Genomic DNA, 115343 nt, shown 5'->3' on the forward strand with positions numbered 1-115343 from the left:
CGCGACCGCAGGGAGCGCCCTTGACGCGGCGTCACGGCCCACCGACACTCGAGCGCTCAGGGACGGCCCGAAACCCCCAGAAGCAAGCCTTGGTTACCGACCGCCCGACCCCGGCCGGCACCCCTACGCGTGCCTCAGGTGTTCTACGTACTCCCGGCCTGCCGCCAGCATGCCCGGCAGCTCCGCTGCCTCCGGGTACCAGCGCTTCTCGTACTCCCAGCAGACCCACCCGCCGCCCCCACCGCCCTCTTCCTCGTCGAGCAGCGCGACGCACTCGCCCAGCGGCAGCACGCCCGCGCCCAGCGCCAGCGGGGTCGTGTCGTCGGCCGAGGCGATGTCCTTGAGCTGGGTGTAGCCGAGGTGAGGGGCCAGTACCGCGTGTGCTGCCGCCGGGGTTTCGCCCCCCAGCCAGGTATGCATCACGTCCCACAGCGCGCCCACGTTCTTGTGGCCGACCGGGCCGAGGATGCGGGAGGCCGCCGCTCCCGTCCTGTGCGAGTCATGCGTCTCCAGCAGAATGCGTACGCCCATGTCCGCCGCCGTCTCCGCCGCCAGCCCCAAGCGGCGGGCCGCCGTCGCGTCAGCCTCCTCCTGGCTCTGCCCGTCGCCACCACCGGGGAAGACGCGGACGTACGGCGCGCGCAGGTCGCGGGCCAGCGCCAGCAGGCCGCGAAGCTCCTCCTGCACGGGCTCGTCCTCGCCGGGTGCCGCCACCCGGGCGTACCCCGCCACTGCCAGGATCCGGATGCCCGCGCTGTCGAACCGCTCCACCACGTCCGCCCGTTCCTCCACTCCGATGCCCGGATGGACCGGTTCCTCGGGGTGCGCACGCAGTTCCACGCCGTCGTAGCCGGTCTCGGCCGCCAGCCGTACGACATCGCTCATCGGCATGCCCGGCACCCCGAGGGTGGAGAAGGCGTACTTCATGTTGATGGTCCTTCCTGAAGGGGCCGAAGGGGCCGAAGGGGGAGTCGCCAGTCCTGGCCCACCAAGTCCGCTCCGTACGAGCGGTGTGGCTTCTCGGCGACGAGCCTGAACCCCGCACGCTGATAGATCTTCCGTGCCGCTGTCAGCACATCATTCGTCCACAGCACGACTTCCCGATAGCCCGCCTCGTAAGCGAAATCGATCACCGTACGGACCAAGACCTCACCCAGCCCATGGCCGCGCGCCTGCGGATCGACCAGCAGCAGGCGCAGTCTGGCCGTGCCGGGAGCCCCATGCCGTCGGTCGTCCCGTACGCACATCACCGAGCCGACCGGGCGGCCGTCGAGCTCGGCGATCCATACGCGTTCGAGGTGCGGGTCGTGGTCCTGGGCGAAGTCGGCGACGATACGGGCGACCAGCCCCTCGAACTCGCTGTTCCAGCCGAACTCGGCCGCGTACAGCGCGCCGTGCCGCTGCACGATCCAGCCGAGGTCGCCGGGCACCGGTTCCCGAAGCACCGGGCGGGAAGGGGCAGTAACGGCGGTGGTGGTGGTGCTCGTGCCCAGGACTTCTTGGATCGTGCGCATCGCGCCCGTCAGGCGCGGCCGCTCCTCCGGCGGTACGCCCGACAGCAGCGTTCCCACCGCCGCGCGCGACCGCTCGTCCAGCAGGGCCGCCGCCTCCCGCCCCCGCGCCGTGAGGGTGACCCGCTGGCGGCGGGCATCGTCCTTGGACGGCCCGCGCTCGATCAGCCCGTCCCGCTCGAACTTGGCCAGCAGGCGGCTCAGGTAACCGGCGTCCAACGACAGCTGCGCGCGCAGGTCGGCCGCGTCCGTGCGTGCGGAGTGTGCGAGCTCGTAGAGGACACGCGATTCGGTCAGCGTGTACGGGGTGTGCAGGTGGCGGCTGTAGTCCAGGGCGCCGATCAGATTCGTATAGAAGCGGTTGAACGCGCGGACTTCCTGAATGGCCATGATCCACCTCGTCCTTTGACTGAGTCAACGGTAGCCGCCTGGACGGCCCGGCCGCGTACGGACGCTCCGGACGGGGCAGGACTCGCCCATGACAGCAGCAGCAGGGATATGGCAGTTCAGTGACGACCGCGGGCAGTTGTCGTCGGCCGCCCGGTGGCCCACCAGGATCGTCGCCTACATCCAGGCCGGGGCGACCCTCTGGGACCACGGCCTACTTCCGCTGGGGATCTTCGGCTCGTACCACGACGGCGCCGCCCTCGACCGCGCCAAGTCCGGCCGACTGCCCCTCGGCGAACTCACCTACTTCGGCGCGGGCGCCTCACTCGATCCCGACCGTCTCCTCTCCTCCGGAGCCGACCTCGTCGTAGCCGTCAGCTATGGAGGCGGGCAGGTGTACGGAATCGACCCGGACGCGGCCAAACACCTGGAAGAGCGGGTTCCGGTCGTCGTACTGGAGGTGGGGCAGGGGCGTTCACTCGACGCGATCCGCGGACGCTTCGCCGCGCTGGCGGCCTCACTCGGCGGCGCTGAGCCCCCGGTCGCGCTGGACGCCGCGCGCGAGCGGCTGCGTACGGTCGCCACGGACGACGCACCGCGTGTCCTGGCCCTCTCCCCGGCGGGCGACGAGCAGGTCCACCTCGCCCGGCCGCACTCCTGGCCCGACCTGCGCGCCCTGGCCGACCTGGGCGTACGCCTGGTGGAACCGCCCGCCGATGGTGGCGCGAACTGGTCCACCGTGTCCTGGCCCGAAGCGGCATCGCTCGCCCCGCCGGTCATCCTCGCCGACACCCGCGCCAACGCGTCGCCCCTCGACGCGGCTCGCCTGGGCAACGCCCGTGACGCCCGCGTGATCCCCTGGAACCCGGAGCTCCCGGCCAGCAGCGCGGCACACGCACGCTTCTTCACCCGGGTGTGCGAGGCGCTGGCCGGCCGCTGAACCGCGAACCGCGAACCGGCGTGAGGGGGCGGGGCGCGCAGGGGGTGGTGTTCGGGACGTAAAGCGTGATTTGTGGGCAGGGCGCGGGCTTCGCGATTCAGCGCCGTATCGCGCCTAAATCATGCAGTCCCGAACGCCGCCCCCGGAGCGGCCCGCCCCCGCCCGTGCGCCACCCACCTCACCCCCGCGGCGCAGCCTCAGGCGGCGCAGCCGTAGACCCCCGAACCATCAGCTCCGCCGGTACGGTCGCGATACCCCCCGGCGGCGCCGCCTCCCGCCCCATCGCGAGCCGGCCCGCCCGCGCCCCCGCCTCGTACAGCGGCAGCCGTACGGTCGTCAGTGCCGGCATCGTGTCCGCCGAGAACGGCAGGTCGTCGAAGCCCGCCACCGACACGTCGTCCGGGATGCTCCGCCCCCGCTCCCGCAGCGCCGCGCACGCGCCCAGCGCCACCGTGTCGTTCGCGGCGACCACCGCCGTCAACTCCGGCTCCCGCCGCAGCAGCTCCAGCGTCGCGTCGTACCCCGACCGCCGGTCGTACGGACCATGCACCGTCAGCTGCTCCACGACGTCACCCAGCCCGGCCGCCGCCATCGCCTCCTGGTGACCCTCCAGCCGGTGCCGGGTAGTCGTACGCTCCACCGGCCCGGCGACGTACCCGATCCTCCGGTGCCCCAGCGCCAGCAGATGCTCGGTGAGCCGCCGCGCCCCGCCCCGGTTGTCGAAGGCCAGCGCGGCCACCACCACGTCCGCGCCCCCCGGCAAGGCCAGCGGCGGCCGCCCGCACAGCACCACCCGCGCGCCCCCGTCCGCCAGTTTCGCGAGCTTCGCCGCGACGGCCGCCGAGTGCTCGGGGTCCTCGATCGCGCCCCCGGTCAGAATCACAGCCGCTGCCCGCTGCCGTTGAAGCAGCGTCAAATAAGTCAGCTCCCGCTCAGGCGATCCCCCCGTATTGCAGACGATCGCGAGCTTCTCGCCGCCCGCCCGCCCCGCGCCCGCTCCCTCGGTGCCGCCTATCTGCGACTGGGCCGCCCCGGCCATGATCCCGAAGAAGGGGTCGGCGATGTCGTTCACCAGGATGCCGACCAGATCGGACGTCGCCGCGGCGAGTGAACTCGCCGGTCCGTTCAGCACGTAGTCGAGCTCGTCGACCGCGCGCAGCACCCGCTCCCTGGTGGCAGCGGCGACCGGGTAGTTGCCGTTGAGCACGCGGGAGACGGTGGCCGGCGACACCTGGGCGCGTGCCGCCACGTCCGCCAAGGTCACTGTCATTGTCGTCCTCCGGGTCTTGTACGAGCAGCTGCCCGCAGGCTAGCTTCATAGCCGATAGAAAGCGCTTGCTATTGCCATACGGAGGAACTTTCGTGACACGCAAGACAGTGCGCATCGCCATGAACGGCGTCACGGGCCGGATGGGGTACCGGCAGCACCTCGTCCGCTCGATCCTCGCCATCCGCGAACAGGGCGGCCTGGACCTCGGCCACGGCGACGGCACGGTCCTGTGGCCGGAGCCCGTCCTGGTGGGCCGCCGCGAGCACGCGCTCAGGGAGATCGCCGAACACCACGGCCTCACCGAGTGGTCCACGGACCTGGATGCCGTCCTCGCCGACGAGACGATCGACATCTACTTCGACGCGCAGGTCACCTCCGCCCGCGAGGAGGCCATCAGAAAGGCCGTCACCGCCGGCAAGCACATCTATACGGAGAAGCCCTCGGCCACCGGCCTCGACGCCGCGCTCGGCCTGGCGCGCCTCGCCCGGGACGCCGGCATCAAGCACGGCGTGGTACAGGACAAGATCTTCCTCCCGGGCCTGCTCAAGCTGAAGCGCCTGATCGACGGCGGCTTCTTCGGCGAGATCCTCTCCATCCGCGGCGAGTTCGGCTACTGGGTCTTCGAGGGCGACTGGCAGGACGCCCAGCGCCCTTCGTGGAACTACCGCGCGGAGGACGGCGGCGGAATCGTCGTCGACATGTTCCCGCACTGGGAGTACGTGCTGCACGAGCTGTTCGGCCGCGTCACGACCGTCCAGTCGCACGTCACGACGCACATCCCGCAGCGCTGGGACGAGCAGGGCAAGCCGTACGCCGCCACCGCCGACGACGCGGCGTACGGCATCTTCCAGCTGGAGGGCGGCGCGGTGGCGCAGATCAACTCCTCGTGGGCGGTCCGTGTCAACCGCGACGAACTCGTCGAGTTCCAGGTGGACGGAACGCACGGTTCCGCGGTCGCCGGACTGCGAAACTGCCGCATGCAGCACCGCAGCGCGACCCCCAAACCCGTCTGGAACCCGGACCTTCCGGTCACGCACTCCTTCCGCGACCAGTGGCAGGAAGTCCCCGACAACGCCGACTTCGACAACGGCTTCAAGACGCAGTGGGAGCTGTTCCTGCGCCATGTCGCGCTCGACGAGCCGTACGCGTGGGACCTGCTGGCCGGCGCACGCGGCGTACAGCTCGCGGAGCTCGGGCTGAAGTCCTCGGCAGAGGGCCGCCGTTACGACGTACCGGAGCTGTCGCTGTGACGATCCGACTGCCGCACGGCCGCGCGTACGAACCCCGCACCGAACCCCTCGCGCTCGCGCCGCACGGTGCCCCGCTCACCTCCCGCACGGTCTACTCGGCGGCGCATGTGGTGGCCGACCCCTTCGCCGACGTATCACCGGCCTCACCCGCCGCCGTCGACTGGGACGCCACGCTCGCCTTCCGCCGGCACTTGTGGTCGCACGGCCTCGGCGTGGCCGAGGCGATGGACACGGCGCAGCGCGGCATGGGCCTCGACTGGGCCGGGGCCCGCGAACTCATCCTCCGATCGGCCACCGAAGCGAAGGCCGTCGGCGGCGCGATCGCCTGCGGCGTAGGCACCGACCAACTGCCTCCCGGCGATGAGAGCACCCTCCCCGAAGTCACCGCCGCGTACGAGGAACAGCTCGCCCTGGTGGAGTCGACCGGCGCCCGCGCCATCCTCATGGCGTCACGGGCGCTGGCGGCGGCCGCCCGGGGCCCCGAGGACTACCTGGCGACGTACGGGCACCTCCTGCGCCAGGCGAGCGAGCCGGTGATCCTGCACTGGCTGGGACCGATGTTCGACCCGGCGCTCGACGGCTACTGGGGGAGCCCGGACCTGGACGCCGCGACGGAGACGTTCCTCGAAGTCATCGCCGCGCATCCCGACAAGGTCGACGGCGTCAAGGTCTCGCTCCTGGACGCCCAGCGCGAGATCGACCTGCGCCGCCGTCTGCCGAAGGGGGTGCGCTGCTACACGGGCGACGACTACAACTACCCCGAGCTCATCGCCGGCGACGACCACGGCTTCAGCCACGCACTGCTCGGCATCTTCGACCCGCTGGGCCCGCTGGCGGCCGAAGCGGTTCGTACGCTCGACACGGGCGACGCGAAGGCCTTCCGCGCACTGCTCGACCCCACGGTGGAGCTGTCCCGCCACCTCTTCGAACCGCCCACCCGCTTCTACAAGACGGGCGTCGTCTTCCTCGCCTGGCTCGCGGGCCACCAGTCGCACTTCACCATGGTCGGAGGCCTCCACTCCGCCCGCTCGCTGCCGCATCTGTGCCGGGCGTACGAACTGGCCGACGGCCTGGGCCTCTTCCCGGACCCCCTCCTTGCCGAGACCCGTATGAAGACCTTCCTCGCCCTGCACGGAGTGGACCAGTGAGCGCCGTAACACCGAACGACCTGTCCCGCCTCAGCCTCAACCAGGAGACCATCAAGCAGTGGTCGCTGCCCGAGCTGGCCGAGGGCTGCGTGAAGGCGGGCGTCCCGGGTGTGGGGCTGTGGCGCGCACCGGTCCAGGAGTACGGCGTCGAGCGTGCCGCGCGTCTGATGCGGGACGCGGGACTGGCCGTCACCAGCCTGTGCCGGGGCGGCTTCCTCACGGGCGTCGGCGACGCGGACCGCGCCGCCGCGCTGGCCGACAACCGCCGGGCGATCGACGAGGCCGCGACCCTCGGCACCGCCACCCTGGTGCTGGTCTCGGGCGGACTCCCGCCCGGCAGCCGCGATCTGCACGCGGCGCGCGAGCGCATCGCGGACGCGCTGGCCGAACTGGCGCCGTACGCCGGCGAACGGGGCGTACGCCTGGCCATCGAACCGCTCCACCCGATGTTCGCCTCGGACCGCTGCGTGGTGTCGACCCTGAGCCAGGCGCTCGACCTGGCGGAACGCTTCCCTGCCGACCAGCTGGGCGTGGTCGTCGACACGTACCACCTGTGGTGGGACGACCGGGTCGCGGACGGCATCGCGCGCGCGGGCGACCGCATCGCCGCCTTCCAGTTGGCGGACTGGATCACTCCGCTGCCGGCCGGCGTGCTGCTGGGGCGGGGGCAGCTGGGGGACGGCGTCGTCGACTTCCGCCGTTTCCGCGAACTGGTCGACGCGACCGGCTACTCGGGCCCGATCGAGGTGGAGATCTTCAACGAGGGTCTCTGGTCGCGGGACGGCGCGGAAGTCCTGGCAGAGGTGGCGGACCGCTTCATGACGGAAACGCTGCCGTTGTGATCAAGTGGATCAAGTTTTGATCGTCCGCGGGCAACTTGTGTCCTCCTCAAATAAATCCAATTCTCTGTGCAACCGTTCCGCCACCCCGCGGGTCCTACTTGGCATCAGGGCTTCTGGGTGGGGATCCGGGGGGATCAGGGAGGCCTGTATGGGGGGGGGATCTGAGGGGCCCGGTCGACGGACCGGGCCTCCTTGGCTTTGTCCGCGGGGACCGGCAGCCGGTTTGTCCACAGGAGTCCCGCGCTGTCGGACCCCGGCTGTAGCGTCGGATCATGTCCAGTCCAGCAGCGTTCACCCCAGCCGTCCTCGAAGGGGTACTTGAGCGGATCACCTACGCCAACGAAGAGAACGGCTACACGGTCGCCCGCGTCGACACCGGGCGCGGAGCCGGAGATCTCCTCACGGTCGTCGGTTCGCTGCTCGGCGCGCAGCCGGGGGAGTCGCTGCGCATGGAGGGCCGCTGGGGCTCGCACCCCCAGTTCGGCAAGCAGTTCACCGTGGAGAACTACACCACCGTGCTGCCCGCCACGATCCAGGGCATCCGCCGCTACCTCGGCTCCGGGCTGATCAAGGGCATCGGTCCGGTCATGGCGGACCGGATCACCACGCACTTCGGCGTCGACACCCTGGACGTGATCGAGACCGAGCCGAAGCGGCTCATCGAGGTGCCGGGGCTCGGCCCGAAGCGGACGAAGATGATCGCGGCGGCCTGGGAGGAACAGAAGGCCATCAAGGAGGTCATGATCTTCCTCCAGGGTGTGGGGGTCTCTACCTCCATCGCGGTGCGCATCTACAAGAAGTACGGCGACGCCTCCATCTCGGTCGTCAAGAACGAGCCCTACCGGCTGGCCGCCGACGTGTGGGGCATCGGCTTCCTCACCGCCGACAAGATCGCCCAGTCCGTCGGCATCCCGCACGACAGCCCGGAGCGCGTGAAGGCCGGCCTCCAGTACGCGCTGTCGCAGTCCACGGACCAGGGCCACTGCTACCTCCCGGAGGAGCAGCTGATCAGCGACGCCGTGAAGCTGCTCCAGGTGGACACTGGCCTGGTCATCGACTGCCTGGCCGAACTGGCGGCGGACGAGGGCGTCGTACGGGAAAAGGTGCCGCCTCAGGAGGGTGGCGAAGGCGATCCCGTCACGGCCGTCTATCTCGTCCCCTTCCACCGGGCCGAGGTGTCCCTCGCCGCGCAGACCCAGCGGCTCCTGCGCGCCCCGGAGGACCGGATGCCCGCGTTCCGGGACGTGGCGTGGGACAAGGCGCTGGCGTGGCTGGCGGAGCGTACCGGCGCCGAGCTGGCGCCCGAACAGCAGGCGGCGGTCAAGCTGGCGCTGACCGAGAAGGTCGCCGTGCTGACGGGCGGGCCCGGCTGCGGCAAGTCGTTCACGGTCCGCTCCATCGTGGAGCTGGCCCGCGCCAAGAAGGCCAAGGTGGTCCTGGCGGCGCCCACCGGGCGGGCGGCCAAGCGCCTGGCCGAGCTCACCGGGGCCGAGGCGTCCACCGTGCACCGGCTCCTGGAACTCAAGCCCGGCGGCGACGCGGCGTACGACAAGGACCGCCCGCTGGACGCCGACCTGGTCGTCGTCGACGAGGCGTCCATGCTCGACCTGCTGCTCGCCAACAAGCTGGTGAAGGCCGTGGCGCCGGGCGCGCACCTGCTGCTCGTGGGCGATGTGGACCAGCTGCCGTCGGTGGGCGCGGGGGAGGTGCTGCGCGACCTGCTGGCCGACGGCGGGCCGGTCCCGTCCGTCCGCCTGACGCGGATCTTCCGGCAGGCCCAGCAGTCGGGTGTGGTGACGAACGCCCACCGCATCAACTCCGGCGTCCCGCCCATCACGCAGGGACTGCCGGACTTCTTCCTCTTCGTCGAGGACGAGACCGAGGACGCCGGGCGGGTCACGGTCGATGTGGCCGCCCGCCGCATCCCCGCCAAGTTCGGCCTCAACCCGCGGCGTGACATCCAGGTGCTGGCCCCCATGCATCGCGGCCCGGCCGGCGCGGGCGCGCTCAACGGCCTGCTCCAGCAGGCGATTACGCCGGCCAGGCCCGATCTGCCGGAGAAGAGATTCGGCGGCAGGGTCTTCCGCGTCGGAGACAAGGTGACCCAGATTCGCAACAATTATGAGAAGGGGCAGAACGGGGTCTTCAACGGCACCGTGGGTGTGGTCACCTCGCTCAGCCTGGACGACCAGCGCCTGACGGTGCTGACCGACGAGGACGAGGAGGTTCCGTACGACTTCGACGAGCTGGACGAGCTGGCGCACGCGTACGCCGTGACGATTCACCGCTCGCAGGGCAGCGAATATCCGGCGGTGGTGATTCCGGTCACCACCGGCGCCTGGATGATGCTGCAGCGGAATCTGCTCTACACGGCGGTCACCCGGGCCAAGAAGCTGGTCGTGCTCGTGGGGTCGCGCAAGGCGATCGGCCAGGCCGTTCGTACGGTTTCCGCAGGCCGGCGGTGTACGGCGCTCGATCACCGGCTCGCCGGACGGATGGAGAGGAGCCGCACCGGGGAGCAAACCGCCCCATAGGGGGACTGTTCATGGCAAACGTCTCCGTCGACTTCCCGAACCGGGGGTAAGGGGGCAGGATGAGCAGGTTGGCGGCACTGAGTGCCGCGAATGGGCCTAATGGCCGACCCCGAGTGCACTCTGCTGAGCCAAATGGGGGATGGTAGAGACAGTCAGGGCACCTCGAAGAAGAGGCACTACGTCGGTGAGGGATGACGTGAGCGACAACTCTGTAGTACTGCGGTACGGCGATGACGAGTACACCTACCCGGTGATCGACAGCACCGTCGGCGACAAGGGCTTCGACATCGGGAAGCTCCGGGCCCAGACCGGGCTGGTGACTCTCGACAGCGGATACGGCAACACTGCCGCCTATAAATCCGCGATCACCTACCTCGACGGTGAGCAGGGCATTCTGCGCTACCGCGGATATCCCATTGAGCAGCTGGCTGAGCGCTCCACCTTCGTGGAGGTGGCGTACCTGCTGATCAACGGCGAGCTTCCCAAGGTCGACGAGCTTGCCGCGTTCCGGAACGAGATCACGCAGCACACGCTGCTGCACGAGGACGTGAAGCGGTTCTTCGACGGCTTCCCGCGTGACGCGCACCCGATGGCCATGCTGTCGTCGGTGGTCAGCGCGCTGTCGACGTTCTACCAGGACAGCCACAACCCGTTCGACGAGAAGCAGCGTCACCTTTCGACGATCCGCCTCCTCGCCAAGCTTCCGACCATCGCGGCGTACGCGTACAAGAAGTCGATCGGCCACCCCTTCGTCTACCCGAGCAATGACCTCGGGTACGTCGAGAACTTCCTGCGCATGACCTTCTCGGTCCCGGCGCAGGAGTACGTGCCGGACCCGGTCGTGGTCGCGGCGCTCGAAAAGCTCCTGATCCTGCACGCGGACCACGAGCAGAACTGTTCGACCTCCACCGTGCGTCTGGTCGGCTCCTCGCAGGCGAACATGTTCGCCTCGATCTCCGCCGGCATCAGCGCCCTGTGGGGGCCGCTGCACGGCGGCGCCAACCAGTCGGTGCTCGAGATGCTCGAGGGCATCCAGGCCGACGGCGGCGACGTCGACAACTTCATCCGCAAGGTGAAGAACAAGGAAGACGGCGTGAAGCTCATGGGCTTCGGGCACCGCGTCTACAAGAACTTCGACCCCCGGGCGAAGATCATCAAGGCTGCGGCGCACGACGTTCTCTCCGCCCTGGGCAAGGACGACGAGCTGCTGGACATCGCGCTCAAGCTCGAAGAGCACGCGCTGGCCGACGAATACTTCGTTTCGCGCAAGCTCTACCCGAACGTCGACTTCTACACCGGCCTGATCTACCGGGCCATGGGCTTCCCGACCGAGATGTTCACGGTGCTCTTCGCGCTGGGCCGTCTGCCGGGCTGGATCGCCCAGTGGCACGAGATGATCAAGGAGCCGGGCTCGCGCATCGGCCGCCCGCGCCAGATCTACACGGGCGAGGTCCTGCGCGACTTCGTCCCGGTCGAGGGCCGCTGACTCCTTCCCGCCCTCGCACTGGATGCCCCGGCCCGCTCTTCCGGCCGGGGGGTCTGGGTGTTGTCCGGGGTGTCCCCCGGGCTGGCACAGTGCGGAAAGCGCCCCGCCGCCGATCCCCCCACGGGTCGACGATGCGGGGCGCTTCCCTTTTCCCGGATCGGATTCCCCCCACGGGATCCGGCCGGGCGTCTGTTGGGCACAGAAGCTCCACACGCGGTCTGCCGGGACGCGTACGTACGGGAGGGCCGCTCAAAGCTCCCCGGTGCACGTGTCCCGGCCAACGCTTGCCCGGAACGTCCCCCAAGACCTTCCGCGAACGTCCCCCAAGACGTTCTTGGCATCGCCCACTTAGACTCGCGAGCCGGCCGAATGGTTACCCTCAAATCTCAGTGACGTCCGTCACTTTGTGTGCGTCCTGTGAAGGTACGCAGCCGGAGGCTGTTTGTCACTACGAACACCGAGGAAAACGCCATCGCGAATCCGGCGATCATGGGGTTGAGCAGCCCGGCGGCCGCCAACGGCAAGGCAGCGACGTTGTAGCCGAAGGCCCAGAAAAGATTGCCCTTGATGGTGGCCAGCGTCCTCCGGGACAGCCGGATCGCATCCGCCGCCACCCTGAGATCTCCCCGTACGAGCGTCAGATCGCCCGCCTCGATCGCGGCGTCCGTACCCGTACCCATCGCGATCCCCAGATCGGCGGTGGCCAGCGCGGCCGCGTCGTTCACGCCGTCGCCGACCATCGCCACGCTGCGCCCCTCGGCCTGCAGCCGCTTCACCACGTCCACCTTGTCCTGCGGCAGGACCTCGGCGTACACATCACCGGAGTCGATCCCGACCGCACGGGCCACCGACTCCGCGACCGCCCGGTTGTCGCCGGTCAGCAGGACGGGAGTCAGCCCGAGCTCACGCAGCCGCGCCACCGCCTCCGCGCTGGTCTCCTTCACCGCGTCCGCGACGGCCAGGACGCCGCGCGCCGACCCGTCCCAGGCCACGGCCATCGCCGTACGCCCCCGGGCCTCCGCCGCCGCCTTGGCGTCGGCCAGCTCGCGCGGCAGCTTCACACCCGCCTCGGCGAGCAGCGCCTCGCGCCCGACGAGGACCTCGTGCCCGTCGACCAGGCCGCGCACCCCGAGCCCCGCCACATTCTCGAACTTCTCCACCTCGCCGGTCAGCGGCCCGGTCCGCTCGGCGGCGCCTGCCGCCACGGCCCGCGCGACCGGGTGCTCGGAGGCGTGCTCCAGCGCGCCGGCCAGGCGCAGCAGCAGGGCCTCGTCGGTGCCGGGCGCCGCGAAGACGTCGTGGAGCTCCATCCGGCCCGTCGTGACCGTCCCCGTCTTGTCGAGTACGACGGTGTCCACGCGCCGGGTCGACTCCAGTACCTCCGGGCCCTTGATCAGGATGCCGAGCTGGGCGCCGCGTCCCGTGCCGACCATGAGCGCGGTCGGCGTGGCCAGTCCCAGTGCGCACGGGCACGCGATGATCAGCACCGCCACGGCCGCGGTGAAGGAGGCGGTCGCGTCGTCCGTGACCAGGAGCCACGTGACGAGCGTGGCGAGGGCGATGAGCACGACCACCGGCACGAAGACGGCGGAGACGCGGTCGGCCAGGCGCTGCACGTCCGCCTTGCCGTTCTGGGCGTCCTCGACGAGCCGGGCCATGCGGGCGAGCTGGGTGTCGGCGCCGATCCTGGTCGCCTCGACGACGATCCGGCCCGAGGTGTTCACGGTGGCGCCGGTGACGGTGTCCCCGGCGGTCACGTCCACCGGTACGGATTCGCCGGTCAGCATGGAGGCGTCGACGGCGCCGGCGCCCTCGGTGACCGTGCCGTCGGTGGCGATCTTCTCTCCGGGGCGTACGACGAAGCGGTCCCCGACGGCGAGGCCGTCGACCGGGATGCGCACCTCCGTACCGCCCCGGAGCACCGTCACGTCCTTCGACCCGAGCTCCATCAGCGCGCGCAGCGCCGCTCCCGCCTTCCGCTTGGCCCTCGCCTCCAGGTAGCGGCCGAGGAGGATGAACGTGACGACCCCGGCGGCGACTTCGAGGTAGATCGTCGAAGCGCCGTCGGTGCGCTGCGACGCCGTCAGTTCGAAGCTGTGGCGCATGCCGGGCATGCCCGCGTGTCCGAAGAACAGGGCCCACAGCGACCAGCCGAACGCGGCGAGCGTGCCGACGGAGACGAGGGTGTCCATGGTGGCGGCGCCGTGCCGGACGTTGGTCCAGGTGGCCCGGTGGAACGGCAGCCCGCCCCAGACGACGACGGGAGCGGCGAGCGTCAGTGACAACCACTGCCAGTTGTCGAACTGGAGCGAGGGGATCATCGCGAGCGCGACGACGGGGACGGAGAGGGCGAGCGAGACCAGGAAGCGCTGCCGCAGTGCGTGGACGGCCGGGTCGTCACCGCGCCCGGCCGTCGGCTCTTGAGCCGGGGCGGCGGCGGTAGGGGGCGGTGCGGGCTCTTCGGCGGTGTAGCCGGTCTTCTCGACGGTGGCGATGAGGTCCCCGACGCCCACCCCGTCGACGTAACTGACCTTCGCCTTCGCGGTCGCGTAGTTGACGGTGGCGTAGACGCCGTCCATCCGGTTGAGCTTCTTCTCGACGCGGGCGGCGCAGGAGGCGCAGGTCATCCCGCCGATGGAGAGCTCCACCTGGGATGTGGCCGATGGGTCCGATGTGTTCACGGTCGGCGCCTCGTGCGCTGTGCTGGTCATCTTCTTGCTCCAGGAAAACAGGCCGGGCCGTACGGGAGCCAGTATGAACTGGTCCGGTACGGCCCGGCCGAAGAAGGGTCAGGTCCGGTTCTCAGACCTGGCCGACGAGCTCGTAACCGGCCTCGTCGACGGCGGCGCGTACGGCTTCCACGTCCAGCGGGGCGTCGGAGACGACCGTCACCCGGCCGGTGGAGGCGACGGCCTTCACCGAGGTGACGCCGGGGATCTCCGAGACCTCGCCGGCGATGGCGCCTTCGCAGTGGCCGCAGGTCATCCCGCTCACCTGGTAGACGGTGGTGACGCCCACCTGGACCTCGGCCGAGGTGTCGTGGCAGGAGCCGGACGGCGAGCAGCAGGAGCCGGTCGCGGTGGCCTCGGTCTTCGTCTCGGTCTCGGCGGTCATGTCATTCTCCCTCTCGAAGGCGTACGCAGTCGTGGTGCCCCAGAAAGCCACGTGGGTGCCGTGACTTCCTGACGTTGTCCACACTATACCCCTAGGGGGTATGAAAGCGAGTACCTCCGCCATGCAAAACGCCTGAGCCCCGGAACGCGAAGTTCCGGGGCTCAGGCCGGCCGATGTCGGCCGAGTAATGCTCCTGCGTCGCTGTCAGACGCCGGTCGTCTGCACCGAGACGAGGCCGGTGACCTGCGACAGGGGCAGGGTGGCCGCGACGGACTGGGCGGCGCCGGCGACGTCGCCGATGTTCAGGGAGGCGCCGTGACCGGCGACGTTGGCGCCGGCGCTGGCCATACCACCGGCAATGCCGTCCAGCGCGCTGTCGGAAAGCTCGCTGGTCTCGACCGGGGTGAAGTTCTCGCGCATTACTCGCCCTTTCATTAAATGCGATGGGGTTCTCGCAGCGGATGCAATCACGCTGCCGGGCCGCCGGGCAACTTACTCTTAAGTCTCCTTCCGGTGCACACATCGGCACCACAAGATCCCCCTGACGTGCAGTTTTGCCCTCACGAAATAGTCCCGCAAATGGCTGGCGCGGTATATGAGAAATGAGATGGCATGAGATATCTGCATCTTGGGTGCATCGATGCACAGGTGAAGCGAAAAGGGCATTTACGGCCCGTGCCGGTACGGATCGTGGGTCAGATCCCGGTGAGGTGCTCGGGGCGTACCGGCGTCTTGTTGAGCTCCAGGCCGGTCGCGTTCCGGATCGCCGCGACGACGGCCGGGGTGGACGACAGGGTCGGAGCCTCACCGATGCCGCGCACTCCGTACGGCGCGTTCGGGTCCGCCAGCTCCAGGTAGTCGACCGGGATGGTCGGCGTGTCGAGGATGGTCGGGATCAGGTAGTCCGTGAAGGAGGGGTTCTTCACCTTCGCGGTCTTCGGGTCGACGATGATCTCCTCCATCACCGCGACGCCCAGGCCCTGGGTGGTGCCACCCTGGATCTGGCCGACGACGGAGAGCGGGTTGAGGGCCTTGCCGACGTCCTGGGCGCAGGCCAGCTCGATGACCTTCACCAGGCCGAGCTCGGTGTCGACCTCCACCACCGCGCGGTGCGCGGCGAAGGAGTACTGGACGTGGCCGTTGCCCTGGCCGGTCCTCAGGTCGAAGGGCTCGGTGGGGCGGTGCCGCCACTCCTCCTCGACCTCCACGGCCTCGTCCTCCAGGACGTCCACGAGGGTGGCGAGGACCTCGCCGCCGTCGGTGACGACCTTGCCGCCCTCCAGGAGGAGTTCGGCGGTGGCCCACGCCGGGTGGTACGAGCCGAACTTGCGCCGGCCGATCTCCAGGACCTTCTCGCGGACGAGTTCGCAGGAGTTCTTGATGGCGCCGCCGGTCATGTACGTCTGGCGGCCCGCCGAGGTCGAACCGGCCGAGCCCACCTGGGTGTCGGCGGGGTGGATGGTGACCTGCTGGACGCCGAGCTCGGTGCGGGCGATCTGCGCGTGGATGGTGACGCCGCCCTGGCCGACCTCCGCCATGGCCGTGTGGACCGTGGCGACCGGTTCGCCGTTGATGACCTCCATGCGGATCTTGGCGGTCGAGTAGTCGTCGAAGCCCTCGGAGAAGCCGACGTTCTTGATGCCGACCGCGTAGCCGACACCCCGGACGACGCCCTCGCCGTGCGTGGTGTTGGACAGGCCGCCCGGCAGCGCGCGGACGTCCGCGCCCTCGCCGGCGGTCTCCCACTGGCGCTCCGGCGGCATCGGGCGGGCCTTCACCCGGCGCAGCAACTCGGCGACCGGGGCGGGCGAGTCGACCGGCTGCCCGGTCGGCATGATCGTGCCCTGCTCCATGGCGTTGAGCCGGCGCAGCTCCACCGGGTCCATGCCCAACGTGGCGGCGAGCTTGTCCATTTGGGCCTCGTACGCGAAACACGCCTGGACCGCGCCGAAGCCGCGCATGGCGCCGCAGGGCGGGTTGTTGGTGTAGAGGCCGACCGCCTCGATGTCGACGTCGTCGATGACGTACGGGCCGACCGAGAGGGACGCGGCGTTGCCGACGACCGAGGCCGTGGACGAAGCGTAGGCGCCGCCGTCGAGCACGATCCTGCACTTCATGTGCGTGAGCTTGCCGTCCTTGGTGGCGCCGTGCTCGTAGGAGAGCTTCGCCGGGTGGCGGTGGACGTGGCCGAAGAAGGACTCGAACCGGTTGTAGACGATCTTGACCGGCTTGCCCGTACGGAGCGCGAGGAGGCAGGCGTGGATCTGCATCGAGATGTCCTCGCGGCCACCGAACGCGCCGCCGACGCCGGCCATCGTCATGCGTACCTTCTCCTCGGGCAGGCCGAGGACCGGGGCGATCTGGTACAGGTCGGAGTGGAGCCACTGGGTGGCGCAGTACAGGTCGACGCCGCCGTCCTCGGCCGGCACCGCGAGGCCGGACTCCGGGCCGAGGAAGGCCTGGTCCTGCATGCCGAAGGTGTACTCGCCCTTGACGATGACGTCGGCCTTCTTGGCGGCCTCGTCGGCGTCGCCGCGGACGATCGGCTGGCGGTGCACGATGTTCGGGTGCGGGACGTGACCGGCGTGGTGGTCGTCCCGGTTCTCGTGGACCAGGATCGCGTCAGGGGCGAGCGCCGAGGCCTCATCGGTGATGAGGGGCAGCTCCTTGTACTCGATCTTGATCTTCGCCGCGGCGCGGCGCGCGGTCTCCGGGTGGTCGGCGGCCACGAGGGCGACCGGCTCACCGTGGTGCCGGACCTTGCCGTGGGCCAGCACCGGGGTGTCCTTGAACTCCATGCCGTAGTACTTCATCTCGGCCGGCAGGTCGTCGTACGTCATCACCGCGTAGACGCCCGACACGGCCAGGGCCTCGGAGGTTTCGATGGACACGATCTCGGCGTGCGCGACCGTGGAGCGGAGAATCTGGCCCCACAGCATGTCCTCGTGCCACATGTCCGAGGAGTAGGCGAACTCGCCGGTGACCTTCAGGGTGCCGTCCGGGCGCAGCGTGGATTCGCCGATGCCGCCCTTGCTCTGGGAGCCCTGGGTGACCTTGGTGGGGATACCGGTGGTGGAACCAACCATGATCAGACCGCGCCTTCCTGGAGTCCTTGACGTTCCTGACGGGCGGCCGCGAGGCGGACGGCGTCCAGGATCTTCTCGTAACCGGTGCAGCGGCAGAGGTTGCCGGAGAGCGCCTCGCGGATGTCCTCGTCGGACGAGGAGGGGTTGCGCTCCAGCATCTCGTCAGCCGCGACCAGCAGGCCCGGGGTGCAGAAACCGCACTGCACGGCGCCCGCGTCGATGAACGCCTGCTGGATCGGGGAGAGTTGGGTGCCCTCACCGGTCTGCGAGTCGGTGGCCTTGCCGTCGTGGGTGCCGCGACCCCCGTGCGCGGCACGCTGCTCGGCGTAGTCGGCGAGGCCCTCGACCGTGACGACCTCGCGGCCCTCGGCCTGCCCGGCGGCGACGAGGCACGAACACACCGGGACGCCGTCGAGGCGCACGGTGCAGGAGCCGCACTCGCCCTGCTCACAGGCGTTCTTGGAGCCGGGAAGGCCCAGGCGCTCGCGCAGCACGTACAGAAGGGACTCGCCCTCCCAGACGTCGTCGGCTTCCTGCTGACGGCCGTTGACCGTGAAATTGACGCGCATGGTTACGCAACTCCTTCCGCGCCACGGCCCTTGCCGCTGCGGTACTGCTCCCAGGTCCAGCCGAGCGTGCGGCGGGCCATGATGCCCACGGCGTGCCGGCGGTAGCTCGCCGTGCCGCGCACGTCGTCGATCGGGTTGGCGGCGCCGGAGCACAGCTCCGCGAACTGCTTGGCGATCGACGGTGTGATGATCCTGCCGTTGTCCCAGAAACCGCCCTCTTCCAGCGCGGCGCCCAGGAACTCCTCGGCGGCCTTGGCCCTGATCGGGGTCGGGGCCGCGGAGCCGATGCCGGTGCGCACGGTGCGGGTCTCCGGGTGCAGCGCGATGCCGAAGGCGCACACGGCGATCACCATGGCGTTCCGCGTGCCCACTTTGGAGTACTGCTGGGGGCCGTCCGCCTTCTCGATGTGGACGGCCTTGATGAGCTCGTCGGCCTCGAGGGCGTTGCGCTTGACGCCGGTGTAGAACGCGTCGATCGGGATGCGGCGGCTGCCGCGCGCCTGCGACTCGACCTCGACCTCGCAGTCGGCGGCGAGCAGCGCGGGGTGCGCGTCACCGGCCGGCGAGGCGGTGCCGAGGTTGCCGCCGACGCCACCGCGGTTGCGGATCTGCGGCGAGGCCACGGTGTGCGAGGCGAGCGCGAGACCGGGGAGCTCGGTCCGCAGGTTCTCCATGATCTTGGTGTACGGCACGGACGCGCCCAGCTGGACGGTCTCCTCTCCAACGTGCCACTCCTGGAGCTCGGTTATCCGGTTGAGGTCCAGGAGGTACTCGGGGCGGCGGTGGTCGAAGTTGATCTCGACCATCACATCGGTGCCACCCGCGATCGGCACAGCCGTGGGGTGCTCGGCCTTGGCGGCGAGCGCCTCCGCCCAGTCGGCGGGGCGAAGAAATTCCATGAGCGGCTCTCCTCGTTCGTTATCGGGTTGTTCATGGCGAGTCGTTCGTCCGGGCGTCGTTTCGAGTCAGGGGCCCGAAGTCGCTGTCGGCCGCACGCGCAGAAGTAGACAGCGCGATCAAGGGGGCGAGGCAGTCACCGATCGCTCAGAACCGGCTTCTCCGTTACCTGTGGACGACCGTGCTTTCCCACCACCGCACGCCGGTGAACTGCGACGATTCATGTTCCGCAAGGAGCGCTGCGTGAGAGGGTGGCCATCATGCGGCTGCGTGAACTCTTGGACACCGACGAGCTGGGGCTGCTTCTGCTCGTGGAGCCGGACGCCGACGAGAGCGTCCTCGATCGAGCCGTACGCGCCGTCCCGACCATCGACCTGGCCGACCCCGGGCGCTTCCTCACCGGCGGCGAACTCGTCCTCACCGGGCTCGCCTGGTGGCAGGAGGACGGAGACGCCGAGTCGTTCGTGCGCGTCCTCGACCGAGCGGGCGTCGCGGCCCTCGCCGCCGGCGAGGTCGAACACGGGCACGTCCCGGACGACCTCATACGCGCCTGCCGGCGCCACGGCCTCCCCCTCATCGCCGTACGACCCGAGACGTCGTTCACCGCGATCACCGAACACGTCCTGCGCCGTCTGCACCGCCGGCCCGTCGGCGACCTCGCCGCCGTGGTCGAACGCCACCGACGGCTCCTCACCGACCAGGGCGCCCCGGACTCCGTACTGGAGCTCGTGCGGAACAGCCTCGGCCTCGACGTGCGCGTCCTGTCCCCGACCGGACGTCAGATCGCCGGGGCCCACCCTCCGCTGCGTGCCAGGACGGCGGTGGCACTGGCCTCGAGGTATCTCGCCGCGCGCCGCTCGGGCGAGGCGGCTCCCCATCGGGTCACCATCGGTGATCGGCTCTACTCGCTCGTGCCGGTACGCGACGCCATCACACAGTCGACACAGTCCGCACCGTCGACCGCGGCGGAGCCCGCCGCCGAGCTGGGTGACTGGCTGCTCGTCGTGGACGCCGACACGTCGGACTGGCCCGCGACGGATGTGAAACTCCTCGACCGGATCGTCGAACTGGTCGCCGACGCGCGAACCGCACACGACCAGGAGAAGGCGGTGCTCAGCGATCTGGCCCGCCGCATCCTCGACCTACTGCACAGCCGCGTCCCACCCGACGAGATCCCCGTCCGGCTGCGCAGCACCGCGCATTGCGTCGTCACCCGGCGCGACACCTGGCAGCGCTGCCAGTTCGTGGTCGCCGAGGGAGAGTGGGACGCACCCCGCCCCATCCCCGCCTCGGCCCTGCGCGTACTCCTGGAGGAGGCCCTGATCCAAACGGACGGCCCGGTGCCGGTACCGCCGGAGGACGTCGCCTCCACCGTCGACGACGAGCAGGCCGTACTCCTCGTACGGGTGCCCAAGCGCACGGACGCGCTCTGCGAACCGGTCCTCGACTGCGCTGCCCTGGAGCGGAGGCTCGCCGCGGCGCTCGCGCGCTGGCTCGGCCCGACAGGCCGCGTCTCCATCGGTGTCAGCTCTCCGGCAGAAACAGCCGGGAGCGCACGCCGAGCGCTCGACGAGGCCCGCACCGCGCTGCGGGTCGCCGATGGCGGCCCGCAGCGAGTGACCGTGCGGGGCCCCGACGACCTCACCTCGCACATCCTGTCGCTGCTGCCCCTCATCCCGGCTGAGACGCGGCAGGCCTTCGCCGCCCGTCTGCTCGGCCCCCTGCGCGATCACGACAGCCGCCACCGGACCGACCTGCTGCCCACGCTGGAGAAGTTCCTCGACTGCGACGCGTCCTGGACCACATGCGCCGCCCAACTCCACCTGCACGTCAATTCGTTGCGTCACCGCATCGCCCGCATCGAGCAGCTCACCGGCCGCGACCTGGCCCGGCTCGAGACCAGACTGGACTTCCTTGCGGCTCTGAGGGCCGGCTGAGTACGGCGTCGGCCTTCGCATGCCGAAGACCGACGCCGTACTCGGCTCTCATTCCTTACGGCCTCTGTTGCCTGGCCGGCGTGACACCCACGTCCGGATGGTGTCCGCGTACCAGTACGGCTTGCCGCTCTCCACGTGGTCGGGCGCCGGAAGCAGCCCGTGCTTGCGGTACGAGCGCACGGTGTCCGGCTGGACCCGGATGTGCGCGGCAATCTCCTTGTACGACCAGAGTCTGCGGTCAGTCATCTGTGGCACCTCCCTGCGCGCGCCTCAGCGGCGGCCGGGGGGCCGTCCGGGGGAGCTGGGGCGCGAACGCTGGCGATCACTCAGCCTGTGCCCGTTGAACGACGGAGAGTGACGATCGGAGAGGGGCTGTCGTAAGCCTGTGACGGAAGACCCGCGTAACCCGGACATGTGTGACAGGAGTTGCACGAAATGGCCCGCGTGTCGGGCGCCGCAGGCTAGGCGCCGCAGGAGCGCAGGAAGTGACGCGTGCGCCGCGCGATGGGCAGGGGCTTGTCCGGCGGGCACGGGTACATGTCCTGCTCGACGATCGCGAACAGGTCCACGTCCAGCCGCCCGGCCGCAGCCAGTACGGGCTCCAGTGCCGGCACCCCGCCCGGCGGCTCGCACATCACGCCCCGCCCGACGGCCGGCCCGAACGGCACTTCGCCCGCGACGACTTCGGCGAGGATCTCCGGGTCCACCTGCTTGAGGTGCAGGTAGCCGATCCGCTCCCCGTACGTCTCGATCAGCCTGACGCTGTCCCCGCCGCAGTACGCGTAGTGGCCGGTGTCCAGGCAGAGCGACACCAGGGCGGAGTCGGTCGCGTCCAGGAAGCGCGTGACGTTCTCCTCGCTGTCGATGTGCGTGTCCGCGTGCGGGTGGACGACGATCTTCAGCCCGTACCGCTCACGCACCTCACGCCCGAGCCGCTCGGTCTGCCGGGCGAGCGTCCGCCACTGAGCGGCCGTCAGCGTGCGGTCCTCCAGTACCTCACCGGTCTTGTCGTCCCGCCAGAAGGACGGGATGACGACCAGGTGCTCCGCCCCCATGGCCCTGGTCAGCTCGGCGACGTCCGCGACGTGCTTCCAGGTGGCGTCCCAGACCTCCGGCCCGCGGTGCAGCCCCGTGAAGACCGTGCCGGCCGAGACGGACAGCCCCCGTCGGCGCGTCTCGTCGGTGAGGCGGGCGGGGTCGGTCGGGAGATAGCCGTACGGGCCGAGCTCGATCCAGGGGTAACCGGCTTCGGCGACCTCGTCGAGGAAGCGTTCCCAGGGCACTTGCCGCGGGTCGTCGGGGAACCAGACTCCCCAGGAATCGGGGGCGGAACCGACGCGGATGCGGGTCGGCGCGGTTGCGGGAGAAGTCATGGGCGTCAGCTTTCCGGCCGTCCGAGAAGGGTGTCAACCCTTCGTCCGAATGTAAGGACAAACTGTTGACAGGGCCCGGCGCGGCCCACTAGACCTGGGGGCAGTCGCCGGACCGGAGGGACGCGCATGCTGCCCAATTCGTACGAGCCGTACGACCTGATCACGATGGGCCGGATCGGGGTGGACCTGTATCCGCTGCAAGCCGGAGTATCGCTGGCGCAGGTCGACACGTTCGGCAAGTTCCTCGGCGGATCGGCCACCAACGTGGCGGTCGCCGCGGCCAGGCTGGGCCGGCGCACCGCCGTCGTCACCCGCACCGGGACCGACCCGTTCGGCGACTATCTCCACCAGGAACTACGGCGGTTCGGCGTCGACGACCGCTGGGTGACCGGCGTCGCGGACCTGCCGACCCCGGTGACGTTCTGCGAGATCTTTCCGCCGGACGACTTCCCGCTCTACTTCTACCGGCAGCCGAAGGCGCCGGACCTGGAACTGCGGGCCGAGGAGCTGGACCTGGACGCGATCCGTTCGGCGCGGATCTTCTGGATGACGGGCACCGGCCTGTGCGAGGAGCCGAGCCGCTCGGCGACGCTCGCGGCGCTGGAGGCCCGGGGGGCGGGCGGTGTGACGGTCTTCGACCTGGACTGGCGGCCGATGTTCTGGTCCGCTTCCGGCGACGCCCGCTCGTACTACGCCGAAGCCCTTCGGCACGCCACCGTCGCCGTCGGGAACCTCGACGAGTGCGAGGTCGCCACCGGAGAGCGCGAGCCGTACGCCGCCGCCCGCGCCCTGCTCGCCGCCCCCCGGGTCGAACTCGCCGTCGTCAAACAGGGCCCCAAGGGCGTGCTGGCCATGCACCGCGACGGTACGACGTCCGAAGCCCCGCCCGTACCCGTCGACGTACTCAACGGACTCGGGGCGGGCGACGCCTTCGGCGGAGCCCTGTGCCACGGCCTGCTCGCGGGCTGGGACCTGGAACGCGTCATGCGGTACGCCAACGCCGCCGGCGCCATCGTCGCCTCCCGGCTCGCCTGCTCCTCCGCGATGCCGCACCCGGCAGAGGTCGAGCAGGTTCTCGCGGGCGGCCGAGTCCCCGTGCAGGAGACCACGTCGTGACCACCGGCCTGCGCATCTCCGACCTCGTACGGGTACGGACCCGCCACCCCGAAGCGATCGCCGAGGCCGCCGCCCGCCGCCCCCGCCGGCCCCTGATCGGCGCGAGCGGTCGGCTCATGATCATCGCCGCCGACCACCCGGCCCGCGGCGCCCTCGGCGTCGGCGACCGCGAACTCGCCATGGCCGACCGCCCCGACCTGCTGGAGCGGCTCTGCCTCGCGCTCTCCCGCCCCGGCGTCGACGGCGTACTGGCCGCCGCCGACATCCTCGACGATCTGCTGCTCCTCGGCGCCCTCGACGGCAAGGTCGTCATCGGCTCCATGAACCGCGGCGGCCTGGCCGGCGCCGCCTTCGAACTCGACGACCGCTTCACGGGCCCCCGCGCCGAGGACCTGGAGCGCCGCGGCTTCGACGCGGGCAAGCTGCTCCTGCGCATCGACTACGACGACCCCGGATCGCTGGCCACCCTCCACGCCACGGCCCGCACCATCGATGCCATGGCCGAACGCCGGCTGCCGGTCTTCGTCGAACCGTTCATCTCCCGCCGCGTGGAGGGGAAAGTGCTCAACGACCTGAGCGCCGGGGCCGTCACCCGCTCCATCGCCATCGCCTCCGGCCTCGCCGGCACCTCCGCGTACACCTGGCTGAAGGTCCCCGTGACGGAGAACCCCGAGGACATGGCGCGGGTCATGGAGACCTCGACCCTCCCCGCCGTGCTGCTGGGCGGCGAGGTCGGCGCGGACCAGGACGGTGCGTACGAGAAGTGGCGCAAGGCGCTGCGGCTGCCGACCGTCCAGGGCCTGGTCGTCGGCCGGTCGCTGCTCTATCCGGCCGACGGTGACGTGGCGGCGGCGGTCGACACGGCCGTGGGACTGCTGTAGCGCGAGGGTGAGGGGTAGGGAGACGGCATGACGGACAACGACACACAGGTAGTACGGGCGGGAGCCGCCGCGCAGGGTCCGTACGCCCTGGACATCGACCCGAAGCGGGCCGGCTGGGGTTACTCGAGCCTGCGCGTGCTGGAGCTGCCGCCCGGTGGCTCGCACCCGCTCGCGGCCGGCGACAGTGAGTGGATCGTGCTGCCGCTCAGCGGCGGCTGCACGGTCGACGTGGAAGGCGAGAGCTTCGAACTGCTGGGCAGGAGAAGCGTGTTCAGCTCGGTCACGGACTTCGCGTACGTACCCCGCGATGTCCACGCCCGGATCTCCTCCGGCGCGGGAGGCCGCTTCGCCCTGGCAGGAGCGAGGTGCGAGCGACGACTCCCCGCCCGCTACGGCCCCGCGCCGGAGGTACCCGTCGAACTGCGCGGCACCGGCAACTGCTCGCGCCAGGTCAACAACTTCGCGGCGGCGGCCCCCGCCGGAGGCGGAAAGTCAGGAGGAAGTTTCGAGTGCGACCGGCTGATCGCGGTCGAAGTCCTCACCCCTGGCGGCAACTGGTCGTCGTACCCGCCCCACAAACACGACGAGCACCACCCGGGCGTCGAATCCGAGCTCGAAGAGATCTACTACTTCGAGGTCGAGGGGGAGAACAGTCTCGGCTATCACCGCGTCTCGCCGTCCCGCCCCGGAGGTACGGACGTCCTCGCCGAAGTCCGCACGGGCGACGCCGTTCTCATCCCCGACGGCTGGCACGGCCCGTCCATCGCCGCGCCCGGCCACACCCTCTACTACCTCAATGTGATGGCCGGCCCGGGGGAGGAGCGGGAGTGGCTGATTCGCGACCACCCCGACCACGGATGGATCCGCGACACCTGGCCTTCGCAGCCTGTAGACCCCCGACTGCCGTTGTACGGACCCGAGGAGCTGGCGCAGTGACCACCCGCCGACTGACCACCGCCCAGGCGCTGGTCGCCTTCCTCGCCCGCCAGTACACCGAGCGCGGCGGCGGCACCCGCCACCGCCTGATCGCCGGCACCTGGGGCATTTTCGGCCACGGCAACGTCGCCGGCATCGGCCAGGCGCTCCTCGAACCCGGCTCGGACGCCATGCCGTACTACCAGGGCCGCAACGAGCAGGCCATGGTGCACGCGGCGGTCGGCTACGCCCGCCAGTCCGGCCGTCTTTCCGCGCACGCCGTCACCACCTCCATCGGCCCCGGCGCCACCAACCTCGTGACCGGAGCCGCCCTCGCGACCATCAACCACCTCCCGGTCCTGCTCCTCCCCGGCGATACGTTCGCGACCCGGCCCGCCGACCCCGTGCTCCAGCAGCTGGAAGTCCCGTACGCCGGTGATGTGTCCGTGAACGACTGCCTGCGTCCGGTATCCAGGTACTTCGACCGGGTCACCCGCCCCGAGGCCCTGATCCCGGCCGCGCTCGCCGCCATGCGGGTCCTCGCCGACCCGGCGCAGACCGGCGCCGTAACCCTCGCGCTGCCGCAGGACGTGCAGGCCGAGGCGTACGACTGGCCGGAGGAGTTCTTCGCGGAGCGCGTCTGGCGGGTACGGGCTCCTGAGCCCGACCAGCATGAATTCGCCGAGGCGGTACGAGCCGTCCGCGCCGCCCGCCGCCCCCTCCTGATCGCGGGCGGCGGCGTCCACCACAGCGGCGCCGAGTCGGCCCTGGCGGCATTCGCGGAGGCCACCGGTACCCCCGTCGCCTCCACCCAGGCGGGCAAGGGATCCCTCCCGTACGACCACCCGGCGGACGTCGGCGGCATCGGCCACACCGGCACGGCCACCGCCGACGAGCTGGCCCGTACCGCTGACCTCGTGATCGGCGTAGGCACCCGCTACTCCGACTTCACCACCGCCTCCGCGACCCTCTTCCGGAGCCCGGACGTCCGCTTCGTCAACCTCAACATCACCGGCTTCGACGCCCACAAGATGGGCGCGCGGACGGTGGTCGCAGACGCCCGCGTAGCACTCGGGGCCCTCACGGACGCCCTCGCCGGCCACCGCGTCCCCGACGCCTACGTCGCCGAATACCGCGAGGCGAAGGCGCGCTGGGAGTACCGCGTAACCGCCGCCTACGCCGCGCCCGACGGGGACGAGCGGCCCACCCAGGTCCAGGTCCTCGGCGTACTCGACAGCCTCGTCACCCACGACGACATCCTCATCAACGCGGCGGGTTCACTCCCCGGTGACCTGCACAAACTGTGGCGGACCCGCTCCCGCGACCAGTACCACGTCGAATACGGCTACTCCTGCATGGGCTACGAGATCCCCGCCGCCATCGGCGTGCAGCTCGCCGCGCCCGGCCGCCCGGTGTGGGCGCTGGTCGGCGACGGTACGTACCTGATGAATCCCACCGAAATCGTCACCGCCGTGCAGGAGCGCCTCCCGATCAAGGTCGTCATCCTCCAGAACCACGGTTATGCCTCCATCGGCGGCCTCTCCGAGTCCGTGGGCGCCGAACGCTTCGGGACGGCGTACCGCTTCCGCGAGCCCGACGGCACGTACGACGGTGCGCCGCTCCCGGTCGATCTCGCCGCGAACGCCGGCTCGCTCGGGATGCACGTCATCCGCGCCAAGACCGTGCGTGACCTGCGGGAAGCTCTGGCAGAGGCGCGCCGGTCGGACCGCCCCACATGTGTCTACGTCGAGACGCGAACGCCCGACACTGTGTCGGGCGCGCCCGCCGCCCAGGCGTGGTGGGATGTTCCCGTGGCCGAGACCGCGACCCGCCCGTCGACGGTCAAGGCCCGGGAGGAGTACGACCGTCAAGCCGCTGCGCGACGCCGCCATCTCTGACCGACCCCACCGCAATACAAGGAGTTCTGGGATGAAGACCGTCAACCACTTCATCGGCGGCAAGACCGTCGAGGGCGCGTCGGGCAACTGGGGCCCGGTCACCGACCCGGCCACCGGTGAGGTGACCACGCAGGTCGCGCTCGCCTCGGTGGAGGAGGTCGACGCCGCCGTCGCGTCGGCGAAGGCCGCGTACGCGACGTGGGGCACCTCCTCCCTCGCGGCGCGCACCACGATCCTCTTCCGCTACCGCGCGCTGCTCGACGCCCACCGCGACGAGATCGCCGCGCTGATCACCGCCGAGCACGGCAAGGTCCACTCGGACGCGCTGGGCGAGGTCGCGCGTGGTCTGGAGATCGTCGAGCTGGCGTGCGGCATCACGACGCAGCTCAAGGGCGAGCTGTCCACGCAGGTGTCGAACCGCGTCGACGTCTCCTCGATCCGCCAGTCGATCGGCGTCGTGGCCGGCATCACGCCCTTCAACTTCCCGGCCATGGTGCCGATGTGGATGTTCCCGCTGGCCATCGCGTGCGGCAACACGTTCGTACTGAAGCCGAGCGAGAAGGACCCGTCGGCCTCCGTGCGGCTCGCGGAACTGGCGTCGGAGGCGGGGCTGCCCGACGGCGTACTGAACGTCCTGCACGGCGACAAGGTCGCGGTCGACGGTCTGCTCAACCACCCGGACGTGGCGGCGATCTCCTTCGTCGGCTCGACCCCGATCGCCCGCTACATCCACCAGACCGCCTCCGCGAACGGCAAGCGTGTCCAGGCGCTGGGCGGCGCGAAGAACCACATGCTGGTCCTGCCGGACGCCGACCTCGACGCGGCGGCCGATGCCGCTGTCTCGGCGGCGTACGGCTCGGCGGGTGAGCGCTGCATGGCGATCTCCGCGGTGGTGGCCGTCGGCGCGATCGGTGACGAGCTGGTCGACAAGATCCGCGAGCGCGCCGAGAAGATCAAGATCGGCCCCGGCAACGACCCGGCGTCCGAGATGGGCCCGCTGATCACCGCCGCCCACCGCGACAAGGTCGCCTCGTACGTCACGGGCGCGGCCGCGCAGGGAGCGAAGGTCGTTCTGGACGGCACGGGCCACACGGTCGAGGGCTTCGAGAACGGCCACTGGATCGGCCTGTCGCTCCTCGACGAGGTTTCGACGGACTCCGACGCGTACCGCGACGAGATCTTCGGCCCGGTGCTGTGCGTCCTGCGCGTCGACACGTACGAAGACGGCGTGGCCCTCATGAACGCGTCGCCCTTCGGCAACGGCACCGCGATCTTCACCCGCGACGGCGGCGCGGCGCGGCGCTTCCAGCTGGAGATCGAGGCCGGCATGGTCGGCGTCAACGTGCCGATCCCGGTGCCGGTCGGCTACCACTCCTTCGGTGGCTGGAAGGACTCGCTCTTCGGCGACCACCACATCTACGGCAACGACGGCATCCACTTCTACACGCGCGGCAAGGTCACGACGACCCGCTGGCCGGACCCGGCAGACGCCCCGGCAGGCGTAGACCTGGGCTTCCCCCGCAACCACTGATCCACTGGTGCCGCTCAGGACCCCCGCCGGCTACGACCGGCGGGGGTCCTGCTCACAGCGTGCCGCCGCCGGCACCGCAAGCTCGGCGCGCACCATGGCTCGACCGGACCGCCGCACACCCGGCACTGTCCCGGCCCCGACGTCGAGTGCCCGCGCTGCCACGCACGCCAGTTGTCGTCGCGCACCGGCTACGCCGGCCGCACGAGCGCGTCGGTGCCCTGCTCCGGGTTGCGGGATATCCCTGCGCTGCGGCACAGATGGTCGTACGTCGCCCGGAAGCCGTACGGCGAGAACTGCACGAGACAGCACCGGAGGTTGGCGTGGCGGACCCGGCCGGGGAGCGTCGCGTCATGGACCCGGCGCAGGTGAGTCGTGAAGCTGCTCATGCCGAAATTATTGGCGCTCCTGCCCGCCCGTACCGCATTCTTTTCGCATGCTGATCAGGGAAGCCACCGCTGAGGACTGGCCCGCCATCTGGCCGTTCTTCCACGAGATCGTTGCCGCGGGCGAGACTCTCACCTACCCGCTGCACCTCGGTGAGGACGACGCCCGCGAATGGTGGCACCTGTCCGCTCCGAACCGAACGGTCGTCGCGGTCGACGACGCCGGTACGGTCCTCGGCACGGCCAAGATGAACCGTAACCACATGGGCAACGGCTCCCACATCGCGAGCGCCACCTACCTCGTCGACCCCAAGCACTCGGGGCGGGGCGTGGGGCGGGCGCTGTGCGAGTACAGCGTGGCGTGGGCGCGGGAGGCGGGGTTCCGGGCGATGCAGTTCAACGCGGTGGTGGAGACCAACGTCCATGCCGTGAAGCTGTACCGGTCGATCGGCTTCGAGGTGATCGGGACGCTCCCCGAAGGGTTCAACCACCCCACCCAGGGCTACGTCGGCCTGCACATCATGCACTTGGCTCTCCGATGACCGAGATGCGCGAGATACGCGCGCTGCACACGGACACGACCGTCACCGTCTACCAGGCGTACGCCCCGGCGATCGGCCTCCCGGCTGCCCGCGACGGACGTTTCCCCGCTGTGTGGAAGCGGGACCGGATGACGTGGATCAAGCCGTCGTTTCTGTGGATGATGTACCGCTGCGGCTGGGGCGCGAAGCAGGACCAGGAGACCGTCCTCGCTGTCGAGATCACCCGCGACGGCTTCGACTGGGCCCTGCGCAACGCCTGCGTGTCGCACTATTCCCCCGGCCTCCACCCCGACCAGGCCGCCTGGAAGCGCCAGTTGAGGCAGGCGGCCGCCCGCGTTCAGTGGGATCCGGAGCGCGACGTACAGCTGAATCAGCTCCCGTACCGCTCGCTCCAACTCGGCCTGGCGGGCGAGGCGGCGCGGCGGTACGCGGACGAGTGGACCGTGTCCATCACCGACGTCACGCCGCTCGCCCACGAGATCCATGCCCTGGTGAGGGCGGGCGATACGGACGCCGCCGCGCGGCTGCTGCCGCACGAGCGGGTCTATCCGGCAGGGGCGGAACTGCTTGCTCCGCTGGGCGGCGCGGCGTGACCGCTGTCGCCGGCGCGCCCAAGGGGGGACTGCGAAGCTGAAGCCCGCAACCTGCGTGAACTTGAACCGAGTCCAGGCCGGGAAGCCCAGGGTGGCACAAGTCCCCGGCCGTCCGTCACGGGGGAGACGGGCGGCCGGGGCTGTCTGCGAGGAGCAGTGTCACCCGTCCGGCCGGGTCAGTTGATGGGGCTTTCCCAGACGGCCAGCCAGACGTCGTTGGGTGCGCCGTCGGCGACGCAGGTGTACTGGATGAGGTTGTTGCCCTGGCCGGTACCGCCTCTGACGTTGAGACACTTACCGCTTTCCTTGACCACGATCTGGTAGCCGATGCCCTTGGGAACCAGCTTCCACAGTTCGTTGGCCGCGTTGCCGCAGGTGTACTGGATGACCTGAGTACCGTCGGCGATGCCACCTCCCTTGACGTTGAGGCACTTGCCGCTGCCGACGGACTTGAACCGGAAGTAGCCACCGCCCGCCGCTTCGGGTTCCCACCGCTCGTTGGTCGTTCCTGACCAGGGCCACTGGATCACCGGGGCGAGATCCTCCATGGAGGCGCCCTTGACGTTGGCCACCTGTCCCGCGTTGCTGGCAAGGCGCAGGGTGACCTGCTGGACGTTGACCGAGGCCACACGTGACTCGGTCGGTGTGCCGGCCGACGCCGGGGAGATCGTTCCCCATGCCATCGTGCTGCCGAGCGCGGCGGCCACTGCTGCGGCGGCGACGCTGTAGCGCTTGCCCGTGGTCTTCATGATGATTTCTCCCGCCTTCTGGTGGCCGTCAGCGGCCACCCGCCAACTACCTGTCGTGGTCAGCTCAACACGTTCCGTGTGATAAGCGGAATAGTCGCCGCCGGGCAGAGAGGGGCATTCGCCGTCCCACGGCACCCTCTCGTACGCCCGGCTCTATGCGCCGGGGTCACTCCCACGGGATGTTTCGGAGGGTCCGGCCATGACAAGGGCCGGATCCTCGCCGGCAAAGAAACGACGTCTTCGTGGCCTAGGGCGGAAAGCGCCGGTCCCCGTCCGCTTCCTGGGCTAGCCGCGCCACGAGTGACTCCCATTCAGCGTCGGCATTCTCACGCTGAATGAGTCGGTCCGTAGCCTTGGCGACGGGTGGGTTGTCGAGGCGACACAGCGCCCACTGGTAGAACCAGTACCACCGTTCATCCAGGCGCCCCATGGCGGACCGCAGGCTCATGCACACTGAGTCCGCCCACCACCAGCGGCCCGCACCCACGGCCAGCAGCAGGGACGAGAGCCGCCTACGCGCCGCCATCAGCAACCTCCGGCAGCGACTCGTGACATGTCGCGCGGAAGAACGCGGTCGTGATGGCCCGGAACCCGGTGTGCCGGGTACGGCCCGCGTGCCACAGACACCACTCCTCCAAGATGCCCCGCTCACCGGGCTCCGGCGCCTCATGACACGTCGTGCACTCCACCTCATTGATCGGCCCACTGCCCGAGACATCAAGGCTCAGCGTCCAGTCCACAAAGCGCAGCACCCTCCCGACCCGCGCCTGCCCGTCACCCTTCACCGCTTCACCGCCATCGTGTCCGCGCCGTACACCCGCACTGCGGGCGCCTTGTTGAAGACGAGCACCAGCACCAAGCCGCCCGCCGCATACCGGTACGCGCGTACGGCGACGACCTCAAGCCACCGGCCCCGGACACACACCCAGTCCCCACGCCGCAGCCGCAGCGCGATCATCCGACGCTCAACCAACACGCTGATCACCGCCAGCAGGCGCCGAAACCTCAGCCCATACGACCTTGCCGAGCCCCGTACGCTCGCCTACCGCCCACCGATCGGCAAGCGCATCGACCAGCCACAGCCCGCGCCCACCGTCCCCGTCACCGCCGGGGGTAGACAGACTCGGCAGCTTGCACGAGCCGTCGTGCACCTCGATGCGCAGCCCGCCGAGCATCCGGAAGAAGCGCGTCTCGATGTCCTGCCCCGGTACGCAGGCATGACGGCCGGCATTGGTCAGCAGTTCCGAGAGGATCACCAGCGCGGAGTCCTCGATGGCCGAGAGCTCCCAGCCCATCAGCGCCTCGCGTAGTGCGGCCCGCGCTTGCCTGACGCAACGTGGGTCATCAGCCCACCGCAGTACCACCGCGTCACCCGCGCTGGGGTCAGCACTAGGCAGCGCGTCGATGACCAACGGGCGTTCTCTGTTCGCCCTCACCGGGTGACCGCCACCCCATGAATGACACGCGGCCCGATGTCGACCCCGTGCCCGGCCAGCCACAGGGCCCGACGCCGCTGCCGCCGCAACCGCAGTTCCGCACGCTCCCACCGCTGACGGGCAGCCTCCGAGCGTGATCGAACAGGCGTGGTGATCACCTCGGGCAGGGCGGGGGCAGGTGCGGAGGCGAGGGGTAGGGCGGAGTGGCAGAGCAGCAGTTGTCGCCGGGTGGACGGTGTCGGATGAGGGCTCGATTCTCCCCGCCGGTGACGACCCACAGGGGGAAGCAAGAGCCGCATCAGCAACTCAACGAGACGGACGGTAGTTTGGTTCATGTCAGCGCTCCCAAAAGCGTTGGCCACGCCCCGGACCGTTTGAGCGGTCGCGGGGGTCTTAGCCGTCAACTCTTCTGGGGGACAAGCGACCTGACTTCCCCGCGCTGGGTACCCCCATCATGGGTAGGCTGAAGGTCAGGCCAATACGGCACTTTTACAACAGCAGGCGTGACGGGGCAGCGTATGACCGCGTACAACCCGCCGACAGCGCTACCGCGCAACATCTTGGAGCGGTCGGACGTGAGAACCGCGATCGCAGCTCACGACTTCGGCACCGTGTTCCGTATCGCGCGCAGCGAAGCCAGGATCAGCTACTCCAAGATCGCGGCTGAATGCGACATCAAGCCGGAGCGCGTTGGTTCGCTGGCGCGCGGCGAGGGCAGCGTCACCACATTTGACAAGATCGCGCGGATTGCTGATGCCTTACGGATCCCGGGGCACCTACTTGGCCTTGCCGCCCGCGAGTGGGAGAAATCCGAGTCTTCTGGTCGCGTCCACAGCACGCCCGCACGCCCTAACGCCACAAAGCGAGATGGAGACGACACAGTGCGGCGCAGGGAGTTCTTCATGGCATCGGCCGGAGTCGGATTAGCGGCGAGCTTGCCCGAGCTCGACCAGATCGACACGGGACGCCGGATCGGCCGCAGCGTCCCCGATCAGCTACGGATGCGCACGGCGCGTCTGCGCCGCCTTGACGACATCCTTGGTGGGGGCGACACCTACCGCGTCTACCTTGGTGAGTACCAAGCAACCAAGCGCCTGATCCGAAATCAGAGCTACACAGAGGAGACAGGGCGTGCCCTGCTGTCCGTGCTTGCCGAGCAGGCGCAGCAAGCCGGATGGGCCGCGTTTGACGGAGGCAAGGACGCTGACGCCAGCAGTCTCTACGAGGACAGCTACCAGGTAGCCAAGGACGCGGGAGACACCGCGCTCGCCGGAAATGCCCTCGCCTTCCTTGCTTACCAGAAGATTAACGGTGACCGGCGCGCCGGAGTCCAGACTGCTGAACGGTCATGCCGTACAGCCGGCCCTGACGCCCCGCCCGGAGTCCGCACTTTGCTGTACGAGCGCCTTGCGTGGGCGTACGCAGTAGGCGGAGATGCTGACGGGACCCAGCAAGCACTCAACGCCGCCGAGGCCGCACTCAGTGAGGACGACGGAACGCGGCAACCTGACTGGGCGACCTGGGTGGATCGCAATGAACTCCAGATCATGACCGGTCGCTGTTGGACAGAACTACGCCGTCCACTCCGAGCAGTCCCCGTTCTGGAGGAAGCACTAGCTCACTACGACGACGCCCACGCACGTGACAAGAGCCTGTACCTCTCATGGCTGGCTGACTCCTACCTCTCCGCCGGAGAGGTCGAGCAGGCGGCGAGCATCACTGGTCGTGCCTTGGAACTCTCGGCCGGAGTAGCGTCCGTACGTCCGCGTCAACGGATCAGGCCGACCCTTCAGCAACTCAGTGCCTACCGCGAACTACCGGCGGTTGCTGAAGTTCTGGAAATGGCCAGTTCCTGAGGCCGCGAGCATAGGGCAGGCGGCGTAGAAGGACTCGGTGCGCCATCGCGCCCCTTCCCGAGTACGCTCGAAAATGGATTTAGCGCCTCTTGGGCGAGCCGCTTACGTGGGGTAACCAATGCTGCACCGTGCCGACAATGTGTCTCTCCGCTTCCAGAAATCCCTATTCGGCTCCAAGGGGCGGGTGTGGGTCCACATCGGCTCCGAAATCATCCGCGCCGTAATCCGCGTGAGTCAAGAGACGTACCTAGAAGTACAGAAGCAGCAGTGGCAGCGGCCACATCTCTTGTGCACCCTAGGTGACCGTGCGTATTGGCAATTCGAGGGCAAGTTCTATTGGGATAATGACGGGCTAAGTGAAGATGATGTCTATGCCTTGCTGGTTACCAGGCAGCAGCGGGAACGGCAGCGCATTGACCGGGCAAGGGCAATGGTGGCCATGGGGGAAGAGCCGCGCATCCGTGAACGCGGGCACATTCCGGACGATGTCAAACAGCTCGTTGGATCCGCGATCAGGGACGATGTCGAGTGTGTGGATCCACCTCAGAGTTGCAGTACGACCACATCATTCCGGTGGCTATGGGTGGGTCCAGCGAGCTGGACAATCTTCAACTGCTGTGTGGGCCGTGTAACCGGCGCAAGGGTCCTGGTCTGACGTTGCCCTAAGTTGCGTTTTGCAACTGTCGGTCATGGGTGGTGTTGCGCTGTGTGGACATCAGGTTTCGGTGCATCCACAAACGCGGACTGATGCGTCATGGCGTGCCCGGTGCGGTGGTGGAGTCCACCCATTGCAGGTACGCGTCCGCCCCGGCGACGATAGGCACGGCCGATACCTCAGGATTCTTCCATGGGTGATGGCGCAACAAGTGCGCCTCGATCTCGGCGTATCGGTCGGCACGGGTCTTGAACAAGAGCTGCCACTCTTCACCGGTACCGAACTCGCCCTGATGCCAGAAGGCGGAGACCACCGGACCGACGATCTGAACCCCGGCCGCCAGCCGTACCGCCACCACCGACTGTGCCAGCTTTACGGCCGCCTCGCGGCTCTCCGTCGCTGTGGACACCTGAAGAAAGTCAGCCATGCAGGGAGCCTATCTGCGCGCCACCCTTTGACTCAAAGGAGTATGAACGCGGCTTGACATGGATCAAGCCGTCGTTTCTGTGGATGATGTGCCGCTGCGGCTGGGGCGCGAAGCAGGAGCAGGAGACCGTCCTCGCTGTCGAGATCACGCGCGACGGCTTCGACTGGGCCCTGCGCGACGCCTGCCTGTCACACTACGCACCCGGCCTCCACCCCGACCAGGCCGCCTGGAAGGCCAGTTGAGGCAGGCGGCCGCCCGCGTTCAGTGGGATCCGGAGCGCGACGTACAGCTGAATCAGCTCCCGTACCGCTCGCTCCAACTGGGCCTGGCGGGCGAGGCGGCGCGGCGGTACGCGGACGAGTGGACCGTGTCCATCACCGACGTCACGCCGCTCGCCCACGAGATCCATGCCCTGGTGAGGGCGGGCGATACGGACGCCGCCGCGCGGCTGCTGCCGCACGAGCAGGTCTATCCGGCAGGGGCGGAACTGCTCGCTCCGCTGGGCGGCGCGGCGTAACCGCCGGGGCCGCCCAGGGGTTACCGCCCTCGCCGTCGGACACTGCGATTAACGTGTGCCCTTTGGCGGACCCGCTACTCGACTGGGAGGTCCTGACATGGCCAGTAAGTTCACCGAGCTTGCGATCGACTGTGCCGATCCCAACGGTCTCGCCCGGTTCTGGTGCTCGGTCCTTGACTACGAGGTGCAGGACGAAGGCGACGGGATTGTCACAATTGGCTCCCCTGTGGTGCCGGAAGACAAGAACCACGTTGGCCCAGTGCCACCGACGTTGACATTCGCGCGGGTGCCCGAGGGCAAGAGCGTCAAGAACAGGCTCCACATCGACGTCAACCCAACCGACAGGGAGCAAGACGAAGAGGTCCGCCGCCTGCTCGAACTGGGTGCTCGACACGCCGACGTCGGCCAAACCGGCGAGGAGAGCTGGGTCACCCTTGCCGACCCGGAGGGGAACGAGTTCTGCGTCCTCGCGAGCCGCCGCCCCTGACCTGCACGGCGGAGAGTTCGAGGTATCGCGGCCCGCTGCCCGGCAACGGATGATGCCGCAGCGACTGCGACCTGATCTCGCTCCCTGGGCGGCGGCGCGGCGTAATCGCTGCCGCCCAGGGGGACGTAGAGGCGAGGGGTCAGAGTACGTCGACGTAGTCGCCTGCGGCTGCTACCGCCGGGGTGGTGGACGTGCCGGCGAAGTTCCAGCGCCAGTAGCCGTCCGAGGCGGCCGTGACGGTGGTCTTCAGGTTGCCCGTTCCGTCGCTCGTCACGGTCTTGACGGTGGTGTACGTGGTGCTGCCCTTCGGGCGGAACTGGAGGCGCACGGGCTGGCCGGTGTATCCGGCGTAGATGCGCCTGTCCCAGTTGGCGCGGGCCAGTTTGCCCGTGACCGTGATCGTCTTGCCCTTGGTGACCGGCTCGGGCGAGGCGTTGACGCTGAGCGTGGAGCGCCGCTGGACGGGGTGGGTGCCGTAGACCTCGCCGTAGTAGTCGCCGTCCTTGGCCGAGACCTGGACGTTCACGTTCCACCGACCCGCGAGAGTGTTTCGCGGCAGGTCGATGTCACTTTCGAGCTGGACGGTGAGCTTGCACGTCGAGGTCGTGGCACTGGAAGCGGTGCACGTCGGGACGCCGTGGAACGTCCAGTAGTCGTCCCCCACTTCGCGGTCGATGCTGAGCCACCGCTGGCCGCTGTGGTTGATCCCCGAGTCGTCGGAGGCGGTCACCGAGATGGTGAACGACTCCGTCCGGGACGTGCCGAAGACGACGGCCTTGCCGCCGTTGACAGAGACCTTGTTGATTACCACACCGGTCTCCGCCGCGGACGCCGCCGGAGCGGCGGTGAGAGCGGAGCCGGAAAGTACCAGGGTGCCGGTGAGGAAGGCACCTATGGCTTTTGCGCGCATGAATCCCCATATGTTTCGAGCCGCCCGCGACCGACCGTGCAAACCCCCCGGTCACGGGCATGACAGATTGCGCGTGAGGATAGCGCGCGAGCCAACGGTGTCCGCACCCGAGTGGCCGTTGCTTTGATCATCAAGCGATCTCAGCAATCCCGGCGTCTCCGCCGGAATGGTCCGTAACGGTCTCACCAGAGCGCGAGTTGCGCGCCAGTGTCCTGTTGACGGTCTCCCGTTTCCTTCCCGGCCCGGGGGCTGGGGATCGCGCCACCTGCCCGCCCCGTCCCGGCCTTGCGGCGCGGGCGGGTGGTGCGGGTCTTCCGGTCGGCTCCACGGGGCTTCGACTCCGCCTTGGCGAGGTCCAGGTCTCCGGCCACTCCGGTACCTGTCGTGCGGGCCGCGAGGGCGACCAGGTTGTGTCCGGCGTTGGCGTCCCGGTCGAGGACCAGGCCGCAGTTGTCGCACTCGAAGACGCGCATGCTGAGGGGCAGCTTGGCTTTCACCACACCGCAGCGCGAGCAGGTCTTCGAGGAGGGGAACCAGCGGTCGGCGACGACGAGTCGCGTGCCGTGCCGCCGGGTCTTGTAGGTGAGCTGGCGTGGGATCTCGCCGAACGCGGCATCCGCGACGCGGCGGGACAGGCGCCGGTTGCGGCCCATTCCACCGACGTTTAGGTCTTCGACGACGATCGTGCCGTACTCGCAGGCGAGGCGGGTCGTCATCTTGTGGACGGTGTCCTCCCGGAGGTTCGCAACCCGGTGATGGATCTTGTTCCGCGCCTGGTTGGCCTTCTCCCAGCGCTTCGACGCCTGCTGACCGGTGCACCGGTCAGGGCCGCGGCGGCGCGAGACGATCCGGTTGGCGCGGCGCAGCTGCTTCTGCGCGCCGTCCAGGTGGCGCTGGTTCGGCTCCTCGCCGAGGACACCGTCGCTGTCCGCGAGGACCGCGAGGGTCTTGATGCCGAGGTCGATACCGACCGCCGCATCCGGGCGGGCAACTTTCACCAGCTCGTGCTTCTCCTCGACCTGCAACGACACGAACCAGCGCCCCCGGTCCAGACATGCGGTCGCGGACAGGATCCGCATGTTCCCCGCGTCGACGAGGGCCCGCAGGTGGGAGGCGTCCTCGTGAAGGCGGACCGTGCCGATCCTGGGCAGGGTGACGTGCCGCCCGTCAGGCTCGATACGGATCGTTCCGGTGGTGAACCGGCAAGCCAGGCGCGCTTTCCGCTTCGACTTGAAGCGGGGGATGCCCATCTTGCGGCCCTTGCGCTTACCGCTCTTCGACTTCGTGTAGTTGTCGAACGCCGCCGACGCGTTGGCCAGGCCGGTGTTGTACGCCTCCTTGGAGTTCTCCTCCCACCAGTCGGCGAAGCGCGGGTTGGTGCGCTTGTCCTCGTTGAACGCCTTCCGCAGCGAGGGCAGCGACCACGACCGCCACGGAGTCAGCTCGTCCTCGGGGATGCCATAAGACTGCTCGGCCTTCCGCTGCCACCACACGGCGGTGATGTACGCGACGGCCCAGTTGTACGCGGCCCGCGCCCCACCTCCGTGCGAATGCAGGTGGCGGTTGGTCGTGGCGTTCGGGTCCAGCGCCAGCTTGTGCGCGAGGACGGTGAAGCCCGGCTGCGGCTTGAACTTCTTCATCCGGCCACCTCCGGGCCGGTGGCGACGGCGACGGCCCGGGTGACGCGATTCTTCGCGGAGCGGCGGCCGTACAGACGGGCGCACATCGAGGTCAGGACCTCGGTGATGTCCCGTACGAGGTCGTCGGCGGTCTCTGCTGGGTCGAGGACAACCAGGCGCCGTCCCGTGGCCGAGAGAGCGGCCTCCAGGTTCTCGACGCCGAACCGGGCGAGGCGGTCTCGGTGCTCGACCACGATCGTCTCCACACCCGGGTCGGCAAGCAGGCGGTGCAGCTTGCGTCGGCGCCCGTTCAAGCCGGAGCCGACCTCCGTCACCACGTCAGCGACGGCGAGTCCCCGGTCCGTTGCGCCCTGCACGGTCCGGGCGACCTGGCGCTCCAGGTCCGCTTTCTGGTCACCGGACGAGACACGGCAGTACGCCACGACCCGCCCGGTGGCCTGCGGGGCGGGCTCGGTCACGAGCCATGTACCGGACGGCGTCTGGACTACCGGGACCGGCATACGGCCCTCTTTCGCCCAGGTCCACGCGGTAGTGCACGCCGTTGCGTGCCGCCCACTCGGAAAGCTTCACGATGTCAGGATATTCACTGAGGATACTGGATATCCGCTGAATGAAATAGGAACTGTTGTTTACCCTCCTCCGGACGCGGCGACGCCCACCGACGCCCGGAGGAGTGGATCACGCGGCTAGAACAGCGAGTGCAGGAGCCTGTTCGGGGAGCCGGTGCGCGGGTCCTGGACCTTGTTGGGGGTGGCGTTGCTGACCAGGGCGTCGCGGACCTGGGCCGGGGTGGCCGTGGGGTTGGCCGAGACGTAGAGGGCGGCTACGCCCGCGGTGTGGGGCGCGGCCATCGACGTACCGGAGATGGTGTTCGTGGCCGTGTCGTTGTCCTTCCAGGCCGAGGTGACGCTCACGCCCGGCGCGAACAGGTCCAGGCAGGTGCCGTAGTTGGAGAACGACGCGCGGCGGTCGCTGCTGTCGGTCGCGCCGACGGTGATGGCCTCGGGAACCCGGGCGGGGGAGTAGTTGCACGCGTTGGCGGGCCAGCCGAGGAAGTTGCCGTTGCCTGCCGCGACGGCGTAGCTGACGCCCGAGGCGATGGACTTCTTCACCGCGTTGTCGAGGGAGGTGTTCGCGCCGCCGCCCAGGCTCATGTTGGCCACGGCCGGCTTCTGCGCGTTCGCCGTCACCCAGTCGACACCGGCGATGACGCCCGCCGTCGTACCGGAGCCCGCGCAGTCCAGGACGCGCACCGCCACCAGCTTGACGGCCTTCGCGACGCCGTACGTCTTGCCGCCGACCGTGCCCGCGACATGCGTGCCGTGGCCCTGGCAGTCCTGGCCGTTCTGGCCGCCGCCCACCGTGTCCGTGCCGACCGTGGCGCGGCCGCCGAACTCACTGTGGGAGGTGCGGATTCCGGTGTCGATGATGTACGCGGAGACGTTCGACGCGGTGGTGTTGTAGGTGTACGTCGTGGAGAGCGGGAGGTTGCGCTGGTCCACGCGGTCGAGGCCCCAGGTGGCGTTCGTCTGCGTCTCGTTGAGCCGGACCCGGGAGTCCTGCTCGACGTACGCGACCTTCGGGTCCGAGGCCAGCTTCGCGGCCCGTGTCGTGGACATCGTGGCGGAGAAGCCCTTGAGGGCACTGCGGTAGACGTGCTTCGGCGTGACGCCCAGGTCGGCGGCGCGCGTCGTGCCGTCCTTCAGGACGACAATCCAGCTGTTTTCGACCGCCGTTGAGGACGGGGCCAGACGGAGGTCACCGGCGGGCGCGCTCTGTGCTGTGGGAGGGCCTGCGAGCTGGAGACCGGCTGCGAGGGCTATGACGGGTATCAGGGCCCCTGCGCGGCGGAGAGTGGGTCTCATTGTGTCGTGCACCTGACCTTTCGTTGACCGGATCGCGGGCAATTACGGGTTGCGTGGTGCGGTGTGGTGCGGATGCGCAGCACAGGGTCTCGTGCGGCGCACAAGTGCACAAGGTCGTGCTACGGGCGGAATCAAGCCAAAGAGATACCTGCTGCGCGCAGGCGCTCGGCTGCCGTCGTCCAGTCGGGCGGGGAGAGGGGTTTGGGCGCATTCGTGCCTACGTCCATGTCCTTGAAGCCACTGGAGGTCGAGACGCAGACCACCGGCCCCTCCCCGTCGGACGGCGGCAGTTGGCGCATCCCCGCCAAGCCCGCCGCCGCCGAAACCTCCGCCCACAGTCCGCAGCCCGCCAGTTCCGCCCGCGCCGCGCCCATCTCCGCGTCCGTCACGCGCAGCGCCCGCCCGCCGCTCTCCCGCACCGCGACCACGCCCCGGTAGCCGCTCACCGTGCAGTCGATCGCGTACGCCGAGGTGGGGGCCTCCGGGACCGTTGCCGCCGGGAGGCCACCGTCCAGCGCCGTCGCCAGCGGGGCGCCGCCCGCCGGCTCGCAGGCGTACATCCGGGGCGTACGGGCGGCGAGACCGAGGCGGACCAGTTCCGCGAAGCCCTTCCATACGCCGAAGAGCAGCTCGCCGTATCCCGTCGGGACGAACACCGCCGCCGGGACCCCGAGTTCGGCGTGGATCTCGTACGCGACGGTCTTGTAGCCCTCCGGGCCGAAGGCGTGGCCGGTGTGCGCGGCGGCGGTGAGGTTGCTGACGGGGTGGTAGCCGAGGCGGTCGGCGATCTGCCGCATCAGGGGCCACCGCTCGTGCTGGGGTACGGGGAGGACGACCGCGCCGTACGCGTCCAGGAACGACTGAACGGCTGGCGGGGCGCCCGCCGACGCCAGCACCACGCAGCGCAGACCCGCGCGCGCCGCGTACGCCGCCGCCGACGCGCCGTGGTTGCCGGAGGAGGCCACCACGATGCCCGGCGCGCCCGAGCCGACCGCCGCGCTGACCGTGCAGCGGTTCAGGCGGTCCTTGTGGCTCCAGGTGGGGTTGCGGGACTCGTCCTTGATCCAGACGCCGTCGGGAAGTTCGACGAGCGGGGTGCGGCCCTCGCCCAGGCCCGGGGCGCGGAGCGGCGGCAGGAGCGGCGCCCAGCGGTCGATGCCGCCCCGGTCGGGTGCCGGGTCGAAGAGGGTGCTCGGTACGTCGTCGTACGCGTAGTCCACCTCGACCGGGTACGCCATGGCGGCGGTACTGGTGGCCGGGCAGCCGGCGGTCAGCGGCGGCCACAGCGGGTAGCGGACCTCGGGGTCGCCGAGCGAGCGCTGGCCCGTCGCGAGCGAGGACTCCGTCGCGAGCGAGGCAGAGGCGGCGCTCACTCGAAGGTCCAGGTCAGCATCGCGAACTCGCCGTCGTCCTTGGCCTGCGCCGAGCGGTACGTCGCCAGCGCCGCGTCGTTGTCCCGGTCCACGCCCACCCACATGTCGTAGCAGCCGCGCTCCTTCGCGACCTCCGCCAGCGCCCGTGTCAGGACCCGGCCGATGCCGCGCCGCCGGTGCGCCTCGTCGACGGACAGTTCGTACAGGCACATTTCGGTGCCTTTGTCCGGGTGGGTCATCTCGATGCCCGAGACCATCCCGACGGGCTCCCCGCCGACGTACGCGATGAGCATCAGATGGCCGGGCGCGGCCAGGAAACGCTCGGCCCAGTCCGGGCGGGCCGGTCCGTCGTAGAGGTGTTCGGCGGCGGTCAGTTCGGCCACTGTCGTCGCTTGTCGGACGACCGGTCGGATGTCCATCGGGCTCCCCTCGCTACTCCCACCGCGGTACGGGCCGGCGGCCTCGTACTCCTTGAGTACTCCAGAGGCTTCCATCTGCGGGCAGCATCGGCTGTCATACCCGGGACCTAGGGTTCAGGTATGAAGCTACGCATTCCCCGCAGCCGGGCGTTCGCCGGTGCGGCCGCCGCGTGTGCCGTCCTCGTCGGGGGCGGTACGTGGACGGCCGTCGCCTCGGACAATGACGCGTCGCCCGCCGTGCACCGCGAGGAACGGATCATGAGGATGGACGGGGGCGGAGCCGAGGACGGGGTGAGAATCGACACCTCGTTCTTCACGGCGGACGGAACGGACGGAACTGACGAAACGGACGGCGGACCCGAAAAGCGGCCCGCCGTCCTCCTCGGCCACGGCTTCGGCGGCAGCAAGCGCGACGTACAGGCGCAGGCCGAGCAGCTGGCCAGGGACGGGTACGCCGTGCTGACCTGGTCCGCGCGGGGCTTCGGGAAGTCGACCGGGAAGATCGGGCTGAACGATCCGGACGGCGAGGTCAAGGACGTATCGCGGCTGATCGACTGGCTCGCAGAGCGCCCCGAGGTGCGGCTCGACGCGAAGGGCGATCCGCGTGTCGGCGTCAGCGGTTCGTCGTACGGCGGCGCGGTCTCGCTCCTCGCAGCGGGACATGACAAGCGGGTCGACGCCGTCGCACCGCAGATCACCTACTGGAACATGGCCGACGCGCTCTTCCCCGACGGGGTCTTCAAGAAGCTCTGGGCCGGAATCTTCATCAACACGGGTGGCGGCTGCGAGAGGTTCGAGAAGCGGCTGTGCGAGATGTACGAACGGGTCGCGGTCAGCGGAAAGCCGGACGCCGCCGCCCGTGACCTGCTGGAGGCGCACAGCCCGTCCGCCGTCGGCGACCGCATCAACGTGCCCGCCCTCATCGTCCAGGGCCAGAACGACTCGCTGTTCCCGCTCGACCACGCCGACGCGATGGCGAAGGCGATCGACGGCAACGGCGCGCCCGTCGCCGTCGACTGGATCGCGGGCGGGCACGACGGCGGGGACCGTGAGAGGGCCCGCGTGGAGGGCCGGATCACCGATTGGTTCGACCGCTACCTGAAGGGGGAGAAGGGCACGGACACCGGGCCCGCCTTCCGTGTCACCCGTACCGGAGGTGTCTCCTCCACGGACGGTGCGGCCCAGCTGAGGGGCGCCACCAGCGACCGTTACCCGGGTCTCGAAGCCGGGCGGCGGGAGTTGAAGCTGGCGACCGGCAAGCGCGAGCAGCACTTCGCCAATCCGGCCGGCGCGAACCCGCCCGCCATCTCCGCCGTACCGGGCGTCGGGGCGCTGTCCCAGCTCTCTGGGCTCGGCGTCGGGCTCTCCCTCGACTTCCCCGGCCAGAACGCCCGCTTCGAGACCGCCGCGCTCGCCTCCGACCTGCGCGTCACCGGCACGCCGACCGTCAAGGTCAAGGTGAAGTCGGACCGCGACGACGCCGTCCTGTTCGGCAAGGTGTACGACGTGAGCGCGGACGGGCGCCAGCAGGTGCTGCCCTCGCAGCTCGTCTCGCCGCTGGGCGTCACCGGCGCCGGTGCGAAGGACGGCGCCACCGTCGAGTTCCGGCTGCCGGCGATCGACCACGAGGTCAGGGCCGGGCACCGGCTGCGCGTCGTGCTGGCCACCACCGACCTCGCGTACGCGTCCCCGGCCGACCCGGGGGCGTACAGCGTCTCCCTCGCAGGCGACGGGACGCTCAGCGTGCCCACCGCGTCCGGTGTGAACACGCAGGCGGCCCCGCTCCCGTGGTGGGTCTGGGGGCTGCCCGCGATCGGCGCCGCCCTGGCCGCCGCGCTGCTGGTCACCGCCCGGCGGCGGGCCACGGCGCCCGCGCCGGACCCGGCGCTCGCCGAGGTGCCGCTGCAGATCACCGACCTGACGAAGAAGTACGCCAAGTCGGCCGACCGGTATGCCGTACGGGATCTGTCCTTCCGCGTCGAGAAGGGACAGGTGCTCGGGCTCCTCGGGCCGAACGGCGCGGGCAAGACGACCACCCTGCGCATGCTCATGGGCCTCATCACGCCGGACAGCGGCGAGATCCGGGTCTTCGGGCACGCCATCAGGCCGGGGTCGCCCGTGCTCTCGCGCGTCGGCTCGTTCGTCGAGGGCGCCGGCTTCCTGCCGCACCTGACCGGGCGCGCCAACCTGGAGCTGTACTGGCAGGCCACCGGCCGGCCTCCCGAGGACTCCCGCATGGAGGAGGCCCTGGAGATCGCGGGGCTCGGCGACGCGCTGGAGCGTGCGGTACGGACGTACTCGCAGGGCATGCGGCAGCGCCTCGCCATCGCACAGGCCATGCTCGGCATGCCGGACCTGCTCATCCTCGACGAGCCGACGAACGGCCTCGACCCGCCCCAGATCCGCGAGATGCGCGAAGTGATGATCCGGTACGCGGCGGCGGGCCGCACCGTCATCGTCTCCAGCCACCTCCTCTCGGAGGTCGAGCAGTCCTGCACGCATCTGGTCGTGATGGACCGGGGGCAGCTGATGCAGGCCGGACCCGTGGCGGAGATCACCGGTGGCACGGACACGCTGCTCGTGACGACGGAGGGCGAGGTGAGCGAGGCGATGGCCGAGAAGGTGGCCGGGCTGCCGGGCATCGGGTCCGCCGTACGCACCGACGAAGGCCTGCTCGTACGGCTGGACGGGGCGTCACCGAGCACGCTCATCGGCGAACTGGTCCGTCTGGACGTTCCGTTGACGGGTGTCGGTCCGAACCGCCGCCTGGAGGACGCGTTCCTCACCCTGATCGGAGGCTCCTCCGCATGAGCACCAACGTCATTGAACCGGGCACCGAATCCGCCCCCGGATATCGGCCGGGACACACCCTCCCGCTGCGCGTCGAGGCGATGCGGCAGTGGCGCAGGCGGCGCACGATGGTCATGGCCGCCGTGCTGGGCGCCCTGCCACTCATCCTGATCGCGGCTTTCGCGATCGGCGGCACGCCCGGCAGGGAGGGCGGCCGGGTCACCCTGATGGACACCGCCACCGCGTCCGGCGCCAACTTCGCCGCGACCTGCCTGTTCGTGTCCGCCGGCTTCCTGCTGGTGGTGCCGGTGGCGCTGTTCTGCGGCGACACGGTGGCCTCCGAGGCCAACTGGTCCTCGCTGCGCTACCTGCTCGCCGCGCCGGTGCCACGCGCCCGGCTGCTGTGGAGCAAGCTCGCGGTGGCGCTGGCCTTCAGCCTCGCCGCGATGGTGCTGCTGCCGGTCGTGGCGCTGGTGACGGGGTCGATCGCGTACGGCTGGGGATCGTTGGAGCTGCCGACGGGCGGGTCGCTGCCGGCCGGGGACGCCATACCGCGCCTCGCGCTGGTCGTGGCCTTCATCTTCGTCTCGCAGCTGGTCACCGCGGCTCTCGCCTTCTGGCTGTCGACGAAGACCGACGCCCCGCTGGGCGCGGTCGGCGGCGCGGTCGGTCTGACGATCGTGGGCAATGTGCTGGACGCGGTGACGGCGCTGGGGTCCTGGCGCGACTTCCTGCCCGCACACTGGCAGTTCGCGTGGGCGGACGCGCTTCAGCCGCAGCTGGAGTGGGGCGGAATGCTGAAGGGGGCCGCGGTATCGGTGACGTACGCACTGGTGCTCTTCGCGCTCGCCTTCCGGGGATTCGGCCGCAAGGACATCGTGTCCTGAGGGCGGGACGCGGCAAGGGCATCGTGTCGTGACGGCGGGTCGGCCATGATGTGCCCCATGGCCACCTCCCTCATCGCCCTCGCCGTAGTCGCCACAGGGCTGTACGCCGGATTCATGCTGATCTTCCTCACCGGCATCATGCCCGCCCTGGGGCGGCTGACGGACGAACAGTTCGTGGCGGCGATGCGGCGTATCAACGAGGACGTACCGCGTGGGGTGTTCGTGTCGGTCATGCTCGCCTCGGTTGCCTTCCCGGCGGCCGCGCTGGCGGTCCCGGGCGAAGACAGGTCGGCTGCGCAATGGGGGCTGCTGGGAGCCGGCCTGGGGCTCGTCATCCTCAACCACCTGATCACGATCGCCGGGAACATCCCCCTCAACAACGCCCTCGCCTCGTCCGAGCAGACAGCCACCACCGACCGCGAAGCCCGCGCCGCCTTCGAGACGCGGTGGAACCGGCTGCACCTGGTACGCACGCTGCTGGTCACAGCGGGCTTCGCCCTGGTCGTGAGCGCCTCGCTGGCCTGACGACGGCCTGACGACGGCGGGGCGTGGTGCGGCGAGCTGAACAGCCCCACTTTGCCGCCCAGTTGCGGAGAGTTAACCGCAGGGCAACTATTTGCGGAGCTCAAGTGTCTGGTGAGGCGTGCACGGAGCTTCTGCTCCGTCACAGCCTCGTTCCGCACTGAAGGAGTAAGCGTGCCTGTCAAAGCACTCCGTACCAGCGTCGCCCTGGCCGCCGCCGTGGTGTCCGCCGTCGTAGCCCTCCCGGCAGCGGCCCATGCCGCGCCCACCGCCGGCGGCGCGGCTGCCACGACCGTCAAGGGGGACGACTTCAACGGCGACGGGTACGCGGATGTCGCCTTCACGGCGCCCTCGGCCACCGTCAATGGCAAGGCCAAGGCCGGCTACGTCGCGGTGATGTACGGATCGGCGACAGGTCTGAAGACCGCGTCCAAGCGGGTCTTCAGCCAGGACACCGCCGGGATACCGGGAGTTGCCGAAGCGGGTGACGCCTTCGGCTCGGCCGTCACGTCCGAGGACCTGGACCGCGACGGATACGCCGACCTGATCGTCGGCGCCACCGGTGAGAACGTCGGCACCGTCGAGGACGCGGGCATCCTGTCCGTCGTCTGGGGCGGCGCGACGGGCCTGGCCGGTGGCGCGGTGCTGGCCGAGGGCAAGACCCTGCGAGAGCAGGTCGGCGACATGGTCAAGTCCGGCGACTTCGACGCCGACGGCAACCCGGACATCGCGTACATCGCGCATACCAGCGACATCCACCTCCTGTCCGGACCGTTCGGCCGCGACGGCGCCGCCCGCACGTCCGGGACCCCGAGGCCGGGGGGAGACACCCGCTTCCTCGACACCTCGGTGGGGGACGTGAACGGCGACGGCACCGATGACCTCGTGGCCGCGGTGACCAGCGGCGAGGAGTGGGACTCACGGTCCGCCGCCTACTGGGTGGGTACGCCGGAGGGCTTCGCGCCGCAGGCCATGGTCGCCGGCACGAACGGCTACAGCATCGAGGGCGGCGAGCACATCACGGCGGGCGACGTGAACAAGGACGGCTACGCGGACATCGTGGTCGGCCGCTCCGTCGACGGCCGCGACAGCGACGTGAGCATCCCGATGGCCAAGGGCGGCATGATCACGTACATACCCGGCAGCGCCACCGGCCCGCAGGGCTCCAAGGCGCGGGTCTTCAACCAGGACAGCCCCGGTATCCCGGGTGCCGCCGAGCCGAACGACGCCTTCGGCAGGTCCGTATCGATCAACGACGTGAACGGCGACGGTTACGGCGACATCGCGATCGGCGTCTTCGGTGAAGCGATCGGCACGCTCAAGCGCGCCGGCTCGGTCATCGTCATGCGCGGCTCGGCCACCGGCCCGACCGGCACCAAGGCCCAGGGCTTCAACCAGGACACCCCCGGAGTGACCGGCGTCGCCGAGACGGACGACTTCTTCGGCTTCGCGGTGAAGCTGGTGGACACCAACCGCGACGCCCGCGCCGAACTCCTTGTCGGCGCCTCGAACGAGAACGCCGGCGAGGGCTCCGTGTGGGTCCTGCCTGGCACCACGGCGGGCATCACCGCCACCCGTTCCTTCACCTTCGGCGCCGGCACGCTGGGCACCGTGGCCCCCGGAGCCGCTCTCGGCTCCTCGTTCAACCGCTGACCCTCCACGGGAAAAGGTAAAGAGCAGTGCCCCGCCGCAGAGTGTCGCGCGGCGGGGCACTGCTGGTCCGGGGCAGGACTACCGCTCCGGCAGAGCCGCGAGCCTTCCCCCGGCGGGCGGTGCGGGCGTTTCGTCCTGCCCTGGCCCCTCCGGCCCAGGACCCTCCTCCTCGGGGCTCTTCCCCTGCCCGGCCCCCGCACCGCGCAGCACGGTCGCCGCGGTGAAGGCCAGCACAGCGGCGAGGACCGCGCATGCGATCCCGACCGTGTTCAGTCCATTCGTGTACGCGTCCCGGGCGGCGGCCAGCACCTTGCCCCCCATTTCGGCGGGCAGTTGCTGGGCCACGGTCAGCGCTCCCTCCATGCCGCCCCGGGCCGTCTCCGCCGCGCCCGCCGGCAGACCGGCCGGCAGATCGAGCTCGCTCCGGTACACGGCGGCGCCGAGACTGCCCAGCCCGGCGATGCCCAGCGACGCACCCAGATCGCCACTGATCGACGAGAGCGCGGCAGCGGAACCGGCCTTTTCCGGCGGGGCGGAGCCCACCACCAGGCTGGTACCCAGTGCCCCGATGGGGCCGCCGCCGAAGAAGGCGATCACGAAGCCGGCCACCAGCAGCGGCAGCCCGCCGACCGGGCTGACGAAGGCGATCAGCACGTAACCCAGCATGCTGCTCCCCAGCCCCACGGCGATGACGACCCCCAGCGGGAACCGCTTGGCCATGACCGGGGCCAACTGCCCGGCGACGATGGAGGCCAGCGCCGACGGCACCATCCACAGCCCGGCCTCCATCGGGGACAGCCCCTCGACCATCTGGAGGAAACCGGTGATGAACAGGTAGCTCCCACCCGTGGCGATCATCGAGAGCAACAGGATCACCAGCGCCGAGGTGAAGCCGCCACTGCTGAACAGGCGCATGTCGAGCAGCGGGTGGGTGAGCTTGCGCTGCCGCGCCACGAACACCGCGCCGAGGACCACACCGAGAAGGATCGCCGCGCTCGGCAGCGGCTCCCAGCCGTACCTGGCGAGCTCCTTGAGCCCGTAGACGACCGGCAGGATCGTCGCCAGCGAGAGCACCACACTGAGCAGGTCCAGCTTGCCGCCGCCGGGGTCGCGGTACTCCGGCAGCAGGATCGGCGCCGCGATCAGCAGGATCACCATGACCGGCACGCCCAACAGGAACACCGAACCCCACCAGAAGAATTCGAGCAGCGTCCCGCCGATCACCGGGCCGAGCGCGGTGCCCGCCATGAAGCAACTGGCCCATACCGCGATGGCCCGGCCACGCTGGTGGGCGTCGTGGAACATGTTGCTGATCAGGGCGAGGGTGGACGGCATGAGCGTCGCCGCGGAGATACCGAGCAGCGCGCGCGTCGCGATCAGCATTTCGGCGCTGGTGGAGTACGCGGTCGTCACCGAGGTGACGCTGACGCAGACCGCGCCGATCATCAGCAGTTTGCGGCGCCCTATCCGGTCCCCGAGCGTACCCATGGTGACCAGGAAGCCGGCGACCATGAATCCGTAGACGTCCATGATCCAAAGCGCCTGCGTGCCGGAGGGGGCCATGGCCTCGGCGAGGTGTGGCAGCGCCAGGAACAGCACGCTCTGGTCGAGGGAGATCAACAGGGTGGGAAGGGCCAGCACGGCAAGCCCGGCCCATTCCCGGGCCCCGGCCTTGGGCGCGGAGGCCACAGGGGCGTTCGATGACATGGGATTCCTTCTGCGAGTCGTGGATGTGATCCGGCCACCACAGTGACCGCGAGCTCTCCCGGCCCTCTCTCGGTCCGCTCTCGGCCGCCCTCGACCGACCTCTCGGCCTCCCTCGACCGACCTCTCGGCCTCCCTCGACCGACCTCTCGGCCTCCCTCGACCGACCTCTCGGCCGCTCTTGGCGGTCATCAGGGGACCGGACCGATATCGCTCTGTCATTGATCGCCGCGCCGAGTTAGCGTGATCACATGCGTTTCGGGGTGCTCGGTCCGTTGGCGGTGTGGACAGCCGACGGGCGCCCGGTCCGGGTACCGGAGCTCAAGGTCCGTGCCCTGCTGGCCCGTCTCCTGGTGCACCAGGAGAGACCGGTGTCCGTGGACCGGCTGATCGACGACCTCTGGGGTACGAAGCTGCCGAACAACCCGGTCGGCGTCTTGCAGAACAAGGTGTGGCAGCTGCGGCGAGCGCTCGAAACCGCCGAGCCGGGCGCCCGGGAGCTGGTGGTCTCCCGTTCACCGGGGTATCAACTGCTGGTCGACGCAGGCGCGGTGGACGCGGGCCGGTTCCGCGACCTGACGGCACGGGCGCGGGCCGCCGCCGATCCCCGGGTGCGTGCCGCCCTGCTGGCGGACGCACTCGCGGTGTGGCGCGGGCCCGCGTACGCCGAATTCGCAGACGAGGAGTTCACCCGCGCCGCGCGAGAACTGCTGGAGGAACAGCGGCTGACCGCGCTGGAGGAGCAGGCCGAGGCGCGGCTGGATCTCGGCGAACACGCCCTGGTGGCCGACGAGCTCGGTGACCTGGTCGCCCTGCACCCCCTCCGGGAACGGCTGCGCACCGCTCACGTACGCGCCCTCTACCTCGCGGGCCGGCAGAGTGCCGCGCTCACCAGCTACGCCGACCTGCGCGAGCGGCTCGCCGACAGTCTGGGCCTGGACCCCAGCCCCCAACTCGCGGCCCTGCACCAGGCGATCCTCACCCAGGACGTGGCGCTGACCGCCGTCCCTTCTCCCGCCACCACCGCGGCCAACCCGCCGACGAACCTCCCCACCGCGCTCACCGGCCTGATCGGCAGGGCGGAGGCGATCAGCGAGCTCCGCTCACTGCTGGGCACGAACAGGCTGGTGACACTGACCGGTTCGGGCGGGGTCGGCAAGACGCAGCTGGCGCTGGCGACCGCCGCGCAGCTCGTCGCGGAGTTCCCGGGCGGCGTACGGCTTGCCGAGTTCGGCGCCCTCGACCCGTCCCCGCGCACGCGGTCCGCGACTTCCTGGTCCGCGAGTTCCTCCGCGGGGGTGCACGAGCTGGTCGGCGCGGTTTTGCGGGTACGGGACGACATGGTCGGCGCCGGACCAGGGGCCGGGGGCGCGCCGCCCTCGCTGACCGACCGGGTCGCCCAGGCGCTGGGCGAGCGGCCGACCCTGCTGGTGTTCGACAACTGCGAGCATGTGGTCGGCCCGGTCGCGGAGCTGACCGAGCAGTTGCTCAAAGCCGCACCCGCGTTGCGGATCCTGGCCACCAGCCAGGTTCCGCTCGGCATCACCGGTGAACACCTCCAAGAGGTGCCCCCGCTGCGACGGCCCGAGGGGACCGAGGCCACGACGGAGCTCAGCCCCGCGGCCGTACGCCGCTTCAGCGCGGTCGAGCTGTTCGTGGCGCGGGCGACGGCGGCGGCACCGAACTTCGTACTCGACGAGACCAACGTCGAGGCGGTCGTCTCGATCTGCCGGCGCCTCGACGGCATTCCGCTCGCCCTGGAAATGGCCGCCACCCGGGTGCGGGCACTCGGCGTACGCGAGCTGGCCGCGCGCCTCGACGACCGGTTTCACCTGCTCGCGGTGGGAGCGCGCGGCGCCCCGGCGCGCCAGCGCACACTGCGGGCCGTGATCGACTGGAGCTGGGAGCTGCTCGGCGATCAGGAGCGTGCGGTGCTCGGTCGGCTCGCCGTACACGCCGACGGCTGTACGCTCGCCGCCGCCGAAGAGATCTGCGCCGCGCGGGACGTGGACCGTACGGAGGTGCTCGACGTGCTCGCACGCCTGGTGGACGGGTCGCTGGTGGTCATGACCGACGGCGCGGACGGGCCCCGGTACCAGCTGCTGGAATCCGTCACCGCCTACTGCGTCGAACGCCTCCAGGACGCGGGCGAGTTCGAGGCCCTGCGGCGCAGGCACCGCGAGTACTACACCGGCCTCGCCGAACACGCCGAGCCGCAGCTGCGGGGTCACGGCCAGCGGCAGTGGCTGCACCGCCTGGACGCCGAGACGGCGAACCTGCGTACGGCGCTCGATTGCGCGGTACAGGTCGGTGACGCCGACGGAGCCCTGCGCCTCACCAACGCGCTCAGCTGGTACTGGTACCTGCGCGGCCGGAACAACGAGGCCAAGCGGTCCCTGACCGCGGCATTGTCGATCAGCGGCGCCGCGCCTGCGTCGTCCGCCGCCACGGCCAGGGCCACCGCCCTGCTGGGCGGCTTCAAGCTGGTACTCGGCGGCGTCGCCGACCCGTTGGCGGAGTATCGCACCGCGCTCCAGCCGTACGAACAGGTGCAGGCCGACGACCCGGGCGGGTATGCCCGGGCCCAGTGGTTCCTCGCGTCCAGCCTCTACGGCATCGGCGACCTGCGGCCGAGCGAGGACCTGATCCACCGGGCGCTGGCGACGTTCCGGTCGGTCGGCGACCGCTGGGGGGCGGCCGCGGCCCTGGGCAGTCTGACCTTCCACGCGAAGCTGCGCGGAGATTTCAGCGCGCTGCGGCGGAACGGCGAGCAGAGCCTCGAACTCTTCCGGGACCTGGGTGACCAGTGGGGGCAGCTCCAGGCCATGGTGCCGCTCGGGACACTGGCCGAAATCACCGGCGACTACCAGCAGGCCGGGCGGCTGTACCGGGACGGACTGCGGATGGCCGAGGATCTGGGGCTGTGGATCCAGGTGTCGTTCCACCTCTCCAGCCTCGGCCGCGTGGCGCTGCTGACGGGGGACCTTCCGCAGGCCAAGGAGTTCCACGAACGCGCCAGGCGGCTCGCCGCCGAGCAGTCGGACGCGTTCGGGGAGCAGTTCGCCGAGATCGGACTGGGCCTCGGGGCCCGCAGGGCAGGTGACCTGGACGCGGCCCAGACGCACCTGCACCGAGTGCTCGACCTGCACCGTCAGATGGGTTACGAGCCGGCCAGGCCCTCGCTGATCCTGGCCGAGCTCGGGTTCGTCGCGGAGTCCCGCGGCGACGCGCCGGCCGCTCTGGCGCTGCAACGGGACGGCTACGCCGCCGCCCGCGACTCCGGCGACCCCCGGGCGATCGCGCTGGCCCTGGAGGGCCTGGCCGGCGCCCAGTCCCTGGCCGGCCGCAACGAGCACGCCGCCCGGCTGCTGGGCGCGGCCACCGCGACGAGACAGTCGGTACGGGCACTCCTGCGCGGCGGCGAACGCTCCGACGTGGACCGCATCACCACCCGGGTCAGGGACGCACTGGGCGAGGCCGCATACGCCGCCGAGTTCGAGCGGGGCGGCGTACTGACACCGGAAGAACACCTGCGGAACCCGCTCCCTGAGGTGAACGGGTAATCCGGACGCTTCCGTCAACCTTCCGGTGGCCCTGCGAGTCAGAGTGATCAGCACTCACCTGACCAGCAACGGAGTACCACATCAACATCATGCGTAAGGGCGTGGCCGCCGCCGGCTGCGTCGTATTCATAACCACTCCATGGTCGCCTGTGGCACCGAGAACATCAGCGCCGGCACCAAGGTCCAGCATGCCGTCGATGGGTTCACCGGGCAGAAGGCCGTCACCATGACCTTCGGCTTCGACGGCACCGAGCAGCAGATCTGGACGACATCTCCCTGTCCATGAGCTGAAGAAGCCGCTGAAGGACACAAAGGATGGCGCGTCAACCGCCTTCCGTATGTCGTACGGCCAGGGCAAGGACATGATCGAGGTTCGCGACCGCGGCGACGGCTCGCGGCCGATGCGAGTCCTTCCTCGACTCCGCCGACAAGCTGCCGTCGTCGTACCGGTCAGTGAAGGACGCGCTCGCCGGAGAGTGGGTCTCGATCGACCCGAAGGCGTTCGAGGAATTCTCCAAGAGCATGGGTGAGGAGGCCGGCGAAGCGTCTCCGTTCCCTGACACGGGGGCCCTTGACACCAAGACCCAGCAGAAGATCACCAAGGCGCTGAGCAAGGAGATCGCCGACAACGCCAAGTTCACCGACGCGGGCAGCCGCGACGGCGCCGACCACGTCAAGGTCGCGGTCCCGGCGGGGAAGACCGCCGACGCGATCGCCGAGGCGCTCAAGCCGATGGAGAAGCAGCTGCCGAAGGAGTTCAAGCTCTCCGAGCTCAAGGACGTCCCCAGCAAGAACATCGACTTCGACGTGGCGATCAAGGACGAGAAGCTGTCCGGCGTCACCATCGATCTCGCGCAGTTCGACAAGAAGGCCGCGGGCAAGCTCCCGGTGTCCATTGGCTTCAACGCCGATGCCGCCCCGGTCAAGGCCCCGGCGGGTGCCTCGACGCTCAACCCGCAGGATGTCATGGGCGCGATGATGCAGATCATGATGGGGGAGATGGACGCCTAGCGACAGCATGAGTGCGCGGGCGACGTATGCCGGGCCGTACCCTGCCCCAGTCCTTGAGGGCGGGGAGTACGGGGGAGTACGGGGGAGTACGTCAACCGGCCACGGACGCCAGGTATTCGTGGAAGGCGGTGTAGTCGTCCAGGGCCTCACTCAGGCGCCGGTCGCTGATGTGGAGGGCTTTGATGTCGTCGGTCGGGTTTCGTTGCGGGACGACTTCGTCGTACGCCGCCTCGCGCTCCTCGATCTCCTCGCGAACCTGGTCGTCGAGGGTTTCGGTGGCGTAGGTCAGCAGGGGGCTGACCCGGGCCCAGGCGCCTTCCCCTGGGGTGGGGCTGCATGACCAGACGGCGTCCGGGTGGGCGCGGCGGACGGTTTCTCCCAGGTACCAGACGGCGACCGTCATGAACGGGTCCTCGTGCGCGGCGTCGGCTTCCTCGTAGGTGGCGTACCGGCCGCGTATGGCGTCTTCGAGCCGGTCGAGGGAGGCGGGGGTGAAGTCCCATGTCCCCGGGGTGGCCTGCTGCCAGGCGGGAAAGGCCTCCTGCTGGGTGGTGAGCCACTGGTTGAGGCGGGGGTTGTCGCGCCACTGCGGTGAGGTCACGTTCATACCTGGGAGCCTACGGTCCGCCTCTGACAGTCCCCGTAACGATCGGGAAAACCAGCCGAGTTGGGAACCGGCGCGCCGTGTCGGTTGGTGCGAGCATGACAACCGGCCCTCTATGGTGGTTGCTTCGTGACGCCAACGACCACGGGGGCCCCTGGCGTCACTGGAGATCACACCCGTTCTGGGCTCCCCAAGGACATTACGTGAGCCATTCGATACGACCGTTACGCGTGCGGGGGTGGGCGAGGGCTGCAGTGGCTCTCGCCTGCGCCGGAGTGATGGCCTTCACCGGACTGCCGGGGCTTCAGGGCAGCGCTGACGCGGCGCCGAAGCCGAAACCGGTACCGGGGAAGAAGAAGCAGGAGCTGTGCGAAGACCTGTTCGACCTGAAGGGTGTTCCGCCCAGGAACAAGCCGCTGGACGGACAGGACACCATCCGCGACCTGGACGAGTGGGACGACTACTTCTACGACAACCAGCGTCAGGCCATGGACGGGGTCATCCTCCCCGGCGACACTGATGCTGAGCGGCAGAAGATCCTCGACGCGACCGGCGCGGATCCCAAGAAGTACAAGGAGGGCGACCCGCGCAAGGTGTGGGCGTCCTACAAGCGGTACTTGGACGGCAACAACGGTGTCAACAAGTACGGATCGTTCGACCGGTGGGTGAACGAGGCGTACATCGAGATGGCGTCCCGTAAGGCCAAGGGTGAGGCGTTCCATAAGAAAGTCGTGAAGGACCTCGGGCTGACCGGGCCGGACTGGTACTGCGAAGAGGACGTCGAGTACACCGACGACAAGGGCAACAAGCGCTTCCGCCGGTATGACGCGGTCAACTACAAGACCGGTGAGCATGTCGAGGTCAAGTCCGGGCCCAACCACAAGTCGGGTCAGACCCCGAAGGACCAGGCGGTGATGCGGGCGGACCCGAAGGCCCGCCTGATCGGGATCTTCGGTGAGGGCAAGTCCGCCGACGCCACCAGTACCTACAAGGGGCTGGACAAGGAGTTCGGCAAGGACGCCCAGGGCCGCAACCGTGTCGTCACCCGTGAGCACATCGCCGACGGCAAACCCCGCTACAAGCCGGGCCCGCACAGCCTGTACGACCCGTACATGAACCCCAAGCCGGGCCAGAACCAGGGGTCGCGGGGTGCGGGGAACCAGGCCGTCAACAACTCCGCGCCGACGCCGAAGGACGCGAAGGCGCAGGCGGAGCGGGCGCGGGAACTCAACGGTGGTAACCAGCGTCCCCGCGGTCCGGGTGGTATCGACTTCTCCACCCTGGATCTGCGCTACGTCGGCAAGCCCGTCAAGGGCCAGGGCCTGGACTACTCGTTCTCCGCGAGGAAGACGGACGAGGACCGGACGCCGGGCTGGGGCGGCAAGGCCAAGGCGCAGATGATCTCGGACGCGTTCTTCACGTGGCTGGCGTTGGATCCCTCGAAGTTCTGGGTGAACCTGAACCCGGACCAGCCGGACAAGATCATGGACGCCAAGTTCGGGAAGACCGACGCCGGCCGGGTCCTGCTGGAGGCCGACCTGGAGATGAAGCGGGACTACGCCGACGCCATCAACCCCACCAAGCGGGACGAGGCGGACCGGTTCTGGAAGTCCATGCCGAAGAACGAGGACGGCGTTCCGTGTTTCTTCCAGGTCCGTAACTGGATTGAGCCGGGCACCGCGCAGGTTCGTGAACAGGACGGCGGCATCTACATTCTCGACGCACCGCTGAGGGTGAAGTCGGAGTACATGAAGATGACGAACGTCCCGCCGGGCTCCTTCTTCTGCGACTTCGACGAGGCCGAGAAGAAGTGGGCTGAACAGCAGGTCAACCGGCTGATCATCCCCGAGGTCGAGAAGCGCATCAACAACGATCCGGCGTACGCCGACCTGCGCCGCGTCTACACAGCCCGGGTGGCGGCTGAGTGGATCCGTCAGCAGGACGCCAAGGCGCCCACGGACTACCGGCCGATCATCAACTCTGATGACGTGTCGAAGTGGCCTCTGCGCGGGGCGAACAAGGACTGGACGCGGGAGTCGACCTACCAGGCGTACCTGAAGTCGTTCCGTGAGGGTGAGTCGAAGTGGGAGCACGACGCCGGAGGCGGCCCGTACACCTACAGCGTGGGCGGTGTGGACTTCTCCAAGCAGCCCAAGCGGAACATCACCAGTGTGCGGTTCCAGGCGGAGCACCAGTACAAGCCCCGTCAGACGAAGAGCTCCATCCAGACGGTGACCGGCGACGCGAAGGACAAGGGTCTGCTACTGCTGGGCGGGAACACCGCGGCGAAGTCCACCGGCGGTGGTGGCGGTGCGGATCCCACGCCGACACCGACGCCGACACCGACGGATCCGAAGCCGACCGGCCGGCCGTCCACTCCGGCACCGTCGGACCCGACCCCGTCCATCCCTCCGGCGGACAAGCCGACGACGGGCCCGCAGGATCCGGACGGCGACCTCGCCGACACCGGGTCGGACACCCCGATCGGGCTCATCGCGGCCCTCGCGGCGGCCCTCGCGGCGGTCGGTGGCGGCCTGACGTGGTGGATGCGCCGCAGGAAGTCCGCACAGGGCTGACCTGACGTACGACGCGCGCTGCGGCCCCGCCCCCGACCTCTTGGGTGCGGGGCCGCAGCATGTGTGGGGGTCAGGGGAGCCATGCTGTCCGGCGCCCCGCAGAAACCCGGTGACAGCCGGACATCGCGGTCCGGCTCTTGCGCGCGTTCTGCGAGCCCCGCGCTGACCAGCAAAAAAGCCCTCCGCGAGGGAGGGCTGGGCGGTGGTGCCCCCGGCAGGACTCGAACCTGCGGCCAAGCGCTTAGAAGGCGCCTGCTCTCATCGCGGATCTAGGGCTGTGACCTGCCACTCCTCGACGTCGTGACAAGGTGTCAAAAATTCGTGGGACGCATGCGGGATGATCTCCGCTGGGCGATTCCATGCGCTCCAGCCGGATGTATCCCTTCGCGACCGTCGACCCCGGTGCATGTCCTGCGTTGACGCACCAACGCAGGGGCAAGTCCTGCCATCCGGGGTGGTGCCTCTTGGTGCACGTCGGCCCAATGAAGTAACATTCAATCTACGTAAGAAAATGTCTACCCTTACCGCGAGGCGTGCTGTGGAGTTTCAGGGCCGAGCTGGCGATCTTGAGCTGCTGGCTGGGCAGTACCGGACAGTCGCAGAGAGTGGTGGCGCCACTCGGGGCCGAGCTGTGATCCTGACGGGACGGCGGCGAGTGGGGAAGTCGCGGCTCGTTCAGGAGTTCTGTGACCGTTCGGGCGCGCCTTACATCGTGTTCCAGGCCACCCGGGGGCGTAACCCCGTGGCGGAGCGCGCAGACTTCACTGCGGCATTGGCGCAGTCGCCGCTGCCGGGGGCGGAACTGGTCGCCGGACTCCAGGCGCAGGACTGGAACCAGGCCCTACGGTCGCTCGCACTCGCGGTCCCGGACGACAGGCCCAGCATCGCGGTGATCGATGAGGTGCCCTGGCTGGTTGAGCAGGACCAGGAATTCGAGGGCGCGCTTCAGACAGTCTGGGACCGTCAACTGTCGTCCAAGCCGGTGCTCCTGTTGCTCGTCGGCAGCGACATGTCGGTGATGGAGGCGCTGCAGTCGTACGGGCGTCCCTTCTTCGGGCGGGCGGCGAAAATGACCATCCAGCCTCTGAACCTGTCAGACGTGCAGGCCATGACCGGGCTCGACGCGGCGGACACCGTGGATGCCCAGCTGATCACCGGTGGATTCCCGGAGATTGTGCAGTCATGGCGGCCAGGGATGAGCCGGGCGGAATTCCTACGTGAGTCGGTCGCGAATCCCCTGTCGCCCTTGTTGGTGGCCGGCGAGCTGTCCTTGCTCGGTGAGTTTCCCGAAGCCTCGCACTCCCGGGCGGTGCTCGAGTCGGTCGGCAGTGGTGAGCGAACGTTCAGTGCGATCGCCGCCCAAGCCGGCGGCGCCAGTGCGCTGCCGTCGGGCACGCTCTCCCCGCTGCTGACCAGGCTGCAGGCGAAGCGGGTACTGGCTGCTGATCTCCCCCTGTCAGTCAAGCCGGATAGCAAGAACAAGCGCTACCGGATCGCCGACCCGTATCTGCGGTTCTGGCTGGCGTTCCTGCAACGCGCGATCCCGCTGATCGAGCGCGGTCGCGGCGACGTGGCGCTGGAACGCATCGAGAGGTCCTGGACCGCCTGGCGTGGTCGAGCAGTCGAGCCGCTGATCCGCGAGTCCTTGCTGCGCCTGCTGCCCGATGAAGAGTGGCCCGAGACCGAGGCAGTCGGCGGCTGGTGGAACCGTCAGAACAACCCCGAGATCGACCTCATCGGCGCAGACCGTGAGCCGGTGGCCCGGCAGGTGCACTTCGTCGGATCGGTCAAGTGGCTGGAGACCCAGCCTTTCGGTCGTCATGAGTACGACGCCCTGGTACGCGACATGCTCGCCGTCCCCGGTGCCGAACCCGGTACCCCGCTCGTCGCGGTCTCCCGCTGTGGAGTGGCTGACAATCTGCCGCTGGCGGCGCACTGGGGGCCGGAGGACCTTGTACGGGCGTGGCAGCCGCGGTAGTCGTGGTGCCCGGCTTCTTGAGGCACGCTCCCGTTTCGGGTGTGGCGGTGGATTTCCAGGAAGGCAGATACCGTCCGCCGGAGCCCTGATGTGCCGCCGGTCCTTGCCCGCGACCCCGACCAGGGCAGGCGGTGACACTGAGCACTGCGCCGGCTCGGCTTGAAGCCCCCAATGGCTGAAGCGGACGAGCGTAACGTGCTCATCGCGACGCCAAGGAGGGAGATGAGGCCATGGACGAGTTCACCGAGGGTGATCTGCGGGTACTGGCGGGGCCGCGCTCTTTCGAGCGGGGTCTGGGTTACCTGGACGCGGTGACCGGTCTGGAGGTCGGGGACAGCTGGATCACCGCCACCGTCCACGGGACGGATACGTATGAGGTCCACCTGTCGCTCGACGGCCCCGCGGGCATCACCGGGGAATGCGACTGCCCCTACGGCCTCGACGGCAACTTCTGCAAACACCTGGTCGCGGTGGGGCTCACCGTGCTCGGCCGGCCGGAGAGCCTGCCCCGGCAGCGCACCCGGGCCAAGGCCCGCACACAGAGCCTGGAGACGTGGCTGGCCGCACTTTCACGGGAGGAGCTGCTGACACTCGTACGGGAACAGGTGGCGCGGGACCGGCAGTTGCGCCGACGCCTGGAACTGCGGGCCGCGACCGCGCGGGCCGACCTCGCCGAGGTCCGCGCGCGCATCACTGAACTCCTCGACATCGGCCCCTTCGCGCGCTACGGATACGTCGAATACGCGGACGCGCACGCCTACGGAGAACAAGCCGCACAGGCGGTGGCCGCCATCGCCGCACTCACCGAAGCCGGACAGCCCGCGGAGGCGATGACCCTGGCCCGGGACACGATGCGTGAACTGGGCGGCGCCTACGAGCAGATCGACGATTCCGACGGCGCGGTCGGCTCGGTAGGGGGTGATCTCGCCGCAGTGCATCTCGACGCGTGCCGTGAGGCGCACCCGGATCCGGTGGCGACGGCGCAGTGGCTGGTCGGCCACCTGCTCGGTGACCTCAACGAGTTGACCGACATCGACCTGTTCGACTACCGGGACGTTCTCGGCGAACAAGGGCTTTCCACTGCAAGGGAGTTGGTGGTCGATGCCTGGCGCGGCAACCGGTCGGGCTGGGCGGAGAAGTACCTGATGGAGCGCCTGACCAAGGCGGAGGGGAACGTGGACGCCCTGGTCGCCGTGCACGCGGCCGACCTTGCCCCGGACGGCAGCACGCACCTGACCATCGCCCGGAACTGGACACCGCCGGCCGCCCGGACGAGGCGCTCGCCTGGGCCGAGCGCGGCATCGAGGACACCCCTGACCCCGCCGACCTCGACAGCCGCCTGATCGACTACCTCTGCACGCGCTACGAACAGTCCGGGCAGCGCCCCCGGGCAGTCGCCCTGCGCCGTGACCAACTTGCCGCGCACCGTTCGCTGGCCGCGTATCAGAACCTCCGTAAGGAAGCGCGCGGTGCCGAGTGCTGGCAGACGGAGCGGGAGGGTGCCCTGGAATTGCTGCGCGCCGACGCGGCCCCACGCACAAAGGGCCGGTACGGCGGCCCGGCCCTGATCGACGCCCTGCTCGACGACAACGAACCCGAAGCCGCCTGGCAGGCCGCAACCGAGACGGGTGCCGACAGCCGGCAGTGGCTCATCCTCGCCGATCGCCTACGCGACACCCGGCCCGCCGATGCGCTGCGCGTATACCTGGAGCGCATCCAACCTCTCAGGCGCGAAACGGGGAACACCGTCTACGAACAGCTGGTGAGCCTTCTGCTGAGCGTCCGCGACTGCCATCGCCGGCTGGGGTCGCCGGACGAGTTCACCGCTTACCTGGGCGAGCTCCGCGCCGAACAGAAGCGCAAGCGAAATCTGATGCGCCTTCTCGATCAGCACGGGCTGTGACGCGGACGTATCTGATCCCTCCCGCGTGCTCACAATTCTCGTAGCATATGAAAAGTTCAAGCGCATGATCGTGACTGGGGGCAGGGATGAGCAGGAGCGGGCAGGCAATGCCGCTGGAAGTCCGGCATGTGCGCGATGCGTTGAAGCGCGAGTTCGATCCGCTGATCTCGCTCGCCGACTACGAGAAACGTCAGCCTTCGGAACGTGAGAATGCCTTCAACTCGCGTGCGTTGTCCGCCAGGGCGGCTCGCATGCTCACGGACTGTACGTCGGAGGAAGCGGCCGAGTCGGTGATCGACGGCCGGGACGACTTCGGTATCGACGCCGTCGCCTTCTCCGCCTCCGCCCCCGAACTGTGGCTGATCCAGGCCAAGTGGAGCGACAAGGGCAAGGCCGGCTTCGACACCAGCGCCGCACACAAGCTGGTGCACGGCCTGAAGAAGCTCGACAACCGGGACTTCGACCAGTTCAACGAACGGTTCCGGCGTCTCGCTGACCGGGTGCGGTCGGTGCTTGACGTGCCTACGTGCAAGGTGGTCCTCGTCATCGCTGTCATGGGCGAAGGACACCTGTCTACGGAAACCGAGGCCATACTCGACGAAGCGGCCCAGGAGTTCGGCGGCTACACGCGCTCCATCGAGCACCGGGTGCTGAACCAGACCGACTTCCACCGCGCCGTCCGCGAGGACCTCACCCCAGAGCCGATCACCCTCACCGCCACCATGACGCAGGGCTGGCATTCCCGGGAAACCCCCTACCAGGCGTATTCGGGGCTGGTGGCGGCCGATGAACTCGCCCAGTGGTACGCCGGCAACGGAGAGCGGCTGTACGACCGCAACGTCCGCAGATCGCTGGGCCTGACCGGAGTCAACCAGACGCTCGTCGAGAGTCTCATCCGGGATCCGCAGGGCTTCTGGTACCGCCACAACGGCATCACTGTGCAGTGCGACAAGATCGAGCCGCATTTCTTCGCGAAGCATAAACCCAGCGAACCCGTCAAGCTGGTCCTCGAAAACGCGAGTGTCGTCAACGGTGCGCAGACCGTCACTTCCGCGCACCGGGCGTTCCAGCAGAACGAGGAAGCGGTGGGCGAGGCGTATGTCACCGTCCGGATCATCTCGGTTTCCGGCGCCCCGGAAGGGTTCGCAGGCGAGATCACCGAGGCGACGAACACGCAGAACCACATGGAGCGGTCCGACTTCATCGCGATCAAGCCAGTACAGAGCCTGATCCGTGAGGACTTCCGGCTCTCTCTCGACAAGGATTACGTATTCAAGCGCGGTGAGATCGAGCCGTCGCCGGCGTTCGGATGCTCGGTCCGCGAGGCCGCCACCGCCCTCGCCTGCGCCCACCCGGACCCGGCCCTGGCGGTACGGGTGAAGGGCTCGGCCGACGCGCTCTGGGAGGACGGTCCCGGCGGCATCTACACCCGGCTGTTCGGCCGCAGGCCCAGTGCCTATCAGATCTGGCGCAGCGTCCTGCTGATGCGGCGCGTGCGGGAGTCCCTGCACGAGGTCCGCTCCACGCTGTCCGGGCGGGCGGGGTCGATCGCTGACAGCGGCGCTTTGCTGGTGGCGCACATGGTGGCCCAGCAGGTCGGCTCGGAGGGGATCGACGAACCGGACTCGGGCTGGGAATCTGCCCTGGAGGACGTACCGGCACGGGTCGGTGCCACGCTTGCCCAGCTCATTCCACTGGTGAACCACCTTTTCGGCGGCGGGAGTTACATCACCAGCACCTTCGCCAGCGAGGAGCGCTCCCGGAAACTGGTCGCAGCCGTCCTTCGGGCGCTCGCCGACGGTACGGACGCCGGAGACCTCGCGGCGTACCAGCAGCGGGACGAATCGAAGCCGCCAAGGCGTCCCAACACCGTGACCCTGCTCATCGACCACGACCGCATTCCGGCCGGCACCAGACTGATGTACCACCCCAGTGCTACGGAGGAGCAGGCCATCGGGGACTGGCTGAACGCCGACCCGCGCCGGGCCTACGCGACCTGGATCAACGACCGGCGCAAGCCCCTGCTCTGGGAGGCCGACGGGAAGCGTTACTCACCGAGCGGCCTGGTCACGCACATCTGGCAGCAGGCCGAGTGGCGCGAGGCGTGGAGCGCGGTCCAGGGACCGAAACAGTGGGGCGTGCTGGGCGAGGACGGAACGCTGGTGGACCTCGCCGAGCAGCTCTGGCAGCGGCTCCTGACGGAGTCCCTGCCGGAGGAGGAACAATTCGACTTGCTCCAATGAGGGCGGGCCTCCGGCGGCACTGGGCACGGTGACGCGGGTCAGCGGTCCAGTTCCGCCCAGACCGTCTTTCCCGGCCCCTCACGCTCGTCGACGCCCCAGCGCGAGGAGAGCGCCGCGACGACCAGCAGCCCCCTGCCCGATTCGGCGTCGGGCGGGGGAGGGGCGAGCGAGGAGGACGGTCGGCGCTCGGAGCGAGCGTCGGCGACTTCGATACGCAGAGTGCGCGGGGCCAACGTGATGCGGAACTCGAAGTCCCGTCCGGGGACGCGGCCGTGGGTCACGGCGTTCGCCGCGAGTTCCGCGACGAGTGCGGCGCCGCTGGACACCGCTGGGCTGTCGTGCGGGAACCCCCACTCGATGAGTTGGGCGACGGCCAGTATGCGAGCGAGCCGCGCGCCGCGCGGAGTCGGGCTGAGCCGCTGGCTGCACATACGTACGGTGACAGGCGAAGGTGCGGCATGAGGTAAACGGTCGTGCCACGGACCCGGGGTGAACAGGCGCGACACCCGTACAGGGCCGCTTGTACGAGCGTGCGTGATGGACAGTACCCCGTAACTGACCGTGACCATAGGCAGGTTGGGTGGCTCAGTGGAACGCACGGAGGTGACCGGGCATGGCGGGTGGGACGAGCAGCGGCGGTGGTGAGCCGGAACCTTCGGAAGCGCTGAAGGGGTTCGGGGCGGTACTCAAGGCACTGCGGGAGCGGGCCGGCCTGACACAGGAGGAGTTCGGGCCCCGGGTCCGGTACTCGCCGCACTATGTGGCCTCGATCGAACAGGGCAGAAGGTTCCCGCCCAAGGACCTGATCGAGCGGGCGGAGGAAGTCCTCGACGCGGACAGGGTCCTGCGGGCGGCGGCCCGGCACCTGACGCGGCGGGCGGGGCTGGCTTCGTGGTTCAGGCAGTGGGCGGGGATCGAGGAGGAGGCGATCAGTCTTTACGCGTACGAGTGCCGGTTGATTCCCGGGCTGCTGCAACCGGAGGCCTACATCCGAGCCGTGTTCGGCAGCAGGCTTCCCCCGCTGTCGGACGAACAGATTGAGCAGCAGGTCGGCGCCCGTCTGGCGCGGCAGGGCACGTTGGCCGAAAGGGTCAATGTCGCCTTCAGCTTCATCATTGAGCAAGCCGTATTGGAGAGGCGTACAGGTGGGACGGCGGTGACTCAGGTGCTCATCGATCACCTGCTGGAACTGATCTGCCTTCGCAACGTGGAGATTCAGATCATGCCGCTGCGAACGGAAGATCACGCTGGGCTGGACGGCTCGATGTACTTGGCCGAAACCCCGGACAACAGTTGGATCGGCTACTTCGAAGGCCATGACAGCAGTGGTCTGACTTCCAGCCCGAAACAGGTCAGCTCATGGCTCCAGCGCTATGGCAAGATGCGCTCGCAGCCCCTCGGACGCGAGGCCACAGTGGGTCTGCTGGAGCAGATGCGAGGAGCGCTATGAGTACCGACGAACTGGTCTGGTTCAAGAGCAGCTACAGCGGCACAGGTGGCGACAACTGCATCGAGGTCACCACCAGCCCCGATGCCGTGCACGTCCGGGACTCCAAGGACGAACAGGGCCCGCAGTTGTCGCTCACCCCCCGCAGCTGGACCGCCTTCGTGACGTACGTGGCGAGCTGACCCGGACCACTGAATTTCCTTTGCCCTGAAACCGATACGGCGTCAGGTCAAGGTACCTTCAGGCTCCCTCGGCGAACCGGGGCCGAGCCGTGTGCCGTGAGACGCGCGGCATCGTCTCGCCCGGTGAACGACGGAGCAGCTTCATGTCGCGGCCCTCGACCCAGGCGTTCCAGGACTTGAGGTAGTAGAGCAAGTGCTCCCGCGAGTCGTCGCGCCTGCGGTGGGTCTTGCCGGCCGCCAGGTTCAGCAACGTATTGCGCAAAGTCAGCCGCGGGTCACCGATGCGCAGCCCCGCACCGGTGACCAGGGCCTCGTGCCAGGGGAGCTGATCGAGCTCGGGGCGGGCATCGGTGGTCGCGTACCAGCCGACCGCGGCGGCCGTCACGGTGATGCGGAACGCCTTGTTCATTGGGATCGCCGCCCGGACAGCGTCCCGCATACCGGGGTGCTGGTCGAGGACGGTGAGCAGCAGATCGTTGCTGACCGCGGCGCTCTGCCCGCTCCACGCGGAGTCCGGGGCGGTCAAGTAGAGATGCAGTCCGCGCAGGGCCGCCGCCAGGTGGGTGCTGTGCTCCTCGCCCGCGAGGGCCAGCGCGTCGCGCCCGCTGCGCTTGCGGCCGGTGTCCATCACGGTGAACGCGGACTGCGCCACCCCGCGTGTCACCACGCATTGCACGGGGACGCCCGCCTTCGCCACCGCCTCCAATCGGTGCTGGCCGTCGATCAGTGCGCCGTGATCGTCGAAGGCGATGCCCTGATGGGTGAGCTGCCACTCGCCGCGCTCGATCTGCTGGGTGAGCTGCTGGACGAACGCCTTGCTCAGCGGGCGGTTCTTGGTGTTGAGAAGCAGCCAGTCGCGGGCCAGCTCGGGCGTGATCACTTCTACGTTGCTCTGCATGACGTCCCCTCCATTGCCATCAGCGGCAGCACTCGTCGACAACAACGATGACAGCATCGCCTGAAAGCATTGTCAAACGGCATTTCGTCGTGCTGTACTGTTCGTGCGTGTTCGATGAAGACGAAGGGGGCTGCTGATGGCCGCACCGACCACGGTGAGTACCTCCGAGATCGCCCGTATCGCGGACGTCGGCCGCGCGACCGTGACCAACTGGCGGCGCCGCCACTCCGACTTCCCCGCTCCCACGGGCGGTACGGAATCGCGTCCCACATTCACGCTGGAGGATGTGGAGGGGTGGCTGGCCGAGCATGGCCGCCTCCCGCAGTTCACCGAGCAGCAGCAGTTGTGGCGGGAGCTGCTGCGAGAGGCCGAGGGATCGGGGCTGACTGAAGCGATGGCCCGGGCCGCGCTCTTCCTCGCCTTCCTGGAACGCGAAGGTCACACTTCACGGGAGACGCGTTACGTTCACTACGCCGAAGCGCCGGACCTGGACGACGAGGGTCTCGGTGACGGCATGCTCGACGAGATCGGGAGAGTACTTCAGGACATGCCTGAGCCGCTCGCCCTGCTGCGTTCCGCATCGCTGATGCGTGAGCTCGCGGCGGCCGCGACACGGCAGACGCCGGACGAGGTCCTGTCGGACCTGCTCGACCGCTACGCGAGCGAGTCGCGAAGGCGCGGGCCGGGGACCCCGGAGGCGGTGGCCCACTTCATGGCGACACTGGCCAAGGCCGCGTCGCCGGACGACGCGCTGAGCGCCGTACTCGATCCGGCATGCGGGACGGGGGACCTGCTGGAGGCGGCCCGGATCCGGGGGGCCACGCAGCTCGACGGCCAGGACCGGGACCGGCACCTGGCCCAGCTGGCCGCCGCCCGGCTCTCCCTCCGGCTGGGCGGGAAAGGGCACTGCTCTGTCGACGCCGAGGACGCTCTCGCCCGATCCCGGCATACGGGTGGGGAGTTCGACGCGGTCCTGTGCAATCCCCCGTACAACGAACGTGACTGGGGCGCGGACGAGTTGGCGTACGACTCCCGCTGGGAGTACGGCCTGCCGTCCCGGTCCGAGTCCGAGCTCGCCTGGGTGCAGCACTGCCTGTCGCGGGTGCGGCCGGGTGGTGTGGTGGTCATGCTGCTGCCACCGTCCGTCGCCTCCCGGAGTTCGGGGCGGCGGATCCGGGCGGCGCTCGTACGGCAAGGTGCGTTGCGCGCCGTGCTGGCACTGCCTGCCGGCGCTGCTCCGCCGGCGCATGTCGGACTGCATCTGTGGGTGCTGCGCAGGCCGGGCGGGGACAGTGACGCAGAGAGCAGTCATGTGCTGTTCATGAACTGCAAGTCGTTGCCGGACATGAACAGCCGTGGCGGGCGCCCCTCCGTCACCTACCGAGAGCTGCTTACAGCGCCTGAGAAGTGCCCTGCCATGCCAGGCGTGTACCGTGCCGTCCCGATCACGGATCTGCTCGACGACACAGTCGACCTCACGCCCGCGCCACGACTCGCGGGGGAGCGCGACCTGCCGCCGGTAGCCGACCTCCGCCGTACCCTGAGCGGCCGTCGAGACAGCCTCGGCTCCGTGCTGTCGCAGGCATCGGCACTCGCCCCGAGCGACGATTGGGGCGTCTCCCGGACGGGCGGGCCATGGACGATGGCCCCGCTCGCCGATCTGATTCGTACGGGGGCGCTGACTCTGCTCAGGCCCAAGGCGACGGGCGGCAACGGGGATTCGGGTGGCGACGATCCCGTCCTCACGGCTGCGGATGTGAACGAGGGGCGCTCCCCGTCCGGGCGCGGTCCGGCAGGGGACGAGGACGCGGTGCGGATCAAGGTCGGGGACGTGATCATCCCCGGGACCCTGCTGTCCGCGGACAGGACCGCCGCGCGGGTTGCGGACGACACCGACGCTGGGGCACTGCTCGGCAGGAACCTGCACCTACTGCGCCCGGACGAGGCGCGGCTCGACCCATGGTTCCTGGCCGGGTTCCTCGCCGACCCGGCCAATGTGCAGCGGGCGAGCCAGGGGACATCGATCGTTCGGGTGGACGCGCGCAGGCTCCAAGTTCCCTTGCTACCGCTGGAGGAGCAGCAGACATACGGGGCGGCGTTCCGGCGGCTGCACACCTTTACGACGGCTCTGCGCCGGGCCGCGCTCCAGGGCGAGGAGACGGCCGGGCAGCTGCGGGCCGCGCTCACGGCAGGCGCTTTGCGGCCACCGCCACCGGCCTGAACCTATGCGGGCTTCCCCGCACACACGACACACTGACCGCGTACGTACCGCACTGAAGTAATCGCCGCCCTGGCGGCCCGGAAGGACAACGGTGGAGCAGGACCACAGCAGGCACTCGGAGATGATCAACTTCATCTGGAAAGTCGCCGACTTGCTGCGCGGCGACTTCCGGGCGCATGACTACGGGAAGATCATTCTTCCGTTCACGGTGCTGCGGCGGCTGGACTGTGTGCTGGAGCCGACGAAGGCCGAAGTGCTCGCGGAAGTTGCGGAGATGGAAGAGCGGGGGCGTCCGCTGGCCTACCGGGAGATGAAGCTCCGCGAGGTCGCGGGGCACGGGTTCTACAACACCAGCGAACTCACCTTCAAGCTGATCGCTAAGGATCATTCACAGGCGCAGACGCTGCTGAAGTCGTACTACGGCGCCTTCTCCGAAAACGCCCGGGAGATCCTCGACCGGTACAACTTCGAGAAGCACATCTCCGATCTGCAGGAGAAGAGGCTGCTCTACCAGGTGGTCGGCGAATTCGCCAAGATCGATCTGCGGCTGCCGAAGGGGCCGGACGACAAGGACGGCATCGACAACCATCAGATGGGTTACATCTTCGAGGAGCTCATCCGGAAGTTCTCCGAAGACAACCCCGCCGGTGAGCACTTCACGCCGCGCGAGGTGGTCCGGCTGATGGTGAACCTGCTGCTGGCCCCGGACGAAGGGGAGGGCAAGACCAGGACGGTCCTTGACCCAGCCTGCGGGACGGGCGGCATCCTCAGCGAGACCGAGGAGCACATCAAGCGCAAGGCCCCGCAAACGACTGTCGGGCTGTACGGGCAGGAACTGAACCCCGAGTCGCACGCCATCTGCCAGTCCGACCTGCTGATCAAGGGGCAGGAACCGGACAACATCAAGTACGGGAACTCCTTCACCCAGGACGGCCACAAGGACCAGAAGTTCGACTATTTGGTCGCGAACCCGCCCTTCGGAGTGGAGTGGAAGAAGGTCAAGCAGGAGGTGGAGCGGTTCGCGAGAAACGGGGATCGCTTCCATGCGGGACTGCCGAGGATCAGCGACGGTTCCTTCCTCTTCCTCCAGCACATGATCTCGAAGATGAAGCCGGTGACTCCTGACGGTAAGGGCGGCAGCCGTATCGCGATCGTCTTCAACGGGTCGCCGCTGTTCAGTGGCGGGGCCGGCTCCGGCGAGTCCGACATCCGGCGGTGGATCCTGGAGGAAGAGGACCTGCTGGAGGCCATCGTGGCGCTGCCGGACCAGCTCTTCTACAACACCGGGATCTCAACCTACTTCTGGATCCTGTCGAACAGGAAGCACCGGAGCCTCAAGGACAAGGTCATCCTGCTGGACGCGCGAGGCCAGTGGACGAAGATGCGGAAGTCGCTGGGCGACAAGCGCAAGGTCATCTCCGATGCTCAGATCACAGCGGTGACCGACATGTACATGGAGGCGGTGGCTGCCGCGGCCGACGAGGAGCAGTCGCTGCCGGAGAACGCGAAGATCTTTGAAACGAAGGAGTTCGGCTACCAACGCATCACCGTGGAGCGGCCGTTGAAGCTGCGCTTCGAGGTCACGGAGGAGACGCTGACCGCGCTCCGGGCTTCGGCTGCGATCGACAAGGCGGTTGATGCGGGGGCGTTCGCGGATGCGCTGAAGTCGCTGGTGGGTGAGCGATGGGAGACCAAGGCAGAGGCGTGGGACGCGATCCGTCAGGCGCTGGTGCCGACGGGCCTGATGATGCCGACGGGCAAGCCCTTCCAGAAGGCGCTACGGGATGTGGTGGGGGTGCGCGATCCCGAGGGCGAGGAGCAGTACCTCAAGAAGGGCGACCCGCACCCGGAACCGGACCCTGACCTCCGCGACAACGAGAACGTTCCGCTGGAGGAGGACATCGACGCGTACATGAAGCGCGAGGTGTTGGAGCACGTGCCGGACGCGTGGGTGGACCACACGAAGACGAAGATCGGCTACGAGATTCCGTTCACGCGACAGTTCTATGTGTATGAGCCGCCGAGGCCGTTGGAAGAGATCGACTCGGATCTGACATCGCTGGAGGCCGAGATCCAGCGGCTGCTCGGGGAGGTGACGAAGTGACCGAGGTACTTGGAACCGCGCTGCCGGAGGGCTGGACCGCTTCCCGCCTGAAGCGCGTCACGTCCCTGCTGAACCGGGGATCTGCTCCGGACTACGTTGACAATGGACCCGTGCGCGCCATCAGTCAGGCGGCTAATCAACCTGGGGGGTTGGACTGGGCGCGGACTCGGTTTCATGATGCGACTGGGGATCCCCGCAGGCTTAAGGGCTATTTGTTGCCGGAGGATATCCTCATCAATTCAACCGGGACCGGAACCCTGGGGCGAATCGGCTACTTCCAAGGGGGACCGGATGAGATTCCCTGTATGGCGGACACTCATGTGACCGTGGCGCGGGCGATCCCGCCCGAAGTGGACTCCCGGTTTCTCTACTATTGGCTGTCATCGATTCCCTTTCAGGAATACATCTATGCGGCGCTAGTAGTAGGCGCGACGAACCAGATCGAGCTGAATCGCGATCGACTCAGCGATGCGCCAGTACCATTTCCGCCTGCTGAGGAACAGCGGAGAATTTCGATTTTCCTTGATGTCGAGGTCAGCCGCATCGACCGCATGAAAGGAAATCTTGAGGCGCTCCTCAAGTTGCTGTTTGAGCGTGCAGCCGCCGTGCTGGATCTGGCTATCGATGCGAACATTTCCCGCTTCGGAACCGCTCCGCTGCGTCGCTTCGTAGCGGGCGTGAATCAGGGCACAAGTCCGCAGTGTGAGGCGGTGCCTGCCCCTGAGGGCGAGTGGGGAGTGCTTAAGGTCAGCTGTCTTCGCCCCGGGGAGTTCTACCCGGGAGAGAGTAAGCGACTGCCCACGGCGCTGGAATTCGACCCGCGCGACGAGGTGCGTCAGGGAGACCTGTTGGTCACCCGGGCTAACACTCCCGCGTTGGTGGGGTCGACCGCTGTCGTCCCCACCGTCCGTAAAGGCCTCCTGCTGTCCGACAAGATTTTTCGGGTCAGGCTGGATGCGCGTCTCGATCCGCACTATGTTTCGGCAATCGCGAGTGGCAGCCGTGTGCGTGGTCTCTGCGCGGCAGCTGCTAATGGCGCCTCTCAGTCCATGGCGAATCTCCGCTTCGAGGAAATCAAGGAATGGCCAATTCCGCTGGCGGACGAAGACGCCCAGAGAGCGCTGGTGGCGCAAGTGTCCGAGTCCCGAGCTTATACAGCCGCATTGCGTAAGACTATTGAGCGCCAACTCGACCTGCTCGCCGAGCGCCGCCGCGCCCTGATCACCGCCGCAGTGACCGGCCAAATCGACGTAACGACCGCACGGGGGGTGCGAGTTCCGTGATTCACAGCAATCCGTTCAGTAAAGGCCCGAAAGGACCTCAGCACAAAGTCCACCACGAAGAGGCGTTCCGCGTCGCGATCATGAACCAGCTCCTCGCCCACGGCTGGGAGATGGGCCTCAGCTCCGACTACCGCCGCGACCTCGCCCTCGACACCGCACAGGTCTTCGCGTTCATCGGGGCCACCCAGAACAAGGCCTGGCTGAACTACGCCGGCTACTACGACAACGACCCCGACACCGCCCAGCGCGCGTTCGCCGAGCACCTCGCCAAGTGGATCGACAAGCGGGGCACCCTCCAGACCCTCCGCCAAGGGGTCAAGGCGCATGGCATCCACTTCGACCTCGCCTACTTCAAGCCGTCGCAGACGATCGACCCCAGCGCCCTCGTCTCGTACGGCAAGAACCGGCTCACGGTCGTCCGCGACCTCGTCTACGCCACCCGCCGTGCGCCGGACGGCGCGACCAGCAACGACGAGGGCAACAAGCCCGACCTCACCCTCTTCGTCAACGGCATCCCCGTCGCCACGGCCGAGTTGAAGAATCCGCTCACCGGGACCGGTACCGCCGAGGCCATGCACCAGTACCGGACCACCCGGGATCACCGGGAGCCGCTCTTCGCCAAGCGCGCCCTCGCGAACTTCGCGGTCGATCCGGACGCTGTGTTCCTCACCACCCAGTTGAAGGGCAGGGACACCGTCTTTCTGCCCTTCAACACCGGCTCCGACGGCCCCGGAAACCGCGGCGGTGCCGGAAACCCGGCGATCCCCGACGCGGCTCCCGCCGGCACGTACCGGACCTCGTACCTCTGGGAACAGATCTGGCACCCGGACACCTGGCTGGATCTGCTGGAGCGGTACGTTCACCAGAGCACGGAGAAGAAGGATGACGGCAGCACCGTCAAGAAGCTGATCTTCCCGCGCTTCCACCAGTGGCATGCCGTGAGGGAGTTGACCGCACACGCCGCGCGGAACGGAGCGGGGCACAACTACCTGATCATGCACTCCGCCGGGTCCGGCAAGTCGAACACCATCGCCTGGCTCGCCCACCGGCTCTCCGACCTGCACGACGCACGCCACGAGTCGGTCTTCGACAAGGTGCTGGTGATCACGGACCGCACGGTCCTGGACGATCAGCTGCAGGAAACCATAGGTGACTTCCAGCAGACCAATGGCCTGGTCCTCGGCATCGGCGGCAAGGGCGGCTCGAAGTCGTCCCAGCTGGCGGATGCGCTCGCGCAGGAGACGGCGAAAATCCTCATCGTCACCCTCCAGACCTTCCCCGCGCTGCTCGCCTACTTGCGCAAGTCGCCCGTCGAGATACGCGGCAGTCGCTTCGCGATCATCGTCGACGAAGCGCACTCCTCCCAGTCGGGCGAAGCCGCCACCGACGTCAAGAAGGCCCTGCGCGATCTCGGCCTCGACGCCGACGACGAAGAGACCGGAGCCACGGAGGCGGAGGCCGAGGCGGAAGCGGAAGCGGAAGCTTCGGAGCCCACCACCGACGAACGTCTCGCCGCGTCCGCCCGCGCCCGTGGCCAGAGTGCGAACCTCTCCTATTTCGCCTTCACCGCCACCCCCAAGCACAAGACGCTGAAGCTCTTCGGCACGAAGAACCCGCTCACCGGCCTCTACGAGCCCTTCCACACCTATTCCATGCGGCAGGCGATCGAGGAGAAGTTCATCCTCGATCCGCTGTGCCAGTACGTGAGGTACGAGACGTACTGGCAGATGGTCAACGAGGACCCGCACGAGGCGGACCGCGAGGTCGACAAGAAGAAGGCCAACGCGCTGCTCGCCCTGACCGCGCACAGCCACACCACGACCGCCGTGCAGCGGGCCAGGGTGATCGCGGAGCATTTCATGGCCCACACCCGCAGGCGGCTGGGAGGGCGGGCCAAGGCCTTGGTGGTGTGCCGTTCGCGGTACGGCGCGCTCCAGCTGTACCGGCAGATCGTCAAGTACTTCGACGACAGCGGCCATCCGGACCCCGGGGTCCTGGTCGCCTTCTCCGGTTCTCTCAAGGAGGGAGAGGAGGAGGTCACCGAGGCGAAGCTCAACGGCTTCTCGGAGGGCGAGCTGCGCAAGAGGTTCGCGTACACCGCGGCCGACGACAAGAAGGGCACATCAGCCGGGCGGCAGCGCGAGTACCGGATCCTGGTGGTCGCGGACAAGTACCAGACGGGCTTCGACCAGCCGTTGCTGACCACGATGTACGTCGACAAGAAGCTGAAGGGCGTCGCTGCCGTACAGACGCTCTCCCGCCTCAATCGCACGCACCCGCTCAAGGACCAGCAGGATCTGTGTGTCCTGGACTTCGCGAACGACCCGCACGTCATCCAGAGCGAGTTCCGGCCGTTCTTCGAAGAAGCCCAGACCATGCCCACCGACCCCAACCTGGTCTACGACGCGCAGCATCAAGTCATGGATCCGCCGATCCTGCTCGTCGACGAGATGCAGTCCTTCGTGGCGGCGTACCTCAGGGCGCAGGACGCGGCGGCCGGTGACGAAACCCGCTGGGAGAAGTTGCACGCGGAGCTCTACCGGCACACCGACCCCGCCCGCGACAGGTTCATCGCGCTCAGAGACAGCGAAGTGCCGGCCGAGCACGAAAGCGCCGAGCAGTTCCGGGCCGACCTCGCCGACTATGTGCGCAAGTACAGCTTCCTCGCGCAGATCGTGCCGTACATCGACATCGATCTGGAGCGCCTGCACCTCTTCGGGCAGCATCTGCTGCGCAGGCTGCCCCCACGCAAGGGGGGAGGGGTGGACATCGGGGAAACCCGGCTCGAGGCCGTGCGCCTGGAGAGGGTCGGAGAGGTCAATGTGAGCCTGACTCCCGAGGGCGCGGTCGAACTGAAGGGCTTCGGCAGTGGTGCCGGTGGGGCGGCTGAGCCCGAGAAATCGCCGCTGGCCAAGGTGATCGACCAGTTCAACGAGCGGTTCGGTACGGACTTCACCGAAGACGACTTCATCGTGCCGCTGCGGGCGGTGATGGCCGACGAGAAGGTGCGGCGATCCGCCTCGCAGGACGACGAGGACGGATTCAAGCACGTCATCGACCCGGTACTGGACGCCGAGATGATGAAGCACATCGACTCCGTACGCGAGTTGGGGGACCACTACTTCCACGATGACCGGGATCACCGGGAGTCGATCAAGCGTGACCTGCGGCGGCACGCCTTCCGCATGCTGCGCCGCGAACTTGGGATGGACGACGCGGCCTGAACCCGCCGCGGGCAGCGCGGACCGTCCACGGCAACTCCCCGTAACCGTGGACGGTTCACGGCGACACGCGCCACACTGGGCACACATGATCACGGGGCACGGGGAGGACAGCGCAGGTGGCGCCAGAAGTGCGAGTCATCGCCGAACGCTATGAACTGCGGACCAGGATCAGTACTGGGGGTATGGGACAGGTCTGGCTCGGCTACGATCCGATTCTGAACCGGGACGTAGCGGTCAAACTCATCCGCCGGGACCTGACCACGCCGGGCCCGGACGCGGAAGAGCTGGCCGAGCGCTTCAAGCGGGAAGCCCGGGTCACAGCCAAGTTCGACCACCCAGGGGTGCCCGCGGTCCATGACGCGGTGCTCGACCGGGCGGCGGACGGCGTCTACATGGTGATGCAGCTGGTGCGTGGCGCGCTGCTCACCGACATCCTCGCCAGGCCCGGCGTGCTGCCGGTCCCCTGGGCGGTCTCCGTCGCCGCGCAGGTCTGCTCGGTGCTCTCGTACGCGCACGCCGTGCCCGTCGTCCACCGCGACCTGAAGCCGGACAACATCATGGTCGCCGGGGACGGCACCGTGAAGGTTCTCGACTTCGGAGTCGCCGCGGTGCTCGGAACCGATGTCACCAAGCTGACGTCCACCGGGCACATCATCGGCACCCGCCGCTACATGTCGCCCGAGCAGATCCAGGCGGCCGCGGTCAGCCCGCGCAGTGATCTCTACGCGCTTGGCTGCATCCTTCATGAACTGCTCGCCGGGAATCCGCCGTTCACGGCCGAGGCGGAGTTCCAGCTGATGGAGGACCACATGTACCGGGCGCCGGCCCCGCTACGCGGGCTGCGCGCCGAGGTGGACCCGGCACTGGAGCGGCTGGTCCTGGATCTGTTGGCCAAGGTGCCCCATCAGCGGCCTGACTCAGCCCAGGATGTCTACGACCGTCTGGTGCCTTTTCTTCCCGCACCCGACCCCGAACGGACCACCGAGCAACGGGGGCAGGGAATCAATGACCCCACGGGCCCTTACCGCCGTCCGCTCGCGCCCCGTCCCCGCCCGGCCGAGAAGGCCGTGTACACGCCGACCGTTGTGGAGTCGCCACTGCGGCCGGGCGCCCCTGCCGTACCGGATGAGGAACTGCAGCAGGCCCGCGGTCACGCAGCGGCGCTCGTCGAGGAGGAGCGGTTCTCCCAGGCATCCGGAATGCTGGAGGATGTCCTGGCCCGTGCTGCCGCCGTCCGTAGCGCTTCCGAACCGCTGATGGTCGGCCTCCGTCTTGTCCACGCGCTCGCGCTCTTCTGTGACGATGACTACGGGCGAGCACTGCCGGAGTACGAGGCGCTCGTTGAGGTTCTGGAGGCCGCAGGTCCCGCCCGCGGCGAGGATGCCCTTTACTGCCGCAGGCAGGCCGCCTTCTGTCGGATGGAGCTCGGCGACAGCGAAGGTGCGCTGGCCGAGTTCGAGGCCGTACTGGGACAGATGAGGCAAGGGCTGCCGGACAGCGATATGGACGTCCTTGAGGTACGCAGGCATGTCGGCCTGCTGCTTCAGGCGGTCGACCGGCTGCGCGAGGCGGTCGAGGTGCTGATGCCGCTGTACCGGGACCTGATGGCCGAGTACGGACCGGATGCCCCGGAGACCGCCCAGGTGCGGGACGCGCTCGTACGTATCCGGCTGCGCACCTCGCGTACTACCGGCACCGGCCGGGCCGCCACGCGCAGAAACTGACCGAAGGAGCTTCCCCCATGGCACAGCTGGCTCTGTCGGTCCGGTTCCTCGACGAGTTCGGGAAGCTCGACTCCAAGGCGCGGTCCGGGGCCGTGAAGACGGCTCTGAAGTTCCAGCAGCTCACGCTCAAACAGCTCTGGTCGGACGCCGGACTGGACTTCAAGCAGCCCAAGGGGGCCAGGGACAAGCACATTTATACCTGCCGTATCGACAGATTCTACCGGGGAGTCGTACTCGCGCCCGGCACTGGCGAGGACTTTCTGCTGCTGCGTGTGATGGCCCACGACGACGCCTACGCCTGGGCTGCCAAGCAGGTGCCGAGCGTAAACACGGTGACCCACGGACTGGAGATCCGTGACGTCGTCACGGTGGAGCAGCTGGTGCCGGCATGGGAAGCGGAGGCGGCCACCGCCGCGGTGGAACCTCTCTTCGCCCATCACCCGGACGGGGATCTTCGTAGTCTGGGTATCGAGGATGATGTGCTGCGCGCGGCCCGTTCTCTGACCTCCAAGGAGCAGCTCGACGCGTTCGCTCCGTTGATGCCGGAGGATCAGTGGCAGGTGCTGCAGTTCCTCGCCGAGGGACTGAGCGTGCAGACGGTATGGGGTGAGCTGGTCGCCTTCCGCGCCCGGAACGGCGCGCTGACGGTGGACCGTACGGACCTGGCCGGTGCGATGCGTAACACTCCGTCGCGCATTGCCCTGGTGACGGGCCCGGAAGAACTGTCCGAGATCCTCGACAAGCCGTTCGCCGCGTGGAGGATCTTCCTGCATCCGTCTCAGCGGTATATGGCGTATCGGCCCAGCTACTCGGGACCTGCCCAAGTGACCGGCGGACCCGGCACGGGAAAAACTGTGGTGGCGCTCCATCGAGTCAAGCACCTCTTGGGGCATCTACGGGCCGGCGAACGCATCCTGCTCACCACATACACCGGGGCGCTCACTTCGGCTCTTCGTGAGGGGCTGGCCCTGCTGATCGAGGACGAGGAGCTGCGCGGCCGGGTGGACGTGTCGACCGTCAACGCTCTGGCACGAGAGATCGTCGAACCACATGACGCCGCCCGGCGTGTGTACCTGGACGGGGCGCAGGAGCCGGCTCTCTGGGGAGAGATCGGCGAGCAGCTGGGCCTCCCGTGGAGCGGCCAGTTCCTGGCTCAGGAGTACAAGCACGTCATCTTGGCGCAGGGCCTGCGCTCGCTCGACGCCTACCGAGAGGCGTCCAGAAGCGGTCGGGGTTCCCGGCTGGCCTCCGCTCGACGGCACGAGGTCTGGCAGGCGGTGGAGGCGTTCCAGGCCGCGCTCGACAAGCGCTCCGCGCGTACGCATCTGGGGGTGTGTGATGAAGCGGCGTTGCGTGTCACCGCGTCCGGAGTGCCGCTCTACCGGCATGTTGTCGTTGACGAGGCACAGGACCTCCACCCCGCTCAGTGGAGGCTGCTGCGCGCCGTGGTGCCCGCTCGCCCTGACGACTTGTTCATTGCCGGCGACCCGCATCAGCGGATCTACGACACGAAGGTGTCTCTGAGATCACTGGGGATCCCCGTGACCGGCCGTTCCACCCGAATGCGCAAGAACTACCGCAGCACGCAGGAAATCCTCACCTGGGCGGTGGCTTTGCTGGACGGCCGGCCCGTGGAGCAACTGGAGAACGGCAGCGCGGACACGCTGGCAGGATTCCGGTCCTCGCTGCGCGGCGCCCGCCCGACCGTGTGTGCCACGGATGACCCGGATGCCGAACTGGCCGAGCTGGTGGTGCGCATCCGGGAGTGGGCTGACAGTGGCGTCGAGATGTCCGACATCGCGGTGGCTGCCCGGTTCAACAAGATCGTGTACAGCGTGGCGCGCCGGTTGCGGGACGAGGGGATCCCCACAGTCCGGCTACGGCAAGACGGAGGCGCCGACGCTGAGGGCGTCAGGGTCGGAACGATGCATTCCCTCAAAGGGCTGGAGTTCAGGTGTGTGGCGGTTGTCGGGGTTCGGGAAGGGACGGTTCCGTACCCAGGGGCCATCACGCCAATGGAACTCGACCCTATTCAGCACCACACGGATCTGACGGCCGAGCGTTGTCTGCTCTTCGTGGCCTGCACGCGTGCACGCGACCGACTGCACGTGTCGTGGAGTGGTCCAGCGAGTCGCTTTCTCGCTGAGGCGGGAGTGGCATGAGAGACCGGCCCGCGTCGCACTGACGGCTCGGCTCAGGCTGGAGCAGGCGCCTAGCCCTAGGGGTGCGCGATGGATGAAGCGGGAGTCGCGTTGACGCTTGCTCTGTTCGAAGCGGAGGTCCTGCGCAGGTGTCCTTTGAACAGCTGTTGCTCGCCTTGTGGGAGCTGGACATGGCCTTGATCGCCCGGAAACGTGGGTCTTATGTGGGACGCCGTGGCGCCAAGGCATCGGAAAATTGTGAACACAATAGGGCAATTTTCCATGTTGATGGGAGAGGGAACCCTCCGTAAATGATCTTACGGAGGGGGTGGGGCCGCACGTCTGACCTGGGAAAATGCAGCGCCCCCGGCAGGACTCGAACCTGCGGCCAAGCGCTTAGAAGGCGCCTGCTCTATCCACTGAGCTACGGGGGCCGGATCATGACCTCGGTGGCCTGGGCCCCGGGCTGGGAGGGTCCTGGACCTTGCCGGGGACAAGGATAGGGCTCCGATCGCCTTGGGCCGGTTGCTTCACCTGCGTGGCACGATGTGGAGGTTCGGTGAAGCGAACCTGATAATCGCAGGCGAGTGCGAATCGCGCATCGCTTTTGGCGTCTCGCGCCCCGGGTGTTGTGCACTCGTTATGCCTGTGCCCCACTCATACCGTGTGTCCCTCGCCGCCAATCGGCGCGCATAGGCGCGCAGAGGACCCTTTAAGCTTCTAAAAGGCTCCAAAATTGGGCATTCTTCGCATGTGGTGACCTTGGACGCACGGCCTCAGCTGATCGACGCACTCTCCGCCCTGCGCGACCGTGTCGCTGCCGTGCGCCTCCCACTCCCCCTGCCGGGGGCTCCGCGTGCGAGGCAGGCACGGATCGAGTTGCTGGCGCAGCTCGACGACTATCTGCTGCCCCGGCTGAAACAGTCTGAAGCACCGCTGCTCGCCGTCATCGGCGGCTCCACCGGATCCGGCAAGTCCACCCTCGTCAATTCCCTGGTGGGCAGGCGGGTGAGCGAGGCCGGCGTGCTGCGGCCCACCACGCGTACGCCCGTGCTCGTATGCCACCCGGACGATCACCACTGGTTCGCCAACCTCCGCGTACTGCCGCAGCTCACGCGCGTATGGCTGCCCCGGCAGGAGGGGGAGGAAGAGGGGGCGGAAGGGCCCCTGGAGGGGGAGAGGGGCGCCGACGGCGGGGACACGTTGCGCGTGGAGACCGTGGGGACGCTGCCGCGCGGGCTCGCCCTGCTCGACGCCCCTGACATTGATTCGCTCGTCGCCCGGAACCGGGTGCTTGCCGCCGAACTCATCTGCGCCGCCGACGTGTGGGTGATGGTGACCACCGCCTCCCGGTACGCCGACGCCGTGCCCTGGCACCTGCTGCGTACCGCGAAGGAGTACGACGCCACCCTCGTCACCGTCCTCGACCGGGTGCCCCACCAGGTGATCGGCGAGGTGTCGCAGCAGTACGCCGCGCTGCTCACCAAGGCCGGGCTCGGCGACGTACCGCGCTTCACCATCCCCGAGTTGCCCGAATCCGCCGGCGGCGGCACCGGGCTGCTGCCCTCCACCGCCGTCGAGCCGCTGCGGGCCTGGCTGGCGCACCGGGTGCACGACCCGGCGGCCCGGCAGCAGGCCGTCGGCCGTACCGCCACCGGCGTCATCGAGTCGCTCAACGCCCGGATGCCCGAGCTCGCCGGGGCCGTCGCCGCCCAGTACGCCGCGTCCGTACGGCTGACCGCGGACGTCGAAGAGGCGTACGAGAAAGAGGGCACGCGGGTACGCCGCCGACTCCAGCGCGGCGCGGTCCTCTCCGGGGACGCCCTCACGCGGTGGCGCGGTTATCCGCTGGACAGTTCGGCGGGTGAGCTTCTCGACTCGCTCGTCGGGAGCCTCACCGCGCTGCTCCAGTGCGCCGTGGCCGCCGCCGACGAACACGTCCACGAGGCGTGGCGGCGGGAGCCCGCCGCCGACGCGGTCGCGTTCGCGATCCCCCACCGGGAGGCGGGCGAGCGGATCGGGATGGCCGCACGGCGCTGGCGCCGGGTGCTCGAAGAGCTCGCCGAGGAAGAGGTACGGGACCTGGAACGGCCGCCCGCGCCCGACGCCGAGACCGTCGCCGCCCTGCTCGCCGCCGCGCTGCTCGGTGGCCGCCGGGCGCGCACCGCCGGGGAACGGCTGGCCGAGCGGATCGGCGCGGTCGCCGCGACCCGGCTGCGCGACAAGGGCGGGGAGCTGCTGACGACGTACATCGACCGCGTACTGAGTACCGAAAGGGAGCTGCGGCTGGCGCCGCTCGACGCCCTCGAAGTGAGCCCGGAGCCGCAGGCGGCGCTGATCGCCGCGCTCTCCGTGTTGCAGAAGGAGAAGTGACCGCAAACGTGACTGCTGTGACTGATGACACGGATGGCGTGGATGGCGTGGATGGCATGGATGGTGTCGACGGTGCGGAGGGGATGGAGGGGGTTGAGCGGGTGGACGGCATGGGCGGCCCCCCTGAGGGGCGGTGGGACGACGGGCTGATCGCCCGGCGCGCCGCCGAGCGCGCGGCGCGCGGCGTGCGGCCCCCGCGCCCCGTGCGGCCCCCGTCCAACGCGCGGCAGGACGGCAGCGACGACGAGTACGACGGCCTGCCGCCCGGCGGCGCTTACGGCGGCCGGCTGCGCGGACGCCTCGACGCCCTGCGCGAGCTCGTCGGGCTCTCCCGTACCCGCCTCGAAGCGGCCACGCTCGCCGAGGCCGGCCGCGTGCTCGACGAGGCCGCCGCCCGCCAGCGGCTCTCCGCCCGGCACACCGTCGTCGCCGTCGCCGGCGCCACCGGCAGCGGCAAGTCGACGCTCTTCAACGCCCTCGCGGGCGTCCAGATCTCCGACACGGGGCTCCGCAGGCCGACCACCTCCTCGCCCATCGCGTGCAGCTGGACGGACGGCGCCGCCGGCCTGCTGGACCGGCTCGGGATCCCCGGGCGGCTGCGCCGCAGGCCGGCGCCGCTCGGATTCCGCGACGAAGCACTGAACGGGCTCGTGCTCGTCGACCTGCCCGACCACGACTCGGCCGCCACCGCCCACCGGGACCAGGTCGACCGGGTGCTCACGCTCGTCGACGCGGTGATCTGGGTCGTCGACCCGGAGAAGTACGCCGACGCCGTACTGCACGAGCGTTATCTGCGGCCGCTCGCCGGACACGCGGAGATCACCTTCGTGGTGCTCAACCAGGTGGACCGGCTGCCGGGCGACGCCGCCGACCTCGTCCTCGACGATCTGCGCAGGCTCCTCGACGAGGACGGCATGGCGCTCGGCGAGCACGGTGAACCGGGTGCCACGGTGCTGGCCCTGTCGGCGCTGACGGGTGAGGGCGTCGGCGAGTTGCGCGAGATGCTCGGCCAGTTCGTGCAGGAGCGCGGGGCCCCCGCCCGCCGGTTGTCCGCCGACGTGGACGCCGCCGCGGCCCGGCTGCGACCGGTCTACGTCGCCGACGGGCGGCGGCCGCCCGAGCTCGGCGAGCGGGCCCGGGACCGGTTCACCGACCGGCTGGCGGCGGCGGTGGGCGCGGCGGCCGTGGGCGAGGCGGCGGAGCGCGAGTGGCGGCGGAACGCGGGGAAGTCGTGCGGCACGCCGTGGCTGAGGCTGTGGCGGTGGTACGAGGCGAACCGGGCCCTGGGGGCGGGGCTCGACCCGATTTCCGGGCAGACCCCGGCCGAGGGGGAGGAGGAAGAGATCACCGCCAGACAGCGGGTGGAGCAGGCCGTGCGTACGGTCGCGGACGATGCCGCCGCCGGGCTGCCGGCCCCCTGGGCGCAGGCGGTACGGGAGGCCGCGGTGCGCGGCGCGGCGGGGCTGCCGGAGGAGCTGGACGTACTGGCGGTACGGGCCGGAGTGCCGCGCGGCAGGCCGCCGAAGCCCGCGTGGTGGCCCGCGGCGGTACTGACCCAGGCTTCGATGACCCTGCTCCAGATCTTCGGCGGGCTGTGGCTGGTGGGCCAGATCGTGGGCGTACTGGAGCCGCAACTGCTGCCGCCCGTACTGGTGATGCTCGCCGGGATCGTGGGCGGCCCGCTGGTGGAGTGGGCGTGCTCGGTGGCGGCGAGGGGGCCGGCGCGGCGGTACGGGCAGGACGCCGAGCGGCGGCTGCGGGAGGCGGCTGCCGGGTGCGGCCGGGCGCGCGTACTGGATCCGGTGTCGGCGGAGCTGATGCGGTACTGGGAGGTGCGGGAGCAGTACGTGGCGGTGACGGGTTTGTCCACAACCGGCCGGTAGCCCACAGGCTCCGGCGGGCTCGCCACTTCTGGTCCAGCATGGGACCAGTCAGTCAGTCAGTCAGTCAGTCGGACGGGCACAGGGGCGGACTAGTGGCGCAGGGGGGAGTCGGGATGAGTGACACGTGGGTGACGCTGGTGGGCAATGCCGCGACAGGCGTGGACTACCGGGATTCGGCGGCGGGCGGGGTGGCGCGCTTCCGGTTCGCGGTGACGGCGCGGTACTGGGACCGCCAGAAGGAAAGCTGGTCGGACGGGCAGTCCAGCTTCTACACGGTGTGGGCGCGGCGGGCGCTGGCCACGAACCTGGCCGGCTCGGTTTCCATCGGTGAACCACTACTCGTGCACGGGCGGTTGAGGATCCGCGACGAGGAGAAGGACGGGCAGCGCAGATTCTCGGCGGACATCGAGGCGCTGGCCGTGGGGCACGACATGACGCGCGGTACGTCCGCGTTCAGACGGGTGGTGAAGGGGGATCCGGCGTTGACGCGACGTTCGGTGACGGAAGGGCACAACTCGGCTGATTCGCCCGGTGATTTGTCGACAGTGTCGGCGCAGGGGAGAGGTGAGCGATAACGATTCCGATTCGGAATGGCTATCTGACGGTATGACAGAGGGCTGTCGTTCGGCGCGTCTCTAGGATTTCCGCATACTCACGGGGCACTTGAGTCTGTCGGCGAGGCACTCCCCCCACGGTCGCACCATGCGAAAGGGCCTCGCCCGAAGGGGAATTCTGTGTTTTCTGCGCTCTCTGTGTTTGTTGCTGTACGCCGACGGGGCTCCGCCCGTCTCTCCGCCGCGGCCGTGGCTACGGGTCTCCTCGCAGCGGGGGCGATAGCTGCCGCGGGGCCCGCCGCCGCGGTGGAGGCGCCGCAGCACCAGGGCGGTGCGGCAGCCACGCTCGACGGGCTGAAGACCTACGACACGGCCGTCCTCCGCACGGCCGGCGGTGACCAGCAGATCCCCGCCGGCCTGTTCGAGATGACCGTCGACGGTGGCGGCACGCTCAAGACGTACTGCATCGACGTCCACCGCCCCACGCAGGAGCAGGCGAAGTACCTGGAGACCTCCTGGGACCAGACGTCTCTCGGCGGCAACCGTGATGCCGGCAAGATCCGCTGGATCCTGGAGCACTCGTATCCGCAGGTCGACGACCTGAGCGCGCTGGCCAAGCAGGCAGGGGTTGGCTCGCTCACCGAGCAGACGGCCGCGGCGGGCACGCAGGTCGCGATCTGGCGGTACTCCGACCACGTCAAGGTCGACGCGCTCGACCCGAAGGCGGAGAAGCTCGCCGACTTCCTCGAGAAGAACGCGCGCGGCGCCGCCGAGCCCAGGGCATCCCTGACCCTGGAGCCGAACGCGGTCTCCGGCAAAGCCGGCGAGAAGCTCGGCCCGGTCACCGTCCGCACCAACGCGGGACGCGTCACCGTGGCCCCGCCCGCCGACGCCGCCGCCAGCGGCGTCAGGGTCGTCGGCAAGGACGGCAAGCCCGTCACCGCCGCCGCCAACGGCAGCGAGCTGTACTTCGACGTCCCCGCCGCCGCGGCCGACGGCTCGACCTCGCTGACCGTGCAGGGCACCACCTCGGTGCCGGTCGGCCGGGCCTTCGCCGGGGTCACGCAGAGCCAGACGCAGATCCTGGCCGGCTCCAGCGAATCCACCGTCTCAGCCGGCGCCACCGCCACGTGGGCGAAGAAGGGCGCCATCCCGGCGCTCTCCGCCAAGAAGAACTGCGCAAAGGGCGGGGTGGACATCACCGCCACCAACAAGGGCGACGAGCCGTTCAGCTTCGCGCTCATGGAGTTCAAGCACACCGTGGCGGCAGGCCAGTCGCGGACCGTGACCATCCCGGTTCAGGAGGACCAGGCGTACGACTTCACGATCGAGGGCCCCGGCGGCCTGAAGAAGAACTTCAAGGGCATCCTCGACTGCAAGACCTCCGCTGCCACCTCCGCCGGCACCGGTACCGGCATGGGCGTCGGCACCGGCACCATGGACCAGCCCCAGAACCAGCCCAGCCCCGCCACGGCCGGTGACGCCCCCACCGCCGCCGACGGACTCGACCTCGCCGAGACCGGCAGCTCCGACGCCACGCCGATGATCCTGGGCGTAGCGGTCGCCTTCGTCGTCCTCGGTATCGCCGCGGTCTTCTTCGTCCGCAAGAAGGAGTCCGCCTCCGGCGAAGAGTAAACACGGCGACGACGCCCGGTCACCGGGCGCTCACCGCGGCCCCGGTATGCCTTGGCACGCCGGGGCCGTTGCCATACGGGTGTTTACTTGCCGAGGTCGGGCATGAAACAGCCGACCTGGTCGAGTCCGGTCCACGGTCCGGTGGTCTCGGTCTTGGGGACCCAGAGCAGGGGCTGAAGCGCGCGGCAGTACTGCTCTGCCTCGTCGTCCCAGGGGAAGCGGCCCGCCTTGTCCGGCCAGAACAGTTGCATGAGCGGAAGCGGCGGAGCCTGGTAGAAGTCGAGTCCGGCGCCGAAGAAGTCCCGGTACCAGCTCGGGTGTACCGGGCGAACGGCCACCGAGTACCCGTTCAGGATGTCGTCCCGTACTTGCTCGGCTTCGAGAGGCCGGCCGTCCCGGATCTCCGCTCCTGCCGTGTTGATGATCGGCATCATCGTCTCGACCCTCAGGCCGAATACGCAGATCTCAGGACTCCGCAGTGTGTGCCACAGGCCGATGGAGTAGGCCCAGTCCGCTGGTGCCTCATCCCCAGCGCCCACGCCCATCACATGCCAGCCGAAATCCGTCACGCTCGCCGATATCCGGCTGTCCCGTTCATCCCAGGCGGGCCCCTCTGAGGGGGGCGAGCACAGGAGGCAGAAGCAGGGGGAGTCGTCCATCCCAGGAGAGTAGAGCCTTGCCGATCAAGGACAGTGCCGGGCCGTCTGTGGGCGGTGCGAGGGGGCTCAGCGGAGCCCCAGGTCGCGGCCACCCTGCGATACGGGTTTCCATCGCGGGGTGGACGTCAGGCAAGATGGGGTGTATCTGCCCACACATCGATTGCCGGACGGTTTCTCTTGGCTGAGTACATCTACACGATGCGCAAGACGCGCAAGGCGCACGGCGACAAGGTGATCCTTGACGACGTCACGCTGAGCTTCCTGCCGGGAGCGAAGATCGGTGTGGTGGGTCCCAACGGTGCCGGTAAGTCCACGGTGCTGAAGATCATGGCCGGGCTGGAGCAGCCGTCCAACGGTGACGCGTTCCTGTCGCCCGGTTTCAGCGTCGGCATCCTCATGCAGGAGCCGAAGCTCGACGAGTCCAAGACCGTCCTGGAGAACGTCCAGGACGGCGCTGCCGAGATCATGGGCAAGCTCAAGCGCTTCAACGAGGTCGCCGAGCTCATGGCGACCGACTACTCGGACGCGCTGCTCGAAGAGATGGGCAAGCTCCAGGAAGACCTGGACCACGCCAACGCCTGGGACCTCGACGCCCAGCTGGAGCAGGCCATGGACGCGCTGGGCTGCCCGCCCGGCGACTGGCCCGTCACCAACCTTTCCGGTGGCGAGAAGCGTCGTGTGGCGCTCTGCAAGCTGCTGATCGAGGCGCCCGACCTGCTGCTCCTCGACGAGCCCACCAACCACCTCGACGCCGAGTCGGTGAACTGGCTGGAGCAGCACCTTTCGAAGTACGCGGGCGCGGTTGTCGCCGTCACCCACGACCGGTACTTCCTGAACAACGTCGCCGAGTGGATCCTCGAGCTCGACCGCGGCCGCGCGATTCCGTACGAGGGCAACTACTCGACGTACCTCGACAAGAAGTCCGCCCGCCTCAAGGTCGAAGGCCGCAAGGACGAGAAGCGCGCCAAGCGGCTCAAGGAAGAGCTCGAGTGGGTCCGCTCCAACGCCAAGGGCCGCCAGGTCAAGTCGAAGGCGCGTCTCGCCCGGTACGAGGAGATGGCCGCCGAGGCGGACAAGATGCGGAAGCTGGACTTCGAGGAGATCCAGATTCCGCCGGGCCCGCGTCTGGGTTCGATCGTCGTCGAGGTCGAAAAGCTGTCGAAGGCCTTCGGGGACAAGGTCCTGATCGACGACCTTTCGTTCACGCTGCCGCGTAACGGCATCGTGGGTGTCATCGGTCCGAACGGTGCCGGTAAGACCACGCTGTTCAAGATGATCCAGGGTCTGGAGACCCCGGACTCCGGCGCGATCCGGGTCGGCGAGACCGTCAAGATCTCGTACGTCGACCAGAACCGTTCCAACATCGACCCCAAGAAGTCGCTCTGGGCGGTCGTGTCGGACGAGCTGGACTACATCAACGTCGGCCAGGTCGAGATGCCTTCGCGGGCGTACGTCTCCGCCTTCGGCTTCAAGGGTCCGGACCAGCAGAAGCCGGCCGGTGTCCTGTCCGGTGGTGAGCGCAACCGCCTCAACCTCGCGCTGACGCTCAAGGAGGGCGGCAACCTGCTGCTCCTCGACGAGCCGACGAACGACCTGGACGTCGAGACTCTGTCCTCGCTGGAGAACGCGCTGCTCGAGTTCCCGGGCGCGGCTGTGGTCATCTCCCACGACCGCTGGTTCCTGGACCGGGTCGCGACGCACATCCTCGCGTACGAGGGTGACTCGAAGTGGTACTGGTTCGAGGGCAACTTCGAGTCGTACGAGAAGAACAAGGTCGAGCGGCTCGGCGCGGATGCGACTCGGCCGCACCGTGCGACGTACAAGAAGCTGACGCGGGGCTGACCTTGTCGCGTCACATTTACCGCTGCCCTCTGCGCTGGTCGGACATGGATGCCTTCGGGCACGTCAACAACGTCGTCTTCCTCCGGTACCTGGAGGAAGCGCGGATCGACTTCATGTTCCGGCTGGCGCCGGGGGACGGCTCGCCGTCGTTCGCGGGCGGGTCCGTCGTGGCCCGGCACGAGATCGACTACAAGCTGCCGCTGGTGCACCGGCACGAGCCGGTGATCATCGAATCGTGGGTCACGAAGATCGGCGCGGCGTCGCTGACGATCGCGTACGAGGTGAAGGACCCGGCGGACGCGGACAGCCCTGAGCGGGTGTACGTGCGGGCCTCCACGGTGGTTGTGCCGTACGACCTCGAAGCGGCGCGGCCGCGGCGGATCTCGGCGGAGGAGAAGTCGTTCCTCCTGGAGTACCTGGACGATGGCGGCGACCGTGCTGACCGGCGGGGTGCTCGGGGGGCTGTCGCCGCATGACGGCGCCGGGGCGGGTGATGCTCGCGCTCGCCGATGCGGGGGAGGCGGCGGATCTTGCCGCGTTCCTCGGGCGGCTGATCCATTACGACCGGGCCGCGGCGGTACGTCTTCAGGTGGGCGGCGGGGCGGTGGCCGTTTTCGGGCGGCCGCCGTCGTTCGAGGTGCTGGCTGTACGGACGTCCCGGCTGGCGGTTGCTGCGGCGGTGGGCGGTGGCGGCGACGCGGGTGCCGGTGCCGGTGCCGGTGAGCTGGATGTCACGGTCTCTGCCGGGGAGCTTCTCGAAGGCATCGAGGAGGCCGCCGGGGTAGTGGTGGTGCCTGCCGCGGTTACGGGGCCGCCTTGGGCCGGGGTGCTGCCGCCTCGTGGGGGCTGGCAGCAGGTTCCGGGGCTGCCGGAGCCCGAGGCGATGCGTGCGGCGGTCGCGGCCGCGGTCGCGGAGTTCCGGGCGCGGGACGAGGCGTTGGCGCCGGAGGATCGGACGCGGGCGGCTCGGGACCGGATCGGGCGCGAGATCTGGTCGCGGACGCTGGGCGAGACGGAGTTGCCGCTGCGGGCGGTGCATGCGGCGCAGTCGCTGGGCTTCCTGCGGTTGGGCTCGGCGGGTGCGGGTGGCGCGGGCGCGGTTGCGCTGCTTGCCGCTGGCGGCTGGCTTCGGCTGCGTACGCCGTACGGGTCGATCGTGGTACGTCGGGCCGGGCTCGGGGTGCTTTCGGTGGCCCCGGTGTAGGTGGGTTTTCGCGTGGCCGGGGTGGGTTGCTTCGGCCCGCGCGTCCTGGCGAACGGTTCCATCTTCAAGCGCCGGACGGGCTGCCGGGGTTCCGGCGGTGGGTTCTGTCCTCAAGCGCCGGACGGGCTGGATTGGGCGGCCAGGGGTGGATGTGCTGCCAGGTCCCGGTTGGCGGTTCTGTCCTCAAGCGCCGGACGGGCTGAAATGGCCCGCTCGGGGCGGAATGGCCGGCCAGGCCGGAAGGGTTGGTTTCCGCTCCGAGCTGGAAGGGTCGGCTGGGCTGGAAGCGGCGGCGCCCGCGCTGAAGTGGTTGGCCGAGGACCGAACGGTCGGCCAAGGCCGAAACGGTCGCCCGGGTTGGAATGGCCGGACGGGCTGGATTGGGCGGCCAGGGGTGGATGTGCTGCCAGGTCCCGGTTGGCGGTTCCGTCCTCAAGCGCCGGACGGGCTGAAATGGCCCGCTCGGGGCGGAATGGCCGGCCAGGCCGGAAGGGTTGGTCTCCGAGCTGGAAGGGTCGGCCGGGCTGGAAGCGGCGGCGCCCGCGCTGAAGTGGTTGGCCGAGGACCGATCGGTCGGCCAAGGCCGAAACGGTCGCTCGCGTTGGAATGGTCGACCCAGACTGGGATCGACCGCCCGGGGTCGACCGGAATGGTCCCACCCGAGTTGACCGGGCGGCTGAGCGTACGCCCGGCATGTCGTCGTACGCCCCGCCCTGGCCCAACTGCGGGGTGCTGCTGCCCAGTACGCGGACCGGCGCACCCGACCTGAAGTCCGCCTGGTCGTCCTGCGAACGGTCCCAGGTCGCGCCCTGCCCGATCGCCAGCATGCCCATCGCCACGGCCAGTACGAGCAGCAGCACCGGGCCCGCGCCGCGCATCGGGCGGCGGCTGAGCTGCCAGCCCGCCAGCGCCGCGGGCAGCCCCCTGCCCCGGGAGGCGCGGCGCTCGGCGAGGCGGGCGATGGGCGGCAGCAGCCGCAGGGTCAGCATCGTGCCGGCCAGCAGCGCCAGCGCGGGCGCCGCGACCAGCAGCGGATCGATGCCCAGCCTGCCCTCACGGTCGCCGCTGATCGCACCGCTGCCCGAGGTCTGCCGGTCGAGCTGCCAGTACGCGACACCGGCGATCACCAGGAGACCGATGTCCGCGCCGGCCCGCAGCGGACCGGGCAGCGCACGCGCACGGCCGCCGCCTTCCCCGCCGCCCCCGCCCAGCGCCGGAGCCACCACAGCCGCCGCGCAGCCGACCGCCACCACCGCGCCTACCAGCCAGATCTGCCCGGTCAGGGCGGTGTCGAGGCGCAACCCGATCCAGGACAGCGAACCCTGGCCGGCGATCAGCCGGGTCAGCGGCCCCGCGAGCAGCGGCGCGCACAGGCCGGCGGGCGCGGCGAGCAGAACGGCCTCGACGGCGGCGAGGACGGTGATGCGCTGCCGGGAGCCGCCACGCGCCCGCAACAGGGCGGTCTCGCCCGCGCGTTCGGAGCTGAGCAGCCGGGCGACCAGCAGGAGCGCGTAACCGGCCAGCAGCACCAGCTGGAGCGAGACGATCAGCAGCGTCGACCGCGAGACCAGGAGCGAGCGCTCCGACTGGTCCAGCACGTCGGGCAGCGAGGTGCGGACGCTGACCTTCCCCTTGAGCGGCTGCCGCGCGTCCAGGTGCGCCAGGCTGCTCTTCGCGGCTTCGCGCAGCGGCCCGATCCGGTCGGTGGTGACCGTACGGAAGTCGGCGGTCGCCAGCCAGCTGACATGGCCGGCGCTGACGCGGCCCGAGCCCATGAGCGCGGGGTCGGCGAGCAGCGGACCGTACGTCGTGAAGGCGAGTTCGCTGACGCCGCGGCCGCCCTGCTCGTCCAGCTGCCAGTACGGGTCGGCCGGGTCGACGGGGCGGTAGAGGCCGGTGACGCGGATCTGGAGCGCCGGGCCCCCGAGCCGGTCGGTGAGCGAGAACACCTTCCCGCCGGGCTTCACCTTCAGCTCCCCGGCGACCGCTTCGGGCAGCGCCACACCGTAAACGCCGCCCGCGCCCTTGCCGCCGGGCCAGGTGCCGGCCGTCAGCCGTACCCGCGAGCGGTCCAGCGAGGCGAGGTGGGTGAGATCGGGGCTGTCCTCGGTGGCCCTGGACGACCGCAGGCCCGACGGCAGGGCGTACGGTCCCGACCGGCCGAGCCTGCGCAGCCCCACCGGCAGCCCGTCGAACGCCTCGCGCGCCCCGGCCAGCGCCGCGTCGTCCGCCGCCTTCCGCCGACCGTCGACGGCGTCGGTCAGGGCCTCGCCCTTGATCAGCAGCGCCGCCGATGCGGCGTTCCTGCCGCGCAGGGAGTGGCGGAGCCCGGCGTCACCGATCGAGGAGGAGAAGGCGGCGAGGGTGGCGAGTACGGACGTGGTCAGGAGGACGGAGAGCAGCGCGGCGGCAAGCAGCAGCCGATGCGCGCACGCGCAGAAATATGAACCCCGCCACCCGTTCCCCCCGAAACCACCGCGCTGTGGTGCTCCGCGCGCCCCATTGGTCTGTGGGGGACGCTGTCAGAGTCGGGTGGCGGACGAAACCGCTTTCACACGGGACTTGACGCGATCGTGACCGGATTCCGGGCGCCGGTCACCGCAGTGCGGAGACTCAGCCCTCGGTGTTCAGCATCGACGCGGCGGCGTACGTCAGGTAGTTCCACAGCTGCTGCTCGTGCTCCTCGGAGAGTCCGAGTTCGTCGACGGCGACGCGCATGTGCTTCAGCCAGGCGTCGTGCGCGGCCTTGTCGACGGTGAACGGCGCGTGCCGCATCCGCAGGCGCGGGTGGCCGCGGTTGTCGCTGTACGTGCGGGGGCCGCCCCAGTACTGCATCAGGAAGAGGGCAAGCCGCTCTTCGGCGGGACCCAGATCCTCCTCCGGGTACATGGGCTTGAGCAGCGGGTCCTCCGCGACTCCCTGGTAGAAGCGGTGGACCAGGCGCCGAAAGGTCTCCTCGCCGCCGACCTGCTCGTAGAAGGTCTGCTCCTGAAGCGTGCCGCGCGGAATCTCATTCACGCGTCCATCGTCTCAGACGCGGCGGCGGAGGACCTCGGGCCTAGAACCACTCACTCGATCCACGGCCACGGCGCCCGGGTACTCGCCTCGGGGGCGGCGTCGCGCGACAGTGGGCGTATGGGCGCACACCAAGTTGACATGTACGCCGAGGCCCGCGCGGCACTGGTACGGGAGATGGCGGCCGCCGGGGCCCTCGACGACCCCGCCTGGCGCGCCGCCTTCACCGAGGTCCCGCGCCACCTCTTCGTGCCGTACTACTTCGTCGGTGGCCCGGCGGGCCACCAGCGGCTGTGGGGCGAGGACCCCGATCCGGCGCGGCGGCAGCGCTGGCTGGAAGGGGTCTACTCGGACATGCCCCTCGCCACCCGCATGCGCGGCGGCGAGCTGGTCTCCTCCAGCAGCCAGCCGTCGCTGATGGCCGGGATGCTGGAGGAACTGGACGTACGGGACGGGAACGCCGTGCTGGAGATCGGGGCGGGGACCGGCTACAACGCGGCGCTGCTCTCGCATCGGCTCGGCGATGAACTGGTGACGACGGTCGACCTCGATCCGGAGATCACCGAGTCGGCTCGCAAGCATCTGGAGGCGGCCGGGTACCACCCGGCGGTGGTCACCGGCGACGGGGCGCGCGGCTGCCCGGCGCGGGCTCCCTTCGACCGGATCATCGCGACGTGCGCCGTGCCGTCCGTACCGCGTGCCTGGCTCGCCCAGTGCCGGCCGGGGGCGCGGATTCTGGCGCCGCTGGCGACGGGGCTGATCGCGCTGGACGTACGGGACGCCTCGCACGCGGAGGGGCACTTCCTGCACACCCCGGCGTACTTCGTCCCGCTGCGCGGCACAACGGCGGAGCCGGCGCCCAGGCAGCTGGGCGGGCTGCCGCGGCGGGCGCTGGAGAACGACCTGTTCCGGTTCATGCTCAGCCTGACGGCCGGCAGCCTGGACCCGCACGAGGCGCTCACGCTGTGGCACCGGGAGAAGCGGCCGCCGCGGGAACGGTTCGGCGTCACGGTCACCGAGGAGGGGGAGTGGGCGTGGCTGGATGATCCGCGGGGGCCGTATGCGTGGCCGCTGGTGGGTGGAGCGGCGGGGGCGTAGGCGCAGGCGGGCCGCTGAGCGGGGCCCCTGGGGCTCCGCCCCGGACCCCGCTCCTCAAACGCCGGAGGGGCTGGGTATGCCCGCTGAGCGCCCAGTTTCGCCCTTAGCCCCGGCGGACCGTGATCGTCGTCCACGCGCCCACGTGGACGCGGTCGCCGTCCTGGAGCGGGATCGGGACGTAGGGCTGGATCGGGTCCTCGGCGCCGTTGACCGTGGTGCCGTTGGTCGAGTTCTGGTCGACCACGGCCCAGGAGCCGTCCGGCTGCTGCACCAGGACCGCGTGCTGGTGCGATACGCCCGGGTCCTCCGGCGGTACGGACAGGTCGATGTCGGGGGCCTCGCCCGTGCTGTGGCGGCGGCGGCCGATGGTGATCTGGTTGCCGGTGAGCGGGCGCTGCTGCTCGGGCGAGTACGCGGGCAGGTTGAGGCCCGCGGCGTCGGGGCCGCTGCGCTGCATCATCGCCATGAAGTACTCACGGTCGGGACCCACGGTCGCGGTCCAGCCGGCCGCCGGAGCGGGCGGCTGGTACTGCTGCTGGGGCGGCTGCGACTGCTGCGACTGCTGCTGGGACGGCGGGGGCAGCATCCAGTCGTCGTCACCGTTGCTGTCCCGCTGCTGAGGCGGCGCCGGCTGCTGGTGCTGCTGCTGCTGCGGAGGTGCGGGCGGTGCCTGCTGCTGGAAGGACGGGGGCGGCGGCGGACCCGGCTGCCGCTGCTGGAACGGCGGCGGCTGCTGCTGGAAGGCGTGCGGCGGGGCCTGCACGCCCGACTGCTCCGGTGCCAGCGGCTCGGCCGGCCGGTTCATCTGCGACGGCCGCGAGCTCTGGTACTCGTACGGGTCACGGGCATGCGGAGGCTGAGGGGGCTGTGATGCGTGAGGGGGCTGCTGCGCCTGCGGGGGTGGCGGCGGACCGGGACGCTGCGCCTGGAACCCGGGCGGCAGATTGAGGCCGGGGCCGGGACCGGAGTTCTGCGGGGCGACCGGCGTGTAGGACGTCGCCGTGTTCGTCAGGTAGTTCCAGCGGCACTCCTCGCAGAACGGGGCCATGGCCTCGCGCGGGGTGCGGCACTGCGGGCAGATCTCCGCCTGGGCGGTGGCGTCCGGCCCGGGCGGCGGGAAGCCGTAACCGGAGGGGGCGCCTCCGTGGCCGGGGCCGGGGCCATGGCCGGGACCGGGGCCCTGCGGGTAGCCGTAACCAGGAGCGGGCGGCGGCGGGGGCGGGGGAGGCGGCGGCACGGCGCCGGCCATGCGATGGCCGCAGACCTCGCACCAGTCGTCGGAACCCGACTGGTGTCCGTTCGGGCAGGTCGGCATGTCGGCGCTTCCCCCTCTCTCGTTCGGCCCGAAGGCCGTAAATCGGTACTTCTCGCAGCTTTTTGGTTACTTCTTGACGCGAACTGTCTTGGTCGAGCGCGTTTCGAGGGTCATCTCGTCCGCCTCTGCGACCTTCGCCTTGAGTCGCACAGTACCTGTCGTCGCGTCGACGACGTCCACCACCTTCGAAAGCAGTTTCGCGGTGTCCGCGTTCCCCGAAGCGGCCGCCAGCTGCACCGCGCGGCCCAGTTTCGCCGTCGCTCCGTCGAAATCACCCGACTTGCGCGCATCGAGTCCTTGCTGGATGACTTGTGCCAGTTCTGCCTGGCCTGTGTAGTGCGCCACCTGCGGGTTGATGGAGGTGGACGCGACCATGTCGTCCGTCCACACCGCCCGTACGAGCCCCTGGGAGAGCGTGTGCGGCGTACCACCGCCCGACGGGTCGGGGAGGACCAGGGAGACGCGGGCCGCCAGCATTTCCTGGCCGATGCCGGCCTCCGGCACCCGTACGCACACGTGGTAGTCGCGGGACTCGTCGCCCCACGAGCCCGTCGGATAGTCCCCGGCGCGCGGGCCCGCCTCGGTGCGCCGCCCGGTCAGGTCCTCGACGGCCGGCGCCACCTGCTTGACGAACCTGATCTCCACCCCGACGGGCGTCCACAGCCGCAGCGCCACGTCCGCGACCTCCTTGCCCATCGCGTTCTCCATCATCCGCGTGAAGTCCGCCGAAAGGCCGCTGGGGTCGGCGACGATGTCCGCCGTGCCGAGCAGCGCCGAGGCGATGCCGGTGACTTCCTTGACCTCCCAGTCCGTACCGACGCCCCGCGCGTCACAGGTGAAGCGGCCCGCGCACGCTTCGAGAGCGTTCTGAAGGTGCTTGGGTGACTCGTGCTCGTTCCGTCCGTCGGTCAGCAGAATGCCGTGCCGGATGGAGACTTCGGCCTGGTCGAGCAGATGGTCGGCCAGCCGCAGCCAGGTGCTGATCGCCGTGCCGCCGCCCGCGCTCAGCCTGTTCAGGGCCTCCTTGGCCTGCGCCCTGGTCACCTCGTTCGCGGTCGCGAGGCGCCCGTTGCCCGGGTAGACCTCCTTGGCGGCGTGCGTACCGCTGACCACGGCGAAGGCGACGCCGTCGCGCAGGGTGTCGACGGCGGCCGCCGTGGCCTCGCGGGCGTTGCGCATCTTGGTGGGCGGGTACTCCATCGAGCCCGAGCAGTCCACCATGATCACGACGGCGGCGCTCGGTACGCCCGTACCCTGCCCCGTCGGTATGTACGCGGGCGAGGCCCCGGCCCCGGCGAGGAGTGCGGCGGCGCCGCTCGTGCCGCCCCCGGTCGATGTCACGGTGACGATCGCGTTGACCTCGCGACCACCCTCCGGCAGGTACTCGTTCTGGTACACGTCGACGGAGAACTGGGGCACATGCGACTTGGAGAAGTTGGCCATGGTCAGTCGGCTCCTCGGGACGGACGGGAGTGGCGCGTGCGGTCGCGGATACAGGGGATACAGGGGCCTTACGCCGTGCCGTAGGCCGATCCTGCCCCTTGCTCCGGCATGGCGAACGGCAGCACGGCCACTGTTACGTTGTCGTGGCCCCCGCCGTCGAGCGCGTGCCCCACCAACACCTGGGCGCAGTGCAGCGGCCGGACGGCGGCATCGGCCGGTGCGGCCTGCGCCATCTCCTGCGCCGCCTCCGCGTAGTTCCACAGGCCGTCGGTGCACACCACGACCACGCCCGGCCGGTCCGGCTTGAACGAAGCGGTGTGCGGCTCCAGTTCGTACGCGTCGGCGCCGAGCCAGCCGGTGATCGCGTGGGCGCGCTCGTCGGCGTACGCCTCCGCTTCGTTCATCAGGCCCGCGGCCACCATCTGGGCCGCCCACGAGTCGTCCTCGGTGAGGCGGGCGGGGGGTGCGGTGCGGTCGTCGGGAACCCAGTAGACGCGGCTGTCGCCGACCCAGCCGACGACGAGCAGGCCGCTGGCCACGATCGCGCCGACCAGGGTGCAGGCGGGCGCGTTGGTGTGGTGGTTCGCGTCGTGCTCCACGGCGTGACCGGTGTCCGTCGCAAGGGAGTTGACCGACTCGGCCGCCGCGACGATCGCCTCGTGCATCGCCTGCTGCGGGTGCGTGCCGCGCGGCAGTGACTCCAGGAGGGCCTCGTTGGCGGCGATCGCGGCGGCTGCCGACGCCTCGTCGGGGCGGGTCGCCGACGACACGCCGTCGCAGACGATCGCGACGACGGCGGGCGAACCGTCCGGCAGGGCCGCCGACGAGACCGCGAACGAGTCCTCGTTGCGGTGGTGGCGCAGCCCGCGGTCACTGACGGCCGCGACGGCGTCCAGCTCCTGCTCCATGTGGTCGCGCTCGCGGGGCTGGGCGTGGCCGCAGTTCTCGCAGTACCCGTCGTCGTCGATCCGGCCGGTACGGCACGCGACGCACACCTTGGCGAGCGTGCCGGCCGGGGGCGTCGGCTCGGGCGCGACGCAGCGCGGGTCGACGGGCTGCGGCTCCGGCTGGGGCTGCGGCTGAGACTGCGCGGGTACGGCGGCTACGGGTGCTGCCAGCGCGAAGTCGCCGGTCTCCGGCGCCGCCGGGGGCGGATCGTCGTACCGTACGGCAGCCGGTGGCACGTCCGTGCCGGGCGCAGTCCCACCTGCGGCCCCACCCGCGCTCGCGGCGCTCGGCGCGACCGTGATGGCCACCGTGGGGTGGTCCCCCGGCGGCTGCGACAGGGCCGACAGGTCGGACCCGCACGCCCCGCAGAACAAGTCGCCCGGCTCCAGCGGCTCTTCACAGCCGGGACAGGCGGTCGGCTCAGCAGGCAGCTGGTGGCGCATCTGCGACATCTTTCACACCCAGGTCCGGGGGCGGAAACGGTTGGCCCGTTCCACCAGGTCGATCCTCTCCTCGCCGCGCTGGGCGAGCCGGGCAAGTACCCGGTACGAGCGTTCCAGACCGAAGCGCAGGCCGCGCTCGTCCAGTTCGCTGCCGAGCAGCGCGGTCTGCGCGGGGCGAGCCCCGTGCCTACCGGAGAGTACCCAGTCCAGGGCGGTGCCCAGCACCTCGGTGGACAGCTGCTCCTGGCGTACGGCGTCGAGCCCGAAGCTGCGCAGTGCCTCCACCTGGGCGGCGGCCGCTGTCAGGTCGTCGACGAGCGTCCCGTCCTGCGGGGCGCGCCGGCGAAGGCGCGCACGCACCGCGGCGACCCGGGCCGCCGTGTAGTGAATCGACGCCTCGGGCACGGATTCCAGCGTCTGTACGGCGCCGGGCCGGTCGCCCGCGGCGAGCTGGACCCTGGCCAGCCCGAAGGCGGCGCTCACGTAACTGGGGTCGGTCGCCCAGACGAGGCGGTAGTACTCGGCGGCGTTGTCGAGCTGCCCGAGGACTTCGGCGCACACGGCCAGGGCGAGCTTGGGCGCGGCCTCGCCTGGGAACGCGTCGTACACCGCGTCGAAGGACAGTGCGGCGTTCTCGTTGTCCCCCGAGACGAGGGAGGTGATGCCCCGGTACCAGACGACCCGCCAGTCGTCGGGGTGCTGGAGCTCCAGGGCGTACAACGCCTCGGCCGCGGTGGCGTGTTCGTCCATCTCCAGCCGGGCGCGCAGCTCACGCAGCCGGCGCTCGACGGAGTCGCCCGGCGCGGACTGGAGCGCGGCGATGAGCTCCGCGGGCGCGGAAGCCATCAGGCCGGCGAGGAACCCGGCGTTGGGGTCGTTCGGGTCGACGCGCGGCACGGGCAGCGCGAGCGCGGTGGCCCCCGCCTTCAGGGGCGCGAGGTAAGGGGACAGCGCCGGTACGCCGCCGGGCCCGACCCCGGGAGCGGCCCCTGGCGGCGCGACGACCCCGGGCACGGAGACGGGCGCGGGAACGCCGGCCTGGGTAGCGGCGTAGGCGACCCCGGCCTGAAAACCACCGACATGGGCGCCGGGCACGGGGAGGCTGCCGGGAGTCGCTCCGGGCCCTGCGTACGTCCCGGGCTGCGGGCCGGGTGCGGGGTTGCTGCTGGGCTGTGCGCCGGGGCCCGCGTAGGTCCCGGGCTGCGCACCGGGCCCGGCGTAACCACCGGGCCGCGCACCGGCTCCGCCGGCTTGGGTGCCGGGCGTGGGGTGGCTGCCGGGGGCCGCGTAGGTTCCGGGCTGGGCGCCGGGCCCGGCGTAACCGCCGGGCTGCGCACCGGCTCCGCCGGCTTGGGTGCCGGGCGGGGGGTGGCTGCCGGGGGCCGCATAGGTACCGGGCTGGGCGCCGGGCCTGGTGTGACCACCGGGCTGCGCACCGGCTCCGCCGACGTGGGTGCTGGGCCCGTGGTCATTGCCCGGCGCTCCGGCGGTCGTGTACGTCCCGGGCTGTGGGCCCGGGGCGGCGTAACCCGTCGGCTGAGCGCCCGGGCCTTGCGGTGCGGCGGGCGGCGGACCCGGTGCCGGGTAGCCGCCGCTGCCGACAGTGCCGGAGGAAGTGCTGCGGTGGGTCGCTCCGTAACCTCCGGCTCCGCCGGGGCCCGTGGCGCCCGCCGCACTGACGAGGGGTGCCGCCACCGTGCCGGGGAGCGGCCCGCCCCCGGCGCCCTGCGCCGGTACGGCGGCCGGGCCCGCGTACCCGCCGGAACCCGGAGCCCCGCCACCCGCGCCAGAACCGATACCGATGGCCTGCGCCGGAATGGCACCCGCACCCGCACCGGCACCCGCACCGCCGCCCGAGGCCGCCGCCCTCGCTGCCGCGCGTCGCGCCCTCCGCCCCGTCGGGGCGGCCCGGCCGCCCAGCTGCGAGACGTCGCCCGTCAGTTCCGCGAACAACTGCGTGTCCGGAACCCGCAGTTCCGGCCCGAACAGCGTTGAAAGCGCCGGGCGCGGGCGGCCCGTCTGGAGGGCCACGACCTCCCGCAGCACACCCGTCAGCTGCTCCGCCATCTCCGCCGCCGACGCGAACCGCCGCGCCGGATCGGGGTCCGTCGCCCGTACCAGCAGCCGGTAGAAGGACTCGTACCGCCGGAACACCTCGATGTTGCCGGGGTCGGGCAGGCTGTCCACGAAGACATTCGTGTAGCCCTGGAAGTCGAAGGTCAGCACGGCCAGCGTGCGCGCCACCGTATAGAGGTCGGAGGCGACGGACGGGCCGACCTCCGCGACCTCCGGCGCCTGGTACCCCACCGTGCCGTAGATCGCGCTCTCGTCGTCGTCCATCCTGCGGACCGCGCCCATGTCGATGAGCTTCAGCTGGTCCTGCTGCTGGATGGCGTTGTCGACCTTGAAGTCGCAGTAGAGCAGATTGCGGCTGTGCAGGTGGCCCAGCGCCTCCAGCGCCTCGATGCCGTACGCACACGCCTGCTCGACCGGCAGCGGATCCCGCCGCCCCGCCGCGCCGCGCCGCTCGTTCGCGATCTCCTTGAGCGACTTGCCGCCGACGTACTCCATGACGATGTAGCCGTCCATGGAGCCCGTGCGCTGGTCGAGGTGCTCGACGAAGTTGTAGATGCGGACGATGTTGGAGTGCTCGATCTCCGCGAGGAAGCGCCGCTCCGAGATCGCCGCCGCCATCGCGTCCTGATCGCCCGTGTCCAACAGGCCCTTGAGTACGACCCACCGGTCCGACACTGCGCGGTCGACCGCCAGATAGACCCAGCCGAGGCCGCCGTGCGCCAGGCAGCCCACGACCTCGTACTGGCCGTGCACGATGTCCCCGGCGCCCAGCTTCGGCACGAAGGAGTACGGGTGCCCGCACTTCGTGCAGAAGCCTTCCGTACGCCCGGCCCGGTCCCCGCGCGAACGCCCCACCGCAGCCCCGCAGTCGGATCGCGAGCAGAACCGCTTGCGCTCCGGGACCTCCGGGTTCTCCATCACGGCGGACTGCGGATCGGGGCGTGGCACGTCCGGTATGGAGACCAGCCCCGCGCCCAGCCGGTTGCGCCCGGACGAGCCCGACGACGCACCGGAACTGCGGACCGACACCGACCGTGCGGACGTGGCCGCGCCGGACAGTGAGCGCGAGAGGCGCCCGGAGACCGAACGGCGCGAGGTCGAGGACCGCGACGAACGCGAGGACGAACGCGAGGACGAGCGCGAGGAGGAGCCCGAGGAGGCCCGTGAGCTGCCACTGCGCCCGGACGTACTGCTGCGGCCGCCCGCCGCCATCCCCGTCGGCGGCGACGACAGCATGCCCGTCGGCGAGACGACCGGCGCGAGCCCGCAGGTTTCGCAGTAGAACTCGCCGCCGCCCATGTCCTCGTACGATCCCTCGCATCCGGGGCGCTGACACCGGCTCATGACGTGCTCCCCGTGTGGTCGCGGTCGCTCGGCTCGTTGCGTCGCGGCACCAGCAGTTCCGCTGCCGCCTGCTGGTAGCGCAGTACCGCCTGCTCGGCGACCCGCAGGTCGCACGGCGCGCTCCACAGCATGCGGCGGGCCGCGTCGTACCGCTCGATCAGCAGTGGGTCCTCCGCCATGCCGTGCCGGGCGACCTTCGCCCGGTACGCGTCGAGCCGGCCGCGCAGCTCGGCCCGGATGGCCAGCGGCGCGGTGACCGCGGTCAACGACTCCCGCGCACGCATCAGCTCGTCCTCGGCCTCGCGCTCCAGGGACTCAAGCAGCGGCGACAGCCGGTGCCACTGGGCGTGCCTGCGGTAATCGGCCGCCAGCACCAGCTGCTCCTGGAGCGCGGTGGGCGGGCCGCCGACCGCCGGCACCTCGGACGCGGCGATCTTCGCCAGCACCTCGCCGCGCGCCGACCTGGCCTCGGTCAGTGTGCGGTCCGCGCGCGAGAGCGTGTCCCGCAGCCGGACCAGCCGCTGCTCGGCGTCCTGCCGTACGGTCAGCACCGCGTCGATCTCGCGCCTCACGTCCTCCAGCGCGCGCGCCGCTCGGTCGTAGCGCTCGGTGTCGGGGCGGCCGCCGCCCGGCGCCGAACTGCCCAGCCCGGGGCGCCAGAAAGCGAGCGGGTCGGTCACCACCTGGGTGCGCAGCGCCGTCAGCTCGTGAGTGATCGACTCCAGGTCGTCACCCGACGGATGCTCACCCGGCCGTACGCCGACGGAGTGCGCCAGCGAACGCGTGCGCTGGAGCTCGGCCGCCAGGAGGTCGATACGCGCGGGGAGCGCGGACCACACCGCGTCGGCGGTGACGACCATGTCGAGCGACCGCGCGTACAGATCGTTCATCCGGGACACCAGCTCCGCCAGTGTCAGCTGCTCGGAGAGCTTGGCGGGCCCCGTGATCGACGGGGCGGTGGGCGCGGACGCGCCGCCCGCCACGGTCACGCTCGCGCCGCGCAGGATGTCGGTCAGCTCGGACAGGTCCTGGCGATTGGGGAAGCGCCGCCGCGACCGCAGCTCACGGGCGGCGCGCAAGGTGGCGGTGTACGTGTCGAAGTACGACCACAGCAGCGTGATGGCCGGCTCGGTCGCGGTCCAGCGGTCCAGCGTGGTGCCCGTCAGCTCGGCGCCTTCGAGCAGCCTGCGGCCCGCGTGGTCCTGCAACGCGAGGAGCGAGCTCTCGATCGCCTCGTACTCCGCGCCGAGCCGCGCCAGCGCACGGTCCACCTCGTCCCGGTCCATCACCGGCCCGGTGGCACCCGCCGCCACGCTCATCGATCACCTCTCCGCTCTTCCGCTTCCCCGATGTACGGCCCCGTGTCGTTCTGCCCAGGATTCAACCGGCTCAATTGTCCCGGTACTTCGGCTCCGGCGGGTTCTTGATGCCGGGCAGGTCGTCCTTCAGCCATTTGCCGTACGCCTTCATCCACGGGCCGGTGGCGCCGCCCCCGCGGTAGTCGTCGAGGATCTGGTTCAGCCGGCGTACCAGGTCGTCGCTGCCGAGCTTCGCCGCGACGCCGTAGTACTCCTGAGTGAACGGTTCGCCCTTGAGCTCGACCGCCGGGTCCTGCGCCGCCTGGCCGGCCGCCAGGGCGTTGTCCGTCACCACGGCGTCGACCTCGCCGAGCTGGAGCCGGACCAGGCAGTCCAGCTGGTTGGGCACGGTGAGGCCTTCGAACTTCGCGCCGAACGACTTCGCGGCCAGCGCGTCGTACGCCGTCGAGCCCTTCGCCGTACAGACCTTCTTGCCGGCGAGGGAGGTGTCGTAGCCCTTGACCGTCGATTTCTTCGGGGCGAGCACCTGCTGCCCCGCCTCGAAGTAGGCGGTCGAGAACGCTACGTCCTTGATCCGGTTGCAGTTGACCGTCATCGTCCTGACGACGACGTCGACCCTGTCCTCCTGGAGGGCGAGGATGCGCTGATTGGTGGGTATCGCGCGGTAGATGACCTTGTCGGGGTCGCCGAGGATGTCCGCCGCTATGGCACGCACCAGGTCGATGTCGAAGCCTTCGAGGTCACGGGTGGCCGGATTGCGGTAGCCCCAGCGGAAGCTGTTCTGGTCGACGCCGGCGATCAGCTTGCCGCGCGCCTTGATCTTCTCGATCGCGGGGCCGTCCGCATTCGAGGGCCGCAGGCTGCGCTCCGGCTCCTCGCAGATGTCCGCCCGTGCGGGGACCGCCCGCGCCACCCGCTGCCCCGCCGCGTCCGGGCCCTGCCCGTCCCCGGCGCCGTGGGAGAGCGGCAGCAGCGTCGCAGCGGCCGTCAGCGCGCAGGCCGCGGCCATGCCGGCCACTCCGCCCCAGCCGCGCAGCCTGCTGCCGGTACCGCCTCCGGCCCTGACCCTGCTGCCCGTCCTGGTCACCGCGCCTCCTCCCACCCGCATCAGCTGTTCACCTGTACTCCGAAAGCCTGCGCCCGATGCCGAGCACGGCGCCCGCCGCGCCCAGCACCGCCAGGACCGCTGCGCCGAGCGGCAGGCCGGTGAGCGCGCCCCGGCCGCCCTCGGCGGCCCGGGTGAACTCGGCCTGCTCATGGGCGAGCGCCTTCTCCAGCGCCGCGTCCACCCCGTTGAAGCATTCGCCGGTGGAGCCCTTGGCGCCGATGATCTTCGCCAGGGCGCCTTCGTAGTCGCCGCCGTCGTCGGTGGCGCGCGCGGTGGTGTGCCGCTTGCGCCACTCGGTGGCCTTGGTGGTCGCGTCCTTCACGGGCCCGCTGCCCTGCCGGTCGTCGGCGAGCTCGCGCGCGTCCGCGAGGCGCTGCACGAGGACCTTCATGCCGGCGGCGTACTGCGATTCGTACAGGTCGCGCTTGCCGTCCTCGGCCAGTACGGCGCCGCGCGCGACGAGGGTGAGGTTTTCGTTGGCGCGGGCGTTGAGCGAGTTGATGCGCGCGTCGTTGAGCACTTCGAGCGACTTCTGGCCGTGCGCCATGGCGTCCTTGAGGTCGGCCCGTGCCACGGCATGCCCTATCCCGAGCCACAGCAGGACGACGGCGGAGGCGACGCTCGCGGCCAGCAGACCGGGGTTCAACACCCGGTTCGTACGCCGGTAATTGCGCCGCTGGGCCCAGGTGAGGCCGCCCAGCGCGAGGACTCCGAGCCCCAGCCCGATGAACGGCCACACCCGGGCGTCGTCGTAGTCGTCCCCGAGTCTGCCGCTCTCCGCCTTGTAGAGCCGCTCGGCGGCGGGGAGCAGCTCGGTGGTCATGCGTTCGTTCGCGTACCGCAGGTAGGCGCCGCCGAGGGGGAGACCGAGGCGGTTGTTGGCGCGGGCGCGCTCTACCAGGCCGGTGTACTGGGGGAGTTGGGTGTTGAGTACGGCGATCTCGCGTCCTGAGGCGCTGGTGCTTTCCGTGTTGGCGGCGGCCTTCACGAGCAGGGCTGACGCGGTGGCGATGTCGTCCTCGTACCGCTCGCGTACGTCCTGCGGCTCCTGCGCTCCCGCCAGGAATCCGCTGGCGGCGGCGGAGTCGGCGTCGGCGAGGGAACGGTAGATGCTCGCGGCGTCGGCACTCAGGGGCTGGCTGCGGGTGACCACGGCGTCGGCGGCGGCCGCGCGGTCGGAGATCTCCCAGGCGGTCGCGGCTCCGAAGGCGACGACGAGTGCGGCCACGAGGGCGCCGATGATGCGGAGCCGGCCGGGTTCGGTCGTGGCGCCGGCGCGCAGCCGGTCCACGCCTTCCGACCACGCGGTGGTCCGCGCGGGTGGTTGCGCTTCGCGCACATTCGGCGGGTGTGCCACTTGACCTCCCCCTTGGTCCCGGCAAGCAGTATGGCCGCAGGGGCCGGTATCCACACCACGATTGACTGGATCTTGTGCCGATCAAGGCGCTTTGCGCGTTCTGATCCCCCCTCCTGTATACGCAGGGGGGATGGCTTCGGTTCCCTACGGGGCTGTTCCCCACCCCGCCCCTTCCCGAACTGGGGCTCTGCCCCAGACCCCGCTCCTCAATCGCCGGAGGGGCTCCATAGGAGCCCGTCCGGGGGGTCTGGGGGCTTGCCCCCAGTTCGGGAAGGGGCGGGTCGGGGAAAGCGCCGCAGGCACCCGCACCCGCACCCGTACCCGCAACCCCCTCCGCCTCACGCGTAGTGCGCGCGCAACCGTTCACGCGCCGCAGGCCCGGCCCCGGTACGGTCAAGGCCCAGCAGCGCCGCCCCCAGCACCGGCGGTGCCGTCACCACGCGCAGCACCGCCTTCGGGGCCCGGTCCGACATCAGCGCCGCGATGCGGTCGTCCAGCTCCGGATGGCGGGCCGCCAGGACACTGCCGCCCAGCACCACAGGCGCCTCCTCGGCGAGCAGATCCAGCCGCCCGAGCGCCACCGTCGACATCGCGACGACCTCCTCCGCCTGGCGGTACACGATCGACCGGGCGACCCGGTCGCCCTCCGCGCTCACAGCGAAGAGCACGGGGGCCAGTTCATGCCGCCGCCCCGGCGCGATCCGCCCCAGATGCAGCTCCTCGATCAGCGCGTACATCGACGGCAGCCCGAAGTGCGCCGGCAGGGCGTGCGCCAGCTCCGTGCGCTCCCCCCGCCCGTCCTCCGCCCGCGCCGCGAACCAGATCGCCTCGTCCGCCAGCCCGCCGCCGCCGCCCCAATCACCGGAGAGCCGGCCGATCGCGGGAAAGCGGGCGGTGCGCCCGTCCGGCAGCATGCCGACGCAGTTGATGCCCGCGCCGCAGACCACCGCGACGCCGCGCGGCTCGTCGACGCCCGCCCGCAGGATCGCGAAGGTGTCGTTACGGACCTCCGTCGTACGCCCCCACCCGCGCGCGTGGACGGCCGTCGCCAACTCCTCCTCCTCGACCGGGAGATCGGCGTTGGCGAGGCAGGCGGAGACGTGTTCGGCCTCCTCCACCCCCGCCTCCTCCAGCGCCCGCCCGACCGTCTCCGCCAGCGCGTCGACTGCCGCCCCGACCCCGACCACCGGCGGCTGGAAGCCACCGCCCCGGGCCGCGGACAGGACCGACCCGTCCGGCCCGACCACCGCCACATCCGTCTTGCTGTTACCCGCGTCGATGGCGATCACGGCAGCCGCGGTCACGCCCACGCCAGGTGCTCCCGGTTGTGTGCGATCAGCCGGTCGGTGAGCCCGTCGGCGTACTCGAACTGGCCGATCAGGGGGTGCGCGAGCAGCGCCTTGAAGACGCGGTCGCGTCCGCCGCGCAGCGCGGCCTCCAGTGCCAGGTCCTCGTACGCCGTCACATTCGCGATGAGCCCCGCGTACAGCGGGTCCAGCTCCGGCACGGCCAGTGGCGTGGCGCCCGTCCGGTCGACCCGCGCCTGGACCTCGATGACGGCGTCGTCCGCCAGAAACGGCAGCGTGCCGTTGTTGTACGTGTTGACGACCTGCACGGGACTGCCGCCCTTGCCCAGCAGTGACGCCGCCAGGTCCACCGCCGCCTCCGAATAGAACGCGCCGCCGCGCTTCGCGAGCAGCGCGGGCTTCTCGTCCAGCGCCGGATCGCCGTACATGGCCAGGAGCTCCGCCTCCATCTTCGCCACCTCCGCCGCCCGCGACGGCTTCGTCCCGAGCTCCCTCACCACTTCGTCGTGCGCGTAGAAATAGCGCAGGTAGTAGGACGGGACGACACCCAGCCGGTCCAGCACCGCGCGCGGCAGGTGCAGGTCGTCGGCGATCGCGTCACCGTGCTCGGCGAGCAGCTTCGGCAGCACGTCCTCGCCCTCGGGACCGCCGAGGCGTACCCCCAGCTCCCAGCTGAGATGGTTGAGACCCACGTGGTTCAGGTGTACGTCGGCCGGCGCCACCTCCAGCAGCTTCGCGAACTTCCGCTGGAAGCCGATCGCCACGTTGCACAGCCCGACCGCCTTGTGCCCGGCCTGGAGCAGCGCCCGCGTGACGATGCCGACGGGGTTGGTGAAGTCGATGATCCAGGCGTCCGGGTTCGCGCGGCGTACCCGCTCGGCGATGTCCAGGACGACCGGGACCGTGCGCAGCGCCTTCGCGAGACCGCCCGCGCCCGTCGTCTCCTGCCCGACGCACCCGCATTCCAGCGGCCATGTCTCGTCCTTGTCGCGGGCGGCCTGCCCGCCCACCCGGAGCTGCAGCAGCACCGCGTCGGCGCCCGCGACGCCCGCGTCGACGTCGGAGGTGGTCGTGATGCGGCCCGGGTGGCCCTGCTTGGCGAAAATGCGGCGGGCGAGGCCGCCCACCAGGTCCAGGCGGTCGGCCGCCGGGTCGACGAGGGTGAGCTCCTCGATCGGCAGGGTGTCCCGCAGGCGAGCGAAACCGTCGATCAATTCGGGGGTGTAGGTGGAGCCGCCCCCCACTACTGCGAGCTTCATGCCAGTCATCGTCATCAGCCCTGTCAGCCCTTTACTCCGGTCAGTGTGACGCCTTCTACGAACGCCTTCTGGGCGAAGAAGAAGACGACGATCACAGGGGCCATGACCAGTACGGTCGCGGCCATGGTCAGATTCCAGTCGGTGTGGTGCGCGCCCTTGAACGATTCGAGTCCGTACGACAGCGTCCAGGCGGCCGGGTTCTCGGAGGCGTAGATCTGCGGTCCGAAGTAGTCGTTCCAGGCGTAGAAGAACTGGAACAGGGCGACGGCCGCGATGCCCGGCTTGGCCATCGGGATGACGACCCGGATCAGCGTGCGGAACTCGCCGCAGCCGTCGACCTTCGCCGCATCCAGGTATTCGTTGGGGATGGTCAGCAGGAATTGCCGCAGCAGGAAGATCGAGAAGGCGTCACCGAACGCCATCGGGATGATCAGCGGCCACAGCGTGCCGGACAGGTCCAGCTGCTTCGCCCAGAACAGGTACATCGGGATGATGATGACCTGTGGCGGCAGCATCATCATGGAGATGACGAGCATCAGCGACAGGTTTCGGCCCCGGAAGCGGAACTTGGCGAGCGCGTACGCCACCGGGACGGACGAGGCGACCGTCAGTACGGTGCCGAGTCCGGCGTACAGCAGCGTGTTCTTCCACCAGGTCAGGAAGCCCGGCGTCTCGAAGACCTTGACGTAGTTGCCCCACTCCCAGGTGTTGGGCGTGAGGTCGCGGGTCAGCGCCTGCTGGTCGTTCATCAGTGACGTCAGTACGACGAAGACGAACGGCAGCACGAAGAAGAGCGCGGCCGCGATCCCCAGCGCATGGACGGCGATCCAGTGCAGAAGCGCTCTGCGGCGTGCGGCGCGCTCGGCGGGTGTGGTGAGAACGTGCGTCATGACTGTCATTCACCTGCCTGGAGGATGCCGCCGCGCCGCCGCATCAAGAGCGCGGTGAAGGCCATGGCCAGGGCGAACAGAACGAGGGCGACCACGCACGCGGCCCCGTAGTCGAAGCGCTGGAAGCCGAGGTTGTAGACGAGCTGGGGGAGGGTCAGCGTCGACTTGTCGGGGTAGCCCGGCTCGAACTGCTGGCCCGAGCCGCCGATGATGCCGGAGGCGACCTTCCCCGCGACCAGCGGCTGTGTGTAGTACTGCATGGTCTGGATCACGCCGGTGACGACGGAGAACATCACGATCGGCGAGATGTGGGGAAGGGTCACGAAGCGGAAGCGCTGCAGCCCGGACGCGCCGTCCAGCTCCGCCGCCTCGTACTGCTCCTTCGGTACGTCGAGCAGCGCGGCCATGAAGATGACCATGAGGTCCCCGATCCCCCACACCGCGAGCATGGTGAGCGCGGGCTTCGACCAGGACGGGTCGTTGAACCAGCCGGGGGTCGGCAGCCCGAGGTCGCCGAGGACCGAATTGACGGGCCCGGTGCCGGGGTTGAGGAGAAAGACGAAGGCGAGCGTCGCGGCGACCGGCGGGGCCAGGAACGGCAGGTAGAAGAGGGTGCGGAAGATCCCCGTACCCGTCTTGATCCTGGTGATCAGCAGGCCGATGCCCAGGCCGAAGACGACCCGGCAGGTGACCATGATCAGGACCAGCCACAGCGTGTTGCCCAGCGACGGCCAGAACATCGGGTAGTCGCGGAAGACGTACGTCCAGTTGTCGAGCCCGTTGAAGGTGGGGACACCGAAACCGTCGTACTTCATGAAGGAGAAATAGACGGTCGAGAGCAGCGGGTACGCGAAGAAGACGCTGAAGCCGACCAGCCAGGGCGACATGAAGGCCGCCGTCCGCAGCGCCGACCTCCGGCGCTTCGAACGAAGCGTGTGCGTGCTCATCGCAGGACTACTTCGCCTTCGCGATGTCGGTGTCGATCTGCGCGGCGGTCTTCTCCAGACCGGCCTTCAGGTCCTTCACCGCACCCTTCTCGTACTGGTAGCCGAATTCCTGGATCGTCTGGAGGTACGTCGCACCGTTCACCGCGCCCGCCGGGGTGCTGGACTTCGGGTGCTGCGCGATGTCCATGAACGTCTTGAAGCGCGGGTCGAGCTTGAGATCCGGCGACTTCAGCGCGTCGAAGGTCGACGGCACATTGCGGATCGCGTTGGCGAACTCCACGACGGCCTTCGTGTCGGTGGTCATGAACTTGACCAGCTCCCAGGCCGCGTTCTGCTTCTTGCTCGCCGGGGCGATGCCCATGATGGTGCCGGACAGGAAGCCCTTGCCGTAGCTGTCGGCCTCGTCATCGGCGACGGGCATCGGCGCGACACCGACCTCGAACGGCACCTTCGCGTCCTCGGCCATCCCGAGCCGCCACTCGCCGTCCATCTGCATCGCGACCTGGCCGGTGTGGAACGGGTGCTTGGCGCCCCACTCGTCACCGAAAGTGCCGCGGTACTTCTCCAGCTTCTGGAAGCCGCCGAGCTCGTCCACCAGCTTCTTCTGCTGGGTGAACATGGCGGCGAAGGCCGGGTCCTTGGCGATGTTCGACTTGCCGTCCGCGTCGAAGTACGTCTGGTCCCAGCTGCCCATGTAGTGCTCGGTGGTCGTCTCGTAGCCGTGGAAGTTCGGCATGAAGCCGAGCTGCTCGTAGCTGTCGCCCTTGGCCTTGGTCAGCTTCTTCGCGGTCGCGGTCAGCTCGGACATGGTCTTCGGCGGCGAGGCGATGCCGGCCTTCTTGAAGGCGTCCTTGTTGTAGTAGAGGCCGTACGCGTCGGCGAGCAGCGGCATCGCGCACCGCTTGCCCTCGAACTGCGTGTACTCCAGCGTCACCTTCGGGAAGGTCTTCTCCAGGTCGAGGTTCGACTTGTCGATGAAGGGCCCCAGGTCGGCGAAGGCGCCCGACGAGCAGAACTTCCCGACGTTGGACGTCGTGAAGGACGACACGACGTCCGGGCCCTTCGAACCGCCCGCGCGCAGCGCCTGGTTGAGCTTGTCGTCGTTGATGTTGCCGACGACGTCGACCTTGATGTTCTTGTGCTCCGCCTCGAAGCGGTCGACGTTCGCCCGGATCGCCTTCACCTCGCTCGGGGCGCTCCAGCCGTGCCAGAAGGTGATCGTGGTCTTCGCGTTCGGGTCGTCGGTCGCGCCGGTCTCCGACTGGCCCGTACATGCGGAGGCGAGGACGGATATCGCGGTGACGGCGACGGCTGAGCTGATGAGACGGCGGTCTCGGCTGTTTTCGCGCATGGCGAAGCTCCCAGGGGCAGGGACGGGTGGAAAGGGGGGGCTAGCGGGAGGTGGTGTCGAAGACCTCGTCGCGAGTGGTGGCGAGGGCGCTCTCCAACGCCCCGCGCAGTACGGGCTCTTCCTGTACGGAACCGATGACGAGCCGGGGCCGGGGGGCGGCGAGCTCGGCCAGCTCCGACTGGACCAGCGCGCGCAGTGGTTCGCCGCCGGCGACGAGAACCCCGCCGGACAGCACGATCAGCTCGGGGTCGAGGAGGGCCACCATGGAGGCGAGACCGGTCGCGAGCCCCGTCGCGAAGGCCTGGAGGAGCTCCTGGTACGGCCCGTCGGCGGCCCCGGATGCCTCGCTGAGCAGCGCGATGGCCTCGTCGATGTACGTCTCACCGGCCGGCACCGCGATGCCGAGCTCCCGGGCCAGGCGGGGCACGGCCTGGCCGCCCGCCAGCTCCTGGAAGCCACCGGAGTTGGCCTTCGTCACCCGGCGTACGAGCGGAGTGCCCGGCACCGGCATGAACCCGACCTCGCCGGCGCCACCGGTCCAGCCCCGGTGCAGTTGCCCGCCGATCACCAGCGCGGCACCGAGGCCACCGTGGTTCCACAGCAGGACGAAGTCCTGATGCCCCCGGGCGGCGCCCAGCCGCTGCTCGGCGACGGCGGCGAGGTTCACGTCGTTCTCGTACTCGACGGGCATGGGCAGCGCGGCCGCCAGGTCGTCGAGCAGGGTGGGGGAGTGCCAGCCGGGGAGGTGGGAGGCGTACCGCAGGCGCCCGGTGCCGGGGTCGAAGGCGCCGGGTGTGCCGATGACGACGCGGTGTACGTCGGCCCGTACGAGCCCGGCGGCCTTCACCGCGCCGTCGAGCGCGTCGGTCACCTGGCGTACGACGGACTCGGCGCGGCGGCCGGGGGTACGGATCTCGTATGCGCCGACGGTCTCGCCCGTGATGTCGGCCACGGCGGCGCGGATGCGCTGCGGCGTCACGTCGAGGCCGGCGACGTACGCGGCGCGCGCGTTGACGGCGTACAGCTGCGCGTTCGGTCCGGGACGCCCCTCGGTCGTACCGGTGGCGACGACGAGGCCGGCGGTCTCCAGGCGGACGAGCAGCTGGGAGGCGGTGGGCTTGGACAGTCCGGTGAGCTTGCCGATCTTGGTACGGGAGAGCGGCCCGTGCTCCAGGAGCAAGTCGAGGGCGGCGCGGTCGTTCATCGCCCGCAGAACGCGCGGCGTGCCCGGCGTACCCGGTGGTCCGGCCATGGCAATGCACCCACCCTTCTTCGGCTGCCAGCAGCCACCCAGTCTCCCTAACAACACTGTTAGGAAAGTTTCCTATTGAGTGGGATGAAAGTAAGTCGCCCGCAAGCCGGTCGTCAAGAGCCGTCAACGCACAGCGCCCCCGCGGCAACCAAAGTGTTACCTGCGGGGGCGCTGAACGAACGTACGAACTACTCGGTTACTTGGCGAGGTTGGTGGGGGCCTGCTGGATCGGAGACGCCGCGAGTGACTGCGGGGACGTCGGGCTGCCGAGCGCGGACGGCGCCGACATGCCCGCCGTCGGGTCGGCCGGCGTACCGTCCTCGCCGAGCAGCACCGGGCCGCCGACGATCCGGATGCCCGCACGGTCGAAGGCCTGCTTGATGCGCCAGCGCAGTTCTCGCTCGACTCCGAGCGCCTTGCCCGGCATGGTCTTCGCGGAGACCCGCACCACCATGGAGTCGAGCAGCACCGAGTCCAGGCCCAGCACCTCGACGGGTCCCCACAGCACCTCGCTCCACGGGTCTGCCTTGGCGAGCTCGTCGGCGGTGTCGACGATGACCTGGCGTACGCGGTCCAGGTCCTCCGACGGGTGCACCTGTACGTCGATTCCGGCCGTGGCCCAGCCCTGGCTGAGGTTGCCGATGCGCTTGATCTCGCCGTTGCGGACGTACCAGATCTCGCCGTTCTCGCCGCGCAGCTTCGTCACCCGCAGGCCGACCTCGATGACCTCGCCGGACGCGACGCCCGCGTCGATGTTGTCCCCGACGCCGTACTGGTCCTCAAGGATCATGAAGACGCCGGAGAGGAAGTCGGTGACGAGGTTCCGTGCACCGAAGCCGAGCGCCACGCCGGCGACACCCGCCGAGGCGAGGAGGGGCGCCAGATTGATGTTGAGTGCGCCGAGCACCATCAGGGCGGCCGTACCCAGGATCAGGAACGACGCGACCGACCGGAGCACGGATCCGATCGCCTCCGAGCGCTGGCGGCGGCGCTCGGCGTTCACCAGGAGGCCGCCGAGCGCGGTGCCCTCGACCGCCTGGGCGCTGCGGTTCATGCGGGCTATCAGCTTGGTGAGGGAGCGGCGGATGACCGTACGCAGAACCGTGGCGATCACGACGATCAGCAGAATGCGCAGGCCGACGCTCAGCCAGGTGGACCAGTTCTGCTCGACCCAACTCGCGGCGTTGTTCGCCTTCTGCGCGGCCTCGTCGAAGGTGACGGGCTCGGGTGACGTCGACGACGTGGGATCGGCGGCCGACAGGACGGACCAGAGCACGCGGGTACCTCCAGGCGGGACGACAACAGACCAACCACACTAACGGGGCATCCTGCTCAGACCGGCGCTGTGTTCGAGGGAGAGACAAGGCTCACCAGGGAATGAAGGCGGTGTGGTCGAAAACACTCCCAGCCCGTTACCCGGACGTGGTGGCGTTTCGACCAGGGGTGAGGGGAGACTGAGAGCAGATCGTCCCGGCGCGAGCCACGCGCCGCCGGCGTAATAGGAGGCATCCGTGCCGCATGTCCTGGTCCTCAATGCGTCGTACGAGCCGCTCGGCGTCGTACCGCTCCGCCGCGCGCTCGTCCTCGTACTGGAGAACAAGGCTCTCTGCCTCGAGGAATCCGGCGCCTTCATGCACAGCGCGACCCGCGCTGTCCCCGCACCCAGCGTTGTGCGGCTGAAACGGTTCGTACGGGTCCCCTACCGGGGGCCCGTTCCACTCACCCGCCGTGCGCTCTTCGCCAGGGACGGCGGGCGCTGCATGTACTGCGGTGGTGTCGCAACCAGCGTCGACCACGTCGTTCCGCGCAGTCGTGGCGGTCAGCACGCCTGGGAGAACGTGGTGGCGGCGTGTCGCCGCTGCAATCACGTCAAGGCCGACCGGCACCTGATGGAGCTCGGCTGGCGGCTGCGCCATCAGCCCGCTCCGCCGTCCGGTCTGGCCTGGCGGATCATCGGGACCGGGCATCGGGATCCGCGCTGGCTGCCGTACTTGCAGCCGTTCGGCGCGGATGACGCACTGGCTCGGATCGACGGCGTTTCGGCCTGAGGATCCGGGCCTTCGTCGTCCCCCGGGGGAAGCTGGGGCGCTGCCCCAGACCCCGCTCCTCAAACGCCGGAGGGGCTGGAGGGGTGCGGGAGCATATCTCCGGGGTCTGGGGCTTGCCCCAGTTCGGGAAGGGGCGGGGTGGGGAAGAGCCCCGCAGGGGTCGAGCCCGGCCGGGGTCCCCGCAGGGCCGCAACCGCCCGGTCGCTAGTCGGCGTCGGCCACCGCGTACGCCTCGACCCCGAACAGCGAGTAGCCGAACGGCAGCGCCCGCTCATCGCACTGCACCCGCACGAACCGCACCCCCTCCGCGTCCATCCGAACCGCCTCGCGCCCGCCCTGCCCGTCCCTGACGGTCGCCGCCGTGCGCCACGTGCGGCCGTCCTGGGACACCTGGATGCGGTACTTCTTCGCGTACGCCTCCTGCCAGTGCAGTACGACCTGCCCGAGCCGCACCGGCTCCGCCAGCTCCGTCTGCCACCACGCGGAGCGGCCTATCGGCGAGGTCCACCGGGTGGCCGGGTCGCCGTCGGCGGCGTTCGGTGCCGGGAAGTCGGCGGTCTCGTCGCCGGACGACGACACCTTCACGCCCTGGCCCCGTACGAGATCGGGCCCGCCCGTACGCGGGAACGCCCGCACCGTCAGGACACTGTCCTGCCCGTCGAAGGACACCGGCACCTTGTACTCGCCGGCCCGCACCGCCTTGTCGACCCGGACATCGAGCGGCACGGCGGTGGACGCCCCGCGCGGCACCGTCGTAGCCCGAGGGGCCCGCACCTCGATGCCCTCCGGCGCCTCGGCCGTCAGCCGCCCCCGCACCTCCCCGGGGCGCTGCCCGGTCAGCCGTACGGTGACGCGCTCCGGCCGGCTCCCGCCGATCTCCGCGTCCGTCTCACTGCGCTCAAGCCGCAGCCCGGCCCGCGGCTCGTCCGCGAACCAGGGGACCACGCGGTGCACCACAGGAGCACCGCCGTCACTCGCCGCGTCCCAGGTCAGGCGTACGGCGTCGACCCGCGCGCCCCCGGCGTCCGTCTGCGTCCAGCCGCTGCCGGAGAGCGTGCCGACGCGCCGCCAGCCCTGGCCCTGGACATGCGCCTCGACGGCCGCGCCCTCGCCCGTACCCGGCTCGGTCATGGCGGTCAGCGCCTCGACGGGACGCGCCCGGTCGAGCCGTACGGTGTACGAACCGGCGCCCTCGGCGACGCTGCCGGCCTTGCGGTCCGCGCCGGTCCAGGCGTCCGCCGCCTTGACGGCCTTCGCCAGGAACGGGTCGAGCACCCCCTTGCCGACGGTGACCCGGCTCGCCTTCAGGGAGCCGCGCAGCGCCTGGAGGTCGAGCGAGGCGCGCCACGCGGCCGGGCCGTCGCCGCGCGCCTGCGCCTGGAGCAGGTCGACGGAGAGCTCGCCCGCCCTCCCGTACCGTGCCAGCTGCTCGGTCCACGGCCGTACTTCGTCGTCGAAAGCGCCGCCCGCCGAGCCCT

General features: G+C 69.7%; 87 protein-coding genes, 2 tRNA genes and 4 pseudogenes (1 of these 93 running past the window's edge). 46 read left to right on the plus strand and 47 right to left on the minus strand.

What is annotated here, in order from left to right:
- Positions 1-123: 123 nt before the first annotated feature.
- Together ABZX79_RS21055 and ABZX79_RS21060 are read right to left on the minus strand one after the other, a co-directional pair.
- Positions 124-927, minus strand: coding sequence for a sugar phosphate isomerase/epimerase family protein (locus tag ABZX79_RS21055; RefSeq protein WP_355259645.1), 804 nt, complete (start codon positions 925-927; stop codon positions 124-126).
- Positions 924-1901: a helix-turn-helix domain-containing GNAT family N-acetyltransferase gene (locus ABZX79_RS21060; RefSeq protein WP_355259648.1), complete on the minus strand. Its 978-nt coding sequence runs from the start codon at positions 1899-1901 to the stop codon at positions 924-926. The genes ABZX79_RS21055 and ABZX79_RS21060 overlap by 4 nt, the downstream gene beginning before the upstream one ends.
- A gap of 88 nt (positions 1902-1989) precedes the next feature.
- Between ABZX79_RS21060 and ABZX79_RS21065 the strand changes: the two genes are divergently transcribed.
- On the plus strand, positions 1990-2838 hold the full coding sequence (locus tag ABZX79_RS21065; RefSeq protein WP_355259651.1) for an ABC transporter substrate-binding protein: 849 nt from the start codon (positions 1990-1992) through the stop codon (positions 2836-2838).
- A gap of 178 nt (positions 2839-3016) precedes the next feature.
- Here the strand turns inward: ABZX79_RS21065 and ABZX79_RS21070 are convergent, their stop codons facing one another.
- Positions 3017-4108 carry a LacI family DNA-binding transcriptional regulator gene (locus ABZX79_RS21070; RefSeq protein WP_355259654.1) on the minus strand — a complete coding sequence of 364 codons (1092 nt, stop codon included), beginning with the start codon at positions 4106-4108 and terminating at the stop codon, positions 3017-3019.
- A 92-nt stretch (positions 4109-4200) separates the two neighbouring features.
- On the opposite strand from ABZX79_RS21070, the gene ABZX79_RS21075 reads away from it, so the two are divergent.
- The 5 genes from ABZX79_RS21075 to ABZX79_RS21095 all read left to right on the plus strand — a co-directional run bounded on the left by ABZX79_RS21075 (position 4201) and on the right by ABZX79_RS21095 (position 11368).
- A complete protein-coding gene (locus ABZX79_RS21075) occupies positions 4201-5358 on the plus strand; it encodes a Gfo/Idh/MocA family oxidoreductase (RefSeq protein WP_355259656.1) in 1158 nt (385 codons plus the stop codon).
- Positions 5355-6506: a dihydrodipicolinate synthase family protein gene (locus ABZX79_RS21080; RefSeq protein WP_355259659.1), complete on the plus strand. Its 1152-nt coding sequence runs from the start codon at positions 5355-5357 to the stop codon at positions 6504-6506. The genes ABZX79_RS21075 and ABZX79_RS21080 overlap by 4 nt, the downstream gene beginning before the upstream one ends.
- Complete coding sequence (locus tag ABZX79_RS21085; protein WP_355259662.1) at positions 6503-7348, plus strand: sugar phosphate isomerase/epimerase family protein; 846 nt, start codon at positions 6503-6505, stop codon at positions 7346-7348. The genes ABZX79_RS21080 and ABZX79_RS21085 overlap by 4 nt, the downstream gene beginning before the upstream one ends.
- A 272-nt stretch (positions 7349-7620) precedes the next feature.
- Positions 7621-9882, plus strand: a complete 2262-nt coding sequence (locus ABZX79_RS21090) for an ATP-dependent RecD-like DNA helicase (protein WP_355259665.1) — start codon at positions 7621-7623, stop codon at positions 9880-9882.
- 196 nt (positions 9883-10078) lie between these two features.
- Complete coding sequence (locus tag ABZX79_RS21095; RefSeq protein WP_215128384.1) at positions 10079-11368, plus strand: citrate synthase; 1290 nt, start codon at positions 10079-10081, stop codon at positions 11366-11368.
- A gap of 386 nt (positions 11369-11754) precedes the next feature.
- Here ABZX79_RS21095 and ABZX79_RS21100 read toward each other — a convergent pair whose 3' ends face one another.
- The 6 genes from ABZX79_RS21100 to ABZX79_RS21125 all read right to left on the minus strand — a co-directional run bounded on the left by ABZX79_RS21100 (position 11755) and on the right by ABZX79_RS21125 (position 19036).
- Positions 11755-14079, minus strand: coding sequence for a heavy metal translocating P-type ATPase (locus ABZX79_RS21100; protein WP_355259670.1), 2325 nt, complete (start codon positions 14077-14079; stop codon positions 11755-11757).
- A gap of 91 nt (positions 14080-14170) precedes the next feature.
- Positions 14171-14482, minus strand: coding sequence for a heavy-metal-associated domain-containing protein (locus ABZX79_RS21105; RefSeq protein ID WP_355259673.1), 312 nt, complete (start codon positions 14480-14482; stop codon positions 14171-14173).
- 204 nt (positions 14483-14686) lie between these two features.
- Complete coding sequence (locus ABZX79_RS21110) at positions 14687-14902, minus strand: hypothetical protein (RefSeq protein WP_355259676.1); 216 nt, start codon at positions 14900-14902, stop codon at positions 14687-14689.
- Positions 14903-15177: 275 nt separating this feature from the next.
- On the minus strand, positions 15178-17568 hold the full coding sequence (locus tag ABZX79_RS21115) for a molybdopterin cofactor-binding domain-containing protein (protein WP_355259678.1): 2391 nt from the start codon (positions 17566-17568) through the stop codon (positions 15178-15180).
- Between the two features lie 2 nt (positions 17569-17570).
- The gene (locus ABZX79_RS21120) at positions 17571-18137 is read right to left on the minus strand and encodes a (2Fe-2S)-binding protein (protein ID WP_355259681.1); all 567 of its coding nucleotides are present in this window, start codon (positions 18135-18137) and stop codon (positions 17571-17573) included.
- A 2-nt stretch (positions 18138-18139) separates the two neighbouring features.
- Positions 18140-19036, minus strand: a complete 897-nt coding sequence (locus ABZX79_RS21125) for an FAD binding domain-containing protein (protein WP_355259684.1) — start codon at positions 19034-19036, stop codon at positions 18140-18142.
- Between the two features lie 258 nt (positions 19037-19294).
- Here ABZX79_RS21125 and ABZX79_RS21130 point away from each other — a divergent pair, with 258 nt between their 5' ends.
- Complete coding sequence (locus ABZX79_RS21130) at positions 19295-20971, plus strand: PucR family transcriptional regulator (RefSeq protein ID WP_355260060.1); 1677 nt, start codon at positions 19295-19297, stop codon at positions 20969-20971.
- 48 nt (positions 20972-21019) lie between these two features.
- On the opposite strand, the gene ABZX79_RS21135 is transcribed toward ABZX79_RS21130, so the two are convergent.
- Together ABZX79_RS21135 and ABZX79_RS21140 are read right to left on the minus strand one after the other, a co-directional pair.
- Positions 21020-21217 (minus strand): MarR family transcriptional regulator, encoded by a 198-nt coding sequence (locus ABZX79_RS21135; protein WP_355259687.1) that lies wholly within the window; start codon positions 21215-21217, stop codon positions 21020-21022.
- 215 nt (positions 21218-21432) lie between these two features.
- A complete protein-coding gene (locus tag ABZX79_RS21140) occupies positions 21433-22344 on the minus strand; it encodes a sugar phosphate isomerase/epimerase (protein WP_355259690.1) in 912 nt (303 codons plus the stop codon).
- 126 nt (positions 22345-22470) lie between these two features.
- On the opposite strand from ABZX79_RS21140, the gene iolC reads away from it, so the two are divergent.
- The 5 genes from iolC to mmsA are packed head-to-tail and all read left to right on the plus strand — an operon-like array spanning position 22471 to position 28685.
- The gene (gene iolC, locus ABZX79_RS21145) at positions 22471-23460 is read left to right on the plus strand and encodes a 5-dehydro-2-deoxygluconokinase (protein WP_355259693.1); all 990 of its coding nucleotides are present in this window, start codon (positions 22471-22473) and stop codon (positions 23458-23460) included.
- A complete protein-coding gene (locus ABZX79_RS21150; RefSeq protein WP_355259695.1) occupies positions 23457-24341 on the plus strand; it encodes a deoxyribose-phosphate aldolase in 885 nt (294 codons plus the stop codon). The genes iolC and ABZX79_RS21150 overlap by 4 nt, the downstream gene beginning before the upstream one ends.
- A gap of 27 nt (positions 24342-24368) precedes the next feature.
- The gene (gene iolB / locus ABZX79_RS21155) at positions 24369-25277 is read left to right on the plus strand and encodes a 5-deoxy-glucuronate isomerase (RefSeq protein WP_355259698.1); all 909 of its coding nucleotides are present in this window, start codon (positions 24369-24371) and stop codon (positions 25275-25277) included.
- Positions 25274-27154 carry a 3D-(3,5/4)-trihydroxycyclohexane-1,2-dione acylhydrolase (decyclizing) gene (iolD, locus tag ABZX79_RS21160; protein ID WP_355259701.1) on the plus strand — a complete coding sequence of 627 codons (1881 nt, stop codon included), beginning with the start codon at positions 25274-25276 and terminating at the stop codon, positions 27152-27154. The genes iolB and iolD overlap by 4 nt, the downstream gene beginning before the upstream one ends.
- Before the next feature lie 31 nt (positions 27155-27185).
- Positions 27186-28685: a CoA-acylating methylmalonate-semialdehyde dehydrogenase gene (mmsA, locus tag ABZX79_RS21165; protein ID WP_355259704.1), complete on the plus strand. Its 1500-nt coding sequence runs from the start codon at positions 27186-27188 to the stop codon at positions 28683-28685.
- Between the two features lie 188 nt (positions 28686-28873).
- Here the strand turns inward: mmsA and ABZX79_RS21170 are convergent, their stop codons facing one another.
- Positions 28874-29071, minus strand: a complete 198-nt coding sequence (locus ABZX79_RS21170; RefSeq protein ID WP_355259707.1) for a hypothetical protein — start codon at positions 29069-29071, stop codon at positions 28874-28876.
- A gap of 47 nt (positions 29072-29118) precedes the next feature.
- Here ABZX79_RS21170 and ABZX79_RS21175 point away from each other — a divergent pair, with 47 nt between their 5' ends.
- Both ABZX79_RS21175 and ABZX79_RS21180 read left to right on the plus strand, forming a co-directional pair.
- Positions 29119-29610, plus strand: coding sequence for a GNAT family N-acetyltransferase (locus ABZX79_RS21175; protein ID WP_355259710.1), 492 nt, complete (start codon positions 29119-29121; stop codon positions 29608-29610).
- Entirely contained in the window at positions 29607-30203 is a 597-nt protein-coding gene (locus ABZX79_RS21180) for a DUF4291 domain-containing protein (protein ID WP_355259713.1), read from the plus strand. The genes ABZX79_RS21175 and ABZX79_RS21180 overlap by 4 nt, the downstream gene beginning before the upstream one ends.
- Before the next feature lie 176 nt (positions 30204-30379).
- Here the strand turns inward: ABZX79_RS21180 and ABZX79_RS21185 are convergent, their stop codons facing one another.
- The 4 genes from ABZX79_RS21185 to ABZX79_RS21200 all read right to left on the minus strand — a co-directional run bounded on the left by ABZX79_RS21185 (position 30380) and on the right by ABZX79_RS21200 (position 32364).
- A complete protein-coding gene (locus ABZX79_RS21185; protein WP_355259716.1) occupies positions 30380-30952 on the minus strand; it encodes an RICIN domain-containing protein in 573 nt (190 codons plus the stop codon).
- 512 nt (positions 30953-31464) lie between these two features.
- Positions 31465-31737 carry a hypothetical protein gene (locus ABZX79_RS21190; RefSeq protein ID WP_355259719.1) on the minus strand — a complete coding sequence of 91 codons (273 nt, stop codon included), beginning with the start codon at positions 31735-31737 and terminating at the stop codon, positions 31465-31467.
- Positions 31734-31928 (minus strand): hypothetical protein, encoded by a 195-nt coding sequence (locus tag ABZX79_RS21195; RefSeq protein WP_355259722.1) that lies wholly within the window; start codon positions 31926-31928, stop codon positions 31734-31736. The genes ABZX79_RS21190 and ABZX79_RS21195 overlap by 4 nt, the downstream gene beginning before the upstream one ends.
- Positions 31918-32364, minus strand: a complete 447-nt coding sequence (locus ABZX79_RS21200) for an ATP-binding protein (RefSeq protein WP_355259725.1) — start codon at positions 32362-32364, stop codon at positions 31918-31920. Before ABZX79_RS21200 ends, ABZX79_RS21195 begins: the two co-directional genes overlap by 11 nt.
- 542 nt (positions 32365-32906) lie before the next feature.
- On the opposite strand from ABZX79_RS21200, the gene ABZX79_RS21205 reads away from it, so the two are divergent.
- Both ABZX79_RS21205 and ABZX79_RS21210 read left to right on the plus strand, forming a co-directional pair.
- Positions 32907-34244 (plus strand): XRE family transcriptional regulator, encoded by a 1338-nt coding sequence (locus ABZX79_RS21205; protein ID WP_355259728.1) that lies wholly within the window; start codon positions 32907-32909, stop codon positions 34242-34244.
- Positions 34245-34772: 528 nt separating this feature from the next.
- Complete coding sequence (locus ABZX79_RS21210; protein WP_355259731.1) at positions 34773-34910, plus strand: HNH endonuclease signature motif containing protein; 138 nt, start codon at positions 34773-34775, stop codon at positions 34908-34910.
- 86 nt (positions 34911-34996) lie between these two features.
- Here the strand turns inward: ABZX79_RS21210 and cutA are convergent, their stop codons facing one another.
- Complete coding sequence (gene cutA / locus ABZX79_RS21215; protein ID WP_355259734.1) at positions 34997-35326, minus strand: divalent-cation tolerance protein CutA; 330 nt, start codon at positions 35324-35326, stop codon at positions 34997-34999.
- Positions 35327-35379: 53 nt separating this feature from the next.
- Between cutA and ABZX79_RS21220 the strand changes: the two are divergent.
- Positions 35380-35843 (plus strand): annotated as a pseudogene (locus ABZX79_RS21220) (DUF4291 domain-containing protein); the annotation flags it as partial.
- 97 nt (positions 35844-35940) lie between these two features.
- Positions 35941-36330: a VOC family protein gene (locus ABZX79_RS21225; RefSeq protein ID WP_355259737.1), complete on the plus strand. Its 390-nt coding sequence runs from the start codon at positions 35941-35943 to the stop codon at positions 36328-36330.
- Between the two features lie 139 nt (positions 36331-36469).
- Here the strand turns inward: ABZX79_RS21225 and ABZX79_RS21230 are convergent, their stop codons facing one another.
- The 6 genes and pseudogenes from ABZX79_RS21230 to ABZX79_RS21255 all read right to left on the minus strand — a co-directional run bounded on the left by ABZX79_RS21230 (position 36470) and on the right by ABZX79_RS21255 (position 42612).
- Positions 36470-37240 carry a hypothetical protein gene (locus ABZX79_RS21230; protein WP_355259740.1) on the minus strand — a complete coding sequence of 257 codons (771 nt, stop codon included), beginning with the start codon at positions 37238-37240 and terminating at the stop codon, positions 36470-36472.
- Positions 37241-37422: 182 nt separating this feature from the next.
- On the minus strand, positions 37423-38880 hold the full coding sequence (tnpB, locus tag ABZX79_RS21235) for an IS607 family element RNA-guided endonuclease TnpB (RefSeq protein WP_355259743.1): 1458 nt from the start codon (positions 38878-38880) through the stop codon (positions 37423-37425).
- Positions 38877-39450: pseudogene (locus tag ABZX79_RS21240) on the minus strand (IS607 family transposase). The gene tnpB and the pseudogene ABZX79_RS21240 overlap by 4 nt, the downstream one beginning before the upstream one ends.
- Positions 39451-39566: 116 nt before the next feature.
- A complete protein-coding gene (locus ABZX79_RS21245) occupies positions 39567-40757 on the minus strand; it encodes a S8 family peptidase (RefSeq protein ID WP_355259746.1) in 1191 nt (396 codons plus the stop codon).
- A gap of 119 nt (positions 40758-40876) precedes the next feature.
- Positions 40877-42118, minus strand: coding sequence for a pyridoxal-phosphate dependent enzyme (locus ABZX79_RS21250; RefSeq protein WP_355259749.1), 1242 nt, complete (start codon positions 42116-42118; stop codon positions 40877-40879).
- Positions 42115-42612 (minus strand): GNAT family N-acetyltransferase, encoded by a 498-nt coding sequence (locus ABZX79_RS21255; protein ID WP_355259752.1) that lies wholly within the window; start codon positions 42610-42612, stop codon positions 42115-42117. The genes ABZX79_RS21250 and ABZX79_RS21255 overlap by 4 nt, the downstream gene beginning before the upstream one ends.
- Positions 42613-42657: 45 nt before the next feature.
- Between ABZX79_RS21255 and ABZX79_RS21260 the strand changes: the two genes are divergently transcribed.
- The 4 genes from ABZX79_RS21260 to ABZX79_RS21275 all read left to right on the plus strand — a co-directional run bounded on the left by ABZX79_RS21260 (position 42658) and on the right by ABZX79_RS21275 (position 48389).
- Positions 42658-45348, plus strand: coding sequence for an alpha/beta fold hydrolase (locus tag ABZX79_RS21260; RefSeq protein WP_355259755.1), 2691 nt, complete (start codon positions 42658-42660; stop codon positions 45346-45348).
- Positions 45345-46214: an ABC transporter permease gene (locus tag ABZX79_RS21265; RefSeq protein ID WP_355259758.1), complete on the plus strand. Its 870-nt coding sequence runs from the start codon at positions 45345-45347 to the stop codon at positions 46212-46214. Before ABZX79_RS21260 ends, ABZX79_RS21265 begins: the two co-directional genes overlap by 4 nt.
- Before the next feature lie 57 nt (positions 46215-46271).
- Positions 46272-46739: a DUF1772 domain-containing protein gene (locus ABZX79_RS21270; protein ID WP_355259761.1), complete on the plus strand. Its 468-nt coding sequence runs from the start codon at positions 46272-46274 to the stop codon at positions 46737-46739.
- 171 nt (positions 46740-46910) lie between these two features.
- A complete protein-coding gene (locus tag ABZX79_RS21275) occupies positions 46911-48389 on the plus strand; it encodes an FG-GAP-like repeat-containing protein (RefSeq protein WP_355259764.1) in 1479 nt (492 codons plus the stop codon).
- 78 nt (positions 48390-48467) lie between these two features.
- Here the strand turns inward: ABZX79_RS21275 and ABZX79_RS21280 are convergent, their stop codons facing one another.
- Positions 48468-50096 carry an MFS transporter gene (locus tag ABZX79_RS21280; protein WP_355259766.1) on the minus strand — a complete coding sequence of 543 codons (1629 nt, stop codon included), beginning with the start codon at positions 50094-50096 and terminating at the stop codon, positions 48468-48470.
- A gap of 248 nt (positions 50097-50344) precedes the next feature.
- On the opposite strand from ABZX79_RS21280, the gene ABZX79_RS21285 reads away from it, so the two are divergent.
- The 3 genes from ABZX79_RS21285 to ABZX79_RS21295 all read left to right on the plus strand — a co-directional run bounded on the left by ABZX79_RS21285 (position 50345) and on the right by ABZX79_RS21295 (position 54667).
- Positions 50345-53656 (plus strand): BTAD domain-containing putative transcriptional regulator, encoded by a 3312-nt coding sequence (locus tag ABZX79_RS21285; protein ID WP_355259769.1) that lies wholly within the window; start codon positions 50345-50347, stop codon positions 53654-53656.
- A 139-nt stretch (positions 53657-53795) separates the two neighbouring features.
- The gene (locus tag ABZX79_RS21290; RefSeq protein WP_355259772.1) at positions 53796-53942 is read left to right on the plus strand and encodes a hypothetical protein; all 147 of its coding nucleotides are present in this window, start codon (positions 53796-53798) and stop codon (positions 53940-53942) included.
- 167 nt (positions 53943-54109) lie between these two features.
- Positions 54110-54667, plus strand: coding sequence for a hypothetical protein (locus tag ABZX79_RS21295; RefSeq protein ID WP_355259775.1), 558 nt, complete (start codon positions 54110-54112; stop codon positions 54665-54667).
- 91 nt (positions 54668-54758) lie between these two features.
- Here ABZX79_RS21295 and ABZX79_RS21300 read toward each other — a convergent pair whose 3' ends face one another.
- Positions 54759-55274, minus strand: coding sequence for a hypothetical protein (locus tag ABZX79_RS21300; RefSeq protein WP_355259778.1), 516 nt, complete (start codon positions 55272-55274; stop codon positions 54759-54761).
- A 275-nt stretch (positions 55275-55549) separates the two neighbouring features.
- Between ABZX79_RS21300 and ABZX79_RS21305 the strand changes: the two genes are divergently transcribed.
- Positions 55550-57847 carry a hypothetical protein gene (locus tag ABZX79_RS21305; protein WP_355259781.1) on the plus strand — a complete coding sequence of 766 codons (2298 nt, stop codon included), beginning with the start codon at positions 55550-55552 and terminating at the stop codon, positions 57845-57847.
- 203 nt (positions 57848-58050) lie between these two features.
- On the opposite strand, the gene ABZX79_RS21310 is transcribed toward ABZX79_RS21305, so the two are convergent.
- A tRNA-Arg gene (locus ABZX79_RS21310) sits at positions 58051-58123 on the minus strand.
- 262 nt (positions 58124-58385) lie between these two features.
- Between ABZX79_RS21310 and ABZX79_RS21315 the strand changes: the two genes are divergently transcribed.
- The 3 genes and pseudogenes from ABZX79_RS21315 to ABZX79_RS21325 all read left to right on the plus strand — a co-directional run bounded on the left by ABZX79_RS21315 (position 58386) and on the right by ABZX79_RS21325 (position 63971).
- On the plus strand, positions 58386-59825 hold the full coding sequence (locus ABZX79_RS21315) for an ATP-binding protein (protein WP_355259784.1): 1440 nt from the start codon (positions 58386-58388) through the stop codon (positions 59823-59825).
- A 230-nt stretch (positions 59826-60055) separates the two neighbouring features.
- Positions 60056-61728: pseudogene (locus ABZX79_RS21320) on the plus strand (SWIM zinc finger family protein).
- Positions 61729-61835: 107 nt separating this feature from the next.
- Positions 61836-63971: an AIPR family protein gene (locus ABZX79_RS21325; protein ID WP_355259787.1), complete on the plus strand. Its 2136-nt coding sequence runs from the start codon at positions 61836-61838 to the stop codon at positions 63969-63971.
- 38 nt (positions 63972-64009) lie between these two features.
- Here ABZX79_RS21325 and ABZX79_RS21330 read toward each other — a convergent pair whose 3' ends face one another.
- On the minus strand, positions 64010-64402 hold the full coding sequence (locus tag ABZX79_RS21330; protein WP_355259790.1) for an ATP-binding protein: 393 nt from the start codon (positions 64400-64402) through the stop codon (positions 64010-64012).
- A 182-nt stretch (positions 64403-64584) separates the two neighbouring features.
- Here ABZX79_RS21330 and ABZX79_RS21335 point away from each other — a divergent pair, with 182 nt between their 5' ends.
- Positions 64585-65421, plus strand: coding sequence for a helix-turn-helix transcriptional regulator (locus ABZX79_RS21335; protein WP_355259793.1), 837 nt, complete (start codon positions 64585-64587; stop codon positions 65419-65421).
- Positions 65418-65600 carry a DUF397 domain-containing protein gene (locus ABZX79_RS21340; protein WP_355259796.1) on the plus strand — a complete coding sequence of 61 codons (183 nt, stop codon included), beginning with the start codon at positions 65418-65420 and terminating at the stop codon, positions 65598-65600. The genes ABZX79_RS21335 and ABZX79_RS21340 overlap by 4 nt, the downstream gene beginning before the upstream one ends.
- A gap of 58 nt (positions 65601-65658) precedes the next feature.
- Here ABZX79_RS21340 and ABZX79_RS21345 read toward each other — a convergent pair whose 3' ends face one another.
- Positions 65659-66498 (minus strand): hypothetical protein, encoded by an 840-nt coding sequence (locus ABZX79_RS21345; protein WP_355259799.1) that lies wholly within the window; start codon positions 66496-66498, stop codon positions 65659-65661.
- A gap of 136 nt (positions 66499-66634) precedes the next feature.
- On the opposite strand from ABZX79_RS21345, the gene ABZX79_RS21350 reads away from it, so the two are divergent.
- The 6 genes from ABZX79_RS21350 to ABZX79_RS21375 all read left to right on the plus strand — a co-directional run bounded on the left by ABZX79_RS21350 (position 66635) and on the right by ABZX79_RS21375 (position 79216).
- Complete coding sequence (locus tag ABZX79_RS21350) at positions 66635-68719, plus strand: N-6 DNA methylase (protein WP_355259803.1); 2085 nt, start codon at positions 66635-66637, stop codon at positions 68717-68719.
- A 121-nt stretch (positions 68720-68840) separates the two neighbouring features.
- Positions 68841-70823 carry a class I SAM-dependent DNA methyltransferase gene (locus tag ABZX79_RS21355; protein WP_355260063.1) on the plus strand — a complete coding sequence of 661 codons (1983 nt, stop codon included), beginning with the start codon at positions 68841-68843 and terminating at the stop codon, positions 70821-70823.
- The gene (locus tag ABZX79_RS21360; RefSeq protein ID WP_355259806.1) at positions 70820-72106 is read left to right on the plus strand and encodes a restriction endonuclease subunit S; all 1287 of its coding nucleotides are present in this window, start codon (positions 70820-70822) and stop codon (positions 72104-72106) included. The genes ABZX79_RS21355 and ABZX79_RS21360 overlap by 4 nt, the downstream gene beginning before the upstream one ends.
- The gene (locus ABZX79_RS21365) at positions 72103-75330 is read left to right on the plus strand and encodes a DEAD/DEAH box helicase family protein (protein WP_355259809.1); all 3228 of its coding nucleotides are present in this window, start codon (positions 72103-72105) and stop codon (positions 75328-75330) included. The genes ABZX79_RS21360 and ABZX79_RS21365 overlap by 4 nt, the downstream gene beginning before the upstream one ends.
- Before the next feature lie 128 nt (positions 75331-75458).
- Complete coding sequence (locus ABZX79_RS21370; RefSeq protein ID WP_355260066.1) at positions 75459-77054, plus strand: serine/threonine-protein kinase; 1596 nt, start codon at positions 75459-75461, stop codon at positions 77052-77054.
- 17 nt (positions 77055-77071) lie between these two features.
- Positions 77072-79216, plus strand: a complete 2145-nt coding sequence (locus ABZX79_RS21375; protein WP_355259812.1) for a 3'-5' exonuclease — start codon at positions 77072-77074, stop codon at positions 79214-79216.
- A 340-nt stretch (positions 79217-79556) separates the two neighbouring features.
- On the opposite strand, the gene ABZX79_RS21380 is transcribed toward ABZX79_RS21375, so the two are convergent.
- A tRNA-Arg gene (locus ABZX79_RS21380) sits at positions 79557-79629 on the minus strand.
- A 328-nt stretch (positions 79630-79957) separates the two neighbouring features.
- Between ABZX79_RS21380 and ABZX79_RS21385 the strand changes: the two genes are divergently transcribed.
- The 4 genes from ABZX79_RS21385 (at position 79958) to ABZX79_RS21400 (ending at position 85640) form a co-directional block, all read left to right on the plus strand.
- Positions 79958-81568, plus strand: a complete 1611-nt coding sequence (locus ABZX79_RS21385) for a dynamin family protein (RefSeq protein ID WP_355260070.1) — start codon at positions 79958-79960, stop codon at positions 81566-81568.
- Positions 81569-81651: 83 nt separating this feature from the next.
- Positions 81652-83451, plus strand: coding sequence for a GTPase (locus ABZX79_RS21390; RefSeq protein WP_355260073.1), 1800 nt, complete (start codon positions 81652-81654; stop codon positions 83449-83451).
- A 113-nt stretch (positions 83452-83564) separates the two neighbouring features.
- Positions 83565-84026, plus strand: a complete 462-nt coding sequence (locus tag ABZX79_RS21395; RefSeq protein ID WP_355259815.1) for a single-stranded DNA-binding protein — start codon at positions 83565-83567, stop codon at positions 84024-84026.
- Positions 84027-84254: 228 nt separating this feature from the next.
- On the plus strand, positions 84255-85640 hold the full coding sequence (locus ABZX79_RS21400; protein ID WP_355259818.1) for a Cys-Gln thioester bond-forming surface protein: 1386 nt from the start codon (positions 84255-84257) through the stop codon (positions 85638-85640).
- An 83-nt stretch (positions 85641-85723) separates the two neighbouring features.
- Here the strand turns inward: ABZX79_RS21400 and ABZX79_RS21405 are convergent, their stop codons facing one another.
- Entirely contained in the window at positions 85724-86299 is a 576-nt protein-coding gene (locus tag ABZX79_RS21405) for a DUF4262 domain-containing protein (protein WP_355259821.1), read from the minus strand.
- Positions 86300-86476: 177 nt separating this feature from the next.
- Between ABZX79_RS21405 and ettA the strand changes: the two genes are divergently transcribed.
- Genes ettA through ABZX79_RS21420 form a run of 3 tightly spaced genes read left to right on the plus strand, consistent with a single transcriptional unit; the run spans position 86477 to position 89345 of the window.
- Complete coding sequence (ettA, locus tag ABZX79_RS21410) at positions 86477-88141, plus strand: energy-dependent translational throttle protein EttA (RefSeq protein WP_355259824.1); 1665 nt, start codon at positions 86477-86479, stop codon at positions 88139-88141.
- A gap of 2 nt (positions 88142-88143) precedes the next feature.
- Positions 88144-88617, plus strand: a complete 474-nt coding sequence (locus ABZX79_RS21415; RefSeq protein ID WP_355259827.1) for a thioesterase family protein — start codon at positions 88144-88146, stop codon at positions 88615-88617.
- A complete protein-coding gene (locus ABZX79_RS21420; protein WP_355259830.1) occupies positions 88614-89345 on the plus strand; it encodes a hypothetical protein in 732 nt (243 codons plus the stop codon). The genes ABZX79_RS21415 and ABZX79_RS21420 overlap by 4 nt, the downstream gene beginning before the upstream one ends.
- 671 nt (positions 89346-90016) lie before the next feature.
- Here the strand turns inward: ABZX79_RS21420 and ABZX79_RS21425 are convergent.
- Both ABZX79_RS21425 and ABZX79_RS21430 read right to left on the minus strand, forming a co-directional pair.
- Positions 90017-91802: pseudogene (locus ABZX79_RS21425) on the minus strand (FtsX-like permease family protein); the annotation flags it as partial.
- Positions 91803-91958: 156 nt separating this feature from the next.
- Positions 91959-92363, minus strand: coding sequence for a globin (locus ABZX79_RS21430; protein WP_355259833.1), 405 nt, complete (start codon positions 92361-92363; stop codon positions 91959-91961).
- A 117-nt stretch (positions 92364-92480) separates the two neighbouring features.
- Between ABZX79_RS21430 and ABZX79_RS21435 the strand changes: the two genes are divergently transcribed.
- Entirely contained in the window at positions 92481-93458 is a 978-nt protein-coding gene (locus tag ABZX79_RS21435) for a methyltransferase domain-containing protein (RefSeq protein ID WP_355259836.1), read from the plus strand.
- A 103-nt stretch (positions 93459-93561) separates the two neighbouring features.
- Here ABZX79_RS21435 and ABZX79_RS21440 read toward each other — a convergent pair whose 3' ends face one another.
- The 14 genes from ABZX79_RS21440 to ABZX79_RS21505 form a co-directional block, all read right to left on the minus strand.
- Positions 93562-94773 carry an FHA domain-containing protein gene (locus tag ABZX79_RS21440; RefSeq protein ID WP_355259839.1) on the minus strand — a complete coding sequence of 404 codons (1212 nt, stop codon included), beginning with the start codon at positions 94771-94773 and terminating at the stop codon, positions 93562-93564.
- Between the two features lie 66 nt (positions 94774-94839).
- Positions 94840-96216 carry a VWA domain-containing protein gene (locus tag ABZX79_RS21445; protein WP_355259842.1) on the minus strand — a complete coding sequence of 459 codons (1377 nt, stop codon included), beginning with the start codon at positions 96214-96216 and terminating at the stop codon, positions 94840-94842.
- Between the two features lie 68 nt (positions 96217-96284).
- Positions 96285-97616 carry a PP2C family serine/threonine-protein phosphatase gene (locus ABZX79_RS21450; protein WP_355259845.1) on the minus strand — a complete coding sequence of 444 codons (1332 nt, stop codon included), beginning with the start codon at positions 97614-97616 and terminating at the stop codon, positions 96285-96287.
- Between the two features lie 3 nt (positions 97617-97619).
- Positions 97620-101027, minus strand: coding sequence for a tetratricopeptide repeat protein (locus ABZX79_RS21455; protein ID WP_355259848.1), 3408 nt, complete (start codon positions 101025-101027; stop codon positions 97620-97622).
- On the minus strand, positions 101024-102346 hold the full coding sequence (locus ABZX79_RS21460; protein WP_355259851.1) for a hypothetical protein: 1323 nt from the start codon (positions 102344-102346) through the stop codon (positions 101024-101026). The genes ABZX79_RS21455 and ABZX79_RS21460 overlap by 4 nt, the downstream gene beginning before the upstream one ends.
- 70 nt (positions 102347-102416) lie before the next feature.
- Positions 102417-103355, minus strand: coding sequence for a glutamate ABC transporter substrate-binding protein (locus tag ABZX79_RS21465; RefSeq protein WP_355260076.1), 939 nt, complete (start codon positions 103353-103355; stop codon positions 102417-102419).
- A 106-nt stretch (positions 103356-103461) separates the two neighbouring features.
- Positions 103462-104793, minus strand: coding sequence for a hypothetical protein (locus ABZX79_RS21470; RefSeq protein ID WP_355260079.1), 1332 nt, complete (start codon positions 104791-104793; stop codon positions 103462-103464).
- Positions 104794-105149: 356 nt separating this feature from the next.
- Entirely contained in the window at positions 105150-106121 is a 972-nt protein-coding gene (locus ABZX79_RS21475; protein WP_355259853.1) for a BadF/BadG/BcrA/BcrD ATPase family protein, read from the minus strand.
- Positions 106112-107377, minus strand: a complete 1266-nt coding sequence (locus ABZX79_RS21480; protein ID WP_355259856.1) for a 6-phospho-beta-glucosidase — start codon at positions 107375-107377, stop codon at positions 106112-106114. Before ABZX79_RS21480 ends, ABZX79_RS21475 begins: the two co-directional genes overlap by 10 nt.
- A 23-nt stretch (positions 107378-107400) precedes the next feature.
- A complete protein-coding gene (locus tag ABZX79_RS21485) occupies positions 107401-108267 on the minus strand; it encodes a carbohydrate ABC transporter permease (protein WP_355259859.1) in 867 nt (288 codons plus the stop codon).
- Between the two features lie 5 nt (positions 108268-108272).
- Positions 108273-109214, minus strand: a complete 942-nt coding sequence (locus tag ABZX79_RS21490; RefSeq protein WP_355259862.1) for a sugar ABC transporter permease — start codon at positions 109212-109214, stop codon at positions 108273-108275.
- Positions 109215-109221: 7 nt separating this feature from the next.
- A complete protein-coding gene (locus ABZX79_RS21495) occupies positions 109222-110565 on the minus strand; it encodes an ABC transporter substrate-binding protein (protein ID WP_355259865.1) in 1344 nt (447 codons plus the stop codon).
- Positions 110566-110605: 40 nt separating this feature from the next.
- Positions 110606-111817 carry an ROK family transcriptional regulator gene (locus ABZX79_RS21500; protein ID WP_355259868.1) on the minus strand — a complete coding sequence of 404 codons (1212 nt, stop codon included), beginning with the start codon at positions 111815-111817 and terminating at the stop codon, positions 110606-110608.
- 196 nt (positions 111818-112013) lie between these two features.
- Positions 112014-113093 carry a mechanosensitive ion channel family protein gene (locus ABZX79_RS21505; protein WP_355259871.1) on the minus strand — a complete coding sequence of 360 codons (1080 nt, stop codon included), beginning with the start codon at positions 113091-113093 and terminating at the stop codon, positions 112014-112016.
- 235 nt (positions 113094-113328) lie between these two features.
- Here ABZX79_RS21505 and ABZX79_RS21510 point away from each other — a divergent pair, with 235 nt between their 5' ends.
- A complete protein-coding gene (locus tag ABZX79_RS21510; protein ID WP_214973800.1) occupies positions 113329-113865 on the plus strand; it encodes an HNH endonuclease in 537 nt (178 codons plus the stop codon).
- Between the two features lie 204 nt (positions 113866-114069).
- Here the strand turns inward: ABZX79_RS21510 and ABZX79_RS21515 are convergent, their stop codons facing one another.
- Positions 114070-115343, minus strand: partial view of a beta-N-acetylglucosaminidase domain-containing protein gene (locus ABZX79_RS21515; protein WP_355259876.1) — the final stretch only. It continues 1732 nt past the right edge of the window; 1274 of the gene's 3006 nt are visible here — the last part of the coding sequence; its start codon lies beyond the right edge, outside the window; its stop codon occupies positions 114070-114072.

Source organism: Streptomyces sp. NPDC002994, assembly GCF_040611155.1.
In the GTDB taxonomy this organism is placed as follows: Bacteria; Actinomycetota; Actinomycetes; order Streptomycetales; family Streptomycetaceae; genus Streptomyces.

Coding starts and splice junctions, on each gene's coding strand:
- ABZX79_RS21115 (WP_355259678.1), bottom strand. CDS start 17,568: ATGGTTGGTTCCACCACCGGTATCCCCACCAAGGTCACCCAGGGCTCC.
- ABZX79_RS21490 (WP_355259862.1), bottom strand. CDS start 109,214: ATGAGCACGCACACGCTTCGTTCGAAGCGCCGGAGGTCGGCGCTGCGG.
- ABZX79_RS21300 (WP_355259778.1), bottom strand. CDS start 55,274: ATGAACGTGACCTCACCGCAGTGGCGCGACAACCCCCGCCTCAACCAG.
- ABZX79_RS21420 (WP_355259830.1), top strand. CDS start 88,614: ATGACGGCGCCGGGGCGGGTGATGCTCGCGCTCGCCGATGCGGGGGAG.
- ABZX79_RS21110 (WP_355259676.1), bottom strand. CDS start 14,902: ATGCGCGAGAACTTCACCCCGGTCGAGACCAGCGAGCTTTCCGACAGC.
- ABZX79_RS21270 (WP_355259761.1), top strand. CDS start 46,272: ATGGCCACCTCCCTCATCGCCCTCGCCGTAGTCGCCACAGGGCTGTAC.
- ABZX79_RS21460 (WP_355259851.1), bottom strand. CDS start 102,346: ATGAGCGTGGCGGCGGGTGCCACCGGGCCGGTGATGGACCGGGACGAG.
- ABZX79_RS21495 (WP_355259865.1), bottom strand. CDS start 110,565: ATGCGCGAAAACAGCCGAGACCGCCGTCTCATCAGCTCAGCCGTCGCC.
- ABZX79_RS21390 (WP_355260073.1), top strand. CDS start 81,652: ATGGAGGGGGTTGAGCGGGTGGACGGCATGGGCGGCCCCCCTGAGGGG.
- ABZX79_RS21405 (WP_355259821.1), bottom strand. CDS start 86,299: ATGGACGACTCCCCCTGCTTCTGCCTCCTGTGCTCGCCCCCCTCAGAG.
- ABZX79_RS21285 (WP_355259769.1), top strand. CDS start 50,345: ATGCGTTTCGGGGTGCTCGGTCCGTTGGCGGTGTGGACAGCCGACGGG.
- ABZX79_RS21070 (WP_355259654.1), bottom strand. CDS start 4,108: ATGACAGTGACCTTGGCGGACGTGGCGGCACGCGCCCAGGTGTCGCCG.
- ABZX79_RS21485 (WP_355259859.1), bottom strand. CDS start 108,267: ATGACGCACGTTCTCACCACACCCGCCGAGCGCGCCGCACGCCGCAGA.
- ABZX79_RS21090 (WP_355259665.1), top strand. CDS start 7,621: ATGTCCAGTCCAGCAGCGTTCACCCCAGCCGTCCTCGAAGGGGTACTT.
- ABZX79_RS21375 (WP_355259812.1), top strand. CDS start 77,072: ATGGCACAGCTGGCTCTGTCGGTCCGGTTCCTCGACGAGTTCGGGAAG.
- ABZX79_RS21260 (WP_355259755.1), top strand. CDS start 42,658: ATGAAGCTACGCATTCCCCGCAGCCGGGCGTTCGCCGGTGCGGCCGCC.
- ABZX79_RS21170 (WP_355259707.1), bottom strand. CDS start 29,071: ATGAGCAGCTTCACGACTCACCTGCGCCGGGTCCATGACGCGACGCTC.
- ABZX79_RS21335 (WP_355259793.1), top strand. CDS start 64,585: ATGGCGGGTGGGACGAGCAGCGGCGGTGGTGAGCCGGAACCTTCGGAA.
- ABZX79_RS21175 (WP_355259710.1), top strand. CDS start 29,119: ATGCTGATCAGGGAAGCCACCGCTGAGGACTGGCCCGCCATCTGGCCG.
- ABZX79_RS21105 (WP_355259673.1), bottom strand. CDS start 14,482: ATGACCGCCGAGACCGAGACGAAGACCGAGGCCACCGCGACCGGCTCC.
- iolC (WP_355259693.1), top strand. CDS start 22,471: ATGCTGCCCAATTCGTACGAGCCGTACGACCTGATCACGATGGGCCGG.
- ABZX79_RS21255 (WP_355259752.1), bottom strand. CDS start 42,612: ATGGAAGCCTCTGGAGTACTCAAGGAGTACGAGGCCGCCGGCCCGTAC.
- cutA (WP_355259734.1), bottom strand. CDS start 35,326: ATGGCTGACTTTCTTCAGGTGTCCACAGCGACGGAGAGCCGCGAGGCG.
- ABZX79_RS21185 (WP_355259716.1), bottom strand. CDS start 30,952: ATGAAGACCACGGGCAAGCGCTACAGCGTCGCCGCCGCAGCAGTGGCC.
- ABZX79_RS21180 (WP_355259713.1), top strand. CDS start 29,607: ATGACCGAGATGCGCGAGATACGCGCGCTGCACACGGACACGACCGTC.
- ABZX79_RS21355 (WP_355260063.1), top strand. CDS start 68,841: ATGATCAACTTCATCTGGAAAGTCGCCGACTTGCTGCGCGGCGACTTC.
- ABZX79_RS21055 (WP_355259645.1), bottom strand. CDS start 927: ATGAAGTACGCCTTCTCCACCCTCGGGGTGCCGGGCATGCCGATGAGC.
- ABZX79_RS21330 (WP_355259790.1), bottom strand. CDS start 64,402: ATGTGCAGCCAGCGGCTCAGCCCGACTCCGCGCGGCGCGCGGCTCGCT.
- ABZX79_RS21140 (WP_355259690.1), bottom strand. CDS start 22,344: ATGACTTCTCCCGCAACCGCGCCGACCCGCATCCGCGTCGGTTCCGCC.
- ABZX79_RS21065 (WP_355259651.1), top strand. CDS start 1,990: ATGACAGCAGCAGCAGGGATATGGCAGTTCAGTGACGACCGCGGGCAG.
- ABZX79_RS21340 (WP_355259796.1), top strand. CDS start 65,418: ATGAGTACCGACGAACTGGTCTGGTTCAAGAGCAGCTACAGCGGCACA.
- ABZX79_RS21325 (WP_355259787.1), top strand. CDS start 61,836: ATGCCGCTGGAAGTCCGGCATGTGCGCGATGCGTTGAAGCGCGAGTTC.
- ABZX79_RS21125 (WP_355259684.1), bottom strand. CDS start 19,036: ATGGAATTTCTTCGCCCCGCCGACTGGGCGGAGGCGCTCGCCGCCAAG.
- ABZX79_RS21395 (WP_355259815.1), top strand. CDS start 83,565: ATGAGTGACACGTGGGTGACGCTGGTGGGCAATGCCGCGACAGGCGTG.
- ABZX79_RS21280 (WP_355259766.1), bottom strand. CDS start 50,096: ATGTCATCGAACGCCCCTGTGGCCTCCGCGCCCAAGGCCGGGGCCCGG.
- ABZX79_RS21100 (WP_355259670.1), bottom strand. CDS start 14,079: ATGACCAGCACAGCGCACGAGGCGCCGACCGTGAACACATCGGACCCA.
- ABZX79_RS21445 (WP_355259842.1), bottom strand. CDS start 96,216: ATGGCCAACTTCTCCAAGTCGCATGTGCCCCAGTTCTCCGTCGACGTG.
- ABZX79_RS21500 (WP_355259868.1), bottom strand. CDS start 111,817: ATGGCCGGACCACCGGGTACGCCGGGCACGCCGCGCGTTCTGCGGGCG.
- ABZX79_RS21455 (WP_355259848.1), bottom strand. CDS start 101,027: ATGAGCCGGTGTCAGCGCCCCGGATGCGAGGGATCGTACGAGGACATG.
- ABZX79_RS21435 (WP_355259836.1), top strand. CDS start 92,481: ATGGGCGCACACCAAGTTGACATGTACGCCGAGGCCCGCGCGGCACTG.
- ABZX79_RS21130 (WP_355260060.1), top strand. CDS start 19,295: ATGCGGCTGCGTGAACTCTTGGACACCGACGAGCTGGGGCTGCTTCTG.
- ABZX79_RS21135 (WP_355259687.1), bottom strand. CDS start 21,217: ATGACTGACCGCAGACTCTGGTCGTACAAGGAGATTGCCGCGCACATC.
- tnpB (WP_355259743.1), bottom strand. CDS start 38,880: ATGAAGAAGTTCAAGCCGCAGCCGGGCTTCACCGTCCTCGCGCACAAG.
- mmsA (WP_355259704.1), top strand. CDS start 27,186: ATGAAGACCGTCAACCACTTCATCGGCGGCAAGACCGTCGAGGGCGCG.
- ABZX79_RS21230 (WP_355259740.1), bottom strand. CDS start 37,240: ATGCGCGCAAAAGCCATAGGTGCCTTCCTCACCGGCACCCTGGTACTT.
- ABZX79_RS21480 (WP_355259856.1), bottom strand. CDS start 107,377: ATGAAGCTCGCAGTAGTGGGGGGCGGCTCCACCTACACCCCCGAATTG.
- ABZX79_RS21350 (WP_355259803.1), top strand. CDS start 66,635: ATGGCCGCACCGACCACGGTGAGTACCTCCGAGATCGCCCGTATCGCG.
- ABZX79_RS21345 (WP_355259799.1), bottom strand. CDS start 66,498: ATGCAGAGCAACGTAGAAGTGATCACGCCCGAGCTGGCCCGCGACTGG.
- ABZX79_RS21265 (WP_355259758.1), top strand. CDS start 45,345: ATGAGCACCAACGTCATTGAACCGGGCACCGAATCCGCCCCCGGATAT.
- ABZX79_RS21450 (WP_355259845.1), bottom strand. CDS start 97,616: ATGTCGCAGATGCGCCACCAGCTGCCTGCTGAGCCGACCGCCTGTCCC.
- ABZX79_RS21290 (WP_355259772.1), top strand. CDS start 53,796: ATGGTCGCCTGTGGCACCGAGAACATCAGCGCCGGCACCAAGGTCCAG.
- ABZX79_RS21465 (WP_355260076.1), bottom strand. CDS start 103,355: ATGGCCGCGGCCTGCGCGCTGACGGCCGCTGCGACGCTGCTGCCGCTC.
- ABZX79_RS21440 (WP_355259839.1), bottom strand. CDS start 94,773: ATGCCGACCTGCCCGAACGGACACCAGTCGGGTTCCGACGACTGGTGC.
- ABZX79_RS21060 (WP_355259648.1), bottom strand. CDS start 1,901: ATGGCCATTCAGGAAGTCCGCGCGTTCAACCGCTTCTATACGAATCTG.
- ABZX79_RS21205 (WP_355259728.1), top strand. CDS start 32,907: ATGACCGCGTACAACCCGCCGACAGCGCTACCGCGCAACATCTTGGAG.
- ABZX79_RS21120 (WP_355259681.1), bottom strand. CDS start 18,137: ATGCGCGTCAATTTCACGGTCAACGGCCGTCAGCAGGAAGCCGACGAC.
- ABZX79_RS21305 (WP_355259781.1), top strand. CDS start 55,550: ATGGCCTTCACCGGACTGCCGGGGCTTCAGGGCAGCGCTGACGCGGCG.
- ABZX79_RS21225 (WP_355259737.1), top strand. CDS start 35,941: ATGGCCAGTAAGTTCACCGAGCTTGCGATCGACTGTGCCGATCCCAAC.
- iolB (WP_355259698.1), top strand. CDS start 24,369: ATGACGGACAACGACACACAGGTAGTACGGGCGGGAGCCGCCGCGCAG.